The sequence below is a fragment of the Cerasicoccus sp. TK19100 genome, assembly GCF_027257155.1.
Classification (GTDB): domain Bacteria; phylum Verrucomicrobiota; class Verrucomicrobiia; order Opitutales; family Cerasicoccaceae; genus Cerasicoccus; species Cerasicoccus fimbriatus.
The window spans coordinates 341,202-456,544 of sequence record NZ_JAPWDU010000002.1; the positions used below are offsets into that span (position 1 = coordinate 341,202).

The following is a 115,343-nucleotide window of genomic DNA, read 5'->3' on the forward strand; positions in this document are numbered from 1 at the left end:
CTCGACGCCAGCCAGTGCGCGATGGTCGGCTACCCCATCCGCAACACACTCTCACCGCATGGCTCGGTCAATCGCGGTGTTTGCCGTATTGATAACAACCTGCTGCAAACTGTTGAAGAGCACGTCAACATCAGCGACAGCGATGGCGTCATCCGCGGCGAAAATCTCGCAGGCGACGTCGTGGAAATCCCCGAGTCTGCGCTGGTTTCGATGAACTTCTGGGCCTTTAGTGAGGACTTCTTCGAGGTGCTCGAATCGCATTTTACGGATTTCCTAAAGGCCCGCGGCGAGGAAATGAAATCCGAGTGCTACATTCCCACCGTCGTCGATGAGCGAATCCAGTCCGGCGCGACTCGCTGCGTGGTCTTGCCGACCAACGGTGAGTGGTTCGGCGTCACTTATCCGGAAGACAAGCCCGCCGTACAGAAGCGACTCGCTGCACTCCTGGCCAAGTAATGAAAAGACTTGCCGCTATAACCGTTCTTGCGCTGGCGGCCTGCATTGCCAGCGCGCAAGAGGTGGTCGATGTTTACAAGCTGCTGGTGCAATCGTCGGCCCAGCGCATCGACGACGTCTTTAACTTTGCAGCGCAAAGCACAGAGGCCATCGCATCGGAGTATCAACAGATGCGCTCACATCCGGCAACGGATAGTGATAGCATGATCGACACGTGGAAACAGATGGCCGTTACACAAGGGAAGACCACGGGGTTCCGCTTTACTGCCGATAAAAAGGATCACGCATTTCAAGCCCCGATACCGGCATTTTATTTCTACGGCGATCGGCCACTAAACGACGCCATCGGCCACCAACTCAACGACCTTGGCGTCATGGCACCCACATTGGAGGTGGCCTACAAGAGCTTTGATTTCTCCTGGGTTTATATCACGACGAGCAGCGAGCTGATGGTGATTTATCCGTTTTTACCCATGAGCGAAGCGGTCAACAACTACCCGCCGACTGAGCAAATTTTCTACACCTGCGCGGATTTCAAAAACCGTCGCCCGGGCTGGAGTCCGCCTTACCTGGACCTCGTCGGTGCCGGGATGATGATCAGCGTTTCGACGCCGGTCTTTGTGGAAGATGAGCCCGTAGCTGTCGTCTCCCGAGACATAACCCTGAAGGAGTTGACCGAGTCCGTGCTTAGTTTGCTAGTCGAGGCTGAAGGTGCCATCGCTTACATCGTGGACGACAAGGGGTTGGCTATCGACGTGAGTGATCCCAACCTCGCGCAATCGCTGGAGAAGATAAACACCCAGAATAAAAATGCCGTCGTTTACTATTTGCCAAAGGAGAGCAAGCTCTGGCCAGACACTCGAAGCGCCTACCCATCCGGTAGTTCATTGATCGACGAAGCCACCGAAGCCGTGCTTACCTCTGACGAGAAAAGCGGCGTGCTTCATTTAACTTTGCAGGACAAAGAAATCCTCTCCGCGCGCATTAAGTCGACTGATTGGCGTTTGATTCTATTGCTGCCTGAGACGCAATAATTGCCCCACGCACGTTTCGTCATTGCGCTATGGGCCGCACTGGCTAAGGGTTTTCCTCAACAATGGATACGGTTGGTGAGCCCGGGAAGGAGCCCGTGCAGCTGAAGTCGGGCTCGCACGCGCCCCTGCTGTATCTCCTGATCCCGTTAATGCTGGGCTATGCGCTGGGCCAGCATTTTCCGCATGTCGAGCTGTCGAACGCCTGGCTCGCGTCGACTTTGGCAGCGTGTATCGTGGCCACGCTTGCTGCCTTTCGGTCGCCGCGGTTTGCCCCGCTAGTCCTCTGGGGGTTAGCTTTCGCGATCGCCGTAACCCTCGCCAGCTGGCGCTACTACGCCTACCGCATTCCGACCCCACCCGACCTCTCGCAGCAGCCTAACCGCGAGGCCGAAGTGGATATCAAGATCGACCGCGTGTTCGCCATGCGCAGTCAGCATCTTCGTATCGCCGGCATTGGCACCTTACAAGATGCCCCCGCTCATGCCCCGCACCTGCAAGGGCAGATGATCTACTTTCAGTGCTGGAAGGACGACCCCGATGCGCCGGTCGGCCGAAGCGCGGTGATCCGCGTGCGGGGTAAACTTGAGCCGACGCCCAACGACCCTGACGGCTTCGACGGCTACCTGCGGCAGCAGGGCTGCCACCTGAAGCTCACCCAAGCCAGCCTCCGGGAAATCGTGGCACCCTCCCCATGGCTCTACCAGCAGTTTGAGCATATTAACGAGCAGTGGCAGGCGGCGCTACTCGTCGGTGCCGACTCTCCACGCACGAAGCAACTGGCCGGCATTGCCACCGCCATGCTTCTCGGTGAAAAGACCGCACTCTCCATCGAGCAGAAAGACCGCTTTATCGCCAGCGGCACCATGCACCTGTTTGCGGTTAGCGGGCTGCATGTAGGGATCGTCGCGGGCTTGATCGCGCTCGTGCTGGCCGGGCTTTGCCTGCCGCGTAAACTGCGCCCCGTGCTCGGTCTGCTCCTGCTCATGGGCTACGTGCAGGTAACCGGTGCCGCGCCGTCAGCGATTCGCGCCTGGTGGATGGCTTTCTTTTTCTGGACCGCATATGGGCTGATGCGCAAGCCACAGCCGCTCTCAGCCTTGGCGGGCTCGGCGCTCGTCGTCTTGCTCTTTGATCCACGCCAGCTCTGGAGCGCGGGATTCCAGCTGTCCTACACCGTGGTGACAGGGCTCATTATCTACGGTGCCCCGCTGCAAGACTGGCTACAGCAGCGATTCAAGCCGTTTCGCCTGATCATGCCCGAATCGCAAAGCCGGTGGCAAAAGCTGGCAACCTGGGGCGTGCGCGGCGGCTTCGGCCTACTGGCGATCTCGTTTGCCGCCAGCCTCTACAGCGCCCCCTTGGCGATCCGGTATTTCGGCGTGCTCGCGCCGGGCTCCTTCCTGCTAAACATTCCGCTCGTGTCGCTGGCACCACTGGCCATGACCGCGAGCCTCATCGCCGCAGTATGTGGCTGGGTGGGGCTTACGCCGATCGCCGCTTTTGCCAATCACGCAAGCTGGGTGTTCATCGCCGGAATGGATGTGCTCGTGGAAAGTTTCCTTAAAATCCCCGACGGCTCATTGCAGTTGGTCTGGCGTTGGCCGGGCGGCGGTTACACGCTGGCAGTGCTCATGGTGACCGCAGCACTATTGCTGGCCGACCGGCGCACACCGCCTTGGGCGCGCTTTGGGGTCCCTCCGGCAATGCTGCTTGTCGGGCTTGTCTTTGGCGCGGAGTTGCGTCACGTTGCCCCAATATGAAAAGCGCATACGAACTCGCCATGGAGCGTCTCGAAAAAGAATCGCCGACTACGGCGCTGACCGAAGAGCAAAAGGAACAACTCGCCGACATCGACCGCGTTTACGACGCCAAGATCGCCGAGCGTGAGGTGTTTCTCAAAGAGTCCATCAAGAAGGCCAAGGACGCCACCGAACGCAAAAAGCTGGAACAACAACTCGTTGCTGAACGCAATAACATCAACGACGAGCGCGAATCGAAGAAGAACAAGGTGCGCGGGTAGCATTGCCGAACTTCCGCGTTGCCTCAGTGGCGTGGAGGCCAAACCTTCGCATTCAGCATGCGCCATCTATTTAGGAACCTCCCACGCCTGTCCTACCAGGCATATTTTCTGGTGCAGACGGCAGTGGTGATCATCGGGCTCGGGTTTGCCGCCGGCATGCTGACGTTCCAGCTTTCGGGTAATGAAGACCCGATGGACGAAGTCGCGCTGGACTCGCTGTTCGGCCCGGTTCCGGAGGAGGTCGTTGACGCCCCACATTTCGGCTGGAGCGCGCCCGAAGAGTTCGATGATTACCTGTATTTTCTCGTCAATATGGCGGAATATCACGTCGTTGATGAGGCGATGCTAAGTGAAGTCGACGCGACCGACTTTACCGATGAACAAAAGGAAATTGCCCGGCTGATGCTGGACAGTTTTCGCCAAGGTCGCGCCAATGCTACCTTGCTCCAGCTCAGCGAGCAAACGCCACCCGCGCCCTTTAGCAACCTTGCCTTGGGCGAGTTCTGGAGCCAACAAGGCTTTCTCCGCGACGCCGGGCGCGCCTTCGAGGCCGAGGCCCAGCTGTCTGGCGATAACGATGTCCGCGAGCGTGCCGTGAACTGCTACCTGATGCGGGACGCGACGGATGACTTGATCCGACTGCTCGAAACGCCTGACTACCAGCATCTGCTCGTCGAGGAGCGTGAATACATCCGGCATTTACAGGCCATTCAAGAGCGCGACTGGCCGCAAATCATCGTCACCACCGTGGTGCTCCAGTACGATTCTATCGTCTGGCAAATCGCGCTGATCACACTGCTAACCGGTGCCGCCTGGTATGCGTTTCTCATGCACGCCGCCGACCTCTGGCGAGACCCCAAAGCACTGGCGCTCTGCGCGTTTGTGCTGCTGCTTGGTGCGATGAGCGCGTTTGCGACGCTGTTTGTCATTACGATACAGGAGGACTACCTCGGCTTCACGGAGAAATACGACCTCATCGGCGGTCTACTTTACTGCATCGCGGGAATCGGGCTACGCGAAGAGCTGCTCAAGCTGCTGTTTTTCACGCCAATGCTCCCCTTGCTCCTGCGCAAGAAAAGTGCCCTGCTCGCGCTCGTGGTGGCTGGTTGCGTGGGCCTTGGCTTCGCCGTCGAGGAAAACATGGGCTACTTCCACCGATCCAATGGCATGAGTGGCCCGGCCCGCTTCCTGACCGCGAACTTCCTTCACATCTCCACGACCGCGCTGACGGGCTACGCGCTCTACCGTGCCTGCCTGACCCGCGGCCGCGAGTTGGATTATTTCGCCACAATGTTTGGGATGATCGTCTTTGCTCATGGGCTCTATGACGCCTTTCTGATGGTGCCCGATCTAATGGACCTCGGCTTCTTCGCGATGATGGTCTACGTGCTCTTGTGTTACCAGGTGTTTCAGGTGCTGGAGCAGGTCAAACCCGCTACACACCGCCGCGTCAGCCTGAGTTTCGTATTTACGGTATGCCTGTCGGCGGTGTTCTCCATCTGCCTCGGCTGGGCGACGTCGCTAATTGGCCTAAGCGGCCTGATGCTCCTTGGCAGCAGCACGGTGGGCGTCGGCTTGATCGTGATCGTGTTTTTCAAAATCATCAACGAGCCAGTTCATTAGATCGCGCTTACCGCAAGCTATCCGTCTGGGTTGAAACAACAGATTGAGGCCATGTTTCAGGACGTAATACATTTGCGAGCAGGCGTAGGCCGTTTCGAGGTTGCCCATAGGGAAACTGACAGTTTACCCATACTTTTCGTGTCACGAAACACCTAGGCGAACGGACACGAAACCTACACCTTTCGTGTCACAAAACCTCTAGGCAAACTGTCGCGAGACCTCTGGGCAAACTGACAGAAAACACCTAGGCAAACTCTGCCACTAAGTTGCCCACAAAAAAGCCCGTCGCAAAGGACGGGCTTTTGGAAATGGATGCGGTTTGCTTAGATCGCGATGGGCTTGAGGCCGGGGAGCTGGTCGAGGTGTTCGAGGGACTCCTTTAGCTCGCGGCGCCATTCGTTGACCTTGCTCTTGGAGAGCTCGACGCGGTCGCGCACACTCTTTTCCACCTGATAGTAGCAAGTGGCTAGCTCTTCCTGGGCCTCGTGGAGGCGGTCGAGGGTCACTTGCACGCCGTGGGTGAGCTGCTCACGCATGTCCGGGCGCTGCTGGTAAGGCTCAAGGCCGTTTTGAATGCGGCGGCGTGCTTCAGTGAGCTCGGCGAGCAGGATCTTAGCGTCGGAAACCGTGCGGAGGTTTGAGGTCAGGCCAACCTTAGAAAGCACCCAGATGCTCCACTTGGTTGGGTCAAACTGCCATGGCTTCACGCCGTTGCGGTAGTCGTGCTGGAACTCATGGTGGTAATTGTGGTAACCCTCGCCGAAGGTGAAGATCGCCATCAACCAGCTGTCGCGGGCGCTATGCTTGGTTGAGTATGGCTGATTGCCAACGTAGTGGCAGGCGGAGTTGATGAAGAACGTTGCGTGCTGAACAACCACTACGCGGAGGACACCAGAGAGCAAGAATGCGGTCATGGCACCTTGGCCACCATTGTAGAGATAACCAATCGCGGCGGGCAGGATGAAGCTCATGAATAACGCGATCAGGTGCACGTATTTGTGCTGCCACACGAGCATCGGGTCTTTGCGCAGGTCGTTGATGTTGTCCTGTGGCGGCTCCGGCTTCAGCTTGAAGAGCAGCCAACCCATGTGGGCGTAAAAGAAACCGTTGTTGATGTTGTATGGGTCGTCATCGTGGTCGACATGCTTGTGGTGACGGCGGTGGTCGCTGCACCAGTCGAAGACGGAATTCTCAAAAGCAGCAGCACCGAAGAGCGTCACGAAAAGACGTACGGGCCATTTCGCTTTAAAAGAAATGTGCGAGAACAGGCGGTGATAACCGAGCGTAATGCTCAGGCCGGTTGCGCAGCAGTAAAAGAAAAACAGGCCGAACTGGAACCAATCAACGCCGTGGGTAAAGAGATACCACGGAACCACGGTCAATGAGGCCGCCAGCGTGCCAAAGAGGAAGAAGAAGGTGATCCACTCAACTCGTTCGAATGGGATGTGTTTGAACATAAACTACTTAGCTATTGAAAATGGTGAATCCCACAGATTGCAGAATGTCGCCGCAGTGTGGGAATCGATTCAGGAGTGTGGGGTTTTAGACCCCATTAGTACGATCACTATGAGGAAAATTTGTTCCATGGCAACAGCGATTATTGAGAACCAGAATCGCCAATAATCGACTGCTGTCCGCCCTGATTAACCCAAACGATTGAAAATAATCGTAGCGTTGTGTCCGCCGAATCCGAGGTTGTTACTCATGGCAACGTCTACCTTCTGCCCCTCGCGCGCCTGGTTGGGCACGTAGTCGAGATCGCAGTCCGGATCCGGGTTTTCGTAGTTGATGGTCGGCGGGATGATGCCCGTCTCGATAACCTTGGCAATGATCGCGGCTTCGATGCCTCCGGCGGCACCGAGGAGGTGGCCCGTCATGCTCTTGGTGCTGCTGACCGGCAGTTTGTAGGCGTATTCGCCAAACACCTTCTTAATAGCCAGCGTTTCAAATTTGTCGTTGTAAGGCGTGGAAGTGCCGTGGGCGTTGATGTAGTCCACCTGTTCCGGCTCCATCTTTGCCATGCTCAATGCGCGGCGCAGCGCCATCGCGAGGCCCTCGCCTTCTACGTCTGGGCTGGTGATGTGGTAAGCGTCGCAGGTCGCGGCATAGCCGGACAGCTCGCAATAAATCCTGGCACCGCGGGCCTTGGCGTGCTCTTCGGATTCGAGCACGAGGACGCCGGAACCGTCACCCATAATGAAGCCGTCGCGCAGGGCGTCGAACGGGCGGGAGGCGCGTTCGGGCTCATCGTTAAAGTTGGTGCTCATCGCCTTCATGCTGCAGAAGCCTGCGTAGCCAACCTGCGTGATGGCGGCTTCGGAGCCACCGGCGATCATGACGTCGGCATCACCGCGCATGATCATGTGAGCGGCCTCACCGAGAGCGTGAGTGGCCGTGGAGCAAGCGCTGACCACGGCGAAATTCGGCCCCTTCGCCTTAATGTCGATCGCGAGCACGCCGGAGGCGATGTTGGCGATCAGCGAGGGAATCATGAATGGCGACACCTTGCGCGGGCCCCGCTCTTTGAGGCGCCAGGCCTGCTCTTGGACCGTTTCCAGGCCACCAATGCCGGAGCCTACCAGCACGCCGACCCGGTAAGGGTCTTCCTGCTCCATGTCGAGCTTGGCGTCGGCAATAGCCTGCTTGCCCGCTCCCATGGTGTAGTGGACGTAGCGATCCGTGCGCTTGATGTCCTTTTCGACATTGAAGTACGGCACGGGATCATAGTCGATCACTTCCGCGCCGATCTTGCTGGTGTATTCGGTGGTGTCGAAGGCTTGGAGCTTACGGATGCCGCTGCGACCGGCGACGATGCCGTTCCAGAAATCATCCGTCGTGTTACCGAGGGCGTGGACAACGCCAATACCGGTAACGACAACCTTCGGCTTGGAGCTAGGGTCACTCATGAATATTATAAAACAAAGGGCGGCGCTGTGTGCGGCCGCCCTTTAGTAAATTTAGCTGCCGGACTTCTCCTTGATGTAGCTGACGACGTCGCCGACGGTCTGCAGTTTCTCGGAGTCAGATTCGGGGATCTCGCCCTGAATCTCGTCCTTAAACTCTTCTTCAAAGGCCATGACCAGCTCGACCAAGTCGAGCGAATCGGCACCGAGATCATCCAGGAAGGATGCCTCAGGGGTTACCTGCTCTTCGTTTACGTTGAGCTGGTTAACGATGATTTCTTTTACGCGTTCTTCGATGCTTTTATCCGACATGTTTCGGGAGGTGTATGGATTAAAAAGGAAAGTTGTTTACATCGCCATGCCGCCGTCAACCGAAAAAGTTTGTCCAGTGATGTAACCGGCCTCTTCGGATGCGAGGTATGTGACCATATTAGAGATGTCTTCAGCTTGGCCAAAGCGCTTGAGCGGGATGACTTTGCTGGCTTCAGTTTTGACCGTGTCGCTGAGCTCGGCGGTCATATCGGTTTCAATAAACCCGGGTGCCACGACATTGCAAGTAATGCTGCGCGAAGCAACTTCGCGAGCCATCGACTTGGTAAAGCCGATCATACCTGCCTTAGCGGCACCGTAGTTGGTTTGTCCAGGGTTGCCAATGATGCCAACCACGGAGGAAATATTAATGATGCGACCCCAGCGCTTGCGGGTCATCGGGCGCAGGAGGCCCTTGGTCCAGTAGAAGCAGGAGGACAGGTTGGTGTTAATCACGTCCTGCCAGTCTTCGTCGGTCATGCGCAGCAAGAGCATGTCCTTGGTAATGCCGGCATTGTTCACGAGAATGTCGATGTTCTCGTGCTCCTTAAGGAGCTTCTCGCAAGCGGCGGAAACGGCAGCAGAGTCACCCACATCGACGGCCAGAGCTTCGGCCTTGCCGCCTTTGGCGCGGATGGCTTCAGCGGCGGCACCACAGGAGTTCTCACTACGGCTAACACAGATGACGTGGACGCCCTCTTCCGCAAGGCTCTCAGCGATGGCCCGCCCGATGCCGCGACCGGCACCCGTAACCAGGGCAATTTTATTGTCGAAGGTCAGTTTCATGTAAGGGGGCAAGGGATGGTTTGAGAGTCCGTAAGTGGCAAGAAAAAACGGCGCTTATTTGTAACAATGTGCAGCGTTTTGAAGAAGAAAGTTAGGTGCAGGGCCTAAGTGCTTTATGCAGAATTGGCGCTGCCAACGCTCCAGCAAAGGGCGTCCCCTACCCTTTGATTGGCGGATATTGTTTCAAAGTCGGGCGTTTTACATCGGCGGCGAATCGCGGCAAAGATGGGCGAATCGCATTCAGTCCAATCCCCAATCATTTTACCCAAGTGAAAAAGAAACAACCAGGCTTTGCGCTCGTGCTGGCACTCGTGCTGATGGGCTTCATCGTCATGTTGCTCTTGTCGCTTTCGACGACGCTGATGGTGGAAACCAATGTCTCCACCGCCACCCGTCTAGAGACCGAAGCCAAAAGCAACGCCCAGTTTGCCCTAGTGAAAGCCTTGGGGGAACTGCAGAAACTGGCCGGGCCCGATCAACGCATTACCGCCCGGGCCGACATCCTCACCGACAACGCCCCCTACTGGACCGGCGTTTGGTCGAGCGACCCCGACGATATCAACTTCAGCGACGAAGGAAACGACCAAAGCCAGAGCGAAATCAAGAACCGCGGGGCAATGAAATGGCTGGTCAGCTTGGAAAATAACGGCAGCGAAGCGAGCCTTGCGCCTTATGCGAATCGCTCGGCGAGCACCGCGACCGATGATGAGGTCGTCCTGGCCGAAGACGACACCGATGGCGTGGCCATCATCCTGCCCAAGGAAGACATCCTGCTGGATGGCGTGATCACCGGACGCTACGCATACTGGGTGGCGGATGAAGGGCTCAAGGCCAGCGTATCCCTGATGCCAACCGGCGATGGTCGGGATTTTAACCTCGATACACGTGCCCCTGCCTCGATGAACGCACTCGCGATTGACGGCATTGCCGATGCGGCCGATGGTCTGGAAGACGCCGGCTTGCTCATTGGCAGCACTACCAGCCTGGCCGAGCTCCCCATTGCCCTGGGCGCGAGCGATCAGTTGGTTCAGGACTACACGCACGACATTACCAGCCTCTCCCGCAGTGTCCCGGTCAACGTGCGCGACGCCGGACTGAAGCGTGACTTGACCGCGGCATTTGAAAACACAGACGATTTTCAGGACTTACTGACGTTTCACGGCGCGAATCAGGTGTTTGCCGCACAAAGTGCGTCGGCCAACGATCGCGACCCGGGTGGCCCGAGATGGGAGCAACTGCGCTCCCACTACGCGCTGCGACTCAATGACGACGGTGAGCTGCAATCCCGCGAAGGCACGGACACCCAAACCGGCGTTTATCCAGTGATCGCGCAGTTCAGCCTGCACCATCATCTGATCCTCCACGGGGCCGGCCAATATCAGCCGCGGTTGTGCATTTTCCCCGTTGTCGTGTTGTGGAACCCTTATGACCAGCCCATCACGGCGGACCGGTACTATGTGAAGGTGACGGACAACAACCAATACAACGGTGAAGAAGCCCTGACCATGGAATTCAAAGGCCGGGTCTTTTTGGAGGAAGACGACGGCCGCCCGGACACCAAGTCTTTCACCACCAACAAGGGCACCACCATTTATTACAAGGAAAGCGACACCTTTCCGAACACCAGCGATCCCCTGCGGTTTGAGCTAAACAGCCCGGTGATACAGCCCGGCGAGGCCTTGGTGTTCTCACCTGAAAGCATCACCAAAATGGACAGTAATCCCGAGACGCCCATGCCGCTCGCGGTCGGCTTCTACGAGGGCGAATACTTCTACTATGAGGGCGTTGGCACGATCAATTTAGACCAGTTGGGCGTGGCGCAGAACGTAACCGATCTGAGCCTCAATATGATGTCCGCCAACTACCTGCGCGTGCGCTTGGCCCGAGACAGCGTGGACAATGTGGAAGACGACGTATTGCTGCAGCACGTCTCCGGGCAGAATTATTTCGTCACCGGTTCGGGTGCCAGCGGTCGCGCCGATGTCAAGTGGCCGGCGACCAACGACGCGCTTATCAGCTCGACCGAGGCCAACCAGCCCATCATCGCCGGGCACTCAAATTATGACTCAGCCACCTTCCCCGCCGCTGGTGCCTACATGCACCTGAAATTGCCCGAGAACTTTGCCGAGGTGAACAACAACGACGACCTGACCTCCGCGCAGCGCGACGTCATGCCCTACATCCGCGCAATTGCAAACTACAACCCGCGTGCCCCCCGCAGCACGAAGACGCCTCTTGAGCAGGTAGACTACGGAAACAACAACGGCAGCGACTTCGCCTTTAACCCGAACTAGTTCGGCAATACGGAGAACTATCACTGGGATCGCGGCCTGCCGGTCAACAACTCCTACCGCGCTTACAATCACGGCGACGAGCGGATAAACTTCAGCTTCACCGACGATCCAACCATGATCGCTGACGGCGGCTTCGTCCTGTTCGAAGCGCCCACTGACGCCGGTTATTTTTTGTCCATCGCCGACCTTGCCCACGCCAACTTGAGCCAGCCGTTCATCAACCCGAACAAGTATTACAACAATCCGCTCAAGACCTACAGCGCGCAAAACAGTTGGCCGGCTTATGCAATCGGCAACTCGCTGCAAGACCCGCGCATCCCCGCCAACCTGACCGCCCGTTACGAATGGCCCAACAGCAATCCGGACCCGAATGGCTACTACCACTACGATGTCTCCTACCTGCTCAATGATGCGCTATGGGACGCCTACTTTTTCTCGGCCTACGATACCGCCGAGAACGAAAGCGCCAATCCGCGCCACGCGCTTTCAAACTTCAACTTCGGCTTCGATACCTCGGCTGCCGGTATCTACATCGAAGGCGCGTTTAATGTAAACTCGACGTCCGTTCGCGCCTGGAAGGCCTTCCTTGCCAGCGCCCTGGCTGCCGCCGTCGAAAGCCGCAGCGGCGAGTTTAGCGACTCCGATACCACGCCGTTTCTCCGCGTAGCCCAGCCCAACGGTGAACCCGCCAGCGACCTGCGCAATACTCACGAAGACGCGGTTTACAACGGCTTCTTAACGCTGTCCTCCACCGACATTGATCGGCTGGCACAGGCCATCGTCGAACAGGTGAAAAAGCGCGGCCCGTTCATTTCCATGTCGCACTTTGTCAACCGCGTGCTGGACGATGCCGACTATCGCTCCGAGCGCGAGTCTGACTACCAGAGCAGCGATGCCGACGGCGCGCGCGCCATGATGGTTGGTGCCTTGCAAGCCGCGATTGACCTGTCGGAAATCAACCTTCGCAATGGCGCAGGCGAAGACCGTTTCAACGACGCAGAGGTGCAGCTCATCCAAACGGACTTGGAGGCCTTTTACCGCGAGCTCGACATCGCAGCCAGCATTGGCGACCGCGCGGCCGGCACCCCGGGCTACCTGACGCAACTCGATTTGCTCGACGCGATCGGCCCGTACATCAGCACACGTTCCGACACTTTTGTGATTCATGCCTACGGCGAATCAATCAACCCGCTCACGGATGAGGTGCAGGCCACCGCGCGCTGCAAGGCCACTGTCCAGCGTTTGCCGGAATTTGTCGAAGACCGGGCCAACAGCGCCACCGACAACTACGCCGACCTGAGCACGCAAAACCAAACCTTTGGCCGCAAATTTCGCATCATAGATTTCCAATGGATCGATTAAGAAAGTTACTTTGCGCGTGCGTGCTGGCCGCCTGGCTACTGCCCGCCGCGCCCCTTCTGGCCCAAGCCAAGGCCAACCAATGCGCGGTGGATTTCCAGATCATGGTCTTCAGCGCGCGCAAACAGATTGCCTCCGGTGCTCTGAACAAAATGGACCGCCCCACCGAACTGCCCGATCTGTATTATCGCGGGGCGGAGGGCTATGAACCGCTCGACATCAGCCACACCACACTCTCGCCAAGCTACGCCTACGCCGGTGCCACGCAGTTCACGCTTTATGCGCGGCAGGTGCGCGATGAGGAATTCGTTTATACGCCCGTTTTCAACGTCCAGTTTGGCGCGGATTGGAAGCAGGCCATCGTGCTACTCATCACCAACAGCGTCGGCGAACAAAAGTCACGTGCAGTCGCCATTAACACCACCCGGGAAAACGTGCCCACGGGCAGTATTCTCGTCTATAATTTGTCCGTCAAGGACCTGGTTCTCAACGCGGGCAAAGACATCTACAATCTCCCGCCACTGATCCCCGCAACGGTCTCCGTTGCCAACATTCAGAACAACACCTTGCCCGTGCAACTGGCGCTAAAAGACAACGATGAATACAAGCTGGTTTACCGCCGCAAGTGGCGGATGCAGCCGGACGTAAGCGGAGTCTATTTTCTGTTCACGCTCAATGACGATGATCGTCGTTGGTTTATGCGAAACGTTATTCTATGAAGCAAGTTGCCGCGGAAGATAAAGTTCCGTTTCTTCAAAAAATCGCCTACTCCTCCGCTGCTCCGATCGACTGGTTTTCCGTCGGTCTGGCCACTGCGGTTCTCTGGATGCCGATCTGGAATATCGCCTATGGCGTGAGCCCGGCGATCCTAGGCATCATCCTGCTCATTTACCGTGGGTGGGATGCGATTGCGGACCCCATCATGGGGAACATTTCCGACAATACACGCACCCGCTGGGGGCGCCGGCGACCCTACATTTTTGTCGGCGCAATTCTCACTGCCATCCTGCTGCCGGTGCTGTGGAATCCGCCTGCGGGCCTCGTCGATTGGACACCTAACTTGCCCTTTCTTGGCGAAGACCATCAGGTCAATGGCCTCGTTATTTACCTGACCGTTGTCGGGCTGTTTCTCTTCACGGCATTTACGGTCTGGGCCATGCCCTACTACAGCCTCATGCTGGAGATGACGCCCGACTACGACGAGCGCACCCGCGTGGCAGGCTATCGCACCGCAATCACCAAAGTGGGCGTATTTGTGGGCGGCTGGGTGCTCGCACTGGCCTCGCTGGATTACTTTATCGACCCGGCTACCGGTGAGCCCGACGTAAAGCACGGGATGGGCGTGGTTAGCTTTGGGCTCGCGGCGCTTGTGCTTATCCTGGGCATACTTCCCGCGATTTTTGTCAAAGAGCGCTACTACAAAAAAGAAGCGGCGCAGCAGCAGAAAATCTCATTCTGGAAAGGCATCCGTGAGACCGTGAAGATCAAGCCGTTTTGGCTGCTGTGCGGGTTCATCTTTCTGTTCATGTTTGGCAATGGCGTCGTCAGCAAACTGGGCATCTATTTGAACATTTATTTCGTCAACGACGGCGAGCTGCAGAAGTCGTACATCATCGAAGGATGGAAAGGCACCGTGGCGGCCGTAGTGGGCATTTGCACAATTCCGTTGTGGACCTGGATCTGCGAGAAGTACGACAAGAAATGGGCGATGTTCATTATCCTCGTTTCAGGCTTTATCGGTGCTGGCCTGAACTACGTGTGCCTGCAGCCGGACTACCCGTATCTGCAGTTGGTTCCAGTCGCCTTCAACGCGGGCGTGATTGGTGCTATGTGGCTCATCGTGCCCTCCATGCAGGCGGACATCGTGGACTACGACGAAAAGACGACCCACCAGCGCCGCGAGGGCAGTATCAATTCCATCTTCTCCTGGTTCCTGAAAATGGCCTTCACCTTGTCGGCCGGGGTATCGGGCTTCATCATCGAGGCAACGGGATTCGACGTCAGCGTGGGCAGTGAACAACCACCCGAAGTGCTAACGCGCATGCTTCTCTTTTTCGTGCTGATCCCCCTCGCCTTCTGGGGCGTCTCCGCATGGCTCATGTGGATCTACCCGCTGAACCGCCAAAAGATGCACGCCATCCGCACCGAGCTGGAAACACGACGCGGCAAGCTGTAGGCAACCTCAGTCAGTCCGCAAGGGATGCCATCCAGGTTAACGCCTCGCTCGGAACTTACTGTCCGCGCGGTTTAGCCGATCGCTAACCGGGCTTAATGAATACCGTAGCGAGCCAGCTCTTTGGCGGCTGATGTTTCCATTTGCGAGACTACTGTGGCGTAGTCTGGATTATCCACCAGGTTCTTCGTTTCCAGAGGGTCGAGCTCGTAGTCGTAAAGTTCGCGGGCAACAACGGGGCCGCTGCCCAAGGGCTTACCGGGCTGATTTTCGCGCCAAACCGTGTAGCGAAAACGAGGACCACGGAATGAATAACCCGTCAGCTTCTCGCCGTTGGGAGAACGGTAGTGCTGGCTCATCGCCACATCGCGCACCGAGCCGGAGTCATCGTCCAGCAGCGGTGCCAGGCTGACCCCTTCCAAGGCCTCAGGCTGCTCCAGTCCGGCTAACTCGCAAAGCGTCGGATAGATGTCGATAAACTCCGTGGGCGCGGCAACGCGACCGGCTTTATCTTTTTGCATCGGCGAAAAAATGATCAACGGCGAGCGCGTGGCCTGCTCGTAAACCGAGTGCTTGCACCACATTGAGTGATCGCCCAAATGCCAGCCGTGATCGCCCCACAACACAACGATGGTGTTGTCCGCAATGCCTGCGGTTTCCAGCGCATCAAGTAACTTGCCGACTTGCGCGTCGATGTAGCTCACGCAGGCGTGATAACCATGGATAAGCTCGCGCTGAAGGTCATCGGGAAGCGGACCACGCTTGGGCACGTCATACTTACCACGAAGCTCCCAGCCCGGCTGCAACGTGAAGTCCGGCGTGCCGTCGGGTGCCTGCTGATACTCGGCCAGTTCAAAGGCATCGCGGTCATACATGTCCCAGTATTTCTTGGGCGCAATGAACGGCAGGTGTGGCTTTTGAAAACCGACGGCGAGGAAAAACGGCTGATCCTCGGCGGCATATTTCTTAATCAGCCCCACTGCGGCGTCAGCCATCGCGCCATCCGAGTAGGCGTTGTCCGCCACGTCTTCGGTGCCCTCGGTCGCCGGGACACCCTTCACATTCCACTCGGGAATGGTTTCGCCCTTGGCGTTTTTCTGCGCCTTAAACCACTCAATCGTGTCGGGGTTCACAAAACCGGCGGCCGACGGGAGCTTGCCGTAATAGTAGGTGAACGGCACAGACCACGAGGGCTTGTCTTGAAATTGACGCCCATCCACGCAGCGCGGATCGAAGATTTTACCGGTACCAACCGTGGTGTAGCCGTTATTCTTGAAGTGCTGCGGCAGGGTGATCAAGTCCGGCTGGATGTCGCGCATCTTCGTTTTCAGATCATTGACTTTCGTTGTATTGGGGCGCTGTCCAGTGAGCAGGCTTGCGCGGGACGGACCACAAATTGGCTCCTGGCAATGATTGTTCAAAAAAAGCGTCCCCGACTGCGCCAAGCGGTCCATCTGCGGTGTTTGGATCGTGGTATCGCCGTATGCGCCAAGCATTGGCTTGAGGTCATCAATGGCGATAAAGAGCACATTCGGCCTCGTTGTTTCGCCAGGCAAAGATAAGCACGCGAAAAGCGCACAGGCGTAGAAAGCCGCAGAGAGAAATTTCATGATCAAAAGGGGGTGATACTATTCGAGACATGCACCATGCACAGAATGTTCATCGGCGCTAGCAACTAAGTTTAAACGCTCAACGAATCACTAAAGCTGATTTACCAGCAGCCAGTGTCCAACACTCCACGGCTGAAACAATATCCATTATGCGGATATGGTTACACACGATTGCGCACTATACACAAACCCGCATAAGTCATTTAACTTCAGATATTTAGAACAACACAGAACAATTGGTAACTTGCGTTCTTCTTGACCGCTCCCGTCGATCCAGACAGACTTTTTATTACCCCCGACTGATATGCCCCGGAACATCACTCTCAGAGACATAGCACGCGAAGCTGGCGTAAGCCTAGCAACCGTGTCCCGGGCGCTTCGGGATGAGCCACGTACCGCGCCCGAAACCAAAAAGAAAGTCCACGATATCGCCAATAAACTTGGCTACCGTCCTGACCCAGCACTCCAGGTTCTCATCGAACGGCGTTGGCATGGCAGGCGCGCCAACGAGGGCATGAACATTGCCTACCTATTCGACGGCAGAGGCCATAATGCAAAAACGTGCCAATTGGAATTTAAGCGATTTCGAGAATCAGCCCAAGCCAAAGGCTACGCCTTGATCGCGGAGGACGTCTCTGATTACCCAAACGCACAAAAACTGATCCGTCGTATGGGCTTCATGGGGGTGGCGGGTGTCGTGATTGCCGTGATGGCCAACGCGCCCTACCCGATGGATGCCATCAACGAACGCTTTGCCGCAGTTAGCATTAATGTGTCCACTTGGCAGCCTAACTGCCCGGTTGTCATGCATGACGAGTTTCTGGGCATCGAGCGCGCCTGGAGTCGCCTTACTCGCATGGGCTACCAACGCATTGGTGCCCTATTACAAGACTACCCAGAATCCTATTCTATGGACTTGCGCCTGGGCGGCGTCTTCTGCCGCCAGCACTACGTGCAATCCGCTGGGAATCGCATTCCGTTTCACCTTCATCATCAAAATGCTGGCCCGGATGATCAGGGCATTCGCCGGTGGATAGATAATTATCAACCAGAAGTTATTCTGGGAGACGACCATGAAGAGCTCGGATTGCTCGAATCCATGGGCTATCGGATTCCCCACGATTTCGCGTTCGCTAGCATCAACATGTGGGATCCTGAACTGGTCGGCAAGATCGCTGGCTACTTTCGCGACAATGTCACCCTGTTCGAGCGCGCGCTACTGCTGATCAGCATGATGGTCCGATCCGGTGTAACCGGTTCAGCCCAGGGCGACTTGATTGAAATGGTCACTGGTCAATGGGTGGATGGTGTGAGTCTTCCCAAAATCGCCACATTATCGTAATGCTTCCTCAGTTTTGAATTTCCGTATCCCAGAAATGCGTATAATGTTCCGCAACCAACAACTTGAGGCACTCAAGCCATTGAAGCATAATGCCTTAGTTTTTCGCCCAAAATAAACATCCACGAGATAGCTTAGATATGAACAAATACCTTACCCCCTCCACCGCTATTCTACTGTTCGCTGTCAGCGCTTCTGCGCAAACCAATTGGACTGGTAGTATTAATAACGACTTCAGCACCGCTGGAAACTGGGACAACGGCCTCCCAGATAACGCAACGAACCCTGGCATCATCACCTCAGGGACGCCGACCTACGATGCCATCACCAATGGCAACCTTTCGAGCACGAACATCATACAATCAGGTGGCACTGCATCATTCTTTACCGACAACCAGGTCACCTTCCAAAATGATAGCGTTTGGGACCTTAATGGCGGTACAATAGACATCAGCGGCACTGGCCGCCTGAGCCTGGGAGGCACGGCTACTTTAAACGTAAACGGCGGCAATCTGACCTCTTCAGGCGGCGGCATTTTCTGGGTAAACAGTTCCAACGCCAATCTGTCCATTTTGCAGGACTTGAATACATCCGTCATCCTTTCTCAGCGCACGGGCAACGTGCTCATCGACAACTCGACATTGACGATTGGCACTTACAATTTCTCCAATAACACTTCGCTCGCTGCGCTTACCTTGCAAAACGGCGGCACGCTCAACGCGACCACCATTTTTGATTATGCTGGCGGCAATAATACCAACCAAGGCCAGATCACGTTCACCAACGGTGCCAATTCTCTGCAAGCGGCAGCTTGGGACAGACCCGCTGAAATGCAGTTCGATTTCACCTCGACCGCCGTTGGTAGCACCATCACCATCACTACCGGCTTTTACAATCAAACTGAATGGGAAACCAAATGGACCGATGGCGAACTGACCGTGGATGGAGCCAATCTTGGTAGTTTCAGCGACTACTTTACGGTGAGCGGCGACACCCTAACCATGGTCCCAGAGCCTAGCACTTATGCGCTGCTCGGCGGCCTGATGGCCATTGGCCTCGCCTTGCTCCGTCGCCGCAAGTAAGCGTCATATGGTATAAATTTCAATAGCGGTGTGGCCTAGTGCCATGCCGCTTTTTTTACGCCTGCCAATGAATAATGTTTCAGCCGCTTCCGCTTGAGCCAGCAGCGTCCTTGCACAGCCTGATTTTCTAACGGGATTAGCGGTTAACCAATAACCCCGTGCCACCGAATGCCAACATGCCTGCAGGTGGTGATATAAATACCAATACAATACCATGCCCCGTTTCATACGATCTCTGTTGCTTCCTCTAGCCACGCTATTTGTCGCTTTTGTTCTATCGGTCAATGGTGCCACCATCACCGATAAGGGCGCTATCCAATACGGGGGCACTGAATGGGGCACGCTATTCATGAACGACAAATGGCAGGCCAGCTCCCAAGCGCGAAATTTTGCCCCCACCAAGTCGAATGGGCACAATTTCGAAGGGCAATTTCTGGGGCGTGGCGGGAACGCTTTGTTTGACTATTCGATGGCGCTTCAAGGCGACTGGAAAAGCGGCATGTCACTCAATGCCGTTGTTCGGAATCAAACCGGCGTCCAATCGAACATGCTCGCCTACGAAGGCTTACTGCCGATCAAGCAGTTTGCCGGAGCGGTGCTGGAAATCGACCAGACGAAGTTCGTGCTTCCCTTGGACTACGATGGCAGTGACCCCAATCTGATCATTCGCCAAACCAAGAAAGTCTCCATTCCGACCAGCGAGGGGATTCTGAGTTTGGGCGGCAACTTCACCGTGATGGTGACCGACGGTCGAAAATTCGGCGGGCAAAACTTCCATGTTCGCGCCTTTTTCGATCCCAATAAAGGCCTGATCAAAGAGGCGCATTTCTCTGCGCGGATTGCATTCGAGCCGATAATTGAGCAATCGCTTTCGCTCGCCAGCATTGCCAACCGCGGCTTTGCAGACGAGACGGCAGGCGATGGCCAAGGTGGTTGGACCGACCAGGGCCCGGAGCAGGATTTAGCGCAATTCTCCGCAAACACCGACATCGCCGGCAGCATCCATTTCGACATTCCCAGCAGCGGCAATAGCGTGGTGGCTTTGTCCAAGGATTCAAAACGTGCCGATAAGAGCTTTGCGGTTTTGGATGTACCGGCGAACATTGGCAGTCCATCCTATCTCTACTTGCTCCACGCCTCGGCTTACACCTGGGGGCAGGTCGGCCAGATCAAGGTTTCCTATCGCGACGGCTCCGAGCAACTGATCGAGGTTAACAACGGCCAGGACGTTGGCAACTGGTGGAACCCGGTGGCGCTGACCAATGCCGCGCTTGTCTGGAGTAGCCAGATCAAGGGGGCTAATATCGGCATCTTCGAATCACGCTTTCCCCTCGAAGAAAAGCCGATTGAAAAGATCGCCTTTGGCGCGGGCAATGACTCCATCTGGATGATTATCGGTGCCACAACGACCAATGCTGGCATCGCCCTGCCCCAGCCGGAGTTCTTCATGGTGCGCGCGAACAAAGACTGGGCCCCGATCGAAACGCCTCTTACCGTCAAGCCCGGTAGCGCGCTGGATTTTTCCGCCTGGAATCATGCGCCAGCGGGAAAATTTGGCCGAGTCATCACCACTCCGGACGGTCATTTTGCCTTTGCGGATAACCCGCAGAACTCGGTTCGCTTCTTGGGAGCCAATCTAAACTTTGACGCCAATTTCCTGACCAAGGAAGAGTCTGATGCGCTCGCGCTGCGCATGCGCCAGATGGGCTACAACACCGTTCGCATTCACCACTACGATGTTCTGCTAGCCGGTGGTTGGAACCCGACGGAGTATGTGATTTCCGAAGAGATGCTCGACCGCCTAGACTACCTCTTTTACGCGATGAAAAAGCAGGGCCTGTATGTCTCGACGGACCTTTTTACGATCCGCCGAATTCGCAATGAAAAGCTGAAAGATTTTCAAGCCGCCAATAACGCTGGAGCATTTAAAGCACTGATCCCGATCAACCAAGACGCCATGGATGAATGGAAACGCTTTGCCCGGGATTTCCTGACGCACAAGAATCCATACACGGGCATGACCTGGGCGGAGGACCCGGCGTTGTTCTCGATTTGCCCCGTTAACGAAGATACCATTTGGGCAGCGATAAATGCCGATGCAAAGGTTAAGGCGCTCTATCAGGAAGGCTTTAAGGAATGGCAAAAATCGCATCCCGACGCTCAAGGCGAGGCCGCGATCAACGAATATCTGGCTGAAGTTCAAATCGCCGCTGACGCCGAGATGAGCCGATTCCTCAAGGACGACCTGGGCGTTCAGGCCCTGATCACCGGCAACAACTGGAAACGCTACTATGCGCAAACACCGATCCGCGAGCGCTATGATTACGTCGACAACCACGGCTACTGGGACCACCCGAATTTCCCGCAAGGCCCGTGGAGATATCCCTACAGCAACTCCCAGCGCAGCGCGACTCAGAACCTCGCCGACATTCCCCGCGCGCTCTTCCTGACCCGAGTCGAAAACAAGCCATTCACGATCACGGAGTATAACTACTGCTACCCGAATATTTATCGCAATGAGTCCGGACCGCTGATGGGGACCTACTCCGCATTGCAGGACTACGATGGGCTCTATCGCTTTGCCTGGACGCACCAGCAAAAGCGAGTCAACTCGCAGCAGCCGATCGAAGGCTTCGACATTGTCCAGGACCCGATAGGACTGCTGAATGAATACATAATCGCGATGCTTTGGCTCCGCGGCGATGTCCCCGTACTTGCCGAGGAAGTCGTCTTCTCCGTCAACCGCGAGCGTGCGTTTACCAGCAGCGATCAGGTCAACACAGAGCGCACCGCGGAAGACATTTACAAGGTGGACCCGAACGATAAGTCCAAGTTTGGCAAGGCACCACCCGCCTTCTCCGCCGACGCTTCCTATCTGGGTCTGACCAAGCGCATCAGCTCGCGCTATGACCCTGATGCTGATGGCAGCGCGAACCAGGCCTTTGAGAATCAATCGGCCCAGGCATCCTACATCGTCGAACAAGACGCCACCGAGGTGCGCCTGGAGCGCGATGGCGACTTCCTCGTCGAGACGCCATTTAGCAAAGGGATCGTGATCCAGCAGCAGTCGCTCGACTCGGATTTCGTGCGCGATGTCACCGGTGGCCCGACCTCCGTTTTCGTTGGCGCACTCGACCAAAAACCACTGGCGGAGTCCGATCACCTGCTCGTGTTTCACCTCACCAACGTGCTCAACGAAGGCATGAAATTTGGTGAGGAAGGCATGTATCAAATCATCGATTTGGGTAGCCCGAACAAACTCGTCAAACGAGGCAGCGCGACGATCACCGTGCCGAATCAAGCCAGTAAGCCACAGGTGTTCGCGATCAATCTAAGCGGCGAACGCATTGGGAGCGTTACCTTCGAGCTCGATGCCAATAACAACATCGTTTTCCAAGCCGAGACACTGCCTGAATCACGCCCCGCGACACTCGCTTACGAGATCGTCCGCTGACGAAAATTCGGCAAATCTCAACGTGTCAAAAAGAAGCCCGCAAACGCTCCCTAGAACGATTGCGGGCTATTCACCTCTTTAATCTCTTCTGAACTCAATGAGATTAAAATGAACCAACGTCAGCGACACGAACATCACCTTAGTGAGCTTGTTTCGTGTCCTTACTTGGTTTGGAATTACCGATTCTTGCGATTGCGACGGCTCGAAACGAATGCCAGTACACTCACGCCAAGCAGCAGCGCATAGACGCGGGGCTCTGGCACCGCAGTCACATTCAAGTCGAGGAAGCCGCCGACATTGTTGGCATCAAAAGCGTAGTCGAAACCGCTCGGAGCGGAGCCAATTACGATACCGTTGTCGGTCAATTCACCGCTATTAAAAGTCGCGATGCGATAAGTCCCGGCTCCGAATCCCGTTTCACCAATGATGTTCAAGACGCCGTCCAGCGTCATCGAACCGGCAATGGAAAGTGTGTCGTAATCAACACCCGCAGTGCCCGCGCTGCCCAACTGCATCGCGAGGATGGTCGAGTCCTGCATGGTTAAATCAACACCGACATTCATCATGCCAATGGTGGAATCACCGGTGCCATCTGTGTTGCTGAAGTCACCTGGGGAAATCGTGGCCGACCCGGAAACCGAAAGGCCCGTGGAGAAATTACCCGCACCCGCGATAACGCCGTTCAATGTGGCGTTGGAGGTATTAATTGCCACGTTACTACCGGTGCGGGATTCCAGGTGCCCGTCATTGACGAATGAAATAGAGCCCGAGCCGATTTCCAAACCGGCTGCGCCGGTGGCGACCATGCGACCACTGGAGCTATTCGTCGCGGTCGAACCCGGATCAATGCGCAGCGTCGCAGTGTCACTAGTGGCCTGCATTAACCCGTTATTGACCACATTCACATTCGAGCCTACCAGACCGCCGCCATAAATCGTGTGGTTTACGCCATTGGTTAATTCACCCGAGCCGTTACCCCGAATGCGTGCACGGGAAGTGTCAGTCAAAGTCCCTACATCAAGAAAAACTGAGCCCGTGCCACCGAGCGTAACTGCAGCTCCGTCGGTGAGCAATTGCAGCTCCGAATAGCTGGATGTATTGGATTGCGTATCGCGAATGATGATCGAGCCGTTGTTCGTAAACGTGCCAGAGTTTTCCAGGCGGAAGCGAACCGTATCGCGGTCGGCGCTAGAGCTGATTTCGGCAACGATGTTACCGTCATTCTGATTCTGCGCATCAAGCGTCATGATCTGGTTAATGCGGTTACGCCCGCTGTTTGCACCCAAATCAATCGTGCCGGTTGACGAATTGAAAATCTGATTCGTGCCGCCAATATTAAGATGCACCGTGCGTGAATTGTTACTGGGTGCGGATGCATGCGATAAAGTGCCGCTATTGGATAGGCCACCCGTTAAATTCAGTGTGCCACTATCGAAACGAACGTTCAGCGTATTGCCGAGGTCTATGGTAAGCGCGTCGATGTCAAAGGTCGTACCATTTGCCGGAGATAGGACAACCGTGGATGGCACGCCAAGCACATCACCGATGACGGCACTTTCGGTAATGGAATCCGGCACCGTGTCGCCAGACCAATTGGCAGCGTCAGTCCAGCTCGTACCATCTCCTTCGCCATCCCAGGTAAGCACTTGAGCGCTGAGCGGCAGGGCCGTAACAGCCATCGAAATGACTGCGACTTTGAATGAGTGAGTAGCTGCGGTTTTTGGGCAGATAGAGCGCAGGGTAATATTCATACTAGTAGGGGGGTTATTGTTATTAAGCGTTGCATTAACAACACGTATACTACCCTAAAGAGTCTCTATAAGAGTCCCAAAGACTCAATTAATTATCTCCCCCAATAAAGTTAACCTATTAACCCCGAATATGCTTGGGATTACTAGATTCATACATCAAATACGATAAGGCAGCCGGAAGCGGCGTCGCAAAAGCTAGACCAGGGCATCCGCCTTTGGCGCAACGGTGACGCCGACTTCGATGGAGTGGCGGCCACCGCCGGTCATCGCACCGCGGACGAGGCTAACGTCCTGGTAATCACGGCCGTAGCCAACTGATATATGCTGCTCACCACAGATGATGTTGTTCGTCGGGTCGATATCGATCCAGCCCAGATCGGGATCGTAAATGGAAATCCAGGCGTGCGAGGCGTCGGCCCCTTCCAGACGGGGCATGCCGGGAGGCGGGTTCGTTAAAATGTAACCGCTGGCGTAACGCACCGGCATACCTATCGACCGCAGGCAGGCGATGCCCAGATGCGCGAAGTCCTGGCATACGCCACGACGCAATTTGACGACCTCCTGCACCGGCGTCATCACGTCAGTCGCGGTCGGGTCGAACTCGTAATTCTCGTAGATGAATTCTGCCAGCGCGAGCGCACCGCCGAGGTAGTGCCCACTCTCGGGCAGAAAGCTCCGCGTCAGGTCCTGTAGTTCGGGCAAGATCGGGATCTGCGGCGAGGCATAGGTAAACTGCTTGGCCTCGAAGGCTTCCGGCGTGCGCGGCTGAGTCAGCGCAGCACGAACCTCGGCACAGGTCGCAGCGATGTCCGGCAAAGGCGCACCGGGCGCGTCCACCGTCACTTCGCTGTAGGCTTCGAGTTCGAGCTCCTGGTGACTCTTTTGGAGCGAAAACTGATGCAGCGCATTGCCAAAGAAATCCACGCGTTCGATGACGGCCTCTGGCTGCGGCAGGATCGACAGCTCGAAGGCGTGCGTCTGCTGCCGCGCGTTACTCAGCGGCTTGAGCCGCGCCACGTGATGCGACACCGACACGGGAAAATCGTAACGGTAGATCGTGTGGTGGCGGATCGTGTAGGTGTTTCTCATCGCGAGGTGACAGAGAAATAATACGTGCTCAGTTCGTTGGACAGCTCGGTCAAATTCTTCAACATACCGTCTAGTAGCACCTCCAAATCGGGGCGTTCACCGGCATCGTTGGACGCGACAAGTCGTTCGGGCTCGACCAGGACGACGTCGCTGTAAACGCGCAGCGCCAGGCGATCGATGTGCTTCATATCGCTGGCGTTGTAGTGCGGCAGCATGCGGGTGTTTTCCAGAATATCCGTCACCTGAAAGGCCAGGGAACGTGGGTTGGACGGATCGGAAATCAGCAAATGCGCAATCGCGTCGACCTGCATGCGGCTCAGGTAACGACGGCGGTATGTGATGGCGCTGTCGGCAAACTCCAGCAGGCGCAGCATGAGGAAATCTTCGTTCTTCGAGACTTGGCAAAGGCTGCCCTTGAGCAGCTCACAAAGCATAATGCTGCGCTCAATGCGGCGGCCAAGATTGAGGAACGCCCAGTCAAGTCCGCGCACGGTATTTTCCGCGATGATGCCCGCAAAGGCCGCCATATAATCGAGTAGGCGTTTGAGGATGTCGTATAGCTGCGTGTTGCTGAGGATGCTGCCTCCGCCCTCCTGCGGGATGAGGCTCACCGGCATATCGCGCATCATGCGGGTCAGATCGCCGGACATCATTTCCTTGATCGAGAACATGACGCGGTTGAGCTGCTCCAGCACGTTGGTCAGGCGGTCCGGATAATTCGCGCCCTGGATAATTCTCCGCAGCGCTTCGTCAATGTGCTCGTTGAGGTCCGTGGTTGCCTTGGGCGCGCGCATGGGCAAGTTGGGTGCGTAGCCACGGATAAATTTCAGCACCATTTGCAGGTCCTGATCGTTGCGGCTTTCCGAAGCGGCATTAATGATAACCAATAGCCCGCGAATCAGCCCCTCGGATCGGTCCAAATAACGCCCCGCCCAGAACAGACTGTCCGCCATACGGCTGCTCAGCGCAACCTGCGCTGTGGCCGAGAGCGACTGGTTTGCGAGGTAGTTGTAGGCCGTCGTCTCTTCACTGACCACATCTTCGCCGCCGACGACCCACACATCCTTACTGACGCCGCCAAGCTGCATCGACACGTCCGGCGATACGGCGGAATTCGCCACGCGGCACAACCCGCCGGGCATCATCACGGCCTTGTCGTCATGGTCGAACACCTGAAACGTGCGCAGCATGAAATGGCGCGGCGTCAGGTGGTCCTCGTCATAAACCGGAGTCGTTGCCTGGAGCACCGCTTCCTGCGCAGTGAAGCGTTCGGGGAAATCCCGGATCGCCGCCACGAGCTCTTGTCGCTGCTGCTTGCTGAGTGTGGGCCCGTAGTAAACGCGCACCTTGCCCAGCGTCGGGAAGGTTGGCTTGATGATGAGGTGGTCCAGATTATCGAGCACGTAATTGCGCTCCTGCTTCTGGCCGCACCACCAAGTCGCCACCGACGGCATGAGCAAATCTTCGCCGAGTAGCTTCTGGCAAATGACGGGCAAAAACGCCGCCAAGGCTGGGGTCTCCAGCACGCCAACGCCGGGCGCATTGACCACGACCACCTTGTCCTGCCGCACCGCATTGAGCAGGCCCGGCACGCCGAGCAGCGAGTCGTCACGGAACTCCAGCGGGTCGCACCACTCGGAATCAAGTCGGCGAAAAATGACATCGACGCGCCGCATGCCGTGGATCGTCTTTAAGAAGACGGTGTCGTCACGGACGGTCAAATCGGCACCCTCGACCAACGGAAAGCCCAGCGCCCGCGCGAGGTAAGATTGCTCGAAATACGTTTCGTTGTAGGGGCCGGGCGTCAGCAGCACGACGAATGGATTTTCCAGCGCGCGGGGCGAGGCGTTCTTCAGCGCGTCGGAAACGGTCTGCAGGTAGCTCGTCACACGTCGCACCTCGTGAGGCCGCATCAGATCGGGCATCACGCGGTTGCTGATCACGCGGTTTTCGACCGAGTAGCCAAGGCCCGACGGCGCGTCCAAGCGATCCGACAGCACCCACCAATTGCCATCCGGCGAGCGCGCGAGGTCCGACGAATGCGTAAAGAGAAACTGCCGCGCCTCGGGCAGCAGGCCGTGCACCGGCCGCAAAAAGGCCGGGTTGCCAAAGACGAGGCCCGCCGGGTAGATGTTTTCTTTCAGCAGTTGCTGTTCACCGTAGATATCCTTGAGCAGCATGTTGAGCAGCCGCATGCGCTGGTTTTCCGCTGCCGCGATGCGCTCGTATTCATCATGACCCAAGAGCAGCGGAATGGCGTCCATTTTCCACTGGCGATTGGGGTTTTCCGGGTCGGAGTAAACGTTGTAAGTAACGCCGTTTTCGTCGATGATGCGCTCCAGCTGATCTTCGCGCTGGCGGTAGTCAGCCTCGCCTAGATCGGCTAGTTGGCGAAAGAGAATGTTCCAGTGCTCCGCCGTGGCCCCGCGCGACGATTTCCACTCGTCGTAAAAGCCATGCTGGGGCTGATACGCGGCCAACCACGACGGGCGCGGGTGCATTTGCGTCTGCACCTGAGTCTGGCCAATGGGTTGATTCTGCTGCATGGGCGGCGGGTTGTTCATGGAAACTTGTAGAATAACATAAGCCCTCTACCCCACCGATCAATGGCGAAAAGTATGCATGAAATTCATGAATTTGGCATCGAACCCGCGCCCAAAATCTAGATCACGCTACCCTGCGTAAACGCGCCAGTTGATGTTCGGGAAAATGTTGTCCATCAGTTCGAGGGACTCGAGTTCCTTCTTGTCGACGGTGTCGTTTTCGAGGGCGTTGGCCAGGTAATGCAGGCGGCTGCAGTGGTCGCGCACGCGGCGCTCGGCGTACTGGGCGGAGGTGCCGTTGCTGACGATGAAGGGCCAGTCCGAACTTTGTGCGAGCACGAGCTCACGGGCGCATTGCTGAAGCGCGCGGTCGTTGAGCTTTTTGACCGTTTTCTTGGCTGCGAATTCGCGCGCAAGGCGGGTCATGCGGTCACCGGCGGACGTAATTTGGTCGAACATCCAGTCGTTGGCACCGTTGAGCCAATATTCGAAGTGCCCCTTGTGGCCCCAGGACGAAGTCGCCGGGTAAGCCGTTTGGTGGACCGGATTGCGGTCGAGGTATTTGCCCAGGGAAATCGTCTCAAGTGAGCTTTGGTCATAGGCGGCCTTGCGGAGCACGTAGTCGAGCCAGGTCGGGCCCTCGAACCACCAGTGGCCGAACAGTTCGGCGTCGAACGGCGCAACAATGATCGGTGACGTGCTCATCGCGGAATCGAGGTAATCGATGTGCGACACGCGCTGAAAGAGGAACTGCGCGGCATGCTGGTCAGCCTTTTTGCGGGCGCTCTCCGGATCGTAGCCCGCCTTGTAGGAACCTGGCCCCGTGATGCGATGATACTTGATACCGGTATCCGAACGGACATCGCCCGGGAGGAATTTACGCAGGTAGTCGAAATCGAGCTCGTGCCCGATGTCGCGGTAAAACTCACGGTAATTGCCGTCACCCGGGAAGCCTGCTTCGGCGGACCAAACTTGCTTCGTGCAGCCGTGGTCTCGGCCAAACGCAGCCACGCCCGAAGGTGTGTAAAGCGGCGCGTGCACGCCGTAGACCGGTTGTGGCTTAGAGTGCTCGATGCCCTCTGTTTCGGTGCAGAAAAAGCGAATGCCGTGCGCACGAAGTCGGTCGTCGAGCCCCGGATAATAGGCGCATTCAGGGACCCAGCAGCCGTTTGGCTGGAAGCCCATGACCTCCTCGAAGTAGGCAAAGCCGTTGAGCAGTTGCCCTTCCATGGTGGCCGGATTTGCCGACAGGTGCGGCATGAAGCCGTGCGTGCCGATGCAGCTGATGACCTCCAGGTTGCCCTTTTCATGCAGAGCACGGAAGCGCTGGGAAATCCGACCATCGCAGTCCTCGAAATACTTCAGCGTGCGCGAGAAATAATCGTGATACCACTTGGCGAGATAGCTGAAATGCGGATCGTGCTTGAGCCGTTCCTGCTCGCGTTCGCAGAGCTCGATCAATATCTTCATCCGGCGGGCATAGCGCGCGCGCAATAGCTCGTCTTCGAGCATGGCCAGCAACGAGGGCGAGATGGAAATCGTCAACCCCCACGGCACGCCATCGCGCTCCAGTGCGTCGAAATTTTGCAGCAGCGGAATGTAGGTTTCCGTGATCGCCTCGAAGAGCCAAAGCTCCTCCAGAAACTGTTCGAACTCCGGGTGGCGCACAAACGGCAGGTGCGCATGCAAGACAAATGAAAGGTAGCCCTTGGCCATGATTACTTCGCGCCTCCCTTCCTGGAGGTCGCCAAAATGTTATTATAAAGAATGCAAAGTTCGACCGCGAGGCTATCCAGCGATTGCGGTTGGCTGCTGGCGCTCTGCGGATGGGATCCCCCGCGGCGCATCGGGTTGTGGAACATCTCCTGCAAGCCCCAGATGACGGAGCCTGGGTTGTCGTAGACGACCAGTCCGTTCTGCCCGTGGTTCACGCAGCCGATGCGCGCCTGGTGCGTGGTGAGGACGGATTTTCCGTTCTCAATCGCCAAGTGCGCCATGCCCTCATCCTGCCAGGTGCGGGCGGGGATCGCCACGAAGTCACAGGCGTTAAGCAGGTCCGTAAACTCCTCGCGGCCTACGTGGCCAATGAACTTGATGCGCCCGGCATGCCCGGAGCAATGCGCGCGGTGCTGCAGCTCACCCTGGAGTGGTCCGTTGCCCGCAAAAACCAACTGCGCCTCGTGGTTGGCACCGCAAACGTGCTCCATCGCGCTCATCAGTAGGTCCGCGCCGGAGGCGTGGGAAATCTCGCCCGAAAACAGCGCCAGTGGATGCGCGGGATTCAGGTGGTAGCGCTTTTTGACATCACCTGGGTCGAACGCCTTGGGCACGATGCCCTGAAACAAGTCCGGCAGGATGACAATGCGGTCTTCCTTAACGAGCCCGTCGGCTAAAATCTGATTGCGCGCATCGCTGTGCGCGGTGATGACCCAGTCGGCCTTTTTCAGCGCGGCGGCCTCCTTTTTCGTAGCGGCCTCATCGATATCGCGACCCCGCATCGCGGCGCGCTCGCGTTCACTGGCGTGGAGTGTGAGCACCAGCGGAACCTTATGCTCTTTTGCCAGTTTGGACGCTGCGGCAACGGATTCGACATCGTGCGCGTGGACCAGGCTGGGCTTCTTCTTCAGCTCCTGATTACCGGCATGGAAGTGCACGCCTAGTGGATCGGCGGCGGCGTGAAGACCCTGTAGGTAATGGGTCAGGCGTTCGGCGGCGTCCGGCTGCGGATCGTCGGCGAAAAAGGCGATCTCCAGGTCTTCGGCCAGCGAACCGGTCCAGCTGTGGTGAACACGCTCAAAGGTGCGGGCGTCGAAAATATTTTCGACCGGTATCACGCGGTCAAAGCGCCCACCGACATACATGCCGCGCGTGGAAGACTGGCCGGAGCGGTGTGCGCGGTCCATAAAGACCGTTTGCGAACGGGCCAGTGCGCGGTAACGACCGTCACGCAGGCGGAAACCGGCCTCAGCGATGAAGTAGCGCTCAATGCGGTCTGTGCTCCAATAGTAATTACCCGTAAGCCCACTCACGTTGATGTCGAACTGGCTGTGCGCGTTCATCCCATTGAAATCGATCCAGGACACGTCATAAAGACGCAGCGTTTGCTGGGCACCGTTCCATTTGTCGCCCTCTTCAGCCTGCAGGGCGTCGATCGCGGCCTTATCGAGCGACCAGTGAAGGTAGGCAAGACCGGCTTTTATCGGAACAAAGGCGAGATAATGCCCGGTTGGCGTTGGATTGAACTGCTGCCCGATTTTCCAGGCAACGGAGCGCATACGCTCCATGGTTTCGGTTCCAAGACTGGCTTCTTTCATGTGGTGGGACGTAGTGGGGACGCCAACATGAGCAAGTCCCGTGACAAGGTTCAAGGTAAAAGGCTTTTTTGGTAAATTTACATGTTTTGGCACAGGCTGGCACGCTGTGTGCGAGTAGGTTAATTCACTTGACTCAACTAAACCTCGAATCATCCTGAACGACCCAATGTCCAGTTCGCAATCACGAGTTGATCAAGACAACGCAAAGGCCGCTGACGCCTTGTTGAATCTTGCCAATGTGATTGATGGAGAAAGACTTGCGCCGTATACCGCCGCAATGGACCACCTCACTGTATTACCCGTCGCCCCGGGCCGTTTTCACGCACACTGGGAGCTGAACCCGCAAATGATCCACGAGGGCCGAAATATGCTCGGGGTCGATAGTAACGGGGCAAAATTAGTCCTTCGGGCCTATGATTTCAGGGACCACGGCAGTAATTATGCCGCGGCAGAATCCTCTTCTGATTACCCGATTAACGGACTGTGCAACTCAGGTTATTTCGACCTGAAAAGCACCCCAGCCCACGTTGGCGCAGTGCTTGGGTTGAAGAACGACCAAGGGCACTTTCGCCCACTCATGCGCGCGGAAACCATCGCCCTGCCCCAGCCGGTCGCCAAATCAGCGCCCAAAGCAGAACCAAAGCCCGCCCATGAGCCCTCACCCGTCCGCCAAGCAGCGCCGGAGGTTTCACTCTCGCCACTGGACGAGCAAGGTATCGTGGCGCGCCTGCCGCGTTTGGAAAATTTACCCGCCGAGCTGTTAAAGACACCAGATGAGCTGGCGTTTTTTGATCGTGAGCCGGACGCATCAGTCGTCGAGGCGGAGATCGTACCGCTCACCGGCAAGCTAATCCTCGACGAGTCCACAATTCACGAGGCGATCATCAGTGGCAATTGTCGCGTGCTGTCTGAGCCCAAAGCGAAGGCCTCCGCTGCCGACACCCCTGCCGCCGCGAAGAACGCCGGCCTTCCTGAAAATGTGGGTGCCTCGGAGCTGTTTGCCAGCCAGTGGGCCGATTCGTGGGACGACAAGGCACCGATCAGCCTGCGCGCGGAGTTAACCATTAACGGACGCCTAGGCCCAGGCATGAAGCTCGCCATCGGTAGCCAGGCGATCAAGCCCCTGCCCGGCGGATACTTTAAGATCACCCGCAAGCTAAGCGGCTTTGCCGAAGTTTGGCCACTGTTCCTGACCGCGAGCCTGAGTGAGCCCAGCAGCGACTCTTCGCTGGAACTGGCCAAGGACGCCGCAACCGGCGAAACCATGCTGGAGCTGCATGCATCCATTGCGATCGAAGGCCGGATCAATGATGAATCTTACCGTAAACTCCTGCCTCCGGGCGTCAGCACGGACGATCAGGGACGCTTCGAACTCCACCGCGCCTTGCCCAATGGCGCTCTGCTACTGCCGGGCTTAAGCCTGATTGCCGAAGCGTGAGCAAGCCTCGAACCGTCAGCATCCTACTGCATGCGCACCTGCCCTATGGTCTGCGCCCGGAGTTGCCCATTTCCATGGAGGAATGCTGGCTGCACGAGACCGTGCTCCAGTGCTATCTACCACTGCTGGAGCTGATTGGCAGGCTGCCCAAAGCCAAAGAGCCGATGCTCGCCGTCTCGCTTTCGCCGACCTTGCTGGAGCTGTGGGCACACCACGAGTTCCCTGATCGCTTTGCCGCGCACCTCGACCGCTTTCAGGCCATCCTTCAGGCAGAGCAGGACAACGCAAAACACCCAGCCGAGCGACGAAAGCTGGCCGCCGCCATGAGCACCGACTTGGATGCGGCCCGGGATACCTTTTATCATACCCATCAGGCAAATCTGCCCCGCGCCTGGGCCCAACTAGCCAAGGCAGGCAAAGTCGAATTGCTAACGACCGCCGCGACACATGCATTTCTACCCGCGCACCAAAGCTCGCCCCTGAGCCGGCGACTACAGATCGAAGCCGGTGTTGACACCCTTCAGCGGCGCACCGGCGTCACCCCGCGCGGATTTTGGCTGCCGGAGTGCGCCTATTACCCGGGCCTTGAGAACGATTTGGAGAGCGCGAGCATCGAGTGGTTCGCCGTCGAGAACATGGGGCAGCCGATCATCACCGAGTGCCCGAATGGCGTCCGCGCCCTGGCCCGTAATCAAGCTTTGTCCCGCAAAGTATGGGATGCGCAAACCGGCTACCCCGGGCACGCGGCCTACCGTGAGTTTCACCACGACGCCACGCATGAGCTGTCCAGCGAGCAAGCTGGCCTCTACCGCCTGCCCGATGGCGGCAACCTCCCCCTTGGCCTCAAATACTGGCGCGTCACCGGCTCGGGTGACAAGGCTTGGTATGACGCCGCTGCGGCGAAGGCTCAGGCTGAAACGGACGCCGCCGATTTTCTGGCCTCGCTGACCAAAGACGCGACCGGACTCATGTTTTTACCTTTCGATGCCGAGCTATTTGGCCACTGGTGGCATGAAGGTCCGCATTGGCTGGAGCAAGTCCTGCAAAATGGTGCGCAGATCCCGCAGTTGAATTTTTCCGCGCCCAGCGCCGCACTGGCAGACATTGAGGAGGCACCGGTTGAGCGCCCCCCTGCCTCCACGTGGGGCCGCCGCAGTGATTATTCGTTTTGGATCAACCCAGAGACGGACTGGATGTATCCGCTGCTCAAGGCCGCCGACCGCGCTCTGGCCGAGCTGATCGAAACCACGCCCGACGATACACTGCACCAACGCGCATTGCAGCAGTTGGCCCGCGAGCTTCTCTTGGCTCAGGCCTCCGACTGGCCCTTTATGATCCGCGCCGGTGCGACCAAGCAATACGCCGAAGAGCGCTTGCGCCGCCACTTTGGGCGCTTTCAATACCTGGCCATGCAGATGCGCAGTGATTCAATTGACGAAATCAAGCTCGCCGCGCTGGAGCAATTGGACCCCGTTTTTACTACGATAGATTTTGAGCGCGTTCTTTACTTTAAAGCGTAATTCATCAACCTGAACGTATGGCCAAGAAAAAGGCTCCCACCACAAAAGCTGCTGTCAAAAAGAAACCCGTTGCTGCAACTCCGGAAGTTTCGCCGATCCAACCCACTGCGAAAGCGCCGAAAAAGACTACCGCGCCGCAAAAGAAGCCTGCGGCCGATCTGGTCGATTTTGAGGAAATGGCGCAGACCGTCGAGGCCACCTACGAACAGGAGCAACTCAGCGCGCAGGAGGAGGCCTCGCCGATCAACGCAGACCCAACTCAGGCCGAAGGCATTGATCTGCACAACGTCTTTTTACATGACTATATTCCGCCGCTGGACATCGTCCACATTACGCCGGAAATGTCCCCAGTGGCTAAGGTCGGCGGCTTGGCCGACGTTGTTTTCGGGCTGACCTGGGAGCTGCAAATCCGCGGTCACAACGTGGAAACCATTTTGCCCAAATACAACAACATGCGCTACGACCATGTGTATGGATTGGAGCGCTGTTATGACGACCTCTGGGTGCCATGGGGCGAAGGTGCAATTCATTGCTCGGTTTATTTTGGCTACGTCTACGGCCGCAAATGCTTCTTTATCGAGCCGCACTCGAATGATTGCTTTTTTGAACGCAACAAGTTCTACGGCGATCATGACGACGTGTTTCGCTTCGCCTTCTTCTCACGCGCGGCGATGGAGTTCCTGCTCAAGTCCGGCAAGCGGCCCAACATCATCCATTGCCACGATTGGCAGACCGGGCTCGTGCCCGTCCACCAGTGGGAGATTTACCACCGCCTGGGCATGCAAGACTGCCGTGTTTGCTACACGATTCACAATTTCAAGCATCAAGGCGTTTGCGGCACGCAGGTGCTCGATGCAGCCGGCCTTTACCGCCACGACTATTATCAGTCCCACGATCGCCTGGGCGACTACAACCACCCCGGCGCGATTAACCTGATGAAGGGCGGCATCGTTTACTCCAACTTCGTCACCACGGTCTCGCCTACCCATGCTGGCGAAGCCAAGGACAAGGGTCAGGGCTTTGGTCTGGAGCCCGCACTCCACATCCATGGCGGCAAATACGGCGGTGTGCTCAACGGCATCGATTACGAAGTCTGGAACCCGGAGAGCGACAAGCACATTCCCTTCCACTATTCGCGTGAGGACATCAGCAAAAAATACGAAAATAAGCGCGCCCTGCGTGAGCGCCTGCTGATGGCCGATAACGAGAAGCCGATCATTGCCTTCGTGGGCCGCCTGGACCCGCAAAAGGGCCTGGAGCTGGTGCGCCACGCGCTGTTCTACTGCGTGAACCACGGCGCGCAATTCGTCATGCTCGGCAGCAGCCCGGATCCGTCGATCGACAGCTATTTCTGGCGTCTCAAGGGCGAGATCAACGAAAACCCGGACAGCCATATCGAAGTCGGCTTCAACGAAGAGCTCGCGCACCTCATTTACGCCGGGGCAGACATGATGGTCGTTCCGAGTCGCTACGAGCCTTGCGGCCTCACGCAGCTCATCGCCATGCGCTACGGCACGGTGCCGCTGGTGCGCAACGTTGGCGGCCTGGCCGACACCGTCTTCGACAAGGATTACTCCGAAAAGCCACTCGACGAGCGCAACGGCTACGTATTCCACAACGACGACTACGGCGGCATCGAAAGTGCCCTTTCCCGCGCCATCAGCTGTTATTACATGTTCCCGGATCACTTCCGCCAACTCATGCTCAACGCCATGAAATGCGACTATTCCTGGAACGTCCCGGGCCAGCACTACCTAAACATTTACAACTACATCCGGGCCAAATAACGCCCGTACAACGCCATGGCCAATTCTTCGCGCATTATCGCAGCCTACTGGACGGCGCCTGGCAAAGGCGTTGTGCTGATGAACCGCAATTGGACGTCTGCCGCGTTCCCCGACCTGTATCTCGATGCCGATGGCCTGGAGATCAAGACCGTGAAGCACATGGACCCGGTCGAGCTAGCAAAGTTCACCGGCTTCTACGAGCACAAGGGCGACATCATTTTCTGCATCGATCCCAAGCGCTTTCCGCATGTGGATTTTGAGGCGAACCCCGTCCGCGTAGCCGGCCCGTTTAACAACTGGGGGCGCGATAATCAATCGCGCTGGAACCTAACCGCGGACAAAGATGCCGCCGGTGAGACGATTTACACCGTTACAGTTCCACGTGGCGAAATCGGATCGGCCAGCAGTAAGCTGATCTTTAAATTCGTCACGCAGGACTGGCATTGGCTAACGCCGCTGCGCTGCGCGCCCAACGTCGAATACGACAAGGCGGACAACGCCAACTACCGGCTCAACCTCACCCGCAGTGGCAAGCACGCCTTCGAGTTCAAGCTCGCCAAGGGTGAGCGTGGCATGGACCGTGTTTGCCGCATCGGCTGGCGTGACGGCGGCTCCATCCGCAACCTCCAGCTCATCAAGCCCGGCCTCAGTTTTTATGACTTGAAGACCGACGCCTTGCTCGGCCCGACTGTTCGCGGCAGGGAGACGACTTTTCGCATTTTCGCCCCGCGCGCCAAGGGGGTCATCCTGGAACTTTACGACGACCTCGATTGCGAGTTCGTCAACCAGTATGACATGGCGCTGACCAAGGACCAACTGTGCTGGGAAGTCACGCTCAAAGGTAACATGCACGGCTGGTATTATTACTTTTACGTCGATGGCGAGAACGACGGCGTGACCACGGAGTTTGACTCCGATCGCCCGATCCTCGATCCCTACGCGATGGCCACCGTCTCGCATGAGGGCCCGGGCATTGTCATCAACACCAGCCAAACACCGAAGCCGCGCAAAGTCCACGAAGCGCCGCCATGGCAGGATCTGGTCTTGCTGGAATGCCATGTGCGCGACATCGCGGCCAAGGCACCGATGAAAATTTCTCAGGACGACCGTCTAGGCTTTAAGGGCGTCACCCAGTTCCTGAAAAACGAGATGTGCTACCTGCGCACGCTTGGCGCGAATGTGCTGGAGTTCCAGCCATTGCAGCAGTTCGACTCGACCAGCAAGGAGGAATACCACTGGGGCTACATGACAACGAACTACTTTTCGCCCTGCGCGTGGTATGGCTCCAACCCGGCCAAGGCCGCGCAGAACGATGAGTTTCTCGAATTGGTCGAGACCTGTCACTACCACGACTTGAGCGTGGTGGTGGACGTTGTTTACAACCATGTCGGCGTGCCCAACTTCCTGGGCTGCATCGACAAAGCTTACTATTTTTACCTGGCTGACAGTGGCGAATACATCAACTGGAGCGGCTGTGGCAACACGCTCAATGCCGAGTCCGCCATGGCCAAGCGCCTGATGATCGACAGCCTGAAATACTTTGTAGAGGCCTACGATGTCGACGGCTTCCGTTTCGATTTGGCTGAGCTGCTCACCGTCGAAACCCTCAAGGAAATCGGCGATGAGTTGAAGGCCGTCAAGGAGTCGATCATCCTGATCGCCGAGCCGTGGAGCTTCCGGGGCGGCATTCAGTGGGATACCCGCCTGGCCGGTTACGCTTTTTGGAATGACGGCTATCGCAGCACCATTGCCGATTATGTGAAAGGCAACAGCAATGCCGACGCCCTCGCCTATTACATGAAGGGCTGCCTCGACCACATGGCGGCCTGGCCCGCCCAAAGTGTCAACTACACCGCCTCGCACGATGATCGTTGTTGGATCGATAAAATCACCACCAATAACGACTACAACGGCGAGAACCCGAGTGAGCTGGACATCCAGCGCACCCACCTGATGGCAGCCATCACGCTGTGCGCCGTCGGTATGCCGATGTTCTCCGAGGGGCAGGATTTCCTCCGCAGCAAACAAGGGATCAACAACACCTATCAGCGCGGCGATATCAATGCCCTCGACTACGGTCGTCTGCAGCGTCACCAGAAAACGCACGAGTTTTTCCGCGAGCTGATCGGCCTGCGCCGCTCCGAATGGGGCGAATTACTCCGCCTCTGGGACAAGCCCTCACCCGGGTATCTGCGCGTCTTTAAATGCGACAACGGCGAACGCAGCGCCGCCGCCTTGCTCTTCAATGCCGACTGCGCCCTGGGCCCACGCCAGCTACTCTTCGCCGTGAACCCGCACCGTGAACCGCAGTCGATCAATCTGCAGGACGTCGATGGCTTGCACTGGAAATGCGTAGCCAACAACACCGAGGTCATTTATCATGGCTTCGCCGATAACCGCATGGACGGCCATCATCACCGTCTTAATCTGCGCGATATGGATGTCGGCATTTGGGTGCGCGAATTCCCGAAAGATATCTACGAGTAAAACCGATTTTTGAACTACGAATAGTGTAGATAATCGCAGATAGCTAGTAGGATTGCGCAGTGTACCACTTCGCCATTCGCCTTTAGGCATTCGGCATTTTATGGATCACCCCAAATAAGTGAGCACCTTGCCAACGGGGGCCGTGTAGATCGCGACGGTTTCAAGTTTGTGTTCATCAGTGGCAGCTTTCAGGGCGTCGATTACGCGATACATTTGGTCTCGTCCGAGGATGAACTGCATCGTGCCGAGTTCGCGGTTGATGCGCACGCCCGCGCCCGTCGTTTTGCATTCGCTCTCCATGAAGCGGCCGAGAATCGAAGTCGCGCCGGGCGCACCGGCCTCCAGTGCTGCATTGACGAGGATATCGATATTTTTGCGCTTCGTGGTGCAGGTGATTCGCTGCAGATCGTAAAGGTATTTACGAGAACGCGACGGGCCTATGCCAAGGAAGCTCAGCGCACCGCCACTGCTTTTGCTGCTGTCGATCAGGTTGCTCGTAGCGCGCCAGTCTGCACAGCCCTTCAGGTCGTCAATGGCGTGGATGATCTGGTGAATGCTCGCCGCGTAGCGTGATGACTGTGTAACGCCGGGCAGCTTGATCATACCACGGTTAATTGGCATGGTGTAGATGATGCCGCGCCCTGGCTCGGTCAATCGACCCGCCGTAGCCATGGCGTCGAAAACGGCATCGGCGTCCATATCGTCCACAATGACACGGATGATTTCCTTGTCCGGATTTTGCGTGAAGCGCAGGATGCCTAAACGGTCGCGCACACCACGGCCTTCGCAGTAGTGAATCGTCGGCCCGTGGGCACCGGCCTTGATCGCAGACCGCGCGACGGTTTCCGAGATCGAAGACTGAACTGTCGCCGCAATGCCGACCAAATTGCGCTTAAACTTGATCATGCTCAGCCCGGCCTCGGTATGCTCCCCGTTTTGCCAGACGGGGAAATCCGCGGTCGCTGTGAAGCTACTGCACTCATAGGTGAAGACCGCGCCTGCGCCAGCCAGCCTCAGCTGGCCCAACGCAACGATCTGCTCCATGATGATGTCCACCTCGTCATGCGGCAGGAGGAATTGAATAATCTCCTGCTCCGGGCTGATGATCGGTAATAAAAATTGATACCAACGGTCCTTTACGACTGTTCCGCGCGCACCAAGCTCAAACATGAAACGCGCGGGCTTATCGAGCAGGAAGTCGGTGACTTCGTTACTCGTGCGGCGCGGCAAAATCGCCGTCACCACGTGGTGTCGTTTTTGGTCAACCCAGTTACTCATCGACCAACGCTCCTTCTACGTGTTCAGCGGCTTCGGTGGTACGGCGCACGATCAGGCCGACGGTCAGCACGGTGATAATCGGCCCCACTGAAGCAAGCGCGAGCACACCAAATCCGTCGATCACTCCCGGCACATTTGCCCCAATGCCAAGGCCCATGGCCAGCACCAGCGGTACGGTAATCGGCCCAGTCGTCACACCCGCGCTATCCCAGCCAAAGTTCACAAACTCCTCGGTCGAAATATACGTAAGAAACAGCAGGAAAACATACGGTGGAATAATCAACCAAGTCAGCGGCAGATTGTAGGCGATTTTGCAAACGCCGGTCGCGATGCCGATGCCCACCCCGATTGCCACGGACTGCATCAGCAGGTTTTTACGAAAAGCGCCTGCCGTGATTTTCTGGACGGTCACACCCAACGCGTTGAGCGCCGGCTCAGCCAGTGTAGCACCGTAGCCGAGGAGGAAACCAAACAGCACCGCGAGGACCTTGCCCAAGTGCTCGGCCTGGATCAGCGGACCGAAGCTCGCCTCCATGCCCCAGGGCGATATCGAGGCAAACGTCGCCGGAATATTGCTGCCGAGCTGCTCGCCCAATGGCGTGAGCCCCATCGTGATGCCGAGGCCAAACAAGGCCATACCCACCAACGAAAAAAAGATGCCGACACCCAGTTGGTCCAGGTCGCGGATGGGCTCCTTGACCAACAGTTTCAGGATGACGAAAAGGAAAATGACCAGCGGCACAATCGCCTGCAGTGCCCCGAAAAGCGCGGTCTTAAACTCGTGAGGAAAGTCCGCCTGCGGGTCCCATTCTTCCACATCGTGCGCCCAAAGCGAGGGGTCGATGTGGCGCTCGTAAACGATCTGCGCGCCGGATTGCACCAGGCGTCCATTGACCAAATCCGTCTCGCCTCCGACGAAGTGAACATCGACATCCTCCGGCAGTTCACCAGTCGCCAAAAAGCGCGCATACTCCTCGGCGGTAATGGGCTCTTCGGCCAAGAGCGGCGTCGCCTTAACGTCCTGCATCAGCGCCGGCGGAGGCTCAGCGGTTTCGATGTTATATTGCGGTAACGGGTCGACTTCAGCTTGCGCGGCAACGTAGTTCGGCGCACCGACATAATCCTGTGCAGCGTAGTGATAGAGGCCCAACATCAGCACCGCGATGATCGGAAACAGCGAGGCCAGCGTCACGATACCAAAGCCCGCATTGCTGGAATCTTCGTCACCCACAATGCGGCAAACCCCGATGCCCAGCGCGAGCACAAGCGGCACCGTGACGGGGCCCGTCGTGACCGCGCCACAGTCCCAAGCCAGGCCAATGATAGGTGCCAGCACTTCATTATTATGCGCAATAAACGTGAGCACGCACAGCAGGCCGATCAGCGGCAAAATAAACATCTTCAGCGACCAGCCACGAAAAAAGCGCAACACGCCCAAAAGCACCGCGCAGCCCACGCCGACCGCGACACTCATCACGAGTTGCGTGGAAAAGTCGTTAAGCAGGCTGTAAAGCAGCGGCGCATCATCGGGCTTTACCCCGGCACCCGCCGCGCGCAGCACCGCAATCGCTGGCTCGGCAAACGTTGCGAGGCCACCGAGTATAAACGCAAAGCCCAATATCGCCGGTAGCTTCGCATTGCGCGGCAACACGGCACCAATGATCTCGCCCAGTGGCATGAGGCCCAGGCGCAGGCCTTCCATGAAAAACATTAGCCCGAGCGCGACGACAAACACGCCTACGCCAATCATCCCCGCGTAAACCAGCGGCACGCCAAGGATCAGAATCTGAAACGCAGCGAGGTAAACAATGATAAACCAGATGCTCTTGACCTGCTCAAAAAACTTATCGCGGAAATAGGGCGTGAGCAAACGCAGCGAGCCCCGAAGCCCCAGCTTCGGTCTGCTCCACGCCATCGTTTCCCCTTCGCCCGCCATCGCGCATTAAACCAGCGGCAAAACGTCAATGCGCCAAGTTTAAAACACTTTTGCGCAACTGTTTTTTGTGCAAGGGATTACATTGATCGCCTCAGATGGCGCGAGGTATTCCGGCGGCGGCCAACACGCGGGGATTTTCCAGCTTGCCGATACCATCCATGATTCTTGCCGCTGCGGTGTCGTAGCGTTGGCTATCAGTTTTGCCCGGATCATATTCGGCAACCGGAATCGGCGGGCCAAAACTCACGCCCAGATCTGCCGTCAGCCGTGGCAGCTTTTGGTGGCGGCTCCACATCTCGTAGCTGCCGAAAATTCTCGCCGGGACTACCGGCACTTGCGCACGGCAGGCGATCATACCAATGCCCTTCTTGCCCGCGTGCAGCTCACCATCCGGCGTGCGCGTGCCTTCAGGAAAAACCAGCAGCGAGCCACCCTCTTTTAACGCGGCGAACACTCGGCGGAATGACTGCAAGTCGCGCTCGCTGTTGCGGTCAATCGGGATCGCGTTAAGGCTGGAAATCAACGTGCCGAAATAGCCCTTCCATAAGGTATTGCGCGCAAAGAAATGGAGCTCCCGCGGACATGCCACGGCAAATACGGGCGGGTCGAGAAAGCTCGCGTGATTACACGCCAGCAAAAACGGCCCCTCGACCGGGACATGGTTTGCGCCGTGAACCTTGAGGTCATTAAACGAATAGAACCATCCCGCCAGCGCCGCCCGGCAGTTGCGATAAAATTGCTTCATTGGATATGACTGCGTCATTTTATAATAGCGAATGGCGAATGACTAATGGCGAAGTTTGGATTAGTTAACTACGAATGGCCCAGTGGGTCGCAGATATTTGAATCCGTGCGAAATGGCATTAGGAAACCTGCGGAAATTGTCGTTGCTCAATTCTTGGTGGAACCCGCAGTTGACGTGCCAACTAAGTTCGAAATGGCATCGACAACCTCTTCCAGCGTCATTCCGGAGTTGTCGATTTTAATGGCACCTTCCGGGCAGGTTAGCGGAGCGGTTTTGCGCGATGAGTCGATCTTGTCGCGCTGCTCGATACTGTCGCTTTGGCCCTCGGCGGCGCGGCGCTCGGCGCGGGTGGCAGCATCGGCTTCCAGGAAAATACGAAGCGTGGCGTCGGGGAAAATAACTGAGCCGATATCGCGGCCTTCCATGATGAGCCCGGCGAAATTGTTTTGGCGCGCCACGTCGGCCTGGCTGCGCTGGAAATTAAACAAGAACTGCCGCACGGCAGGGACGGCGGCGTAAGGCGAGACCGCGGCGTTGACCGCATCACTGCGCAGCTCGTCATCGCTCGGCACTTTGCCATCCAACGAAATCCGGGCGCTACGGCCGTCCAGTTGCGTGTCGAGCGGCAGGCCCCGCAGTTGCGCGGCCACGGCAGCCTCGTCTTCCGGCGATACTCCAGCCTGTATCAACGCGAAAGTCACGGCGCGGTAATGCGAGCCGGTGTCGACATGCATCAGGTTCAGCCGCTCGGCCACCAGGCGCGAGGTGGATGATTTACCGCTGGCGGCACCACCATCGACGGCGATAATTACAAAGTCGGGATTCATCGGCAAAGAGTCTGGAACAGGTTTAACCGTGAGGGCGATTGAAAACGGCAATTTATTCCGCGCGGGAGAGCGTGGCGACGTTTTCGATGTGGCGCGTTTGCGGGAACAGGTCGAAGGGCTGGATGCGCTCGATGCGGTAGCCGCCTTCGCGGAGAATTTTCAAATCGCGGGCCTGCGTCGAGGGATCGCAGGACACATAGACCAGCCGCTTCGGGCCAAACTCCAAGAGCTGCCGCAAAAACAGCTCATCGCAACCGGCGCGCGGTGGGTCAATGATCATTGCGGACTCATTACCCGGGAAGGTCAGGTTTTCAAAGATGGCCTCGGACTTACCAATGGTGAACGTGCAGTTGACAATGCCGTTGGCTGCGGCGTTGAGGCGTGCCAGCTCGATGGCCTGGTGGTTGATTTCCACGCCGGCCACCTGCTCGAAATCACGCGCAGCGCTGAGCGCAAACACCCCTACCCCACAGTAGGCATCGACCAGATATCGCTGCGGATCACGGCCGATTTCCGCCAGCACGTAGTCGATCATTTCGGGTAGGATATACGGGTTGTTTTGGAAAAACTCGCCCGCCTTAAATTGAAATACGATGCCGCGCACTTTTTCCGAGACCGTCTCGCGCGGGTCCGTGATCACACCCTCCAGCGTGTCCCGCAGGAGCAACGTGGAGCCGCGTTTGAACTTATCCTTCTTAGCGAGGATATTGGCCCGCTCGATCGGTAGGGCTTCGTTGATTGCTTCCGTGGCAATCGGGCATTGCTTAACGTCGATCAACGAATTGCGACGACCATAGCGCTGGAAGCCGATCTCGAACGTGCGCGCCTTTTTCCCAGGGTGATGCGGCGTGAGCTTCGAGCGGTAGTGATACTCCTTGGGCGAGCCGTGGGTGGGTTCCACCGGGACATCCGAAATGCCGCCCAGACGCTCCATCAGCTCGGCGACCTGCCCGCGTTTCCACTCCTTTTGCCCCTCGTAATCAAAGTGCTGGTATTGGCAACCTCCGCAGTCGCCAAAGAGCGGACATGGCGGCTCAACGCGCTGGGGCGAAGGCTCCAGAACCTCGACCAGGTCGGCGTCGGAGTAATTTTTGTGATTGCGAAACACCCGCACACGCACGCGCTCACCCGGCAGCGCAAACGGCGTCATGACGACCCAGCCATCGTCGCGAGCCAAGCCATGCCCCAGGTTAGTGAGGGTCTCGATGGTCAGCTCGAGCTCCTGATGGTATGCGTATGGCTCGGAGATAAAATTGCGCGGCGCGTCAGTCATCCCGCAGTTTCTAGCGATGCATTGCGGCGAATCAACGTGTTTTTAAAGTTAGAAATAGTCTGATATGCGACTGCGCTATCCGTAGTTTAAAAAAAACTCGTTTCCAAAGTCTCATTCGTTGTTAATCGCTTCCACATGAGTCGTTTTCCTCGCATTGAGTCGCGCCAGAATCCGCGCATTAAGAACCTCGTCAAGCTGCGCACCACCAAGGAACGCCGCTCCCAAGGTCTGTGCTTGATCGAGGGTGAGCTGGAGCTGACGCGGGCCATTGCTGCCGGGGTTCCCCTGCGAGAGCTGTATCTGTGCCCCGAGCATTGGCGTGACGAACGTGCGGCCAACGAATTGATCTCCCAAGCCGAGAGCCAACAGGCCAAGGTCTTCGAGCTGACCCGCGAATGCTTTGAGAAAATTTCCCTGCGCGAAGGCTCGGACGGATTGTTCGGCGTCGCGGAATTTGCCGAAGCCCGCCTGACATCGCTCAAGCTGCCGGACGAGCCACTGCTGGTTATCGTTGAGGGCATTGAAAAGCCGGGCAACCTCGGGGCCTTGATTCGCACGGCGGAAGCCGCCGGTGCCAATGCGCTGATTGCGTGCAATGCGGTCACGGATTTCTTTAACCCGCAAGTCATCCGCAATTCGCGCGGCCTGGTGTTCTCCCTACCCTGCCTGTCGGTCGATAGCGACGCCCTAAAAACCTTCCTCACCGAGAAAAGCATCCGCACCGCCGCCACTACACCTGCCGCCGATGCTACACACTGGGACGCCGATCTGCGCGGCCCACTGGCCATTCTCGCCGGCGCTGAGCATGAAGGCCTCAGCAATGAGTGGCTTGCCAAAGCCGACATCAAACTGCGCATCCCCATGCGCGGCGAAGCCGACAGCCTGAACGTCAACACCGCCACCGCCATCGTCCTCTTTGAAGCGCTAAGACAACGCTCGTAGCGCGAGCCTTTTTCTTCTTGCTTAATTTTCGATAATTACTGAAAGTTCCTGCATTATGAAAGATGCGATAACCGTTATTGACCCACAAACAGCACAGCAATGGGAAATACCGCGCCGCAAGGTAACCAGCATTTTTGCCGATGTGAGCGAGCGATGGGTTGTGAATGTTTTGGCGGACGAAGGCACTTGCCGAGAACTGGTTCCCGTTCCATTTCTAGAGCCCATTCCCGTTGCAGCAGGTTATGTGATTAGCCTCTGTGCGATTTTCATGCGGCACGCAGCACCGGACTGGGCACCACTTCAACTCGGGCCTGCCAGCCGTAATTGTGCCCTGCGCATCGCCTGCCGGGACACGCGCACTGGCGATCAGGCGGTTTGGGTGGACCACCGTTACAGCGACAGCATTTTGGTGACAGCATTGGCTAAGCTCGGATTTCCTGAAGTGCGATCCGACTTACGAGTGACAATGCAGCCCGACAACGATTGCCCTGAGCTGGTTGAGTTTAAAACGGCTGACAACGCACTCGCACTTCGCCTGAACCAGGCAAGCGCTCCGGCTGCCACTCGTGCTTTCGCTAACGTAGAGGACTTCGAGTGCTATTTCACCGCGGGCATTCGCAGTTACGGACCTGCCGCCCATACCAGCACAGCCACTATCGTTGATTTACATAAACGCAGTGATAATCACTTCGAAGCCATGCCATACACTGGCGAGCTCGTAACAGAGTTTGGTGAATTCGCGGTGGATGGCGTTTACCGCACGGTCAACGGGCTCTACGAATGGCGGTACGAAGGAGATCTGCATTATTAGATGAGCAAAGCACAGTGTATTTTTATCGCTTTCTCCAAAACGCCGTTCAGTATGGGCAACCAAAGAAATTGCTCTTTCTATGCTACTCATTTTAGCGGGCATTGTATTGCTGTATTTTGGCGCGGAAGGGTTGGTGCGTGGCAGCAGCAGCCTGGCGATCAGGGCGGGTATTCAGCCACTGGTGGTCGGCTTGACCGTGGTTGCCTTCGGGACGAGTGCGCCGGAGCTCACCGTCAGCATTTCAGCCGCTTTACAAGGCATGGGGCCGGTTGCCCTGGGTAATGTGCTGGGCTCAAATATCTTTAATATCGCCGTCATTCTGGGCATCTCAGCGCTGATCCGCCCGTTGGAAATTCACATCAACCTTTTACGGCGGGACATTCCGATTATGATCGGGGTAAGCGTGATTGGCTTCGTGCTCTTGTTCTTCAGTGTGGTGACCCGTGTTTACGGCCTCGTTCTCATCGCACTACTGGTGGCCTATCTGCTCTTCACCATACGCGCATCCAAACGCGAAACGGCGGCAAGCGAAGCCGCCTTGGAAGACGTTTCACCACCCGCTGGCCCCTGGTGGCGCGATGCCATTTACGTGGCTGCGGGCCTGGGGCTCCTCGTGCTCGGTGCCAACTGGTTTGTCGACGGCTCCATCGCGATTGCGCGAAAGTTTGGCGTGCCTGAGGCCGTGATCGGCCTGACCATCGTTGCCGCCGGGACCAGCCTGCCCGAGCTAGCCACCAGCATCGTCGCCGCCGTGAAAAAACAGACCGATATTGCTGTCGGCAACGTCGTCGGATCGAACATTTTTAACATTCTGTGCATCTTGGGCGTTACGGCGACCGTGACTCCGATCCCCACTGCCGGCATCAGCCTCGTCGATGGCGGGGTGATGCTGCTTACGGCCGTCATCCTCCTACCCCTGGCCTTCACGCAGCGATCCATATCGCGTGCGGAGGGCATTTTGTTGCTCGGCGTTTATGGCGGCTATCTGGTGTGGCTCTGGCCCAAATAAGACGTTACGGTTGTGCAGCGCGTAGATTACCAGTTGCGCGGCAGGCGCGAAACCTGCTAAGTTCGCCCCCATGAAAGACCCGGAGCTGCCGACTAATGAACTGACTACCAACCGCAAAGCCCTGCTCGTAAACCTCGATCAGGACGTTTACGGGACCTTTGCGGAAATTGGCGCGGGCCAGGAAGTCGCCCGTCACTTCTTTAAAGTAGGCGGTGCCGCGGGCACGATTGCCAAGAGCATGTCGGCCTACGACATGAAGTTCAGTGACTCGATCTACGGCAAGGCTGCGCGCTACGTTTCCCGCGAGCGCCTGCTTCAAATGCTCGAGCACGAGTATGAGCTGCTGCAGCAGCGTCTGGGCGAGCACCGCGGCGCTGAGACAACTTTTTTCGTATTTTCCAACACGGTGGCCACGGCGAGCTTTACCAACCGCAAGCCTGGCCATGGCTGGCTCGGCATGCGCTTCCAAATCGAGCCCGGCGGCCCACCGCACGACATCCTCGTGCATGCGCGCTTGCTCGATAAGACGGCGCAGCTTCAGCAGGAGGCGCTCGGGATTTTTGGCGTGAATTTCATCTGGGCAGCCCTCGTCTATCACAACGATATCGACCGCTTCATCGCCTCGCTGCTGGACCACGTGGAAGACGACCGCATCGAGGTCGATATGCTGGAGTTCATCGGGCCAAAATTTGAGACGATCGAGAACCGCATTGTCGGCCTGAAGCTCGTCGAGCACGGTCTGACCAATGCCGTGCTCTTTAGCTCGGAGGGCGGTTATCTGCTGCCAATGGAGGCGTTTTACAAGAAGGCGGTGCTCGTGGAACGCGGTTCCTTCCGCCCGGTCACACACGTGAATGTGGACATGATTACCTGCGCGGGCAGCCAGTTTGTGCAGGAGGAGGCCATGCAGGATCAGACCGTCATGCCGCTGTTTGAGATCACCATGAAGAACCTCCTCGCAGGCGGTCAGGAGATCGACTACAATGACTTTCTAGCCCGGGTCGATACCATCAATACGCTGGGCTATCCGGTGCTCGTTTCCAACTACCAGGAATACTACCGCCTCAGCCAGTATTTCAAGCGCTACACGGACCGCATGATCGGCCTGGTGCTCGGCATCAACCACCTGCAGGCCATCTTCAACGAGGAATATTACCAGCACCTGGATGGTGGCATCCTGGAATCCTTTGGTCGCTTGTTTAAGGAGAACGTGAAGCTGTATGTTTACCCGATGAAGGGTGCTGGCTACCACGCCTACCTCGCTGGCCAGGGCGACAAGCTGCGGGAGACCAATGCCGGCTTCGAGAGCCAAATGATGATCACCGCGGACAACCTTCGTGTGAAAAACCATTTGCGCCACCTTTACGCTTACCTGCTTGAAAACCACTACCTGATCCCGGTTGTCGGCGCGAACCCAAACATCCTCAATATCTTCTCGCGCGACATCATTCGCCGTATCCAGGAAGGCAAGGACGACTGGGAAGAAGCCGTGCCCGCGGAGGTCGCCAAGAAGATCAAGGATGAGGGCCTTTGGGCGATCCAGGCGGCACCCGAGCCGGTCGAAAGATAAGCGGCAAATTGGGTCGGAGCATCTGATTGGGGAAAAGACAGATTTGCCTTTAACCGGCATCAGTTAATCTTTAGCTTCCCGTGCCATGAAATCACCCGGCATTGGAACCCTATCCCTTCACGCAGGCCACCAGCCTGATTCCGACACCTCTTCGCGAGCGGTCCCGATTTACCAGACGACCAGCTACGTATTCCGCGACACCGAGCACGCGGCCAATCTCTTTGGCCTCAAAGAACTGGGCAACATCTACACCCGCTTGATGAACCCCACCTCCGACGTGCTCGAAAAGCGCATCGCGGCGCTGGAAGGCGGCACGGCCGGCCTGGCCCACGCCTCGGGCTCGGCGGCCATCACCAATTGCATCCTCAACCTCGCCAGCGCGGGTGATCACATTGTCTCCGTATCCCAGCTTTATGGCGGCACTTACAATCTTTTTCACCACACCCTGCCCAAGCTCGGCATCGAGGTGAGCTTCGTCGATGGCGAGAACCCGGAGAACTTCCGCGCCGCCATTAAAGACAACACCAAGGCCATCTTTGGTGAGTCCATTGGCAACCCGAAGCTAAACATCTTTAAGTTCGAGGAAGTCGGAAAAATCGCCGCCGAAAACGGCCTGCCGCTCATCATCGACAACACCTCGCTATCCCCCGCCCTCTGCCGCCCACTGGAGCACGGGGCGAACATCGTCGTCCACTCGACCACAAAATTCCTCGGCGGCCATGGTGTCGCAATCGGCGGAATGGTCGTCGACGGTGGTAACTTCGATTGGGGCCAAGGCCGCCATCCCGGCTTCACCTCGCCCGACCCCAGCTACCACGGCCTGGTCCACTGGGACGCGTTTAAGGCCTTTGAGCCAGCCGGCGGTGCCAACATCGCTTTTGCAATGAAGATGCGCCTGCAGCTGTTACGCGACACCGGCGGCTGCGCCTCCCCGCACAACAGCTTTCTGACGCTGCTTGGCGTGGAGACCCTTCACCTGCGCATGAAGCAGCACTCGACCAACGCGATGAAGGTCGCTGAGTTCCTGCGTGACCAAGACAAGGTGAGCTGGGTCAATTACCCGGGCCTGCCCGACCACCCGAGCCACGACCTCGCCAAAAAATACCTCGTTGGAGGCGCGGGTGCGTTGCTCGGCTTCGGCGTAAAGGGCGGCAAGGAAGCCGGCCGCAAGTTTATTGAGTCGCTGGAGCTCTTTAGCCATCTGGCCAACATTGGCGACGCCAAGAGCTTGGCGATTCACCCGGCCAGCACGACGCACAGCCAGCTGACACCCGAGGAGCAGCAAACGACCGGCGTCACCGACGACTTTGTCCGGCTGTCCATCGGCATCGAGGAGCCGGAAGACATCATTGCCGACCTGGATCAGGCACTGGGCAAGGCCTAGCACCCAGTCATCGGCGGGAATCTTTGTCATTGCGCGCACCGGCGCAATGACAAAGATTTCCCGTACCCGATGATATTAACGAGGATCATAGGCACATTGGCGCTCAGCGCGGCAACCGCTTTTGCGCAGACCAAACTGACCAAGGCCAATCGCTATGTCGTGATCGAAAGTGCGCGCGTTGGCGAAGCGAAGTTTCAGGACGGCCATCCCTTTTTGATTTCGCAACCGCTGGTCGATTATTCATCGCTGCGCACGTTACCGGTCGATAATAGTAACGACCCCGTGGCACAGAAAATACAGACGTGGTTCGATGAAGGCACCGCAGCGGGCAACGTGGGTGATTGCTATGAAAACCGCGATGGCAACCACTCTCGCCTGAATCTGGATCGCCTTCAGCAATTCGCCGAAATTAAATACAGTGAGGAGTTCATCGCTAAAAAGGCCGACTTCGGTGCCAAACTGAACATCGCCAATGACCGCCCGACCATCGTGAACGCATCGCTGGCCATGGTGAACACCGCCATGGCCCGGAGCATGGCGCGCCTCATTTTACACAACCCGGAGTTTAATCCGCAGTTGTATTCTTTTTACCGGATGGGTGACATCATCTGCTACCCCGAGCACAATGATTACGACCGGGCAGACCTGTTTGCGGTCAATACACCGTATTTAATCATCAGCCAAGGCTCCTCCGGCACGGACCAGCCTTTTATGATCGCCGTTGCCCAGACGCTGGCCAGTTTTCACCCCGCCGTTAAGGAGCGGCTGCATCAATATGGCCTGATCGCGCCGACCGTGCAGATGATCATGCGGTGGAATTACCAGGGCATCGGCAATGCGGAGAATTACCTGACCGGAGCCGCGCACCCAACCGTTTTTGACAGCAACAAGCTTAACCGCGACGCCATGGCCGAAATGGCGCACAACATGAAGTTCGGCTGCCTGCCCCCATTGGCGTTGATTAAGATGATCGAGGAGGAAACACCCGTAAATGGTGTGGATTATTTCGACGCCGGGGCCAGTGAAGTGCTGATCGATACCCCCTGCGCGATTGGCCGCATTGCCCGTAGCTTAGACTATACCCGCACCTTTCGCGTCTCGGCGGCAGACAGCTTAGATGTGCAAAAGCTTCCCCTTAGCTATCATTGGCGCGTGTTGCGTGGCGATGAGTCATTGATCACGATCACGCCACTCAATGAAGCAAAAACCGAGGTGGAGATTTCTGTGGACTACCAGCCAACAACGACGGTGCCGGATCAGCCCACCATGAAAAGCCACCGAGTCGATATCGGTGCCTTCGTGGACAATGGCACGTATTATTCGGCACCTGCGTTTATCTCGATCTGGTATCCGCCGAACGAGCAGCGCAAATACGACCGCAACGAGCGCATCGAATCCGTCACTTATCTGGATCCGCGCGATGTCGGGCCCACCGCCGACCTAAAGCTGGCTTACCATAAACCCTGGCGAGACACGTTCGACTACGACGGCAGTCAGCTGACCGGATGGACACGCACCATGAACAACGGCGACAGCTACGAGTTCAACGCCGCTGGCGAGCGGACGGAGTCCAGCTGGTTCAGCGAAGACAAAGTCGCGCCGGTCACCTATGAAATTGAGACCTCCAGCGAGGGCTACCAAACCGTCGAGTTCAACTGACCATGCCGCCCTTTTCCCGGCAGTTGCAAAATTGGAGTAACGGCATCCTCGACCTGCTCTACCCGCGCGAATGCCTGATCACCGGCGACCCCGTCGAAAGCAATTCGCCGTGCCGGTTTTTGTCCTCAAGCGCGCTGGAGATGATCTGGTTTATCGATGAACCACATTGCCACACCTGCGGGGCACCGTTCTTCGGCGATTTGCTGGCCTTGCGCGAGTGCCCGCATTGCCGGGAGCTGAATCCCGCCTTCGAACGCGGTCGCTCGCTATTTCTTTTGCGGGATGCCGGCCGGGAAATCGTCCACGAGATCAAATACCGTAAAGGCCGTCATTTGCTACCGGACTTGCAGCCGATCCTGAAGCGACGGGCGAAATTCAGGAGTTTTCTCTGCGATGCGGTGCTAATCCCTATTCCGCTGCATCCCACCCGCCAACGCGAACGCGGCTACAACCAAAGCGAACTTATTGCGCGTGAGCTAAGCGCCGCTTCTGGCAGCCCGATGGCGGATATTTTGCGCCGCACGAAGTTTACGGAGACGCAAACACGACTCGATCGCGCGGCGCGACAGGCCAATTTGCGCGGCGCGTTCGAGCTGGCCAAAGGCGCGCAACTCGCTCCTGATCAGCGCTACATCCTGGTCGACGACGTTTTCACCACTGGTGCCACGCTCAACTCTGCCGCCAAAACATTACTCCAATGCGGCGCGGAACAGATTGATGTGGTGACCCTAGGCCATGGTTGACGAATCCGTTTTCACCTGCCTAGAATACGCGTTTATTCACAAAAGAGTAACCTGACTTAGCATGGCAATTTTCCGCAGACCGCAGTATTCCACCGTTCGCGTTAAGAAGAAAGACATCCCCGCCGGGCTCTGGACCAAGTGCCCCGAGAGCGGCGAAATCGTCTATAACAAAGAACTGGAAGAAAACTGGATGGTAGTGCCCAAGAGCGGCTACCACTTTCAGCTCAAGGCGCGCCGCCGCGCCGAACTGCTCATCGACGATGGCACCTTCGTCGAGCACGACGCCAATTTGACCAGCGTTGACCCGCTGGAGTTTGTCGACAACAAGCCCTACCCGCAGCGCATTGAGGCCGCCCAGGCCAAGACCGGCGAAAAAGACGCCCTGCTCAGCGGCACTGGTGAGCTCAACGGCATGCCGGTTTCCTTGGCAGTCATGGACTTTTCTTTCAATGGCGGCAGCATGGGCTCCGTCGTCGGCGAGAAAATCGCCCGCGCCATCGAGCGCGCCACCGAAGGCGGCATGCCCGTGATCATCGTTTGCGCATCCGGTGGTGCCCGCATGCAGGAGGGCATTCTCAGCCTGATGCAAATGGCCAAGACCTCTGCCGCACTCGCCCGCCACAGCGAAGCCGGCCTACCCTACATCGCCGTGCTGACCAATCCGACGATGGCTGGCGTTATGGCGAGCTTTGCCTCTCTGGGAGACGTGATTATTGCTGAACCCAAGGCACTGATCGGCTTTGCCGGACCACGCGTCATTAAAGAAACCACACAGCAAGACCTGCCCTCGGGTTTCCAGACCTCGGAGTTTCTGCTGGAGCACGGCTTGGTCGACCAGATCGTCCCGCGCTTGGAGATGAAGAACCGCCTCTCGGTGTTACTCAAGGCGTTCATGGCAGGCAAAAAGGCGGGCTAGTCCGCCTTATTGTTCCACGATCAAAGCAGGTTCGGCTTCGTCCACTCCCATGACGCTGCGGCGCACTCCGCTGGCGATATCCAACCCTTGGGCGATGGATTCAAGGACCTGCTGCTCGCTCTTGGTCACATGATGATCAACTCGGGCCAGCTTGCCGAGCATGAGATACACTTGCTGACGCTCGTCGTAGGTCGAAAGCTCAACATAGCGGCCACAGAAAGCCGGGATTTGCTCTACCGCGCACTCCCGGCAAAGTGCCATTGTCAGGATGCTCTCAGCGGCAAGGTCCTTTAGCTCCCAATTTTTCATCAAGTAGTCGGTGATCAGCGTAAGCTCTTCCGGCAGAAGGATTTGGTCAGCATAAACCACCAAGCTGACGAGCGACATTTCCAGCGAAAGCTTTTCTACCTTGCGGTGAGAAAGCTTCAGATCAGTGAACGTGTCGCCATAGCGCACTTTGAGACGGAAAAACAGGGGATTGGAGCGGTAATCCTGCAAAAATGCCTCTCGCCCCAAATCGGTTATTTTGGCGGGAAACGGCGTACCGGTCAGCTTGTATTTCACCTTCCGCATCAAATTGATCTGATCCTCGACCAACGCTTCCTTGATTTCCTGCACCGCCATCGTTTTGCGCATGCTCTGGCCTTGCGGAGGCAACAGTGTCTCAATTTGCTTCGTCACCTCCAACCGATCCTCAGGTCGGGTATAGGTTTGAGCGAAGCGCCGGGAGAGACGACGGCGCTCCATCGGCTCGATCGCGTATTCCTGATACAAATTGAACGAATGCTTATCTGACTCGTTCATGCGCAAAGCGCCGTTGAGATATTTTTGAATCTTTAGAACATCCTCATGTGCCAGCTTCCCAACCGACCACGCGACAGCCAGCATAAGCTTTGCGATCGCTAAAGGCCGGGGATCGGCAAATAAGGCTGCAGATTCAGACATTTCATTACATTAGTGCAACCGGGGTGATTCTGTCAAGCACATGCTAGTATAACCCCTAAAATTAATACGGAATATGCACTACAAGAATAAGAGGCCATCTGCCTTTAAACGGATATTTGATGCAAGTGGCAGCTGTGCGCGGCAAAACCTGCACCAAAACTGGTCAACCACAGTGATTCCGTCTGACTTTCTCTGTTCAAACGCTCTTCAAGAGCAAACATCACCGAGGGGCTGCTCATATTGCCGTATTGGCGCAGCACCGACTGGCTATCGGCCAACGCCTCACCGGGCAACACCTTGCGCAGCGCCTCGATGACATCCCGGCCACCCGCATGCGCAACGACTTCACCCGCAGACTCACGCCGCTGATGCAAAGCCGACACTGCCTCTGCCGCATGCTCGGGCACGGACAAGTCCAACTGGTTACGGAGCAAGCCCTCGTGATTAACAAAGCGTAGTAGTTCGCGGTTTTCCGGCTGGTGAATGGTGTCAAAGCCCGACATCCGCCAGGCCGCGCCTGCCGGCACTTGGCCCGTCCAGATACTGGCGCTGGCACCATCACCAAACAGACACATCGACACGAGAACGCCCGGGTCGTCATTGATAAAGAATGCTGCCGAGCAGATTTCAACTGCCACCACGGCTACCTTGGCTGACGGGTTTGCCGCTAATACGCCCGCCGCATTGCGCAAGCTTGGGACCGCAGCGCCACAGCCAAGGCCAACCAGGTCCTGCAAATAACAATCTCTGCGCAGGCCCAAAGTTTCCGCAACATAGCTGGTGACTCCCGGGCAAAGGTAGCCCGTACACGTGCAAATAATCAGCGCATCGAGCTCATGCGCCTTAAGCGACGCGCGGTCCAGCGCCGTCTGCAACGCTTGCCCTGCCAGTTTGGGTGCCTCGCGCTGAAAGTCGTGGTTCAGCGCTTCGGCGGAGCGAGAAAAGAGGCTGTGTATGTCTTCCACGGCAAAATGCCGCTTATCGATGCCGTTCTGGTTGTTGAGAATTTTTCGAAGCAGTAGCTTGCTGCGGTCGGTCAACCCGTCGAGCGCTGCGGACTGCTGGAGAATATCCCAGCACTCCGGCTGCGTGTAGGATTGAGGGGGTGCCTGACTGGCAATGGATAATAAATACATCGGAATGAGCGACTAATGAGTTAGCCGGAAGAGCGTAGCAAAAGGCAAGAGTCCACTCCGAGCAAGTAGAGCCAGCAGTTTTTGGCGGTTCGGTTGCAGAATCCAGGGATGCATCATGCCGGCGATTTGGCGACGACGGCGAAACCTCCGAACCATGCTCGTGTTGGCTTGATAAACCGCGGTAGGCCAATCGATTCGCCCGTGGGCAAAGTCCGTTAGCGGGTCCAGCGCCAGGGCCGCACTGCTCAAGGCCAGCGCCATGCCATTGCCGGTAAAGGGTGCGATTAAGCCAGACTGATCCCCGAGCCGAATCGCCTGATCGGGAGCCTGCTCCGCGTAGCTAAGCGCCGTCACGCCGACCGCGCTTAGCCTGTCGGGCTGGCCATCCCTCACGCGCTGGGCCAGCTCATTCAAACCGCTAGCATCAAGATACGCCGGGAGTTGCTCCTCGCGGCTGTCGGCCTTAGCCGGGCGTCGTCGAAACAGCCCGCAAATATTCACCCGGCCATTCTCAACCGAGGCCACGCCAACGTATCCATGCCGCCCGAGATGCACCTCCAGATCGGCCTGAGAGTCCATCGCCAGGCAATGCATTTTCAAGCCGATCCACTGGCTTTCGCTGCGTTGTCGGCCCTGTGCCCAGACGACGCCTGGCCGCAGTTGCGAATCGGTTATGCGCGAACCGGTGCGCAATTCGCCTCCCGCATCGGTAAATTTTTCAGCCAGTTGCGCATCAAGCAGATAGCGTGAAACGCCATAGGCCACGCAGGGTAATTTTTGCTGATAAACCACTTTGCTGAAATGACTCCATTGAGTCGTTTGCAGCGAGCGGGCACTGGTTATTTCACTCGCGATTCCGAGCTGTTCCAGATCATCGATTGCGGCCCCGGCAATGAATTCACCACACACGCGGTGACGTGGATAGCTACTGGCTTCGTGGAGAATGACAGGGACCCCGCGCCGCCTCAGACCAATGCCCAAAGACAGCCCCGCCAGCCCACCGCCAACGATCTCGATATGCTGCGTCACGCAGAGCCTTTCCGCTCGGCAATCAGCCGGTAAGCCCCGAGAAATGTCTGGCTAATGCGGACGTCCCATGCGTCATCCAGTCCGAGTAAATCCGCCAGTTCGCGACCACGAAATCCGGCCTGTATGCTTACCCGCCCGTCATGGCGCGACACGTCGCAAATGATGGGGTATATCAGCCGCAATTGCCATACGTGCAGCTGACTGCGGGCAGTTTCATTAAAGGCCAGCATCCGGATATTCGATTCGCGAATACGGGTGCCCAGACGGGCGAGTTCATCATCTTGAAACTGGTGCAAAATGAAATTCCCCATCAGGACGTTCACGCCGGATAAATCGGCGGTCAAAATATCTTCGCACCGCCAACGCAAATTCTGTGGAAGGTCCACTGGCCGTGGTGCCAGGTCCAGGCCGATATAGTCCGCCCCTACAGCAGCGTGCTGAGCAAAAACGCCCGCCAGTATCCCCTCGCCTGCGCCCAACTCCATAACGCAATCACTCGCATCGATCTCGGGGAATACCTTTTCCTTAAACCAGAAAGCATTGCCCAAGAGCCAGTTAATGAGGCGTAAATCCCGTCGATTTTTCAACGCACGCTCATCATCATGAGCTAATGAATCTAGTATCTCCGGTTGGACCAGTCTTTGCATTTCTCTCATGAGTAGTAGAATCACCCCTTCACGCTATACAGCTTAAAGCTTACGAATTTATAAATAAACACCTCTTTACTGGAATTATTTAGTCACTGTTCGTGAAACAATTATCAAAAACAGGAATAGGGCCTATCCGACCAATTAATAACTTCATCATTTATAAAAATAGGCTATAATACTATATGTATGAGAAGGCCATCCTCATTCCGTGTCGGCTTCACTTTGATTGAAATCATGGTGACTGTGGTTTTGATCGGCATTTTAGCGGTGATGGCCATGCCAGCGTTCATGCGTGTGCGACAATCTGCGCAAAATACGCGCTTTATCAATGATGCACGGCAGTTTAGCGCGGCGATCGACACCTACATGATGGAGGAAGGTCTTCCGCCCTCTGATTCCGGATCCGGTCAACTGGATTCACCCATGGATGAATACATAAAGCCATCAGATTTCACGGCGCGCCCCAGTATCGGCGGCGTGTGGGACATCGAGGGCGATACGGGCGGCCTTTTCTACGCAGCGGTCGGAGTCGATGGATTTGTCTGCGACGTGGAGCAAATCGAGATGATTGACGCGAACTTCGACGATGGCGACACCAGCACGGGTAAGCTTCAACTTGCCGATAGCGGCAGCCGCTATTATTGGGTGATTGAGGAGTAACGCGATTTCACACCAAGCTGAGCCCGACACCGATCAATACACCGTAAATCGCCAGGATCGCAACTTGCCGCTTTGTCTTTGAGCTCAATTCCAAGCGAAAGTTTTGCTGTCGCGTATATTCGTTCGGTTTTTGCCGGTCTATCATCGCAAATAGGGAAGCAATTACCCACGCAACAACGAAGCCAAACACATTCCACCAGAGCCAGGAAACATCCTCGGCAAATTTCCACAGTAATCCGTTGCTAACCAAACCTGCGATCAGGCCGACCACCGCTGCGCGTGCCCCGATAAATTTCGTCAACAGCCCCATGGTAAACAATGCCAACAACGGGCCATTGAGCAGCGAGCCGATCTTGTTCACCGACTCGACCACCGTGTCCGAGATGCCGCCCACCACGAAGGAGAACGCCAAACACGCAACGCCCCACAGAACCGTGGTCAGCTTGGAAAGTATCAACTCCTGCTTGTCGCTCAGTTGACGCGGAGTCAGCCGGTGAATGAAGTCCTGCATCGTCACCGCGCTCATGGAATTCAGCGTGGAGTCCAGCGACGACATCGCCGCGCCCAACACCCCAACAAGCACCAAACCAATTAGTCCGGTGGGAAACTGATGCAGGATAAAGACTGGCACCGCGAGGTTCAGGTCCGGCTCGCCCGGTTTGTCGGGGTTGATTTTCAGTTGCTCTAGAAACTCCGGGTGATACGCGGCAAATGAGCCAATCGCCACCCCCAGCAAACAGTAAGTCACCACGAGCGGGAACCGTAGCAGACCACCGATAAACAAGGCCTTATTGGTGTCTCCCACGCTTCGCGTTGCGAGGCTTCGCTGGGCCTGCGTCTGGTCGCAACCGTAGTAAGCCAGATAGAGAAAAAATCCGCCCAGCAGCATTGGCCAAAAGGCAAAAGTCTGCCCATCACCCAGCCCCGTGCCCGAAAAATCGATAGCCTGCTTTCGCTCTGGCGGGAAAATGGCCAGGGTATCGCCGATGCCTCCATTGATGTTCACCGCCACCACCACTGCTGCGATCACCGAGCCAAATATCAGGACGATCTGGATCACGTCCGACCAAATCACGGCCTTCATGCCGCCGAGAAAATCGTAAATAATCGTCGCCGCCATCAGGATCAGCACAGCCATGAGAAAATCCACCTGTAGCACGCGCGCGATCATCAGGCCGACGCCAAAGATCGTCACCCCGGTCGCAAAGGCGCGCAGGATCAGAAACAAGCCCGAGAGCAGCAGACGCGCCCGCAGGTCGAACCGGTCTTCCACGTATTGATAAACCGAAATAAGGTTCAGGCTGCGAAGCGCGGGCATGATCAGCAGCATCAGCCCGATCATCGCAAACGGCACGCCCAGCTCATACTGCAGCCAGACCAAGCCTCCGTTGAAGGCGACAAAGGCCGGCACGCCGAGCAGGCTATTCGTCGAGCATTGCGTCGCCATCGTCGATAAGGCGATCGCCAGCGGCCCCGAGCTGTTGCCGCCCAAGTAGTAGTCCTTCCGGTTGTGCTGACCGCGCGACAACCAGGCGCTCATGGCAATCAAACCAATCAGATAGGCGAATATAATCACCCAATCAAGCGGCCCGAAATTACCGTTCTCCGATGGCATGCAATAAGCCGTAAGGACGAATGTCGCCGCCGACAATGACCTTTTCGGCTAAGCCTCGCCCAAACGCCAAATTTGTGCGCGCCCCTTGCGCTGACTACGGTCCAGCCGGATGTCACTTTGCAACTGCTTTGCCCACTCCGGGCAAGGGCGCTCGTAAGGCAAGTCTGCTGATTCCTTCAATTCCCGCCAAGTCAAGCCACCGGGCGTTTGCCGGAGTTGGGTTTGGATACGTTCCCTGAATTCCACGTAGGTCACTCATCCGAAGGTAACAGCACGGGCTGCCCGCCGTCGAGAAAATCCTGCAAGATCAGCGCCGCAGCGCGGGAGTCGAGATTGCCACTACGGCGCTCCTGCTGCTTGGCCTTCACCGACTTTTTGGAGCGGCTTTTTTGCGGCTTGTTGGTGCGCATCTGAGACTCGGCAGCCTGCGAGGTCAGGCGTTCGTCAGTGCGGTGAACCGGCAGGCCAAACTTGGCCTCCAACTCCGCAATAAAGGCGTCGACCTCCTTGGCCTTAAAGCCGACCGAGCCGTCCATATTAAAGGGATAGCCCACAACCAGCTCGCCAATGCGCCGCTGCTGAATCTCGCGCCCGATATGCGCCAATCGCGCCTCCCGGGTCGGCTCCACTGCCGCCGGGATCGGCACCGCCAGGCGCACGTCGCCATCGCCCGTGCTCAAGCCAATGCGTTTCTCACCGTAGTCTATACCCAGGTAGTTCATGCGTTATTCAGGATTAACTACGAATATCGCGAATGCACGCGGATTCTTTGCACGTCACGATAAGCCGTGCGGAAACGCTCTGTCGTTTCCACCCGGCAACTCAACCGCATACTTTCGCGATACTCCTGGTGCTCAACTTGCCTACATCAACTTCTGCCAAGTCGCATCAGCGCCAAGTTGCTTGACTAGCTTCTTGATCTCCTGGGCCTTGTCCTTGGGGCACACGAGGGTCGCGTCCTTGGTGCGGACTACGATCATGTCGTCCACGCCGACGAGGGCCAACAGGTGGCCGTCGCCGTTTTCGCTGAGGACAATGTTACCACTGCCCTGCTCGACCCAGCCATCGCCCTTGATGACATTTTCGGCGGCGTCCTTGTCGTGGTGGCGGGCTATTGCGGGCCACGCACCAACGTCATCCCAGTCAAAAGCCGAGGGCAGCGTTACCACGTTGTCAGCCTTTTCCATGAGGGCGAAGTCGATGGAGATCTTCTCGAAAGTCGGGTATTCGCGGGCCAGCAACTCGTCGATGGGCTCCTTGGCGGCCAGGGCGGTCTTCACCTTCTCCAGCGAGGCGTAGAGTGAGGGTGAGTGCTGCGCAAAAGCGGCGTCAACCGTGTTAACGGTCCACACAAACATGCCGGCATTCCAATAATACTCGCCGGATTCCACGTACTGCTTGGCGGTCTCCAAGTCGGGCTTTTCGACGAAGCGCTGCACCTTAAATACCGGCAAGCCGTCGAGCTCGTCATACTGCTCGCCCTTATGAACGTAGCCAAAGCCGGTCGCCGGATACTGCGGCTCAATGCCGACGGTAACGAGTACCGACTGCTTCGCGGCGGCCTCAAAGGCGGCCCCCAATACGCGGCGAAAGCCCGCGCCATCGTGAATCACGTGGTCGGCTGGCAACATGGCAAAAACGCCCTCCGGGTCACGTGCGCGGACGAGCTCCATGGCCAGACCAACGGCAGGCGCGGTGTCACGGCCAACGGGCTCGGCGATCACGTTGTCCGCCGGCAGCATCGGGCATACGTCGATCACTGCGTCGCGCTGCTCGGCATTGGTAATGATCAACACGTTGGCCATCGGGACCAATCCCTCGAGGCGTTCCACGGTCTGCGTGAGCATCGGCTTTTCGCCAACGATCGGCAGCAGGTGCTTTGGGCGGCGTAAACGGCTTTGTGGCCAGAAGCGCTCACCGCGCCCCCCAGCCATGATAACGACGAATTTTTCGGGCATGAAGATCAGCATGTCCAAGCCATCCACAAGTTCAATCCCGTTCCTTGTTTTTTACTCGCTCTGAGGGAACATAATCGACAATTAATTATGTTTATATTATAAAAACATGGGAACTCTGTAATTGAATTGGGGTTTCAATCTGCTAGAATCACTCCTGTTATGAACAAAGCCATCATTCGCTCCCTCTTTACTTTTCTGCTTTTCTGCGGCCTTGCACAAGCCAAAGAGGAGTTTCGCGAATTCACCAGCGCCAGCGGCCAAACCATGATTGCCCGACCGGTTGCGGTTATTGGGAGCAATGTTCGCATTGAGCGCGAGGACGGCTCGGAGTTCAATGTCGACGTCACCATATTTTCCAAGGAAGACCAGGCCTACCTCAAGAGTTGGACGCTGAAGTTTTTGGTCGACCAAGGGCGTTTGTTGAAAATTAACGCCAAGGGCTCCAGCAGCAATCCCGAGAAATCCCAAACCGAATCCACCAAAATGAAAACCTGGGAGGGCTTTTACTTGGTCAATGTTGAAAACATCAGCGACATTGATATCGACGACCTGCGAATCGAATACGAACTCTTTGTTTACGACGACCTTGCCGCAGCGGACAAGAGAAGAGCCGGCGACATTGATTCGAAGACCGGCACCTTTGATGTTAAACGACTTTCCGCGCGCAAATCCGTCGATTTCGAATCCGAGCACGTCAAAATGATGGAGACCGAACTCAAATCGGGCTGGCGTTACATCAATGGCGGCGACGAGGAATCCAAGGACAAGCTGGAAGGCATTCGCATGAAAATCTATTCCGGCAAGGAGCTGCTCATGCGCTACGCCACTACCGACAACCTCTGGAGCAAATACAAGTAAGCCGCCGCGAAGTAAGAAATCGCTTTGCAATGTGAGCCGCGGGCGATTCTCTGTCAGGCATGTCCCTGACACCGGAGCAAATTTCCCGTTACTCGCGCCACGTGCGCCTGCCTCAAGTCGGCCTCGAAGGCCAGGAAAAGCTGGCCAAGGCCCGCGTGCTAATAGTCGGCCTCGGCGGTCTGGGCAGCCCGGCTTCACTCTACTTGGCGGCAGCGGGCATCGGCACCTTGGGGCTGGCGGAATTCGACGCCGTCGAGCCGCATAATCTCCAGCGCCAAATCCTGCATGGTGACGCCGATTCCGGCCGCTCCAAACTGGAATCGGGTATGGAGAGCCTGCGCGCCATCAACCCGGGTATCCAATTAATCCCCCATCCTGAGGGTGTCCAGGCCGACAACGCGGTGGACCTCTTTAGCCAGTACGACGTCATCGTTGACGGCACAGACAATTTCCCCACGCGTTACTTAAATAACGACGCCGCATTCTTCGCCGGCAAGCCGCTGGTTTATGGCAGCGTATTCCAGTTCGAGGGGCAGGTCTCGCTTTTTGAACCGCGTGCTGGTGGCCCTTGCTACCGTTGCCTGTTCCCGCAAATGCCGGAGCCCGGCACGGTGCCCAATTGTGAGGAGGCTGGTGTCTTCGGCGCGCTATGCGGCGTAATCGGCAGCTACCAGGCAATGGAGGCGATCAAGCGCATCGTGGGCATTGGCGAGAGCTTACAGGGCCGCCTGCTGGTCGTTGACAGCCTGGCTCAGCGCCACCGCACACTCAAGCTCAAGCCCGATCCGCAGTGCCCGCTTTGTGGTGAGGCCCCCGCGATTACAGAAATCAAGGCGGACACCTACGAGTGGTCTTGCGCCGAGCCGGAAACTCCGGCAGAAGAGTCCCCCATGGAAGTTACCGTTCAAGATGCGCACAGCTTGCTCCAGCACGAGAACCCGCCCGCCTTGCTCGACGTCCGCGAGGACTTCGAGGTCGCGATCTGCAAGATCGACGGTGCCCGCGTCATCCCACTCGGCGAACTTCCCGAGCGCTACACCGAGCTCGACGCCAAGCAACCGCTGCTCGTTTACTGCCACCACGGCATGCGCAGCCTGAAGGCCGCCCACTTCTTACGTTCCAAGGGAGTTGAAACCGCCACGAGTATCGCCGGCGGCATCGATGCCTGGGCCCGCGAAATCGAGCCCGGCATAGCGCGGTATTAAGCGTAGCCGCTAAGGTTAATTTACTTCGGCAAGGTCGCCAGAACGCGCTGACCGTCTTGCTCGATGAGCGTCGCTTTGACGCCGAAAACATCGCTAACCACCTCGGGCGAAAGGGCTTTTACCACGGGGCCACTGGCGCGGACCATGCCATCGTAAATCACCACACAACTATCGGCATAAGCCAGTGCGAGGTTGAAATCGTGGAGGATGCAGGCCACGCCAACGCCTTTGTCCGCCAGGCGGCGGGCTTCCCGCAGGCAAGTGTGCTGGTGCGAAATGTCGAGGTTGTTCGTTGGCTCGTCGAGTAGCAGGTAGGACGTTTCCTTCGCCGCGCCGTCGCCCGGCCAAACCTGCGCCAGGCAGCGCGCAAGCTGCACGCGCTGACGCTCACCGCCGGACAGGCTCAGATAATGCCGGTTCGCGAAATTCGTGATGTCGGCCCACTCCATGGCGAGGTCGACCACCTTTTCTTCGTCCATGCTCACATCAGCCTTGGCGTGCGGCAGACGCCCCATTTCAACGACTTCGCGCACGGTAAAATTAAAGCCCAGTTGCGAGGTCTGCGGCAGCACCGAGCGACGGCGCGCCAAGGCGTCCGCGCTGTAGTCTTTCAGCGGTTTGCCGTCGAGCGTTACCTTGCCGGTCTCGGGCGATACGCTGCCGCTGAGCAGGCGAAAGAGCGAGGTCTTGCCCGCACCATTTGGGCCCAAAATGGCGATCACCTTGCCCGGCTCGACGTCTACCGAAACGTTGTCCACCACCGTGTGGCGACCGTAGGACATGGAAACTTTTTCCGCGCGCAGCATGGCTAAATACTCATCTCCTTTCGTGATTTCAGCAAGAGCATCAGGAAGAATGGTCCGCCGATCAGCGCCGTGAGGATGCCGATCTGCAGCTCTGCCGGGGACACAATCGTGCGCGCCAGCGAGTCGGCGATTAGCAGAAGAATGGCCCCGCACAGCGCGCTCGCCGGTAGCAAAAAACGATGGTCCGGCCCGAAGCCCAGGCGGATAATGTGCGGTGCCACCAGCCCGACAAAGCCAATGCCACCCGTGAAGCCGACCGTCACGCCGACCATCAGCGCACTGACCACGATGGCGATACGCTTGACCTTGGGGACGTCCACGCCGAGGTGATAGGCCTCCAGCTCACCGAACAGAAATGCATTGAGCGGCTTGCCCAGCGCGAGCGACAGGCCCAGACAAGGCAACAGCACCAGCGCGGTAATGCCCACGACCGGCCACATGACGCCATTGAGGCTGCCCAGGCTCCAAAACGTAAAGGACTGCAGTTGATCCGCCGTCGCAATCCGCGTCACCGCCAGACCGATCAGGGCGCCGCCAATGGCGTTAATCGCAATGCCGGTCAGAAGCATGGAGGCAACATGAATACGACCGCCCACGCGTGACAGTTGATAAATAAGAAACGTGATGCCAACCCCGCCTGCCATAGCGCAGATCGGCGTCGCGGCATAGACCAGCCAGTCACCACTAAGCCCAAAATACGGCATCACGATAATCGACACCACCGCGCCCATCGCCGAGCCGCTGGAGACACCAATCAGCCCTGGGTCCGCCAAAGGGTTGCGAAACAGACCCTGCATCAGCGCGCCCGCGACCGCCAGCCCCGCCCCAACCAGCATCGCCATTACGATGCGCGGGAAGCGAAGATTCCAGATGGTCGGATCGGCCCAGGTACGATCATCCGCCGCCGCGAACAGCAAGCGGTCTTTCAAGACCGTGAATACCTCGCCACAGGTCGTGTCGAGGGGGCCTATATCAAGCGCCGCCACCCCAATCGCGAGCATGAGAACGACTAGGGCGGCCAGTATATAAATACGGCGCTTGGCAGGAATGCGCAGTGGCATGTCAGCTAGCTAGAACGTGCAGTTTGGCTTTGGCAAAGGCTTAATTGGCGGCAGTGGCCAAATGACTACTCCAGCGGTTAACTGCTTCTCCCAGGCGCGGCCCGAAAGACAGATCATCCATCGGCACTGCGTAGATTGTTCCGTTTTTCACCGCCTTGGTGTTGGCCAACCCAGGCAGCGTTTTCATGGCTTCCACGCTTTCTGGTGAAGCACCATGGCTGTCGGAAACACCGACAAAAATAACGTCGGGATCGGTCTTGATCAGCGATTCGATCGACATGCCCTGGAAGTTCTTGAACTCGACCGCATTCGCGCCACCAGCCAATGAAATGAGCTCATCCGACCGTGTCCCCTCGCCACCGGCACGTCCACCACCTGCGCCGGTGGGCGGAGTGATGAAGAACACCGCAGTCGGCTTGCTGCTCCAGGCGCTTGCGGCTTCCTGGGTAGCGGCGATGGAGGCCTTAACCTCGGCGATAATTTCGTTTGCCTGTTCGGTTTTGCCGAGCTTCTGGCCAATGTCAGTCAGGCCCTGCTCCAGCGCTTCTACGCTGTTGGGCTCGGGAATCCAGACGATCGGTGCACCCATTTGCTTGAGCATTTTCTTGGCGGCTGGCGGCCCAAGCGTCTCGGTAGCGACAATGAGACTCGGACGCATCGACATGATACCCTCCGGCGTAATGTTGCGAATGTAACCGACCTGTGGCAGGTCGCGGACCGCCGCCGGATACTGGCTGGAAAGGTCAACCGCGACCACGTCATCGCCGGAACCCAGCGCAAATACGATCTCCGTCGCGGCACCGCCCACGGTGACAATCCGGTTCTTGGATTCCGCTTGCAGCGAAATGGCCGTGAGCGTGACCGCGAGGATCAGGCTGAATTGGATTCGAATAGCATGAAATTGAGACATAATTTCAAAAAGTTGCTTTTTCGTGTTGACGCGGGCAAGCATTTTTTAGCTGATGGGACTCGTTCTCACTTGTTTGCGAACATTTATTTTTCAATGAGCACTTCCACACCCACACTTGCCGAGCGTTACGCCGAGCTGAAAGAAGCCGAGCCCAAGCTGCGTATGCGCGATTTCGCGGACCGCCTTGGCGTCACCGAATGCGAACTGGTTTCCGCTGACTGCGGTTGCGAATCCGTCCGCCTGAACGCCGAAAGCTGGATCGGCTTTATTGAAGAGCTCAAGCCGCTGGGCCGCGTCATGGTGCTGACCCGCAATGACTACTGCGTCCACGAGCGCAAGGGGTGCTACGAGCAAATTTCCTCTCACAACGGCAAAATCGGCCTCGTCGTCGGTAAAGACATCGACCTGCGCTTCTTTTTCGCCGACTGGGCATTCGCCTTCGCTGTCACCGCGCAAAGCCGCGGCCAGGAAATGAAGTCCATTCAGTTCTTTGACCGCTACGGTGTGGCCATTCACAAGGTTTACCCGAAAGAAGAGTCAAAGATGAGCGTTTACGACGAGCTCGTTGCGAAATATCGCCACGAAGACCAAAACCCGGAGCTCGCCATCGAAACTGCCCCAGCCAAGGAAGCACCGCAGCCGGTTGACGAAGAGCGCAAGGCCAAGTTTCTCAAGGGCTGGGAAGAGCTCAAGGACACGCACGACTTCTTCATGCTGATGGCCAAAAACAAGGTTAGCCGTCTGCAAGCCATGGAAATTGGCGAAGGCAAATTTACCCGTCGCCTGGAAAACGATGCCGCCCGCCGCGTGCTCGAACAGGCCCGCGACAAGGAAATGCCGATCATGGTATTCGTCGGCAACGACTCGGCGATCCAGATCCACACCGGCACGGTTAGCAAGTTGGTCATCTTCGAAGACTGGTTCAACGTCCTCGACCCCGACTTTAACCTCCACCTGAAGGAAAGCGGCATCGCCAGTAGCTGGCACGTCGTCAAGCCAACCGTCGATGGCGACGTGAACGCCGTCGAACTCTACGACGCCGAAGGCGAGATCATCGCTCAATTCTTTGGTGCCCGCAAGCCCGGCATACCCGAGCGCGAGGACTGGAGAGAGCTGGCCGCCGGCCTGTAACAACTTTTGGGAGCGCCCTGCCTCGCCGTTGGGCGTCTCTTTTTGAGAACAAATTGAGACTGAATCCCAATCCTTTAGAATTAGAATAATTCCAAATAACCTAACAATGAACAAGCAAGCGATACTCACACTGGCCACACTTGGCGCGGCTACCGCCGCCACGGCAGCACTGGACATCAATCTACCGGGTAACTCGACTCAATCTGTCTGGTCCGATATGAACAGCTCGACGCTAACCGTAGGCGAAGGATACAACAACTTCGGCACAAACACAGCAGGATGGTCCACTCCGGTTTCTCCGAATAGCGGAACGGCCACCTTTGACAAGGTTGCCGGTACTGGTGGCTACCCCGGCACTGATTCGATCTACAATTTCGATACTCCCGGCTCATTCTTCATTACCGAGAACAGCCCGCTGGCCAATCTGGAGACCGTTGTTTTCCAATCAGATGCTGTTGGCGGTATGATGGTAGCGCCGACATTGAGCTACAATGGAGGCTCTCAGGCTCTGGCCGCTATCAATACATTTGTTGTCGGCGGTGACTTCAGCGGCATGGGCTCCAACTCAACTATTTTCGGTTACCAATGGGACCTATCTGGCATTGTTGATCCAATTTCCGACTTCACGATCAATTGGACTAGTGTCGTGCATAACGGCAATTACGAAATGCAGCTCAACCAAGGTGACACTTTTCAAGTGGTTCCCGAACCTTCCACCTATGCGCTGATGGCAGGCATAGCCTGTGGTGCCCTGATTTTGATGCGTCGTCAGAGACGTTAGTTAAAGCCAAGCAAGAAAAACTGCCCGCTGACGGATGCCAATCCGTTGGCGGGCTACTTTGCTTTTTATCATAACAATGAAGCTTAATTTCTCCATTTTCGCCCTATGCCTGACAACTAGCTTGTCAGCGCAGTTTCTAGAGCCGACCTATCGTCTCGGTGACGACGACGCCAACTTCGCCTACTGGGATGGTTTTGACGTCGGCTATACCGACGCCGAGCCGCCATATGCCGGTTTGGGAGAATTTGAGGTCAACCACCCTTTTCGTGGCGGCAATCTCAACGCGCGCATGGGGCAGTATGGAGCACCGGGTGCCTTCATTACATCCAGTAACGGCATCTACAGCTTCGGAGAACCCACAGCATTCAAGGTTTACGACAACCCGCTCTATGACCCGGGCGAAATCCTGTTTCAGACGATGACATTGAGCGGCAGCCAGAGCTTGCCGGACTTTTCATCAATCAAACTTTTTTACCGGTCCGATGAAAACGGCGCATGGGAAGAAGCAGCATTCCCCGTAACCGCCGCCATTGAATCCTCCGACAGTAACGGTAACATCTTTACCGCTTGGGAGTGGGATGTCAGCGGCATTACTATAGCAGATTACTACATCCAGTTCTCTTACGAGCTGATTCACTCCAGTATTATTGAAGCCCAACTGGATACCAACGAAACCTTCCAGCAGCAATTGAGCGGTTTTGGTGTGAGCGTCGACACCAATGTCCCCTTTGGCCTACTGTTTGGCACGATCAACCGAACGCCGGAAAAGCTGATCTATAATGACGGTGAAACGGTCACTATTGAAGTTAGCCCGAGCCCAAGCTTTGTTTTCGTGAAATGGGTAGGCCCATTTGGCGAGTCGACCGACAATCCTCTGGTATTGAGCGTCACGGACAATCTGGAAATCCGAGCCATCCTCGCCACCAAAGAATATGGCGTTTGGCGGCAGGTATCATTTGAGTCCAACCACGGCGGCGGCATCAGTGCGTCCGATTGGGCAGCCTCGAATGACTACGATAAAGATGGCCTGATCAATGCCATGGAATATGCCATCGGCTCCAATCCGGAATCCGGCATTCAGGAGAAGAGATTTTCTCAGGCACTAGTTGAGATCGACGGCGTGCTCTACCCTACGCTCACCTTTTCGCAGCAGATTGCTGCCGAGGATTTGGTCTATGATGTCTGCGTCAGCACAGACCTTGAAAGCTGGCATAGTAACTCCGATCCGGGCGGCCCCTACGTCTCGGAGCCAGAGGTGCTGCACACTAATGACGACGGCACTCAGCAGGTCGTCGTGCGCTCTCTCACCCCTTTCGATGCTAACAATCCCCAGTTCATGAACCTTAAAATCAGCCTGAACTAATGATGAAAAAGCATAGTATTAACAAAGCGTTCACCTTGATCGAACTCCTTGTCTCGGTTAGCGTGGTTGGGATTCTCGGGGCCATTACGGTGGCATCCGTCGGCAAGGTTCGCGAAAGCGCCTACAAGACGAACGACATCACGTCCGCGCGCCAAATCGTCAACGCTTATCAATTATACGCCAATGATCACAATGGCCGATTGCTGGCCTCCGTTCCAAGCCAAGGCTACTTACAGTCAAACAGTGTTTTGGACTATAACGGCATTGCGATCACCCAACGCCAGGCAGCTGAGCGCTATGTCTTCCGCTTACTTCCCTACGTCGAGGATTTGCGCGTATTTTATCCGGGACCGTCTCAAGAGCACTTGGAAAAGCTGATTAAAGACAATGATGTTTACGAAATTTCGATTTCCCCATCCTTTGGTCTGAACCAGGAGTATATCGGCGGCTACTTTGGTGCTGGTCGTTACACGCAGGAAGACTTCCCTGTCGCGCTGACTACGATTGCACAATCACCCAATCCCAGCCAGCAGATTGTGGTCGCATCCGCGTGGTCAAAGATCGACTCGGATGAGGCCATTGGCGCTCCGTACAAGGGCTACTTCCGCGTGGCTCCCCCCAATGGCCTGCGCAATTCCTGGCTGGGTGACACCTACGATGAGTCGGACCCCTCGGTAATGGGTTACAACCATCTGCGTTATGAGGGCCATGCCGTCGTCGGCAACCTTGATGGCAGCGTGGAGTTACTCAATAAAGAACAATTGTCCGACATGCGTCGCTGGTCATATCAGGCCCAGTTGCAGGGCAATGAGAACTTCATCCCCGCTCGCCGCTAATTTTTCAGCCATAATCCATATACCATCAAGAAAGCCCCGGCGTCACTGCCGGGGCTTATTGTTGAGAGATTGGCTGGATAGGCTCTAGGGCCAACGGACATTCAACTTTCAGCAAATTTGCCCCAACGGGGCTACGCAACCATAGCCCAGGGTTGGCTTGAGGCCGCAGAGCGGCTGAACGCCTACCCTGGGAATACGAATACGTACATTGCCTATCCCAACGGGATTGCGCAAAAACGACATCTTGCGTAGCCCCGTTGGGGCAGTATTTGCAGCAATCAAGATACAAAATGAATGTCCGTTAGCCCTAGTAAACCTGTGGGACGAACATGCTCTTAGGCACCGGGTGGCGCTGGTAACTGGCGTGGTGGACGCGCTCCGGCAGCACGATGGGCTCCTTATCCACGCGCTCGTAGGGCACCTGTTGCAGCAGGTGGCTGATGCAGTTGAGGCGGGCGCGTTTCTTGTCGATCGCGCTAACGACGTTCCAGGGCGCAAAGTCAAAATTCGTCCGGGCGAAGGTTTCCTCTTTCGCCGCGGTGTAGTCTTCCCAGCGGATGCGGGACTGCAAATCCATCGGGCTGAGCTTCCACTGCTTGAGCGGATCCGTGATGCGGCATTGGAAGCGAAACTCTTGCTCCTCGTCGGTGATGGAGAACCAGTATTTGATCAGCTTGATGCCGGAATTGACCAGCATTTCCTCGAAGTGGGGTACGTCGTTGAAATACTGCTCCACCTGCTCCTCGCTACTAAAGCCCATAACGCGCTCCACGCCACTGCGGTTATACCAGCTCCGGTCAAAGAGCACAATCTCGCCAGCGGCTGGCAAATGTGGCACATAGCGCTGAAAATACCACTGCGTCTTCTCGCGCTCGGTGGGTGCCGGGAGGGCCACGGTGCGGCAGACACGGGGATTCGTGCGCTGCGTGATGCGTTTGATCACCCCACCCTTGCCAGCTGCGTCCCGGCCTTCGAAAATGACCACTAGCTTATAGCCGGTCTTCATCACCCAGTCCTGTAGGCGTACCAGCTCGATCTGGAGGCGGCGAAGTTCCTTAAAATAGAATGCGCGGAATTTCTTGCGATCCTCAGCGCTGGGCAACGGCTTGCCGACCTTTCCCGCATGCTGCTCCTCGAAGAGGTCCTCAAGGTCATATTCCATTTCCTCTTCCAAGTCGTCGAAGATCTCGGCCTCCAGGCGATCGCGAAATTCCTGGTTGGCAGCGGCGTATTCGATCACGCGCTGGAGCTCTTCTTCGGACGGTTCGGGCGAATTTTCTTCGGGCATAGTGCTTGTGGCTTTAGAATGACTGATAGCCCGCAACAGGCGCAGGTCAAAGCTTCTGCTGTTGCATTTATGCAACATTTGGGGCGGTCAAGTGAGCCAATGAATGGGTTAAAGAGGAAAACCATAGCCTAATGACCGCTGCAAAGCGAATTTCCTCTTTAATTGGCTCACTTTAACGCATGCACCCCGCCTACACCCAGTCGCGATTGCGCCAGCTGAAGCCCTGCGCCAAGTCCTTTGCGAAAAACGGGCCACGATAAACCATGCCCGTGTAGACCTGAATCATCTTGGCACCGGCATCAAAGAAGTTACCCGCTGTGCGCTCGTCATGAATGCCTCCTACGCCGATGATCGGCAGCTTGTCGCCGACGCTGCGGTAGATGTAGTTGACGATGTTCACGGCGCGCTGGTGGATCGGCGCGCCACTGAGGCCGCCGGTCTGGTCTTTGTCACCGAGGTCGACCGGACGCTCGATCAGTGTATTCGTCGCAATGAGGCCGTCTGCGCCCACATCGATAGCGGCGGCGAGAATGTCGTCAATTTGGCGGTAAGTCAGATCTGGTGCGATTTTAACGAGAATCGGAATACGCCCCTTGCCAAGCTTGCGCGCGCGCTCGCGGTCGGCGGCGATCACCGCGCCGACCAGGTCGCTCAACAGGTGTTTTTCCTGCAATTGACGCAGATCCTGGGTATTCGGGCTGCTGACATTAATCGTGAAATAATCCGCGTAGTCCGCCAGCTTCTCGTAAGAGGCCAGATAATCCCCAACGGCTTGATCGATGGGCGTAACGCGGCTTTTACCGATATTAATACCTAGCGGGATACGGCGCTTGCGCGACGAAGGTGCCTTCGAAAGGCGCTTGGCCACGGCTTCTGCGCCGTCATTGGGGAAGCCCATACGGTTGATCAGCGCCTCATGCTGTGGGTAGCGGAATACGCGCGGCTTTTGGTTGCCGGGCTGCTCCAGCTTGGTCACGGTGCCAATTTCCACGTGGCCGAAGCCCAGGGCAGCCATAGCCTGCCAGCAGTGGGCGTTTTTATCAAACCCGGCCGCCAAACCCACGGGATTGGGAAAAGTAAGGCCAAAAAGTTCTAAAGGCTCACTGCGTGCCGGCCGATTATAGGCTTCCATGATACGCAATGCGGGCCCCATGCCCGAAAGCATGCGCAGCCAGCCAATAGCGCGATCGTGCGCTTCCTCCGGGTCGCCCCGGAATAAATAGGGTCGCACCAGTTTCTCGTAAAAGTCTCCCATGATGAAAATAGCAGATTCTCTGACAGCCCGTAAGCTCAAGAAAAATCCCCCACCTGTCCACTTTTAACTTGGAATGCGAAAAATATCTCCATCAATCCTTGACGACGGGCAAAACTCTCTCAACGTCCCTTTTTAAATTAGCGAAAAACCCTAAGCTATCACGAAACCCGTTTCTCTAGAACAACATGCCTAAATCAGCTCCAAAACTTGAGTGGTGCATCGTCCGACTGGGCGAAGACATGAACTGGTGGGTCGAAGAAATCAGCGACGAAGTCCATTGGGACGTCGATGGTCTCAGCATCATCGACCCACGTCAGGTCGGACACATCATGGACTTGCTCGATCCCCTGCGCGACTACGACTTCCAACCGTCCGTATTCGAAGACGCATTTTTCAAGTTCCGTATTGATAAGAAAATGGATGACCATCGTCTGCGCCTGGTGCGGACGAACGAAAGCCTCTTCGAGTCCGAAGAGCTCCTCTTCGCCCTGCCCGACGTCATCGACGAAGAAAAAGGTCCATTTGCCGACTGTATCGACCACGTTACCGCTTTACGCGTGAAACTACTGAACGACCTCATTGAGTTCGAACAGAAGTTCACCATCGAAGAGCTGGAAGACGACATTCGTGAAGAGCAAAACGCCGACTTCATGGAAGGCCGCGCCGTCCACTGCTTCCGCGAGCTGCTCGACATCCTCGAGTACGTGCCCGAAGGCTACGAACTCGACGGCGACGAAGACTCCTCCAGTAACGATGAAGACATCGAAGAATCGTTCCCCGACCTCGACGAAGAAGACGAAAAGATCGAGGAAGACGAGACGATGAAGTGGGACGAAGACGACGACGAGGAAGAAGAGGACGAAGAAGGCTTCGACGAAGATGGCGATGATGACCTCGGCGACGAGGATGAAGACGAAGACGACGAGGATGAGGAAGAAGACGAAAAGCCCTCCCGTCGTGCTCGCAAAAAGTAAGCGCCTCCAAACCTAAAGCATTTCAAACGTCGCCCGACTTCAACAGTGGGCGACGTTTTTTTGGCCTATTTCGCGGCCTCTTCCACCACGGGTACCACTACCGGCGCTTGGTCGGAATTACGGGCCCGCGTCGCACTGTATTCGTAGGTAAACCACCACAGGGATCCACCAATCAGGATGGAGCCGAGCGCGAACCACGCCCAAAAGCGACGGCGGCGCGTACGCCCGTCCTCGCTCAGGTATTCATAGTGGACACGGGTCGAGCCCTTGGGGAACTTGCCCACATGGGTTAGATCATGCGCGAGCTTTAAATTTATGCGCATGCGGCCATTGATCGCCCAGCCCGAGGCCTCCAGAATCATCCCGATGTCGCGCGCGCGCAACTTGAAAAAGCCTAGCAGCACGGATGGCGCGACGACGAAGAAAATAATCAGCAGCGCCGTATAAACGAAGTAGATATCCGGCAGATTGCGCACTTGTTGGGCGATGTAGGCGAAAGAGGACGACAAAGCCGCAATCGCAACACCGCCGCCAGCGAGCATACCGCCCATGCCCATACCGCCGCCGCTGCTCTTGGTTTCAGTCTCCTTGGGCGGTTGTTGCGCGACGTTCTGGTCCATCGCCGTTAGGCTACTGGAGATTTCCTTCTCAATCGCCTTTTGTCGCGACTGTGTGATCTTCTCAATCTGCGAGGTGATCAAGTCGCCAATCGCCCGAAACGGTGCCCAGGCGGCCTCACGCAGGCTGATTGGGTTCACGATCACCTTGGTCACCTTCGCATCCCAGTCGCGCCCCTTGCGGTCGTAAAACACGCCGTTCTTGCCAACAGAAATACGCCCAGCGCTGCGACTGGTCACGGCGGCACACACATTAATCGGCGCTGGCTGGTCCTTGCGCTTCGCTTCCAGATAAACCAGGTAGATGCCGGACTTTTCCGCAATGACCGGGTGCGCGACCTTATCAATGACCTCCACGCACATCGTCAGCTCGCAACCGTCGATAATCAACGAACCGGTCTGAAAAATCGCCTGCTTGTCGGTGTCGTAAAACTCCGGAAAACTGATCACGTTGTTGAGCAAACGGAACAAATCGCGGTGATAACGCAGCAGCTTCTCCACCTCCTCGACGGCTTTGATCTCGCCCGCCAGCGCGGAGTCCACCTGAATCAGCGCCTCAATGGCCGCCTTTTCCGGCCCGCTCAGAATTGCGCCCAAACGCGCGGCACCCAGGCTTTCCACCGCCGCGCCTTTCTTGGCGTTAATCCAGTTGGCATAGCCTTGGAGTTTGTCCTGTAGCTCAGACCAAGTGGTGGGCGTTAGCTTGTCCAAATCGCCGAGTAACGGCCTCACTGCGCGTAGTTTCAGCGCGAGCAAAGCATCGGCATAGACGGGGTTCACGCCTTGCTCCAGCGGCAAATCCGCGTCCGCCGACACATGAGCCAGCGGCAACTCACGCATGACTTCCTGCAAGCTGGCTTGATCACGCTTGCCTCCCTCGATCAAGTCGCTTTCGCGGAAATTCAAAAACGTCACCGCCTTGGAATCAAATGCCGCGATGCGTTTTTGCGCGAAAAATTCATTAATCTTCCCCCGCAGCGCCTCCACCGCGCCGTAGGCGGCAGGCGTATCGGCTCCAAGCGGGAAAATCGCCGGATCACGCTCTGGCAGTTGCGGGTCTGCAGGCTTCTGGGTATCCGCATCGGCCTCAACCGCAGCCTCGGCTTCGCTGCCTTTTTCGATGGCGTCTTCGAGCGACAACTCGGTCGACTCCTTCACTGGCGGCACGTAGCCCGGTTGGTGAACCGTGTCCGCCGGGTAGCCTTGGACCCACCAATCGAGAAATTCCTGCGCGGCCTTATAAAACTCGTTCACTTTGTCCGCGGTAACTCCCTGAGCACCGCCCAGGTCCGCCACGCCACCAATCGTCTTAATAATGTCGCGGATGACTTGCTTGGTCTCTTCTGTCTCGGCGGCTTCTTCCGGGATCACGCCATCACCGTTACTCTTTACCTGGGCAAAAATCCCGCTGCGATCCAAGGCGTCCGCCAGTGCGATTTTTTCCGACTCCGGTCGCCCGAGATTGGCCAGAATTCGCTGGGCAGATTTCTTTAATGCCGCCCCTCTTTCGTCGGCTTCATTAAGTTGCCCGAGCTCGATCCAGTCCCGGCCTTCCACCAGGCTGCTGTAGTCAGCCATCACTTCGCTCAGCCAACGAATCGCGCCCTTAATCTCGGGCGGGCGGATGCGCCCATCGGTGTCGGAATCGATCAGCGCCAGGGTGCGTTCGTCGATATCCAAGCCCTTGACCGGACAACTCGACGCCACCCAAAGCGTCTCGTCCAAGTCTAGAACCAGACGGATGTCTTCCGCTTTTTCCAGGCAAAGTTGATTAAACCCGCCTGCCTTAAAAAATCGTAGCGCTGTGTCCGAAGTTGCAGTATCCACGAGCTCCACAGTGTCCTAAATAGCCATTTTAACAAGTTTTTATGAAAGTTAGGCCAGTGCGGTGATTGACACTGTCGCCGAATATTATGTTAACTAGTATCCGCACATGAAGCGAAACCGCCAGCATACCGAAAAGCGAATCGTCGACGCGGCAATCGACCTTCTGGCGGAGGAAGGATTCCAGAGTTTTGGGGTCAACGCCGTCGCCGCACGCGCTGGCGTGGACAAAGTTTTAATCTACCGCTACTTTGACGGGCTTGATGGCTTGTTGCAGTTCATTGGCGAAACCCAGGTTTTCTTTCCCTCAGCCGTGGCGATGCTCGATAGCGATGCCCTCGGCTTTTATAGCAGGCTTTGCGAGAAGCTTGAAAGCGAACCTTTGGTGATCTGCGTGCAAAACTGGGAGCGCGTCGCGGACAACCCGCTCACGCAGGCCTATCGCCGTCAGCGCGATCTATTCTGGCGCGACGCCGCCTCGCTGCTGCAGCCGCAAAGTGACACCGCACGCTCCCTGCTCAGCGTTTTATCCGCGCTACCAATCAAGAGCGTCGGCCTGGATGACGTCTCCCCGCTCCTGCTCGCAACGGAGTTCTCCCCGGTTGATCCACCTGCCGCAGAAAGCGCCCAGGAACCCCAGGAACGACTCGCCGACAACCTGCTTTAAGCGGGCCGCAAAAATTATTTCACTGCCCAGACTTGCGTCGTTCGGCTTTCTGGTAAATGGTGCACATATATGCCCATCCCCGACGCATCCATGATCCGCCTGCGCGGCGCTCGCCAAAACAACCTGCAAGGTGTCGACCTCGACCTACCACTGGGTAAGCTGATCGTGGTGACGGGGCTCAGTGGCGCGGGAAAAAGTTCGCTGGTATTCGATACGCTCCACGCCGAGGGTCAGCGGCGCTACGTCGAAACGTTTTCGCCCTACACGCGCCAATTCCTCGAAATGCTCGACCGCCCCAAGGTCGACTCGATCGAGAATATCCGGCCGTCCATCGCGATTCGCCAAAGCAACACGGTGAAGACTTCGCGCTCGACCGTGGGCACGATGACCGAGCTTTGCGACTACTTCAAAGTGTGGTTCGGCCAAGTCAGCCAACTTATCGATCCCGCCTCCGGCAAACCCATCCACGATGACAACCCGCAAAGCATTTGGCGGCAGGCTCTGAAGGCGCACGCCGATGCCAGCGCCCTCGTCGCCTTCGATGTCCAGCGCCCCGGCAAGCTCAAATGGAAGCAGATTATTGACTCCGTCAGCAGTCAGGGATTCACGCGCGTGCTCCATGGAAATGCCATTACGCGCCTCGATACACTCGACACGAATACGCTGCCTGACGACGCGACGCTGACCATCATTGTGGACAAGATACGCCTCGCGCAAAACCAGCGTGCGCGCTTTATCGACGCAGCCACGACGGCGTTAAAATTCGGTCAAGGCGAGCTGGTGCTCGGCGTGTTGGACGGCGACGCACCGACTGACTTGGAGCGCTTCACCGAAGGCCTTCACTCGCCCGTAACTGGCGAAACATTTAACCCCGCCACGGCAAACCTGTTTTCCTTTAACTCCCCCGTGGGTGCATGCCCGCGATGCCGGGGCTTTGGCCGCGTAATCGAAATCGATTACCGTCTGGTTGTCCCCGACGAAACGCTCAGCTTGGCCGAAGGTGCGATCAAGCCGTTTCAGGGAGATGTTTACAGCGAGTCCCTGCGCGACCTCAAAAAAGCCGCAAAATCGCACGGCGTGCCCATGGATATTCCTTGGCACGAACTTAGCAAAGAGCACCGCCAGTTCGTCCTGGATGGCGAGCCCGGCTATGGCGAGGGCGACCGCGAATGGCCCAAAGCCTGGTATGGCGTGCGCCGCTTTTTCAATTGGCTCGAAGGCAACACCTACAAAATGCACGTGCGCGTATTTCTCTCGCGATTTCGCTCCTATACGACCTGCCCAGACTGTGAGGGCGCGCGCCTGGTCCCCGCCGCACTCAACTGGAAATGGCGCGGACACACGCTGCCCGATCTCTACCGCATGCCCATTGGCGAGCTGCATGCCCTCATCCAATCGTCGCCGGAAATCGACGAGGAAAACAAGCCCGCCCAACTCGCGTTAGACAATATTTTGACCCGTCTCAATTACCTGACGCAAGTCGGTCTGGAATACCTGACGCTTGACCGCACGAGCCGCACGCTTTCCGGTGGTGAAACGCAACGCGTCAACCTGACTTCCTGCCTCGGCGCATCCTTGGTCGACACACTCTTCGTGCTCGATGAGCCGTCCATCGGCTTGCACGCGCGCGACATTGATCGCCTGATTCGCATCCTGCGCAACCTCACTGAGCAAGGCAACACCGTGGTCGTCGTCGAGCACGACGAGAGCGTCATGCGTGCAGCGGATTGGTTGGTTGAAATCGGGCCGCAGCCGGGCAGCGGTGGCGGGCGCGTCGTTTACCAGGGCCCGGCCAAGCAGATCGCCACGGCAGCCGAAAGCATCACCGGCAAATACCTGTCGGGCGCGGAGTCGATCAAGCCACCAACTTTGCGTCGCAAAGTAAACCGCAAGCAGAATCAACTGCAAATCAAAGCCGCCACCAAGCACAACCTTGATGGCGTCGATGTTAGCATCCCACTCGGGCGTTTTGTTTCACTGACTGGCGTTTCTGGTTCCGGCAAATCCACGCTGCTGAACAATGTGGTCCACCAGGGTGTTTTAACTTTGCGCGGCAAAGTAAGTGACGACCCCGCGCAGTTTAAGAGCATCACCGGCGGTGATCAATTTGGCGACATCGTGCTCGTCGACCAATCACCAATCAGCAAAACGCCGCGCTCCAATCCCGCGCTGTTCGCTGATGCGTGGGACGGCATTCGCAACCTTTTCGCCGCCACGGAGCAGGCGCGCCAAGCAGGGCTCACGGCGTCGCACTTTTCGTTTAACTCCGGTCAGGGTCGTTGCGAACATTGCCAGGGCCTCGGCTTTGAGCGCGTGGAAATGCAGTTTCTCTCGGACGTTTATGTGCCCTGCCCGATTTGCGAATCCAAACGCTTCAAGCCCGAGGTGCTCGCGATTCGCTGGAAAGAGATGACCGTGCACGAGGTGCTTTCACTCACTGTGAGCGACGCGCGCCAATTCTTTAAGGGCCAACGCAAGATCGAGCCCAAGCTCTCCGCACTGCAAGATGTGGGGCTTGGCTACTTACCACTTGGCCAACCCCTCAACACGCTATCCGGTGGGGAATCCCAACGTTTGAAACTGGTTAAATACCTGAGTGGCTTCGACCAGGAGAAAGAGCTGCCCGCGCTGCTACTCCTCGATGAGCCGACCACCGGTCTGCACCGCGACGATGTGAAACGCCTGATCGCCGTGCTGCAAAAGCTTGTGGATCACGGGCATAGCCTGGTCGTGATCGAGCACCAGCTCGACATGATTTTCGCGGCCGATTGGCTGATCGAGATGGGGCCCGGAGCCGGCGACAAGGGAGGCCAAGTCGTCTTTACCGGCACACCCGATCAAGCTGCGAAAAAGAAAACCGAAACCGCCCCCTACCTGCTGGAAGCGCTCGAATTCAGCAGCGACAAGGTTGTCGACTTTGCAGTGCAAAGTATGGCACTAGAAGCCGCCGAACCAAGCCCAACTCTGCGCAGCGAAGGAGCTGTCATTGTCACCGGCGCGCGTGAGCACAATTTAAAGAACCTCGATGTGCGCATCCCGCACGGAGTGTTTAACGTCGTGACCGGCGTCTCCGGGTCGGGCAAATCCTCGCTCGCGTTCGACATCATTTTCGCCGAGGGCCAACGCCGTTTCATGGAGTCGATGTCGTCCTATGCGCGCCAATTTGTCGAGCAATTGCCACGCCCCGACATCGACGACCTGCGCGGCATTCCGCCCACGGTGGCGATCGAGCAGCGCATCACCCGCGGCACGCGCAAATCGACAGTGGCGACCATTACTGAAGTCGCTCAATACCTGCGCCTGCTCTTTGCCAAGGTGGGCATCCAGCACAGCCCGACCACGGGTGAACCCGTTGCCGCGCAAAGCCTGACGGCTATCAAAAAACGCCTGAACGATGCCGTCAGTTCCCCCGAGGCAAAGAAGGCCAAAGCGCTTTACCTGTGTGCGCCGTTGATTCGCTCGCGCAAGGGCCACCACCAACCATTGGCCAATTGGGCGGCTGACCACGGCTATGATTTGCTGCGGTGCGACGGCCAACTGGTCGAGGTGGCGAAGTTTGAAAAACTAGACCGCTATCGGGAGCACGATATCGAGCTCGCACTGGATCTCGGCAAAACCAAAGCGCGGGCGGACAAAGCCAACACGCTGCTCGATGAAGCGCTCAAACTCGGCAAAGGCTCCTGTTTTCTGCTCACTAACGACGGCAACACGCTGGCCTGGTTTTCGACTAGTCGGACGGACCCGGCCACCGGCGAGGCGTTCCCCGAATTGGACCCCAAGCACTTCTCGTGGAACTCACCCAAAGGCTGGTGCGAGACCTGTCGCGGCCATGGTGTGATTCATGAATGGATGCTGGAACACGAGGACTACGAGGAAATTCCAGACGACGTGGAAGGCGGCCAGGATTGCCCGGATTGTCATGGCGAGCGCCTTCACCCGATTGCACGCGCAGTCCGTATTCCGGTGAAGAAATCCACGGCCCGCAAACTGCTTGGCGAAAATGCAGAGTCCATTTCTTTGCCCGAACTGTTGGCGCTGCCGCCCTCGGCGACGCTCGCGATTTTGGCCAATCTCAAACTCGATCAGCGCGGCAAGCAAATCGCGGCCGAGATCATTCCCGAAGTCGAGGAACGCCTGCGCTTCATGGACCGCGTGGGCCTTAGCTACCTGACGCTTGATCGCGCGACCGCCACGCTCTCCGGCGGCGAGGCTCAGCGCATCCGCCTGGCAGCACAGTTGGGGTCCAATCTGGCTGGTGTGCTCTACGTGCTCGATGAGCCGTCGATCGGCTTGCATGCCAGAGATAACGACGACCTCATCAAGTCGCTCAAACAGCTGCGCGATCAGGGCAACACGCTGCTCGTAGTCGAGCATGACGACGAGACTATGCGCGCGGCGGACAACATCATCGACCTCGGGCCCGGTGCCGGCGTCAACGGTGGGCAGTTGCTCGCTCAAGGCGACTACCCAACAATTACCAAGGCCGAAAAAAGCTTAACCGGCCGCCTGCTGCGCGACGGCATCCCCCATCCGCTGCGCGGCAGCTATCGCGAACTACCGAAAAAGTGGACGCCGCGTTCTCGCGCAAAAGAGCCGAGTTGGCTGGTTTTGCGCGAACCCAAATTGCGCAATCTCAAAGGCGGCGAACTACGCTTGCCGTTGGAGCGGTTGATCATGGTTTCCGGCGTATCCGGAGCGGGCAAAAGCACCCTGCTCCGCGACTTGCTGCATCCTGCCGTCGATGCTGCCATCGAGAAAAATGAACGTAAGCTGACGCCCACGGCATTACCCAAAAAATCGGTACTTTCGACGCTCGATGCACCATTCAAGGAGCTCTTTAACGGCAACGAATTCCGTAAGGTGATCGAGGTCGACCAGGCACCCATCGGCAAGACCCCGCGCTCGACACCCGCCACTTATATTGGCGCGTTCGACATCATTCGCGATGTATTCTCCACGCTGCCCGAGGCACGTATGCGCGGTCTCACACCGGGGGCATTTTCCTTCAACACCAAGGGCGGACGCTGTGAGACATGTAAGGGCGCTGGCCGCATCAAGCTGGAGATGGCCTTTCTTCCCAACAGCTACCAGCCATGCGACGAGTGTGGTGGCAAACGCTACGGCAAGGAGCTGCTCGACTTGCATTGGAACGGCAAAAACATCGCTGATGTGCTCGAAATGACCTTCGACGAAGCAGCGGTATTTTTCGAGTTCCATTCGCGCCTGAGCGACCTCATGAAGCTGATGGTAGAAACCGGCCTCGGCTATTTAACCCTTGGCCAAAGCAGCCCTACGCTTTCCGGTGGCGAGGCCCAGCGGCTAAAGCTGGTCAGCGAGCTCGCGGCTGGGTTGCCGAGCTTCAAGGAGAAGTCGCGCAACATCCTGCGTCGCAATTTGTACATCCTTGAGGAGCCGACGATTGGCCTGCATTTGAGCGATTGCCAACGTCTGATTGAGCTGCTCCATCGTCTCGTGGATCAGCGACATTCCGTGATTGTGATCGAACACAATCTGGACCTGATTGCCGAGGCCGATTACGCGATCGAGATCGGGCCGCAAGGGGGTGAAAATGGCGGCGAAATCCTTTACCAGGGTAACGTCAAGGGGCTGGCGGAGCAGGCGAATTGCCCGACGTCGAAATATTTGAAGTCCTTGCTACGCGGATGATCGCAAAGCAGTAGGAATCAGCAATCAAATTTCCCTCAGCATCGAAGGCACCGACCTTAAACTTCGCCCGGCCCGGCTGGCTGGTCTTTGGCAAAACCGTCACTGTATAATCGGCGGCATCCGATGCGGCGGGGGTCAATGAAATATCGAAATCCTCCGGCAGATCACCGACCAGCTTCACTTCGCCTTCCACGCCTTCACCCAGGGTAATTTGAAATTCCTTGGGGCCGATTTCTTCAGCACCGACATTCCAGAAAACCACACGCGGCTGAATGCTCAGAATCTCCGGGATCGTGACTGACAAGCGAAGCGTAATCCGCTGCGGCTCGCCATCGGTCACGACAGCAATGCTCTTTTGCTGGCGACCCGTGCGCGCACCGAAGTCGAAGGTCGCCATGATTTCACCGGACTCACCTGGCGCATAAACGTCCTTGCTCAACGCGGGCACCGTGCAACCGCAGGAGGAATTAGCCGACAGAATTTTAATGGTGCTGTCACCGGTGTTCTTAAAAGGGAATTTCGCCACAAACTGCTTCTGCTCGTGGCCGACCGTGCCGCCGTTTACGCTGGTCGTTTCAAATTCAAGCGCCGCCCAAAGGCCGGGTGCCATTAACAACCACGCCATAAGCGCCTGAAGCTTCATGAGGTTTTTCGTAAACATAATTTATCTATAAAAAATACTCCGGCTAGCGCTGCAAGCAGGAAGCCATTGCGCACCAGTGCAAAGGTGACGCTCGTTCCGCTGCCGCCCGTGCAGCCACAGTCGATATCCAAGCCGCGCATTAGTGCGGACAACAGCGCTACAATGAAAACCGCCAGCATGCCGGCGAGCCAAAACAGGCCTCCTTTGCGCGTTGCAGGCAGCATCAAGCCGAGCCCGGCAAACACTTCCAGCCAGGGGAGAAACATTGCCACCCACCAGGACAAGTCAGCGCCGATAAGCTGGTAGTTTAAAACGTTCTGAAAAAAGTCCACCGGCACCGCTATTTTCACGACCCCAGTCCAGATGAAAAACCCACCGACCAAAAGGCAAAGTATGTGCGAGACCCACTTCACTGCTGGTACCCCTCCCAGGCTTCGATTCCTCCCTGCAGCCAGTAGATTTGATCATCAGCCAAATCGGTGCGGAGTTTCTCAGCCGTCTCGCGACTAAGCTGGCATCCCTCTCCATCGCAATAAACCACCACGACTTCGCCGGGCATCCAAACGGTCAACAGGTCGCCCAGACCGGCGTCCCAATTTTCCAATGAAACATTAACCGCGCCATCAATGTGACCAGCCGCGAATACTTCCGCCCTGCGCGCGTCCACCCAGATAACACCCGGCATGCTGGCAACATCGTCCGCCGTGCGCATCCAGGCATCCGTGTTGAGAGCGGCTGGAGCCGGTTGCTCATTCATGATCGCACTGCCCATCGCACCCGCGAGGGCGAGACCAAGGATCAACAAAACCTGAATCCAAGCTGGCATGAATCGTAAAGCTGATGCTTTCGCTAAACCTTGCAAGTGACTAAACCACTTTTACGCCGGACGATACGGCAGGTAGTCGGCGTTCCAGATTTTACCGCGTACGAGTGACTCCAGCTCGTCGGCCGAGCCGACCGTAGCGAGCCCTTCCTCGTAGGCCTTGGCACCGACGGCGAGCGCGATGGCGTGGCAAACTTCCCGGGCTTTCTCCAATGGCGGCAACAGGCGCGCAGTTGGGTCTTCCAAAGATGGCGCATGCGCAGCCAGGCATTCGACCGCCGCGAAGATCATCCCGTCGCTGACGGCGGTCGGCTTCGTGGCAACGACACCCAGGCCGATACCCGGGAAAATGAACGCGTTGTTACACTGGGTGACAGGGATGGTTTTGCCCTGATAAATCGCGTCGTCGAACGGGCTGCCGGTGGCAACCACGGCGCGGCCTTCTGTCCAGTTAATGACGTCCTGCGGCACGGCCTCGCACTTGCTGGTCGGGTTGCTCAGCGGCATGACAATCGGTCGCTCCGTGCGATCGGCCATGGAGCGGATAATCGCCTCCGTAAAGGCCCCCGTTTGTGAAGACACGCCAAAGAGCACAGTTGGTGCCGCATGCTTCACAACCTCCGCCAGCGTGATGTTCGCCTTGTCCTGAACATCCCATTCGTCGAGCGTCCCGGCTGCCTTCGCGTAAGGCTGCTGGAAGTCTGCGAGGTCTTGGCCTTCTTGCAACAGGCCGTTAATATCGACGAGGAAAAATCGGCTGTAGGCTTCCTCCTCGGAGAGGCCCTGCTGCTGCATCATCAGGCGGATTTTGTCTGCGATGCCCACGCCCGCCGTGCCCCCGCCAAGGAAGGCCACGCGTTGATCTTTCAGGTCCTGCCCGGTTGTTTTCAGCGCTGCAAGCAAAGTCGAGAGCGCAACTGCCCCGGTGCCCTGAATATCGTCGTTAAAGGTGCACAACTGAGGGCGATAGGTATTTAAGATGCGCGTCGCGTTGGCTTTGCCGAAGTCCTCCCAATGCAAAAACACGTGCGGGAACTTGCGCTTCACGGTGTCGACAAACTGCGCAATAAAGTCGTCGTAGTCTTTGCCGCGCACGCGCTCGTGACGCCAGCCAATGTATTCCGGGTCGTTGAGCAACGATTCGTTATTCGTGCCAACATCAAGGCCGATAGGCAGGCAGCTGCTCGGGTTCACCCCAGCGCAAATCGTGTAGAGCGCGAGTTTACCCACGGTGATGCCGATGCCGCCGGCACCTTCATCGCCCAGGCCGAGAATGCGCTCGCCGTCCGTCACGCAAATGACGTCCACGTGCTCGAAGGCACGGTGGTCGAGTATCTCTTCCATCCGGTCCCGGTCGGGATAGCTCAGATAGATGCCGCGCGGTTGGTTAAAATTGTGGCTGTAATTGGCAATGGCTTCACCGACGACCGGCGTGTAAATCAGCGGCACCATCTCACTCACGTGATCCTGCACGAGGCGGTAGAACAGCGTTTCATTGCGATCGAGGAGGTTGTTGAGGAAAATGTTTTTATCGAGATCACTCGGCTGGCGGTCCAGCTCATCAATCACATCGGTGAGTTGCAGCTCGATGGTTCGCTCCGCGGATGGTAGCAGGCCCTTCAAGCCCAGCTGAAAACGCTCTTCCCCCGTGAAAGCCAGACCTTTGTTGAGGAACGGATGATGCAGCAGAGGCAGGCCTCGCAGCGGCACGCTCAGGTATTGTTCGCCGGTGGCGGGATGTGTTTTGGGCAACGCGTCAATCATGCGAAAAGGGTTATAGCGCGTCGCCGAAATTAGCGAACGGAAAATATTTTCACTTTTATAGCGGCGTCATTAATCTGTGACAAAAAGAGGGGTTGACGCTGGAAAATTTTGCGCCATGTTCTTATTTTTTACGAAAGGACCCAGAGCCATGATAAAGAATCCACCGCACCATATTTCCGGCCAACAGCTAGCCAACGACTGCGGTTTTATGATTCTTATCGCATCGATGAATGCTCTCGCCGCTCCGGGTCTTCGCCGCAACGACTGATCGTAAACGATCCATCTGCGACACGCGCCCGGGACTCACTAAGCCCGGGCCTTTTTGTTTTCTAATTTTCCAACTGAACGCTGAATCATTGTAACTGACTGCACGCCATGTCCTCCGAGACTCAATCACGCCACCAAATGGACCGCCAGATCGTCGAACGATACGCGGGCCAACCTTCGCAAATCCCCAAAGCGCTCATCGACCGGGTAAAATCACTGAACAACGGCCGCGGGCCGCTGCTGTATGCCTTGGCCGACCTCGACGCGATGGGCAAGCTGCAGCAGGGCTGGCTGGTGCTCGGGCATGACGAGGTATTTTACTTTTCCTCGGAAAACGACACCGATCCCGACCGCATCAAGCGCAATGAGGTCGAGGCCGTCACTGAGCTGCCCGGCCTTAGCTCCAGCGCCCTGCTCTTCCTGCGCAACGACTCGCGCCTGCCGCTGATGCAGGTCAATTACTCCCGCCGGCAAAAGCAGGCCATGGAGAACATTCGCTTCGTTGTCGATCAGCAGCTCAAGGGGCACAGCGTCTCGCCTGAGGATGCCGACCGTGCCTATGTGCAGGCTGTCAGCGCCAAGATCAAGGACTCGCAGTCCTCGGTCATGTCGGACCAGTTTCAGATCATTAAGCGGCTCATGGGCTACGTGTTGCCTTACCGCAAGGAGGTCATCATCGGCTTTGTTTGCGCACTGATCTATACCGCGATCAACCTCGTCACGCCTTACGCGACGAAGTATCTGATCGATCAGGTGCTCAACCCGCTGGACACGGGGGAGATCACCAGCGAAACCGCGGGCAAGGTGGGCGTCATCATCCTTGTCGCCCTGGCCGTGCTTTATCTGGTGCGCGAAGTTTGCGTGTGGATCCGCCTCAAGTGGCTGGCCTACCTGGGCGAATACGTGGCGCACGATTTGCGACGCGATCTTTACGGCCACTTGCAAAAGCTGAGCCTGACCTTCTTTTCCAAGAAGCAAACGGGCAGCATCATCAGCCGTGTCAGTTCGGATACCGACCGGCTGTGGGACTTCATTGCCTTCGGTGTGGTGGAATCTACGCTGGCGATCATCATGCTCATTGGCTTGGGCGCGATGCTGATCGGCATGGACTGGCAGCTCGGCCTAATCCTGGTGCTGCCAATCCCCGCCTACCTGTATGCGTTTTACCGCCACAGTAAGCACATCAACCAATACTTCCTGAAGGCCTGGCGCAAGTGGTCGGACGTGACCGCGGTGCTCTCGGACACCATCCCGGGCATGCGCGTAGTCAAGGCCTTCGGCCAGGAAAGCCGTGAGGTAAACCGCTTTGGCGAACGCAATGACAAGGCCTTCGAGAGCTTTAAGTCCGTGCACGATGTGTGGACGAAATTCTGGCCCTTGCTGATGGGCACGGTGCACTTCGTGACGCTGATTGTGTGGGCCGTCGCCCTGCCCCGTGTCATGGGTGAATGGGGGCAACCGCTCTCGATCGGCACCTTCGTCGCTTACCTGATGTATATGGGCTTGTTCTTCCAGCCGCTGCAAACGCTGGGGCAGCTTACGCGCATGCTCAACCGCGCGGTCAGCTCGGCACACCGTGTTTTCGAGATCATGGACACCGAGCCCGATCCAGCCCTCTCCGGCGAACGCAGCCACGTGGATGACGTCAAAGGCGACATCGTCGTCGACAACGTCAACTTCTCCTACGATGGCGTCCACGAAACGTTGCGGAATATTAATTTCCACATCAAGCCGGGTGAAATGATCGGCCTCGTCGGCCCCTCGGGTGCCGGCAAAAGCACGATTACCAACCTCATTGCGGGCTTTTATCAAGCCACGGGTGGCAAGGTGCTCGTCGATGGCCGGGACTTGTCAGAAGTGGACATTTCCAGCTACCGCCACCACCTCGGCATGGTGCTGCAGGAGTCGTTCTTGTTTCACGGCTCGTTGTTGGAAAACATCCGCTACGGCCAGCGCGACGCCAGTTATGAGGACGTGATCGCCGCCTCCCGCGCGGCTAACGCCCACGACTTCATCTGCCGTTTGCCACTGGGTTACGATACCGTGGTCGGCGAGCGCGGGCACACGCTCTCCGGCGGGGAGCGCCAACGCATTTCCATCGCGCGCGCCATCCTGCACAACCCGAAGATTCTCATCCTCGACGAGGCCACGAGTAACGTCGACACCGAGACCGAGCGGAAAATCCAGGAAGCGCTGAACCACCTCGTCCGCGGACGCACGGTGATCGCGATTGCCCACCGCCTGAGCACACTCAAGCAGGCTGACCGCCTGCTCGTAATGAAAGATGGCCAGCTCGTTGAAGAAGGCACGCATCAAGAACTGCTTGAGCTAGAAGACGGCGTTTACCGCAAACTACACGACATGCAAACCGAGCTGCACGAGCAGTTCGCGATCTAAACAAGCTTCTAAAAAAGGACACAACCATGACCACTCATACCGCCCCCCTCCAACTAGCCTCCTGCGGTGCGGGCCGACTGACCGCCTGGCGCGAAGGCGTGGACGCCGTCGTCGTGCGGCCCGTTAAGTGCTTTCCGCTCAGCGAGCCCGGGCACTACCTGTCACTGCGCAATGACAAAAACGAGGAAATCGCCTTCATCGCCAGTCCGGCCGAGCTGGACAAGGCCTCAGCCCAAGCTCTGAACGAGGCAATTACCGCCGGCAGCTTCACCTTTGACGTGACAGCGATTATCGAGATCAAAACGGATTTCGAGCTTCGTGCCTGGAAGGTGGAAACCGCAGCCGGTCCCCGGGACTTCCAAACCGCGCTCGATGCCTGGCCCCGCAATGTCGATGCTGGTGGCTATCTGGTAGAGGACGTTTTCGGCGATCTTTATCGAATTCCCGCCATTGACAAGCTGGACAAGGCTAGCGCCAAGCAACTTTGGATGTTCGTCGGGTAACCCTAAGCGATGCCGAGATTGACGTGGCTCAGATACAGTTGATCAATGAAACGCTGGACTGAGTCGCGCCCCTCGAAATCGTAAAGTTTCGCACTTGATGGCAGCGTTCCGCCAATAATGAGCAAAAAAAGCATGCACTCTTTGGCGTCTTTGTATTTTAACTCCAGATGATACGAAAATTTTAGCACCTCATTGTGAACCTGAGTGCTTGTCGCATCGTATAGATAAGTCAGTTTAGCCCGAAGGGTTTCAATCTTATCGCTCACATCTGTGAGGTTACATTCTTTAACTAAAGCTTTTTCCACAGAAATATAGGTGAAATATACTACTAGCCTACCAACTTCCCCCTCATAATCAAGGTGAATTTGTAAAAAAATTCTTTAGTTTTACAAATCGCATCATCGCCACAGCAATCAATCAAACAATTAACTCATCAAAAGATGGGCAAAACGGTAAAATTCATTTACCGACACCAAACAGGCAAAATGCATTAGATTTTCCTGACAAATTTGACACAAAAACCAAACAACAGCATTCGCTGAAGTTAATCACACACTCAGATCACCCAATCCGCTTCGTAATGCATTTTGGCATTCAGAAAAAGTTGAGCATCGCCAACGGACAAAAGGGCTAAAACCGCCCTTGACTTGTTGGTCCCGTTCAGCAGACTCCCCGCCTTTTGCAAATGTGAGCGCCAACCGGCGTAAAGGCCGACAGGCAATGGAATTAAAAGACACTCTAAATCTCCCGGACACCAATTTTCCCATGCGGGGAAATCTGGTAAAACGCGAACCGTCTCGCCTCGATCATTGGCGCAAAATGGGGCTCTATGAAAAGATTCAGGAGCAGAACGCCAACGGTCCGTCCTTTATTTTACACGATGGCCCCCCGTTCACCAATGGGGACGTCCATATCGGCACCGCGCTGAACAAGATCCTCAAGGACTCGATTCTTCGCTACAAGTCCATGCAGGGATTCCGCTCACCTTACGTGCCCGGCTGGGATTGCCATGGCTTGCCGATCGAGTTCAAGGTCACCAAGGAGCTTCGCGAAAAAGGCAAAGATCTCTCCCCCGCCGAACTGCGTAAAGCCTGCGCCGACTTCTCCGCCTCCTTCATCGAGACGCAACGCGGCCAGTTTAAGCGCTTGGGCGTCCTCGCCGACTGGGATGAGGAATATAAGACCATGAAGCCCGAATACGAGGCCACGATCCTGCGCACCTTTGCCTCGTTCGTGGAGCAAGGGCTCGTCTATCGCAGCAAGAAGCCAGTCTATTGGTCGATCCCTTGCGAAACCGCCCTCGCCGAGGCCGAAGTCGAATATCACGACCACGTCAGCCCGTCAATCTGGGTGCGCTTCGAAATCCCCGGCCATCAGTTCCTGCACGTCGACGGCCCGCTGTATATCGTCATCTGGACGACGACTCCCTGGACGCTGCCTGCGAACCTCGCCGTCGCCGTCCACCCGGACTTGGAATACGTCGAGGTAAAGCACAACGGCGCGACCTACCTGGTTGTGGCTCAGCTGGCCGAGAATTTCATCGAAAATTGCGAGCTAGAAGGCGCGACCCAGGGTGAGAAGCACCTTGGCCGCAAGCTGGAAAGCCTACAGGCCAACCACCCCTTCATCGACCGCAAGAGCCCGGTCGTGTTGGCGGACTATGTCACCACCGAATCCGGCACCGGCTGCGTCCACACCGCCCCGGGTCACGGTCTGGAAGACTACCTTACCGGCCTCAAATACGACCTCGAAATCTACTGCCCGCTGGACGACAAGGGCTGCTACGTCGACGACGGCCAAGTCCCGGCAGAGCTCGTTGGCGTAACGGTTCTGGAAACCAAGGGTAAGTGTCCGGCGAACATCGAAGTCCTGAAGATTCTCGAAGAGAAGCAAGCGCTAATGAAGTGCAAGCGCTACGAGCACAGCTACCCGCATTGCTGGCGCTCGAAGACGCCCGTGATTTTCCGTGCGATGGACCAGTGGTTCGTTTCGCTCGATGCGCACCACATGCGCGATAAAGTCCTCCAGCAGATCGACGAAGTTAAGTGGTCGCCGGAAGCCGGCATCAAGCGCATCCGCGGTGCCGTGGAAACCCGGCCCGACTGGTGCATCAGCCGCCAGCGATCCTGGGGCGTACCGATCCCCGTCTTCTACGACGAGGACAAGAACCCGCTGCTCGACCAAAAAGTCATCTGCGCACTGGCCGACAAGGTCGCTGAGCAAGGTACCAATATCTGGTTCGAGCAATCCGCCGCCGAGTTGCTCGATGGCATCGATCTGCCCGCCGACTTCGCTGGCAAGGAGCTGACCAAGGGCGGCGACACACTCGATGTGTGGATCGACTCAGGCTGCTCGCACCGCGCCGTGCTGCAGCAGAGCGAAAAGCTCAGCTGGCCGGCCGACCTTTACCTCGAAGGCAGCGACCAGCATCGCGGCTGGTTCCAAAGCTCGATCTGGACCGGTGTGATCGCCGACGGCAAGGCACCTTATAAGAGCGTCGTCACCCACGGCTTCATCGTCGACGAAAAGGGCGAAAAAATCTCCAAGTCCAAGGGCGCGATGAGCTCCGATGGCTGGGTGAAGAAATTTGGCGCGGACATCATGCGCCTGTGGGTCGCCTCGCAGGACTACCGTGGAGACATCCGCCTGTCCGAGAACCACTTCAAGCTCGTATCGAACGTCTATCGTGGCGTCCGCAATACGTTGATGTATCAGCTCGGCAACCTCGCAGGTTTTAATTACGAGACCGACGCCGTAAAACCCGCGGACCTGACTCCCATCGATCAATGGGCGCTGATGCAGACCGCAGGCTTCGTTGAGCGCGTCACGGCCGCCATGGAAACGTATGAATTCCACAAGGCCTATCAGGAGATCGACCGCTTTGTCGGCGTGACTCTGTCGCGTTTTTACCACGCGATCCTCAAGGACCGCCTGTACACTTTTGCCCCGACCTGGACCGAACGCGCGTCCTCGCAAACCGCAATCTACCAAATCTTCCGTGCTTTGGCCCGCGTGATCGCGCCAGTGCTGACCTTTACCTCCGACGAAGCCTGGAGCTTCCACGTAAGCGGTGAGGAACTAGCCGACGACAGCATCCACCTACAGCCCTGGCCCAAGGCGAGCGACTTCCAGTTTGACGCCCAAGTTGCGGCCGATATCGACGCGATTATCAACTTCCGCGAAGAAAAGGTGAACCTGCCGCTTGAAAAATTGCGCGAAGACAAGGTAATTGGCGCGAATCTTGAAGCAAAGGTTTCGATCAGCGCCATGGAAGAAGACGCGCTGCTCAAACTTCTCAAGCAGTATGAAACCGAATTGCCGGAACTATTTATCGTCTCACAAGTCACCTTGGACACCAAAGCCGAGGGTGAGCCCGAAGTGACCGCAGCCCATGCGGATGGTGAACGTTGCCCACGCTCCTGGCGCTGGGTTCCCGAGCTGGTTTCAGCCGGGGATTTTGGCAACGTCTCTCCCCGCGACCGCGACGCACTTAAGGCGTTGAATCTCATTTAACCTTTACTTAAACTCACACACATCATGCCCGCAAAAAAGAAAACCGCATCCAAAAAGGTCGCCAAGAAAGCCGATAACAAAGCCACCAAGACAGCGACAGATAAGTCCAACGGTAAAACGGATGCGCCTGCGGCGAAAAAAGCCCCCGACGAGAAGACTAAGGCACTGGTGCTCGGTGCCCGTCGCCGCAGCAACACACCATCCATGTTTAAGGTGAAGAAGGGCAAGACGCCCGTCGTCTTCACCATGGAGGACGTGGCCCAGATTCTCGAAACCAAGAAGCCGGAAACCCAGGAAGACAAGCCCAAGGTAGCCAAAAAGGCCGCCAAAAGCGTTCCCGAAGTTGACGATGCGCCGGTCGAAAACCGCGCCCACAATGCCGCCTCCCTGGCAGACATTCTCGGCTTCAACCCGACCGAGCGTAAGGCCAGTGATGTGCCACCCGGCCGCCAGGTTCCCAAGAAGTGGCAGAAGCACTACAAGCTCCTCTTGGAGCTGCGCCAGCACGTCACCGAAGAGCTGGAAATCCACACCGCTGACACCCTCAAGCGCTCCAACCGCGATGACTCCGGCGACCTTTCCGGCTACGGTCAACACATGGCCGACGCTGGCACCGACACTTTCGACCGCGACTTCGCGCTGAGCCTCGTATCCAACGAACAGGAAGCGCTTTACGAAATCGAAGAAGCCATTCAGCGCATTTTCGACGACGAATATGGCGTCTGCGAGCACACCGGTGAACCCATTGACAAGGAGCGCCTGCTGGCCGTGCCATTTACCCGTTTCTCCTTGGAAGGCCAGCGCCAGATGGAGCGCACCCGCAAGCAAAAAAGTCATCGCGGCGGCGTCTTCAGCAACAACGACGACAACGACCTCTCACTCGGCGGCGACGACGACGACAATTAATGCCTGACACCAACCAGGCTGCGCGCAGCACTGCAGGTAAAGACGCTGCCCCGGCCCGAGTCAGCTATGCCCGGTTGTGGATCATCGCCGTCACGGTGCTGATCCTCGACCAGGTCACCAAGCTGTGGATCGTCAATGCCGTGCCTGCCGGCGCTAATCCTTACCAAGGGGGGATGATCGAGGTCATCCCCAACTTCTTCTACATCATCCACGTGTATAACGACGGCGCGGCGTGGAGCATTTTCTCGGGCTATTCGTTTATTTTAGGCCTACTGGGCTTCGTCGCACTGGGGGCAATTTACTTTTTCCGCAAACAGCTGGAGCTGCAACGGCCCTTCGTGCAGATCATCTTTGGTCTGCTAACTGGTGGCATCGTTGGCAATATGATCGATCGCTTTGCCTACGGCCACGTGGTCGATTTCCTCGACTTCCACTTCGGCGACTACCGCTACCCCGCCTTCAACGTGGCGGACTGCGGAATCACCATTGGCGTGGGCCTCTATATCGTCCTGTCGGTGATTGAGGCGATCAAAGAACACCGGGCCAAGACCGCAGCTCAAAAGCAGTAAGCGATCAGCCCGAAAATCAGCAAACCGCCGTCCGCATAGCTCCGGCGTAGCTCGATATTGCGTGGCCATTCGGTTAAATCCAGCGCCAGCAAGTAGAAACCGTATAGCCCCAGCAGCAGTGGAATTCCCGTCAACCGCTTAGGCGCAGCAAGAGCCAACAACAGGCCGGCGACTCCCGTCGTCAGCGCCCAATACTTCAGTTGCGAGGCCCGGTCACCAAGCGCCAATGGCAGGGATTTACGGCCTAGGACGCGGTCGACATCCATTTCCCAGCGGGCCAACAAAATGCAATTAACGAAGCACGCCAGCCCAAACAAGGCCAAGAGCAACGCCAGCCAGAGTAGCGACTGCGTTGATAGTGATTCGCCCCAGAAAAAGGCTCCCACCCCAACCAAGAAAATTGCCGCCACCTGCAGCTCTTTCGTCCGCCGGATCGCAACGCGTCGCTGAATGCCGACTGTGTAAATCAGGCTAAAAACCAGCACCACCAGCCCAGCCTGAAACTGCGCTGACGTCAGCCCGGTTATCGCCAGGCATACATCCACAACCAGCACCACCGCCCAGAGCACAAGGAACGGCACTCGATATTGCGCGAGCAGGCGGTGACGCTGCGTAGGCAGTGCGCTGGGGGCCTTCCCCCGGGCATCCAACCAACGATCTCCAACATAAACCAGCCAGACGGATAACCCCAAAACCCAGAGCGATGAACCACTGACCGGCAGGCCCAAGGCATGCCCCAGCACCCAATGCCAAACCACTGCGACACCTGCCGCATCCAGCGCCAGCGAGTTAACCGCCAAGCACAGCGGATTACAGGGTCGTTTATCCAGTGATTTCATTAGTAAGCATCAATGGCCCAGTTCATTGTATTTGACAAATAAGTAACGCCACCCCTTGATATAAGACCTTTCTCGCCTTAAGTTGTTACCCTCACCCCACCGCTAACTAACAACACTCCATAACACTAACTCGATATATAAATATGAAGGTAATAGCTTGGTTGAAACCATACTGCGGCTGGAGCAATGGCGTTCGCGCTATCTTCAAAAAGTACAACATCGAATTCGAAGACCGGGACATCATCAACAACCCCGACATCTACGCGGAAATGGTTGAAAAGTCCGGGCAAAGCCTCTCCCCCTGCGTCGAGATTAATGGCATCATGCTGGCCGACGTAAGCGGCGAAGAAGTCGAAAATTACATGCTTAGCAATCAGCTCGTTGAGCCCAACAGTTCCGAGTCCGACGTCCCCACCAATGCGCCCTGCACCGACGAAGAGCATGAGCGCATGGCCTCGAAGACGATGCGTTTTTTCTAAACCGAGTTAGCACCCAAGCATATATTTCCCTCCTTGCAGAGCGTCATCCATCCGGATGGCGCTTTCTCGTATCGGTAGCCAAGCAATAGGCGCTCTGGGCACCCGGACCACACTCAATCCAACAGGGTAAATTCTCGCTGGAGCCGGAGTAGTTCGATCACATTACGCACATGCCCCGAGACGCCGCGCAGCGACACCGCGCCACGCCCGAAACGTTTCTGCACGCCAATCAGTGCCCCGACCCCGCTACTGTCGATAAACTGAACGTTCGATAAATCCAGGGTAATGCGGTTGTGACCCGGAGACCAAAGTGACTCGATGTACTCACGGAATTCCTCGCATACGCTAGCGTCAAAACGCCCGACCAGGACTTTGACCTCCAGCTCAGTTTGTTCTTCAGTGAGATGATCGAACAGTTTCATGGCTTGAGGTATGACATTAACCATACTACGACTACCATAAAGAAAAATACGCTTTCAACAAGCCACTGATTATCTTTAACTTATTTTGATGAACGGACCAGTCTCCGGCCACCGCTATGTCGTCCCTGCCAAGTTGAGTGAGATCAACGCCTTGCGGGAGCGTTTTAGCATGTTTCTAGCCGACATGGGGCTGCCCCCCGAGTCCGTGACCGACTGGTTACTCGCGCTGACAGAGATTTTCGCCAATGCCGTGATCCATGGCTGTAAAAGCGACGCCAGCAAGGAGATCACGCTGCAGTGGGATATCTGCGATAACGAGATCAGCCTGATCGTCATTGATCCTGGCAAAGGCCCGCCTGAGGAATTAATCCAAAACCCCAGCCTGCCCCACGAAGCCTCCACCCATGGTCGCGGCCTCTTTCTGGTGGCAAACCTTGTCGACCAAACCTTCCACTGGCGCAATAGTGCCGGCTATCTCTGCCGCGCCATCCGCCAACATAAGGACATCAACGAGGCCCACGCCTCGGAAACCATGGTCGAGAAAGCCATGACCGAGCTCTCCACCTGCTACGAGAGCCTGGCCGCCTTTTACCGCCTCGGCGAAGCACTGGTACAAAGTGAGACCGTGGTGGATTTCCTCGAACAAGCACTGATCGACCTCCAGGGAGTCGCCCCGCATGACGAGTGCCACATTTACCTGGGGGAGCAGATCGAGCCAACGCTGATGGCGGAACTTGCGCTAGCCGATGTTGCCGCGACCCCACCGATTGACTCTGCAAGGCTCAACCAAGTCCTCTTTAGCGGAGAGGAATTTAGCTGGTCGCGCCCCGAAGACATCATGGGCGACCCCATTTTGTCCAACTCCGACAGTGGCATCATTTGTCCGATCAGTGCCGCTGGTCAAGTGTTTGGAGCCCTGGTTCTGGCTAATCACTTGGTAAAAATGGATCTGCGCGCCCAGGTGCGCAACACCGTCCGGACCTTTGCCGACCTGATCGGCATTGCCACGATGAACGCCAGCAATGCCCAGGTCCGCGACCGAGAGAACCAGGCCCTACGCGAGCTCGATATCGCCTCCGAAATGCAGGACAAGCTCCTGCCCCTGCCCCGCCTGAACTCCGGTGACGGTTGGGAGGCATTCATCCGCCGGCGTACGGCGCGCGAGGTATCCGGAGACCACGTGGAAATCTGCGAAACACGCGGGGGTGACATTATTTTCTGCATGATCGACGTCATGGGCAAAGGCGTGCCGGCGGCCTTCCTCGCGGCGATGTTCCGCACCGCCCTGCACATCAGCGTGACGTTTCAGTACTCCCTCGTCGGGCTGATGATGGCACTCAACCGCACCCTGTGTCGCGAACTGGAGGAAATGACCATGTTCGCCACCTGCGCCATCGCCCGCGTGCCAAAAAACCTCCGCAAGATCGAGATCGTCAATGCCGGCCATTGCCCCGTCTTCGGCTGCGTGGGCGAAGGCAAAACCTTTTCCGTGGAGCCCTCCGGCCCGCCCCTTGGCCTTTACACGGATGCAGAATACGCCGCTGAGCGTATCAGCCTCGACGGCCCCGCCCGCGTCTGGATGGTCACCGACGGCCTCTTCGAGTGGTCGCGAGATGGCGAGATCTGGGGGTGGGAAAATTTTGTGGACTTCATCATGGCCCGCAAGGACCAGAATACCGAACAAATCTGGCTCGATCTGCGCGCGGTAATCGACAACGCGCACGAACCTGCCAATGACGACCAAACCTTTCTCTGCTGGCAAAAACTATGAGCACCATCCTTATCGCCGACGACGACCCGTTAATGATTCGCTTGCTGGAATTTAACCTCAAGCGCCTGAGCTGCCGCCTGCTCGTGTGCCGCGAAGGCCTCGGTGCTGAGCAGCTACTCAAAGTCGAAAAACCCGACCTGGCCATCATCGACGTGATGCTACCCGGCAAGTCCGGCCTGGAGCTCATTGAGTTCGTTCGATCCGAGCCCGAGATCGCCAGCATGCCGCTGATCGTCGTCACCGGCCACGGCGAGCATCAAGTCCACGAGCAGCTGCTCGAAGCCGGTGCCAACCACGTGTTCACCAAGCCTTTTGCTCCCAGCCTCCTGCAATCCACCGTGCAGGAGTTGCTCAATCAACATGCCTGATCCCTCCGAAGACGAAGACCCAGCTGGAATTGCGGTGCTCGACGAAACCTACTTGCAGCGGTGGGAGGATTCGCTGGGCGAGGAAATAATGCCGTCTTTCATCGCCGAATTGCTGAACGAATTTAACAGCAGCTACGCCGATAAACTCGCCGAAGCGCGCCAGCATGCCCAGCCCGGGAGCGAGGAAGAGCTCGCATGCGTGGTCCACTTTCTCAAGGGCAGTCTGGGCAACCTCGGCCTCGCGCGTGCCTCATACTATGCCCGACAAGCCGAATTCGAACTGCGCAACGACACCTTCACTCGCTTCACTGTGTTTGCCGACACCCTGGACGCCCACGTGCAAGAGGGCTTGCGGGAGCTGAAAGAACGCTACTAAGCTTGCTCCCCCAGCAGCTTTTCCGTCTCCAGAGTCAGCTGTCTGAGCAGAAAACGGTAAAACAGCCACACCGTTCGATACTGCGAATAGTTAGCCAAGGTCAGCGTGTATTCCTTGCGCGTAGCCTCACTGGGCAGAAAAGGCGGATAATGACATTGCACCAAATACACGCCCATCAATAGGCGAATGGTCCGCCCGTTGGCCTCGAAGTAGGGATGAATGTCGAGGAACTCGGCAAACGCCAACGCGCATTGCAGCGGAGGAAACGCCCAACGCTCTTGCAGCAAATCAAACCATGCGGACATGCGCGCCTCAATCGTTTCCGAGGGTGCGTAATCATAACGACTCTGCGCGGTGTGCTGAACCCAGGCCGGGCCGTCCCGGTATGCCAAAAAGCGCGTCTGCTGATTTGCATGCGGGATAGTCAGGCGCATTTCCTGTAGTTTGCCCGGCGTCAGCGGTAACAGTAGTGCCGCAAGCTGTTGGCCTACGCCCGACTCGCTGGCTGCCGCCTCCTTAGGTGCATCGCGTAGCATCACCGCCTGGCGCGCTGCTTCCAGCCGCGCCTCCCATTCCCGTAAATCAGGATCAGTCAGCACGCGCTCCAGATCCCGGCAATCGATGTTACCGGCGGCGTCTGGCAGTTTGTCGATAGGCATAGCCCAATGCCATCAGCGCAATGACCGATGTAAAGTAAGAAGGCTCAGGAATCGGAGTTACCGAAACGTTGTCCCAGGCGGGAGAGACGGTCGCCGCGCCTTCGGATATCGACCAACCAACAACGTCGTCTTCCGAGCCAACATTCTGCGCCACACCGATATCAAAAAACGTTAAAGCGGTTTCCGACGAGCTAGCCGTGAACTGCACTTGATAAGTCGCGACGCCGTCCACGCCTACCTGAATAAACATTGGCGCATAGCCATCGATCAGTAGCCCGGATATACCATCCACCGTCGAAGTAGCTGAAGTAGGATAGTATGGCGTCTGGCCAAATAAATCAAATTGCAGCACATAACTCTGCCCAATCTCAGTAGCGATCGTCTGAGCCCAGCCTAAATTATACTCGAAGGAAAAGGTGACGTCATTCGTCAGTAATCCATTACTATCAAAGTCAGGCTGCTCACTGGAACTGTAGATCCACTTAAAAATATATTCAGTTGCCTTTAGGTAGTTAACTCGCGTGCCTGCCAACATCTTGTAATCTTCGCCAACATTGTCACTACCGACAAATGTCCAATCCTTGAAATTATAATAAGTCGCCGCATCAAAATCATACTCGCTGAAATCTCCATTCAGGATCAAATTCTCCGCCGGATTCAGCGCATAACCGGAAACCACGCTCGGCTTGTTTGATGCCGGATCGTTGCGGATTTGGATCGAAGCTGCCGCCGATGGTGCCGCCAAAGCTGCCGCAACCAGCACCGCGCCACCCACTACTGCCGGGCGCTTCACGGGCTCTTGCTCCTTAAGTAAGTCAGGGCTCAATAACTTCTGGGCGAATGACGAAACGATTTCCATAAAACGTGATTTAAGCTGGTTACTTCAATGAGTTTTTCCAGTAGCACAAAATGGACCAAAGTCAGCAAGCGCAGAAAATGCGCCTTAGGTTAAATTCGTGTGACGCAAGCAGATCGACAGCGTCTGGCAGTTTGTCGATAGGCATAGCCCAATGCCATCAGCGCAATGACCGATGTAAAGTAAGAAGGCTCGGGAATCGGAGTCACCGAAACGTTGTCCCAGGCGGGAGAAGCGGTCGCCGCGCCTTCGGGTATCGACCAACCAACAACGTCGTCTTCCGAGCCAACATTCTGCGCCACACCGATATCAAAAAACGTTAAAGCGGTTTCCGACGAGCTAGCAGTGAACTGCACTTGATAAGTCGCGACGCCGTCCACGCCTACCTGAATGAACATTGGCGCATAGCCATCGATCAGTAGCCCGGAGATGCCGTCCACCGTCGAAGTAGCTGAAGTAGGATCATATGGCGTCAGGCCAAATAGATCAAACTGCAGCACATAACTCTGCCCGATCTCTGTCGCGATCGTTTGAGCCCAGCCTAAATTATACTCGAAGGTAAAGGTTACATCGTTCGTTAGAATTCCATTTCCATTAAATGCTGGCTCATCGCTGGCTTCGTAGATCAATTTTTGAGATATATACTCATTTGTTCGAAGGTATTCTTTGCTTATTGGACTGACCCATAGCTCTTGAAATGCGAAATAAACGTCGCTTCCTGAAAAAGGCCAATGAGTAAAAATATATCCTGTACCGTGAGTTATTTCAATGTCACTAAAATCCCCATTCAGGATCAAATTCTCCGCCGGATTTAGCGCATAACCGGAAACCACGCTCGGCTTGCTTGATGCCGGGTCGTTGCGAATTTGGATCGAAGCTGCCGCCGATGGTGCCGCCATGGCTGCCGCAACCAGCACCGCGCCACCCACTACTGCCGGGCGCTTCACGGGCTCTTGCTCCTTGAGCAAGTCAGGGTTCAATAACTTCTGGGCGAATGACGAAACAATCTCCATATAACGTGATTTAAGCTGGTTACTTCAATGATTTCTCACATTAGCACAAAATGGACCAAAGTCAGCAAGCGCAGAGAATGTGCCTTAGGTTAAATTCATGTGACGCAAGAATCGCGGCGGCGACATCACCTCCACAGATGCATTCCAGCCGGGTGGCCCTTCACACTTGAAAAATGGCGGCGCGGGCGTTTGTCTAAACGATTAGCATGAGCCAGGCACTCGACAGCACATCCGCTCCAACCATTTCGCGCACCCGCGTGCGGCGACGCGCGGCGCTGCATACACTTGGCTGTCGGCTCAACCAAAGCGAAACGATGATCCTACGCGAAAAGCTCATTGCGCAGGGCTTTGACATCGTGGACTTTGGGGACGAAGCCGATTTGGCGATCATCAACACCTGCACCGTTACCCGGCTCGCGGATTCCAAGTGCCGCCAGGCGATCCGCGGCTTCATCCGGCGCAACCCCGAGGCCTACACCGCCGTCGTGGGCTGCTATTCACAGATGGGGGCCAAGGAGATTGCCGGCATCGAGGGCGTGGACCTCATCCTCGGCAACCACGACAAAATGAACGTGCTGGAATACATCGGTGAGGCCGAGAAGAACCTGGCGCCGGTGATCGTCCGTGAACGCATCGACCGCGACGACTTCACCATGCACTTTGCGGGCGAGACGCCCTTCGAGTGGCGCGCGAATTTAAAAATCCAGGACGGCTGCGACTTCATGTGCAGCTTTTGCATCATCCCGTTTGCACGGGGTCGCGCGCGCAGTCGCGAGTTTGGCGACCTCATGGCCGAGGCCCGCCATCAGGTGGAGCGCGGGGTAAAGGAGCTCGTGCTAACGGGAGTCAACATCGGCACCTACCAGCACAGCGACCGCTCAGTGCTGGAAGTCGTCGACGCATTATCCAATTTGCCCGGTCTGGAGCGCGTGCGCATTAGCAGCATCGAGCCGACCACGATTCCCGTCGAGCTGTTCGACCGCATGAACGACCCGGCGCACGCGCTAATGCCCTACCTGCACATTCCTTTGCAAAGCGGCTCGGACAAGGTGCTCACCGAGATGCGCCGCCGCTACGACATCGCCGAGTGGGAGGCCTTCGTCAATGATGCCGCCGCGCGTGTGCCCGGCATTTGCATCGGCACGGACATTATGGTCGGTTTCCCTGGCGAGACGGAAAACGACTTTGCCGAAAGCTGCCGCGTGCTGACGGAGAACCCCCTCGCCTACGGCCACGTCTTCACCTACTCCGAGCGCGGCAACACCCCCGCTGCCCGCCGCGACGACCATGTGCCGATGGAGGAACGCCATCGCCGCAGCGCCCGACTGCGCCGTCTGTCCTCCGAGCGTCGCTACGCCTTTTACGAAAGCAACCTCGGCCGCGAAACCGAGGTGCTCTTCGAAGACCCGCGCGAAAACACCGCCAGCGGTCTCACGGATAACTACGTGCGCGTCGTCCTCAGCGGCGATGGCCTCAGCGGCAAAACCGCCGCCGAGCTCCGTAACGAATTTGCCCGCGTCCGCCTGGAGCGCGTGACTGCGGACTTCGTCGAGGGCAAGTTGATTGGCTAAATTTCGGCCGCCTCCAACGGGCCGACCCATGCCTTGCCCAGCAGCTCTTTCAAGCGCTCGGCGGATGTGGCAGAGGTCTTGGCAATGAAGCCGCGGGCGTGCGTGAAGTGCACGTCGGCTTCCTCCGAAACACGGGTAAACTCCATCGTCGCACTGTCGTTGAAGCGCCGCAGGCCATGGCCTTCGCTGCGGTTGTCCGGGTAGGCAATGGCAACGACGGAATCGTCCTTGCCCAGAGCCTTCAGGTGGAAGCCAACGCCAGATGCCGAATCGCCCAAAGGCGCGTTGCGCTCCAGGATGGCAAACACCTCAAACTGCGCACCGTCGGCCTCGATGGTCCACAGCTCACCATGCTTAGCGAGAAACTCCAACTGCTGCGCCATGCCACGCACATAGCCGGCCCATTCCGTTCCCATCGCGCGCATGACTTCCCATAGCGGCTCACCGGGACGGTGCTCACGCTGGGCTGCAAAGAGACGCAAAATCGTCGGATCGATGGGCGAATCCAGTCGGCGCATTTGCTCCGGGGTCACACCGATCCACTCGCCAGTTTCCTTCGGGCCGAGACAGTCGAAGCGCTCCGTCGACTCCAGCCAGTCGCAGAATTGCTTGGCGTGCTCATAGAGGCCGAGCCGCATCAGCACCAGCGACAGCGCACAAGTCGGCGTGGCGTCACGGGGAAACTGATGGTGGTCGAAGTTGCTCAGCTCCGGCTCATGACGATGCCCGATGTCCACCACGGCAATGCGCGGATCGGCCAGCTCGTCCTCCGTCGGGTCGCGGCGCTCAATCGGCGCGGCGCACTCGCTGATCAAAAGGCAGCAGGCCAAAAACTCGTCGCGGTGCGAACCACCGCCGTGGGTAATAATCTTGTCTAAATCCATGTCCCGCCGACAAGGGCGCACAATGCGCGCGGGGTCAAGCTTTGCCGCAACTGCCTCCCCGACCGATGCCGCCGCCGATGGCCCGGATTACCACCCTCGCACCTCACCGCGCCAACTACTTTTTCCTTTAATCTTTTCCCTTTTTCCTTCGCCAAAAGCGAAGAACTTTGCCATACTTTCGGTATGAAAAGTCGGCACAGGAGAACCCTCCCCAGCTCCTTAAGTATCGCCGACTGCGCGACCAAGCGTCGCCGACTGTAGCTCGGAGTGTCGCCGACACTTCCCCGGAGCGTCGCCGACGCTTCAAGCGAAACCAGGTGCTGTGTTGGTCACAAACAAGCTGGTATGTTGGTCGAACACACGGGCGTCTTTTGGTCTCAACCAAGCCGTGCTTTGCTCCAAATCCCGGGCCGCGCTGGACTCCTCCATTCCTCGGCAAGCGATTGACGTAGAAGCGGCATCCTGCCGCTTTCCCCAGACTAACTGGAACTAAAGCGGCTGGCCTGCCCTGAGCTAGTCGAAGGGAAGCCGCTTCAACTTTTGAGGCACGCATCGCCCTGCCCTGGGCATGCCAAATCTGGCTTTTCCAGCCGTCATGTTTGACTGAAACAGATGTAAAGTACTTTACCCGCCGAGCAAAGCCCCCTATTTTGCGTTCCATGCTCCATCCCGCACCAAACTTAACTTTTGCTTCATCCACTCCTGACGTAGTTTCCGTTTGGCGGGTTTCTTTGTTAAACGACGTTTTCGTCACATAAAAAGTACTGTTATGGAAGAGAGAGTTAAACCCTTTGGGCTGTGGCGCTACGGCAAAGAGTTCCTCGATGCCGGAGAGGAAATCAAGGATCCCCGCAAGCCCGAGAATCCACTCGACCACTATGCACCAACCCCTGCATTCTACCTCGTTTCACACTCGATTGAACTGTTCTTGAAGTCATACCTCAGAGGAAAGAAAAAGAATCTGAAGGAACTAAGAAATGTAGGACACAATCTAGTCGAAGCGCTAACCCTATGCGAAGAACTGGGCTTGAATGAGCTCATCGAAGTAAATGAAGAAACCAAAGCTGAAATAGAACTATTAAACCAAACCTATGCGTCCAAGGACTTCGAATACTTCAAACAAGGATACTATGAACTTCCATACTATGAGAGGGTGTGCTTCTTCGCAGAAAATCTTAGAGACGCCACAAAGGACTTTGTACTATCAACGACTTAAACCATAACCAGACGCTTCTGGACAACGTCGCTAACGCGCCGCGCCAGAGCTTTACGTTAGAGCAAAATGAGAATTGGTGAAGAAGATTGCTATTTACTGTTGGAGCGTAGGTCCGAAACTGATCCCCATACGTCCTTTGTCATTGAAGGACGATGGGAAAGCAACGGAACGGTATTGTTTGGGAGAAATGACTCTGTTTTCTTTGAAACTTCTGACAATTGCTTTCGGGCATTTAGATCTTTTGCGGAATTACGGGAAGAGAGTTTACTGATGAAACTGACCGAGGGTGGAAATCTCGAGTTAATACGAGATCATCACGGGCACCTTGATTTAAGGTATCGTATTGCCTACAGGAGATCAGGAGCCCATTACTATGTCACCGGCGAAGTCCATTTGGATGGTGAATCTAGGGAAGAGTTTCTCAGGAAATTTAGCATTCTGATATTCCAAAGAAGTCTAACCAGTCGGGATATGTGACGAAAAATGCGGGCGCATTTTCGCCACATACCCTCCACGTTCTAACCCTCCTCCTTCCAGCCTACCCGGATAGCATGCGCAGGCCGCCAGTAGCATCGATTATTCATTTTATTAAATTCAGATTGGAATACAGGGACTAAATACTGTATCTAGTCTCGGTAATGCTACGGACGCTGCTATTGCTTCCCTGCGTCCTTGGCGCCCAATCGGTAAATATCCTTTACGATGCGGGGTTGACTCATCCCGATCCGACCAACCAAGGCTGGGGCGGCAGCGAAGTCTCCACACCGGGCGCGGATATTAGTCCGGTCGACGGGCTCATTGATGCGCCGGCCAACGTCGGCCCGATCAATGACGCGCAAGGCGCTTCCTGGCAGATTTATGACCAACTGGCGTCGAGCAGCCTGGATTCGCCCGCGTATCCGATCAGCTTCGAGGCGGAGCAGTTCAAGGCGCTGTATATCCACGGCTGGGAATACGAGTTTACGGTCAAGGCGGTGCAGGAAACGGACTTTTCCGGCTTCACCGGCTGGGGGCTGACCAGCGCCAATGATCCCGGCTGGGGCTTTACCGGCGCCTCGGCGCGCGTCGGGTTTTTCTTTGGCGTAAACGGCAACGGCAGTTTCTGGGTCAGCATCAATTCCGGGACCAAGCACTTCCTGGGCTCGGGCAACGACTTCCACACGATCCGCGCGATTGGCGCGCCCGAGTCGACAGAGTTTGAGTGGTTCATCGACGACGTGAGCCAAGGCCTCGGTAATTTGGAAAGCACGGGCGCCTACGAGGGCATCATTTTCCAGGCGGGCTCCTCCCCGCGCATTGGCGGCGCGGCGAACTGGAAAAAGGTCTCCCTGCAAAGCCTGGATGAGCCGGCCACTGCGCCCGGCGGCCCGATCACGGGCACAGTCCTCTTTGGCGGCGATGAAAATTTCTTTCCCGAAAACGGCGTCAATGGCCTGCTTTCGCTCTCGGCGGCGACCAGCGAAGGCGTGGTGATCAAGGAAGCGCTCAGCGACTCTGGCTACTACTGGCTGGATATAGTTGGCTTGGACGACGTCAGCGCTGGCGCGATGGTGGCCAGCGTTGCGCAAAACGGCCGTTACCAGACGGTGCCCAGCGGCAGTGATTTCGCGACGAATTCCGTCGTGCCGGTCGATGTGCCCAATCAATACGCCATCGTCACCAGCCGCTCCAGCGAATTCGAAAATTATGATATCAACGCCGCCTTCGGCTGGTTTCCCTACACAGACTTCCTGGCGGGCGTCGCCAGCGGCGATGGCGTTAACCCGCCCATCACGAAGCTGACCGCCTCTACGGGCATTACGCTGGGTGACGAAGTCATTCCGGCGGGCGTCGGCGTGACGACCGTTGACCTGACCGATCTCGGCGCCAGCTCCACCGATGGCCTCCTGCTCGTATCAGCGGCGGAAAGCGACGACAACGTCGCCCTCGTCACTGCCCAAGCGGACGGGACCTTTACGGTGAATGTGCGCCAGAATAATTCGTCCAGCCTGGAGCAAGGCGCGTTCTCGTTCGTCTACCTGCCCTTTGCCGACGCCGGTCAAGCCGACCAACCGCTGGTCGCGCTGGGCCGCGTGCGCAGCGATGGCGCGGTCGCCGATTTTGGGGGCGATTTCATCGTCACCAAACAAAGCAAAGGCCGTTGGTCATTGGCGGTTACCGGACAGACGAACGACACCGGCACGCTACTGGTGTCGCCTGTCGGCGGCGGGCCCAATAACGCGGACAACATTGTGACCTACGAGTGGAATGAATCCGCAGGCGTCTGGTTCATCGAATGCCGCGACGGCGACTTTCCGATTGTCGGCCTCGACGATGGCGCCACTGCGGACGAGATCATGTTCAACTTCGCTTTCGTCTCCAAGGAGTCGGCCTCCCCCATCGTGCAGCCGCCCAAGCTCGACCTGCTCGCGGCGCGGGAAACGCGCGCCAACACCGACAGCCTGATTGGCAACGGCATCGACACGGCCAGCGGCGCGCTCATTCGCGGCGTCGAGCTGATCCGGATCGAAGGCGTGCGCCCCATCACTTTTGAGATCGATTACAACTCCCTGCTGACAAGCATCGACGGCCCCGTTGGCCCCAGTTGGAGTCACAATTTCCAAGCCCGCCTTTACGGCACCAACGGCGGCGAGATCACCGTTTTCTGGAACCAGCATCGCTACTCCAGCTTTGAGTATTTGGACACGCCGGAGCACGGGCTCACCTACCGCGGGCTCGATGAAGACGTCCGCTACGCCAGCCTGGTCGCGCGCACGCCCGACAGCGAATACCCGGACTCGTTCTGGATCCTGACCACGCAGGAAGGCGACGCCTATCACTTTGGGGCAGACGGTCGGCTGGTGCTGGTGGCAAATGTCATCGGCCAACCCATCGAGCTTACTTACAATGACGCCGACCAGCTGACCCGGCTGACTGATCCCTACACCGAAGCCTACATCAGCCTCGGCTATAACAGTGACGACCGCATCGCCATCATCGCGGACGAGCTGGGGCGGCAGGTCATCCTGCAATACAACGACGCCGGTAATTTGATCACCGTGCCTGCAGCTGTCATGCTCGAGTCCAAGGTCTGGGGCGATTCGTTTCCCGCGACGCCGATTCCGGACAACAACGCCACCGGCATCAGCGTGCCGATCGAAGTCACCGACGGCGGTTACGTGAGCGGCCTGACCTTCGACGCCCTGGAAATACAGCACAGCGATCCTGACCAATTGGACGTTTACTTGACCACACCCAGCGGCCGGGAAATCACCCTGCCGCTAACGCTGACGCCGCCGGACACGATCAACATGGCCGGACTGTCCTTCACCCAAATGCCCGAAGAAGACCGCATGGGCGACTGGACGCTGCACCTGATTGACAACGAGTCCGGGCTCACGGGCTCACTCCGAGCCTACGAACTTTCCTTCTATAGTTCGCGGCGCGCCGTAACGTATATTTACGACAGCGAGAACCGCATCATCCAGGCCATCGACACGCTCGGCGATCAACTCTTCGCCGCCGAGTATGATGCGCAGGGCCGTATCATTCGGCAGGCCGATGGCCGCCCCGAAACACCGGATGTCACAGTGGCCTACCACGCCATCGCCGTGAGCGACGATATCGAAACGGTTTACACCGACGCCTTGGGCAACGACTGGCGCTTCGTCCACGATGCGGAGCAGCACCTGCTTGCGGTGAGAAATCCACTCGGCGGAACAGGATTCTTCACTTACGACGAAAACGGCAACCGGCTCACCGCGACCGACGCCAACGACCACACGACGACCTTTACCTACACCGACCGCGGCGACATCGCGTCGATGGAGGACCCGCTGGGCCACACGACGACCTTTACCTATGGCGATCAGCACGACCTGCTGACCATCACCGATGCGCTCGACCGCACCACGACGTTTGCCCGCGAGGATGGCCGCCTGACCTCCGTCACCGATGACCTGGATTTCGTCGCCACCAAACAGTATTACAGCAACGGCCAAGTCTCCCGATACTCCAGCGCTGACGGGGCGAGCATTGACTACGGCCTCGACAGCAAGGAGCGCGTGAGCACGGCCACGAACCCGCGCAACGGCGAAATTGGCCTGCCCTACTCCGACCAGCAAACCAGCTACGACCTGGCCGGCCGCCCGATTACGCAGATCGACTTTGGCGGCAACATCACCACCATCGAGTACACGCCGACCGATGAAGTGCGTTCGCAAACCGACCCCGATCTGAACACCTCCCGCAACGACTACGACTACCGCGGGCGCCTGATGCGGAGCATCAACAACCTGAACGCCACCACCACCTACAGCTACGATGGCAACGGCAACATCATCGCCTCTACCAACGCCATCGGCGAAGTCACAACCTTTGGCTACGACCACGACGACCGCCTGACCAGCATCACCAATGCGCGCGGCTCGACGATCACGTATACTTACGATGCGCTGGGCCGCTTAACAAAAACCACGGACCCGCTCGGGCGCACCGACGAAACGGTTTACGACGCGGTGGACAACATCATTGCGCGCTACGATCCCTCGGGCACGCGCATGCTTTACATTGATTACGATGCGCGCGATTTACCCGTGCGTATGGAGGACGCGCTCGGCCACGTGATCACCGCCGAGTACGACGCAGTCATGCGGAAAGTGAGCACGACTGATGAACTCGGCCGCACGACTACGTTTGCCTACGACGCGCTGGACCGCTTGGTCTCGGTGACCGATCCTCAAGGCCGCACGGGAACCAACACCTACTACCGCGACGACATGCTCGACACGGTAACGCACCCGGTTCATCGGCGGAATACATCTTCACGCGCGACAAGGCGAACAACGTCATCTACATCGTCGATCCCCTGAACGGCACAGAGGACTTTGCCTACAACACGCGCAACCTCCTCTCGCAGGAAGACAAGGATTCCGGCCGCGAAGTCATTTATGCTTACGATGACGTCGGGCGACTACTCACCTCGACGCCGGACTCGCCTACGGCGACCGACTTTACCCGCACCTACAGCTACGACGCCGACAACAAGCTGCTCGAAGTGAAGGCCAGGATTGACGCCGTTGACCAGGTGCGCACCAAGCGCACTTACGACGTCCTTGGCCGCGTCGCCACCTACACCAATTACCGTGAGGAAGATGGCGCCACGGTCGGCGAGACGCTCATTTATGCCTACGATCAGGCGGGCAATCTGTCGCGCCTGATTTACCCTGACGGCGCGGATGTGCGCTACGCTTACGACGCCGCCGACCGCCTGATCAAAGTCACCGACTGGGCTGACCGCGAGACCGACATCACCTGGAACAATCAGGACCGCGTCGAGAGCATCGATTTCCCCAACGGCGTCCAGCGCAACATCCGCTACGATGCGGCGGGGAACATCATCTATCGTGAAGACCTGGCCAGCGATGATTCAGTCATCGTGGCCTTTGCCTATAGCTACGACGCCGCCGGGCGCCTGCAATCGGAGCACACTGCGCCGGAACCCACGACCCTCCCTCCGACCACCGCGACCTATAGCTACGATGAGCGCAACCGCCTCGTCAGCTACAATGGCGGCTCGGTGCAATCGGACCCCCAGGGCAATTTGCAGCGCGCCGTCAACGTCCCCTCACTCAACCCCAGCGGGGCGATAGTGCAGTTTAACAATCGTGGACGCTTAACCCAAACGGCCAGCTATGCATTTACCTACAATGAAGAAGACCGGCTCATCGGCTGGCAACCAGTCGGCAGCGCGGAGTCTCAGCAAACGAATTTCTTCGTGAATCCCGAGGCGGGCATGAGCCAGGTCTTGCTGCAGACGGGGCCCAGCCAGTCCAAACGTTACGTCTATGGCCTTGGACTTTTCTACGAGGAAGACGCCAACACCAGCGACATTAAGGTGCTCCATTACGACAGCCGCGGCAGCACGGTGGCGATCAGCGATAACGGCGGGGAACTCGTTGGGCAGATCGCCTACTCGCCCTATGGCGAGATCATCCACCGCAGCGGCGACACGGACACGCTCTTTTTGTATTGCGGCATGTTCGGCGTAATGACGTCGCCCGAGGGCCTCAACTACATGCGCTACCGTTGGTATTCGCCGGAGCTGCGCCGGTTCCTCAGCCAGGACAGCCACTTTGGCTCGATTCGCGATCTGAATACGCTCAATCGTTACGCCTATGCGGGCGGCAACCCGGCAATGATGGTCGATCCGGAAGGCGAGTTTTGGTGGATCGCAGGCGGCGCAGCGGCTGGTGCGGCAGTCGGGCTCACCGTTACCTTCGTGACCGACCTGATCGACGACGGGCAGATCAATACGCCGGGCGAGCAATACGCCTCCGCGGCGATTGGCGGAGCCGTCACTGGCGCGCTCTTATCCACGGGCGCCGGGCTGGGCACGGGGGCGGGATTCGCCTTGGCGGCCTTTGCCGGAGGCGCGGGTGCGGCAGCGGAAAACTTGTCCTACGCCGGGCTGACCGGCACGCAAGTTGACGGCAAGCAGCTTGCCTTTCAAACCATCACAGGAGCAGCGTTGGGCGTCGTTGGCCATGGCGCGGGAAAGGTCGTCAATAAGGCGGGCGCCAAGTTTTACGCCAAGAGTTTTGGCAGCACGAATCGCTTTATCAAGTTCGCGAACTCCCTCGCCCGCCCCGACAAAATCTCCCGTCGCTTAGCGGTGAGCAGCTACAGCAACCTCGTGAAACGCAGTGCGAAGAAAGAAGCCATTCAGGGCGCACTTGCGGTGTTCAAGAAACTGCCGGGCGCAGTGCTCTCGGGCATCCAAAGCCCGGGCGGCCTGTCCAGCCAGCCAATCACCATCATTCAGGATGGCGGGCAGCGCGGCTCCGGCGCGTTCAACATCCGCAGCGAAGCCCTCGGCGCATTGAGCCTGAATCAATCGCGGCAATATGGAGAATACATCCACTACAACTTTTACCTGGAAGCGGTGCAGTTAACCAGCCAACCCGTGCCCGTCAACCCCACCCACACGCTATCCGGATTTTAATATGCGCCTTCGCCTCACAGCTTTGATCGGCATCTGCGGCTTCGCCCAATTCGCGAGCGGCGTGACCCACGTCTATGACGACGCCAACCGCCTGACGCAAACGATTCGCGAAGATGGCGCCGCCACGCTTTTCGTTTACGACGATGCGAACAACCTGCTTGCGGTGACGAACATCAACGTGCCCAGCGCGCCGCAGAATTTCTCCGCGACGCTGGGCAGCACCACGTCCGCCACGCTGGTCTGGGAGGACACGTCGAACAGCGAAACGGGCTACTACGTCGAGCGCCGCAATGCCCGCAATTATGAATGGGCGCTGATCGCGGCGCTTCCCGCCAACTCCACCACCTACACCGACAGCCCCCTCGATCCGAACGAAACCTACGTCTACCGCGTTTACGCTGTGGGCGCCCCGCAAGGCGACACGGCAATCATGTCGGCCTACTCAGTCGAAGCCGCAGCCGCCGGAGCGGCGAGCGAAGTCTTCACGATCCGCTCCTTCCAAAAGATCGGCGACCGGCTGGAGTTAAGCTTCACTGCTGAAGCGGGAACCACCTATTCCTTGCAATCCAGCCTCACGCTCCAAGAGGAGTCCTGGGCTTTGGCGACCTTCTCCCTGACGCCATCTGGCGATTCCAACAGCAGCAACCTCAGCGGCGTCAGCGGCCCGGTGGTCATCTACGTCGACATGCCCGAGGGCAGCCAACAGTTCTACCGCCTGCTGCGGCAGTAGCGCGCATTTCGGCAAATATGCATGCAATTTCCCGATAACGCGCCCCTCAAAACGATTACTATCGTTTTTCCAAAAGGATCCCCATCGTTTTGGAAAAAGCATTAGGATCGTTTTCAACAACACATTACCATCTGTTGCGCCAACACATTAGGATCTGTTGAGGCATCACATCAGGATGTGTTGACCAAACACATGGGAATGTCTCGCTCTAACACATCTGGTTGTGTTGGCCCGAAGCATTGCCAAAGTTTTCGTCAAAGAAACTTGTGCGAGCCGTCGCAGCCGGGCATGCGCTTGGAGAGGCCGCAGGTGCAGTCGTTCATGCCGTAGCCATCCATGATGCGAGGGATCACCTTATGAATGCGTGAGGTCCGCGTGGCGCTTTGCTTGGCCGAGGAAAAGTGCATCAGATAGGCGCGCTGGCGTCCTGGCGTCAGCTTTTCCCACGCCTTCTGAAAGCTGGGGTCGACGTCGAATTCAGCCTGCAACTCCTCGGGGACATCGAGGCTTTGGCTCGCTGGTTTTTCAACGGCTTTGCCTTGTTTTTCATTATCCGCAGCCTCCTGGATGAGCGCCATTAGCACCGACTCTTGCTCATCGATTTCCGCCACACTGGTAAACTTAATCCGACGCGCGGCCAGCGTGTTCTCGCCTGGTTTCTCAAGCACTCCTTCAGGATCACTGAGCAATGCGCCTTTGAAAAAGCCAATCGTGCAGCAATCCTTTAACGTCCCGATGATGGCTACGTTACCACCGTTGATTGAGTAACAGGGCTGCCGCCACTTCAACTCTTCGGAGAGGCCACACGCCAGCAACATACTCCGCAAGCGTTCGAGCTCCGCGCGCCAAGGGGCAGCGTCATGCAGGTAAGCAGCAATGTCGGAATTCATGCTCATACCTCAGTAATTCATTGACCAGTTTGCGAACACGATTCGCCAAAGAATTCAGCTACAGGGAAACTAGCTCAACTGCTTCAACCAGACGTTGGTTGGATGAGATTTGCGGGCTTAGACCCGTAGCCGACGTGACATTTTTTACCTCAATTCGCTCGCAGACTACGTACGGGGACAACTGCTCCGCTGCAGGCAGGGGTTCGCCATTTTCAGGGTCGTCGAGGAAATACATGCCCGTGTAGTCGGCGGGGTGATTGCCATCCTCGACATGCAGACCATCGATCTCGATCTCTCGCGGCATGTAGCACGGATAGCCAAAGTCGTGCGCGCCATCGTTATTCATGCCAAGGAGACTCGGCCAAGTTTCATCGCCACAAGATGGAATCCAACGGCAGTTTCGCACCTTTAGATTTCCTTCCCAGGTGCTCCCATAATCTCCACGCAAATTCACGACGTGCGCCCCGTAAATCGTACAATTTTCCAAGGTGAGCTTGCCACGACCTATCGCGTTCACCCCCATGTAGCCGAAGGTGCAATTCCGCATCGTGTAAACGCCAGAAACGCCCATGTGCGTGTCCATACGCGACAGAAAACAGTCTTCGAGCACGATATTTTTGCAGAAATTCGTCGCAATCACGCCCCAACGTGTGCGGTCACAAATCAGGTTCATCCGGCAGTTGATCACGCTGAAGTTCACGACATTGTTCGCGTGCATATCATAGGAACCAATCGTGACCGGTTTGCCCGCAGGCCCGATTAGGGTGTAGGTCTTGTGAGCACTCGCAAAGCAGTCCCGATAAGTGACATTGGCGCAATGGCTTGCACTAAGAAAGCCCCGGTAAGGTTGGCCAATGCTGGTCTCACCCGCCACATAATGCGTCAATCCGACGACCTCGGTATTCGAGCGCATAACCTCGATCCCGCGCGCCCAATAGGAGAAGCCTTCAATGTCCATGCGGTTGGCATGCGTGGTAAAAACGCCGCCCCGCACCGTCAGTTTCCGCGCATCCATCGGCTGAGCTTTCACCGCAGTGAAAGCATCGTAAGACCAGTCGATATCGCCTTCGATGGACCCGTCACGTCGCAGGATAAAACAGTCCTGTTGCGGGTGACCGTTGGATTGATTCAAACCCCGCCGACGGTAAAGCAGCTGGTTGGCATTCTCGACAAAGACGTAGCAATCGTGCTCGGGCCGGACATCGACCTGGCGCTGATCACGCGACAAACTGCTCAGCTCAAGCGGCTCACTTTGTAACGCAGAGCGGACAACAAACAGATACTTCTGGTGATCCTCCACCTCCGTGTCGTCGATCGTAAAGCGCGATGTGCTCCAGTCGGTATCCGTTTCAATGAACGCCGTTTGCGCACTGGCACCAAGGTGGTAAGTCGCGTCGGGCTTCGACTTGACTGGCAGTCCATGCGCATTCGCGTGTGCATGTGCTTTGACAATGGCCGACAAGTCATCGGTGACGCCATCGCCAACCGCGCCAAAATCTTCGTACGCAACCGGGTCAGTGGGGGAATTCATAACAACGCAGATTATCGTTCACCCCAGTCAGACACCGTCTTCCCCCATGGCCAAGAAAAAAGCGCCCTGCTCTATCCAGAGTCAGGGCGCTAAAGTTTGCCGAATTGCGATGGTCTACTCCGCGCTTACTTTGTTGCGCAGAGTTGGGAACAGGATGGTGTCGCGGATGTTCGAGGCGGACGTCAGCAGGATGACCAAGCGGTCGATGCCGATGCCCATGCCGCCGGCAGGTGGCATGCCGTGCTCGAGGGCCACGAGGAAGTCTTCGTCGAGGTCTTGCGTCTCTTCGCCGACTTGCGCTTCAAACATCTCACGCTGTACGAAGGGGTCGTTCTGCTCGCTGTAAGCCGGGGCGATTTCCTGGCCGTTGATGCAGAGCTCGAACACGTCCAGTGAGCCGTCGCCGGACTCGTTGAGCTTGGCCAAGGGGCAAAGCTCCTTCGGGATGCGGGTGACGAATGTCGGCTGGATCAGCGTGGGCTCGATCAGCTTTTCAAAGACGTCGTTGGTCACTTCGAAATCAGCGGCTTCGGGGTCCACCTGGATGCCCAGCTTGGCGCAGGCGGCCAGCTTTTCCTCGCGACTGCGGCTGAACCAATCAGCATCGCCAGTCGCTTCGATGATGAGGTCATTGTATTGCGCCTCGCGCCACGGGGCGGCGAAGTCGATCA

Annotated in this window: 91 protein-coding genes (2 of these 91 cut by a window edge); 48 read left to right on the top strand and 43 right to left on the bottom strand. The window is 57.1% G+C overall.

The features are described from left to right. The 5 genes from O3S85_RS04955 to O3S85_RS04975 all read left to right on the top strand — a co-directional run. On the top strand, nucleotides 1-456 hold the 3' portion of the coding sequence (locus tag O3S85_RS04955) for a nucleotidyltransferase family protein (protein WP_269538659.1). 423 nt of this gene lie to the left of the window's left edge; the window shows 456 of its 879 coding nt (coding positions 424-879); its start codon lies off the left edge, out of view; the stop codon is at nucleotides 454-456. Next, nucleotides 456-1,490, top strand: a complete 1,035-nt coding sequence (locus tag O3S85_RS04960; protein ID WP_269538660.1) for a PDC sensor domain-containing protein — start codon at nucleotides 456-458, stop codon at nucleotides 1,488-1,490. The genes O3S85_RS04955 and O3S85_RS04960 overlap by 1 nt, the downstream gene beginning before the upstream one ends. Nucleotides 1,491-1,552: 62 nt before the next feature. Next, on the top strand, nucleotides 1,553-3,250 hold the full coding sequence (locus O3S85_RS04965) for a ComEC/Rec2 family competence protein (RefSeq protein ID WP_269538661.1): 1,698 nt from the start codon (nucleotides 1,553-1,555) through the stop codon (nucleotides 3,248-3,250). Then, entirely contained in the window at nucleotides 3,247-3,510 is a 264-nt protein-coding gene (locus O3S85_RS04970) for a hypothetical protein (protein WP_269538662.1), read from the top strand. Before O3S85_RS04965 ends, O3S85_RS04970 begins: the two co-directional genes overlap by 4 nt. A 57-nt stretch (nucleotides 3,511-3,567) precedes the next feature. Then, the gene (locus tag O3S85_RS04975) at nucleotides 3,568-5,133 is read left to right on the top strand and encodes a PrsW family glutamic-type intramembrane protease (protein ID WP_269538663.1); all 1,566 of its coding nucleotides are present in this window, start codon (nucleotides 3,568-3,570) and stop codon (nucleotides 5,131-5,133) included. 323 nt (nucleotides 5,134-5,456) lie between these two features. On the opposite strand, the gene O3S85_RS04980 is transcribed toward O3S85_RS04975, so the two are convergent. The 4 genes from O3S85_RS04980 to fabG all read right to left on the bottom strand — a co-directional run bounded on the left by O3S85_RS04980 (nucleotide 5,457) and on the right by fabG (nucleotide 9,131). Further along, the gene (locus O3S85_RS04980) at nucleotides 5,457-6,590 is read right to left on the bottom strand and encodes an acyl-CoA desaturase (RefSeq protein WP_269538664.1); all 1,134 of its coding nucleotides are present in this window, start codon (nucleotides 6,588-6,590) and stop codon (nucleotides 5,457-5,459) included. Between the two features lie 186 nt (nucleotides 6,591-6,776). Then, nucleotides 6,777-8,039, bottom strand: coding sequence for a beta-ketoacyl-ACP synthase II (fabF, locus tag O3S85_RS04985; protein WP_269538665.1), 1,263 nt, complete (start codon nucleotides 8,037-8,039; stop codon nucleotides 6,777-6,779). Nucleotides 8,040-8,090: 51 nt separating this feature from the next. Then, nucleotides 8,091-8,348 (bottom strand): acyl carrier protein, encoded by a 258-nt coding sequence (locus O3S85_RS04990; RefSeq protein WP_269538666.1) that lies wholly within the window; start codon nucleotides 8,346-8,348, stop codon nucleotides 8,091-8,093. 36 nt (nucleotides 8,349-8,384) lie between these two features. After that, a complete protein-coding gene (gene fabG / locus O3S85_RS04995) occupies nucleotides 8,385-9,131 on the bottom strand; it encodes a 3-oxoacyl-ACP reductase FabG (protein ID WP_269538667.1) in 747 nt (248 codons plus the stop codon). A gap of 269 nt (nucleotides 9,132-9,400) precedes the next feature. Between fabG and O3S85_RS05000 the strand changes: the two genes are divergently transcribed. The 4 genes from O3S85_RS05000 to O3S85_RS05015 all read left to right on the top strand — a co-directional run bounded on the left by O3S85_RS05000 (nucleotide 9,401) and on the right by O3S85_RS05015 (nucleotide 14,960). Further along, on the top strand, nucleotides 9,401-11,425 hold the full coding sequence (locus O3S85_RS05000; protein ID WP_269538668.1) for a hypothetical protein: 2,025 nt from the start codon (nucleotides 9,401-9,403) through the stop codon (nucleotides 11,423-11,425). Nucleotides 11,426-11,539: 114 nt separating this feature from the next. After that, nucleotides 11,540-12,787 (top strand): hypothetical protein, encoded by a 1,248-nt coding sequence (locus tag O3S85_RS05005; protein WP_269538669.1) that lies wholly within the window; start codon nucleotides 11,540-11,542, stop codon nucleotides 12,785-12,787. Beyond that, on the top strand, nucleotides 12,775-13,503 hold the full coding sequence (locus O3S85_RS05010) for a hypothetical protein (protein ID WP_269538670.1): 729 nt from the start codon (nucleotides 12,775-12,777) through the stop codon (nucleotides 13,501-13,503). The genes O3S85_RS05005 and O3S85_RS05010 overlap by 13 nt, the downstream gene beginning before the upstream one ends. After that, nucleotides 13,500-14,960, top strand: a complete 1,461-nt coding sequence (locus tag O3S85_RS05015; protein WP_269538671.1) for an MFS transporter — start codon at nucleotides 13,500-13,502, stop codon at nucleotides 14,958-14,960. Before O3S85_RS05010 ends, O3S85_RS05015 begins: the two co-directional genes overlap by 4 nt. Nucleotides 14,961-15,052: 92 nt before the next feature. Here O3S85_RS05015 and O3S85_RS05020 read toward each other — a convergent pair whose 3' ends face one another. After that, on the bottom strand, nucleotides 15,053-16,567 hold the full coding sequence (locus tag O3S85_RS05020; protein WP_269538672.1) for a sulfatase: 1,515 nt from the start codon (nucleotides 16,565-16,567) through the stop codon (nucleotides 15,053-15,055). A 304-nt stretch (nucleotides 16,568-16,871) separates the two neighbouring features. On the opposite strand from O3S85_RS05020, the gene O3S85_RS05025 reads away from it, so the two are divergent. The 3 genes from O3S85_RS05025 (at nucleotide 16,872) to O3S85_RS05035 (ending at nucleotide 22,442) form a co-directional block, all read left to right on the top strand. After that, complete coding sequence (locus O3S85_RS05025) at nucleotides 16,872-17,909, top strand: LacI family DNA-binding transcriptional regulator (protein ID WP_269538673.1); 1,038 nt, start codon at nucleotides 16,872-16,874, stop codon at nucleotides 17,907-17,909. 137 nt (nucleotides 17,910-18,046) lie between these two features. After that, on the top strand, nucleotides 18,047-18,988 hold the full coding sequence (locus O3S85_RS05030) for a PEP-CTERM sorting domain-containing protein (protein WP_269538674.1): 942 nt from the start codon (nucleotides 18,047-18,049) through the stop codon (nucleotides 18,986-18,988). A gap of 214 nt (nucleotides 18,989-19,202) precedes the next feature. Continuing rightward, nucleotides 19,203-22,442, top strand: a complete 3,240-nt coding sequence (locus tag O3S85_RS05035) for a glycoside hydrolase family 5 protein (protein WP_269538675.1) — start codon at nucleotides 19,203-19,205, stop codon at nucleotides 22,440-22,442. A 176-nt stretch (nucleotides 22,443-22,618) separates the two neighbouring features. Here the strand turns inward: O3S85_RS05035 and O3S85_RS05040 are convergent, their stop codons facing one another. The 5 genes from O3S85_RS05040 to O3S85_RS05060 all read right to left on the bottom strand — a co-directional run bounded on the left by O3S85_RS05040 (nucleotide 22,619) and on the right by O3S85_RS05060 (nucleotide 31,139). After that, nucleotides 22,619-24,193 carry an autotransporter outer membrane beta-barrel domain-containing protein gene (locus tag O3S85_RS05040; RefSeq protein ID WP_269538676.1) on the bottom strand — a complete coding sequence of 525 codons (1,575 nt, stop codon included), beginning with the start codon at nucleotides 24,191-24,193 and terminating at the stop codon, nucleotides 22,619-22,621. Nucleotides 24,194-24,388: 195 nt separating this feature from the next. Then, the gene (locus tag O3S85_RS05045; protein ID WP_269538678.1) at nucleotides 24,389-25,282 is read right to left on the bottom strand and encodes a transglutaminase family protein; all 894 of its coding nucleotides are present in this window, start codon (nucleotides 25,280-25,282) and stop codon (nucleotides 24,389-24,391) included. After that, nucleotides 25,279-27,846: a circularly permuted type 2 ATP-grasp protein gene (locus tag O3S85_RS05050; RefSeq protein ID WP_269538679.1), complete on the bottom strand. Its 2,568-nt coding sequence runs from the start codon at nucleotides 27,844-27,846 to the stop codon at nucleotides 25,279-25,281. Before O3S85_RS05050 ends, O3S85_RS05045 begins: the two co-directional genes overlap by 4 nt. A 108-nt stretch (nucleotides 27,847-27,954) precedes the next feature. After that, entirely contained in the window at nucleotides 27,955-29,541 is a 1,587-nt protein-coding gene (locus tag O3S85_RS05055) for a glycoside hydrolase family 57 protein (RefSeq protein ID WP_269538680.1), read from the bottom strand. Between the two features lie 2 nt (nucleotides 29,542-29,543). After that, complete coding sequence (locus O3S85_RS05060; protein ID WP_269538681.1) at nucleotides 29,544-31,139, bottom strand: DUF4912 domain-containing protein; 1,596 nt, start codon at nucleotides 31,137-31,139, stop codon at nucleotides 29,544-29,546. Nucleotides 31,140-31,305: 166 nt separating this feature from the next. Between O3S85_RS05060 and O3S85_RS05065 the strand changes: the two genes are divergently transcribed. Genes O3S85_RS05065 through O3S85_RS05080 form a run of 4 tightly spaced genes read left to right on the top strand, consistent with a single transcriptional unit; the run spans nucleotide 31,306 to nucleotide 38,371 of the window. Next, on the top strand, nucleotides 31,306-32,577 hold the full coding sequence (locus O3S85_RS05065; protein ID WP_269538683.1) for a DUF4912 domain-containing protein: 1,272 nt from the start codon (nucleotides 31,306-31,308) through the stop codon (nucleotides 32,575-32,577). Further along, nucleotides 32,574-34,097, top strand: coding sequence for a 1,4-alpha-glucan branching protein domain-containing protein (locus O3S85_RS05070; RefSeq protein WP_269538684.1), 1,524 nt, complete (start codon nucleotides 32,574-32,576; stop codon nucleotides 34,095-34,097). Before O3S85_RS05065 ends, O3S85_RS05070 begins: the two co-directional genes overlap by 4 nt. A 17-nt stretch (nucleotides 34,098-34,114) precedes the next feature. Continuing rightward, on the top strand, nucleotides 34,115-35,884 hold the full coding sequence (locus O3S85_RS05075; protein ID WP_269538685.1) for a glycogen synthase: 1,770 nt from the start codon (nucleotides 34,115-34,117) through the stop codon (nucleotides 35,882-35,884). 15 nt (nucleotides 35,885-35,899) lie between these two features. Continuing rightward, a complete protein-coding gene (locus O3S85_RS05080) occupies nucleotides 35,900-38,371 on the top strand; it encodes an alpha-amylase family glycosyl hydrolase (RefSeq protein WP_269538686.1) in 2,472 nt (823 codons plus the stop codon). A gap of 105 nt (nucleotides 38,372-38,476) precedes the next feature. On the opposite strand, the gene O3S85_RS05085 is transcribed toward O3S85_RS05080, so the two are convergent. The 5 genes from O3S85_RS05085 to O3S85_RS05105 all read right to left on the bottom strand — a co-directional run bounded on the left by O3S85_RS05085 (nucleotide 38,477) and on the right by O3S85_RS05105 (nucleotide 44,430). Next, on the bottom strand, nucleotides 38,477-39,649 hold the full coding sequence (locus O3S85_RS05085) for a P-II family nitrogen regulator (RefSeq protein WP_269538687.1): 1,173 nt from the start codon (nucleotides 39,647-39,649) through the stop codon (nucleotides 38,477-38,479). Continuing rightward, on the bottom strand, nucleotides 39,642-41,564 hold the full coding sequence (locus O3S85_RS05090) for a DUF1538 domain-containing protein (protein WP_269538688.1): 1,923 nt from the start codon (nucleotides 41,562-41,564) through the stop codon (nucleotides 39,642-39,644). The genes O3S85_RS05085 and O3S85_RS05090 overlap by 8 nt, the downstream gene beginning before the upstream one ends. Nucleotides 41,565-41,676: 112 nt before the next feature. Next, nucleotides 41,677-42,330, bottom strand: a complete 654-nt coding sequence (locus O3S85_RS05095; protein WP_269538689.1) for a lysophospholipid acyltransferase family protein — start codon at nucleotides 42,328-42,330, stop codon at nucleotides 41,677-41,679. 146 nt (nucleotides 42,331-42,476) lie between these two features. Further along, nucleotides 42,477-43,157: a (d)CMP kinase gene (cmk, locus tag O3S85_RS05100; protein ID WP_269538690.1), complete on the bottom strand. Its 681-nt coding sequence runs from the start codon at nucleotides 43,155-43,157 to the stop codon at nucleotides 42,477-42,479. 52 nt (nucleotides 43,158-43,209) lie between these two features. Next, on the bottom strand, nucleotides 43,210-44,430 hold the full coding sequence (locus O3S85_RS05105; RefSeq protein WP_269538692.1) for a class I SAM-dependent RNA methyltransferase: 1,221 nt from the start codon (nucleotides 44,428-44,430) through the stop codon (nucleotides 43,210-43,212). Nucleotides 44,431-44,565: 135 nt separating this feature from the next. Here O3S85_RS05105 and O3S85_RS05110 point away from each other — a divergent pair, with 135 nt between their 5' ends. The 8 genes from O3S85_RS05110 (at nucleotide 44,566) to accD (ending at nucleotide 53,464) form a co-directional block, all read left to right on the top strand. After that, nucleotides 44,566-45,372 (top strand): TrmH family RNA methyltransferase, encoded by an 807-nt coding sequence (locus O3S85_RS05110; RefSeq protein WP_269538694.1) that lies wholly within the window; start codon nucleotides 44,566-44,568, stop codon nucleotides 45,370-45,372. Nucleotides 45,373-45,427: 55 nt separating this feature from the next. Next, on the top strand, nucleotides 45,428-46,183 hold the full coding sequence (locus O3S85_RS05115) for a hypothetical protein (protein WP_269538696.1): 756 nt from the start codon (nucleotides 45,428-45,430) through the stop codon (nucleotides 46,181-46,183). Between the two features lie 79 nt (nucleotides 46,184-46,262). Beyond that, a complete protein-coding gene (locus O3S85_RS05120; protein WP_269538697.1) occupies nucleotides 46,263-47,192 on the top strand; it encodes a calcium/sodium antiporter in 930 nt (309 codons plus the stop codon). Nucleotides 47,193-47,262: 70 nt separating this feature from the next. Then, nucleotides 47,263-48,762, top strand: a complete 1,500-nt coding sequence (locus O3S85_RS05125; protein ID WP_269538698.1) for a TonB-dependent receptor — start codon at nucleotides 47,263-47,265, stop codon at nucleotides 48,760-48,762. Nucleotides 48,763-48,847: 85 nt separating this feature from the next. Further along, a complete protein-coding gene (locus O3S85_RS05130) occupies nucleotides 48,848-50,146 on the top strand; it encodes an O-acetylhomoserine aminocarboxypropyltransferase/cysteine synthase family protein (RefSeq protein WP_269538699.1) in 1,299 nt (432 codons plus the stop codon). 69 nt (nucleotides 50,147-50,215) lie between these two features. After that, nucleotides 50,216-51,805, top strand: a complete 1,590-nt coding sequence (locus O3S85_RS05135) for a hypothetical protein (protein WP_269538700.1) — start codon at nucleotides 50,216-50,218, stop codon at nucleotides 51,803-51,805. Between the two features lie 2 nt (nucleotides 51,806-51,807). Next, nucleotides 51,808-52,548 (top strand): ComF family protein, encoded by a 741-nt coding sequence (locus O3S85_RS05140; RefSeq protein WP_269538702.1) that lies wholly within the window; start codon nucleotides 51,808-51,810, stop codon nucleotides 52,546-52,548. Nucleotides 52,549-52,609: 61 nt separating this feature from the next. Continuing rightward, on the top strand, nucleotides 52,610-53,464 hold the full coding sequence (accD, locus tag O3S85_RS05145) for an acetyl-CoA carboxylase, carboxyltransferase subunit beta (protein WP_269538703.1): 855 nt from the start codon (nucleotides 52,610-52,612) through the stop codon (nucleotides 53,462-53,464). 6 nt (nucleotides 53,465-53,470) lie between these two features. Here the strand turns inward: accD and O3S85_RS05150 are convergent, their stop codons facing one another. The 4 genes from O3S85_RS05150 to O3S85_RS05165 form a co-directional block, all read right to left on the bottom strand. Then, nucleotides 53,471-54,409: a TerB family tellurite resistance protein gene (locus tag O3S85_RS05150; RefSeq protein WP_269538704.1), complete on the bottom strand. Its 939-nt coding sequence runs from the start codon at nucleotides 54,407-54,409 to the stop codon at nucleotides 53,471-53,473. Nucleotides 54,410-54,513: 104 nt separating this feature from the next. Next, complete coding sequence (locus O3S85_RS05155; RefSeq protein ID WP_269538705.1) at nucleotides 54,514-55,545, bottom strand: type III polyketide synthase; 1,032 nt, start codon at nucleotides 55,543-55,545, stop codon at nucleotides 54,514-54,516. 12 nt (nucleotides 55,546-55,557) lie between these two features. Then, nucleotides 55,558-56,574: an NAD(P)/FAD-dependent oxidoreductase gene (locus O3S85_RS05160; RefSeq protein ID WP_269538706.1), complete on the bottom strand. Its 1,017-nt coding sequence runs from the start codon at nucleotides 56,572-56,574 to the stop codon at nucleotides 55,558-55,560. After that, a complete protein-coding gene (locus O3S85_RS05165) occupies nucleotides 56,571-57,230 on the bottom strand; it encodes a class I SAM-dependent methyltransferase (protein ID WP_269538707.1) in 660 nt (219 codons plus the stop codon). The genes O3S85_RS05160 and O3S85_RS05165 overlap by 4 nt, the downstream gene beginning before the upstream one ends. A gap of 180 nt (nucleotides 57,231-57,410) precedes the next feature. Here O3S85_RS05165 and O3S85_RS05170 point away from each other — a divergent pair, with 180 nt between their 5' ends. Further along, nucleotides 57,411-57,884 carry a type II secretion system protein gene (locus tag O3S85_RS05170; protein ID WP_269538708.1) on the top strand — a complete coding sequence of 158 codons (474 nt, stop codon included), beginning with the start codon at nucleotides 57,411-57,413 and terminating at the stop codon, nucleotides 57,882-57,884. Nucleotides 57,885-57,891: 7 nt separating this feature from the next. On the opposite strand, the gene O3S85_RS05175 is transcribed toward O3S85_RS05170, so the two are convergent. The 4 genes from O3S85_RS05175 to O3S85_RS05190 all read right to left on the bottom strand — a co-directional run bounded on the left by O3S85_RS05175 (nucleotide 57,892) and on the right by O3S85_RS05190 (nucleotide 61,457). Further along, on the bottom strand, nucleotides 57,892-59,424 hold the full coding sequence (locus O3S85_RS05175) for a sodium:solute symporter family transporter (RefSeq protein WP_269538709.1): 1,533 nt from the start codon (nucleotides 59,422-59,424) through the stop codon (nucleotides 57,892-57,894). Nucleotides 59,425-59,547: 123 nt separating this feature from the next. Then, complete coding sequence (locus O3S85_RS05180; RefSeq protein WP_269538710.1) at nucleotides 59,548-59,745, bottom strand: hypothetical protein; 198 nt, start codon at nucleotides 59,743-59,745, stop codon at nucleotides 59,548-59,550. Between the two features lie 5 nt (nucleotides 59,746-59,750). Then, nucleotides 59,751-60,221, bottom strand: coding sequence for a Holliday junction resolvase RuvX (gene ruvX / locus O3S85_RS05185; protein WP_269538711.1), 471 nt, complete (start codon nucleotides 60,219-60,221; stop codon nucleotides 59,751-59,753). Between the two features lie 141 nt (nucleotides 60,222-60,362). Then, on the bottom strand, nucleotides 60,363-61,457 hold the full coding sequence (locus O3S85_RS05190; protein ID WP_269538712.1) for a mannose-1-phosphate guanylyltransferase: 1,095 nt from the start codon (nucleotides 61,455-61,457) through the stop codon (nucleotides 60,363-60,365). Between the two features lie 159 nt (nucleotides 61,458-61,616). Between O3S85_RS05190 and O3S85_RS05195 the strand changes: the two genes are divergently transcribed. Further along, on the top strand, nucleotides 61,617-62,315 hold the full coding sequence (locus tag O3S85_RS05195) for a hypothetical protein (protein WP_269538713.1): 699 nt from the start codon (nucleotides 61,617-61,619) through the stop codon (nucleotides 62,313-62,315). Between the two features lie 59 nt (nucleotides 62,316-62,374). Then, entirely contained in the window at nucleotides 62,375-63,520 is a 1,146-nt protein-coding gene (moeB, locus tag O3S85_RS05200) for a molybdopterin-synthase adenylyltransferase MoeB (protein WP_269538714.1), read from the top strand. Between the two features lie 20 nt (nucleotides 63,521-63,540). Here moeB and O3S85_RS05205 read toward each other — a convergent pair whose 3' ends face one another. The 3 genes from O3S85_RS05205 to O3S85_RS05215 are packed head-to-tail and all read right to left on the bottom strand — an operon-like array spanning nucleotide 63,541 to nucleotide 66,297. Continuing rightward, nucleotides 63,541-64,326 (bottom strand): heme ABC transporter ATP-binding protein, encoded by a 786-nt coding sequence (locus O3S85_RS05205; RefSeq protein ID WP_269538715.1) that lies wholly within the window; start codon nucleotides 64,324-64,326, stop codon nucleotides 63,541-63,543. Between the two features lie 2 nt (nucleotides 64,327-64,328). Further along, nucleotides 64,329-65,387 carry a FecCD family ABC transporter permease gene (locus O3S85_RS05210; RefSeq protein ID WP_269538717.1) on the bottom strand — a complete coding sequence of 353 codons (1,059 nt, stop codon included), beginning with the start codon at nucleotides 65,385-65,387 and terminating at the stop codon, nucleotides 64,329-64,331. A gap of 40 nt (nucleotides 65,388-65,427) precedes the next feature. Beyond that, a complete protein-coding gene (locus O3S85_RS05215; RefSeq protein WP_269538718.1) occupies nucleotides 65,428-66,297 on the bottom strand; it encodes a heme/hemin ABC transporter substrate-binding protein in 870 nt (289 codons plus the stop codon). 93 nt (nucleotides 66,298-66,390) lie between these two features. Here O3S85_RS05215 and O3S85_RS05220 point away from each other — a divergent pair, with 93 nt between their 5' ends. The 4 genes from O3S85_RS05220 to O3S85_RS05235 all read left to right on the top strand — a co-directional run bounded on the left by O3S85_RS05220 (nucleotide 66,391) and on the right by O3S85_RS05235 (nucleotide 70,408). Next, complete coding sequence (locus tag O3S85_RS05220; protein WP_269538719.1) at nucleotides 66,391-67,428, top strand: hemin-degrading factor; 1,038 nt, start codon at nucleotides 66,391-66,393, stop codon at nucleotides 67,426-67,428. A gap of 106 nt (nucleotides 67,429-67,534) precedes the next feature. Next, complete coding sequence (locus O3S85_RS05225) at nucleotides 67,535-68,209, top strand: PEP-CTERM sorting domain-containing protein (RefSeq protein ID WP_269538721.1); 675 nt, start codon at nucleotides 67,535-67,537, stop codon at nucleotides 68,207-68,209. Nucleotides 68,210-68,285: 76 nt separating this feature from the next. Continuing rightward, nucleotides 68,286-69,572, top strand: coding sequence for a hypothetical protein (locus O3S85_RS05230; protein ID WP_269538722.1), 1,287 nt, complete (start codon nucleotides 68,286-68,288; stop codon nucleotides 69,570-69,572). A gap of 2 nt (nucleotides 69,573-69,574) precedes the next feature. Then, complete coding sequence (locus tag O3S85_RS05235) at nucleotides 69,575-70,408, top strand: type II secretion system protein (protein WP_269539058.1); 834 nt, start codon at nucleotides 69,575-69,577, stop codon at nucleotides 70,406-70,408. Between the two features lie 307 nt (nucleotides 70,409-70,715). Here the strand turns inward: O3S85_RS05235 and ppk2 are convergent, their stop codons facing one another. Continuing rightward, nucleotides 70,716-71,570 (bottom strand): polyphosphate kinase 2, encoded by an 855-nt coding sequence (gene ppk2, locus O3S85_RS05240; protein ID WP_343218941.1) that lies wholly within the window; start codon nucleotides 71,568-71,570, stop codon nucleotides 70,716-70,718. Between the two features lie 316 nt (nucleotides 71,571-71,886). Continuing rightward, nucleotides 71,887-72,951 (bottom strand): quinone-dependent dihydroorotate dehydrogenase, encoded by a 1,065-nt coding sequence (locus O3S85_RS05245; RefSeq protein WP_269538724.1) that lies wholly within the window; start codon nucleotides 72,949-72,951, stop codon nucleotides 71,887-71,889. Between the two features lie 185 nt (nucleotides 72,952-73,136). On the opposite strand from O3S85_RS05245, the gene O3S85_RS05250 reads away from it, so the two are divergent. Continuing rightward, complete coding sequence (locus tag O3S85_RS05250; RefSeq protein WP_269538725.1) at nucleotides 73,137-73,925, top strand: hypothetical protein; 789 nt, start codon at nucleotides 73,137-73,139, stop codon at nucleotides 73,923-73,925. 65 nt (nucleotides 73,926-73,990) lie between these two features. On the opposite strand, the gene O3S85_RS05255 is transcribed toward O3S85_RS05250, so the two are convergent. After that, entirely contained in the window at nucleotides 73,991-76,369 is a 2,379-nt protein-coding gene (locus O3S85_RS05255; protein ID WP_269538727.1) for a hypothetical protein, read from the bottom strand. 106 nt (nucleotides 76,370-76,475) lie between these two features. Here O3S85_RS05255 and O3S85_RS05260 point away from each other — a divergent pair, with 106 nt between their 5' ends. Next, complete coding sequence (locus O3S85_RS05260) at nucleotides 76,476-77,033, top strand: TetR/AcrR family transcriptional regulator (RefSeq protein WP_269538730.1); 558 nt, start codon at nucleotides 76,476-76,478, stop codon at nucleotides 77,031-77,033. 69 nt (nucleotides 77,034-77,102) lie between these two features. After that, nucleotides 77,103-82,700, top strand: coding sequence for an excinuclease ABC subunit UvrA (uvrA, locus tag O3S85_RS05265; RefSeq protein ID WP_269538732.1), 5,598 nt, complete (start codon nucleotides 77,103-77,105; stop codon nucleotides 82,698-82,700). Here uvrA and O3S85_RS05270 read toward each other — a convergent pair. The 4 genes from O3S85_RS05270 to O3S85_RS05285 are packed head-to-tail and all read right to left on the bottom strand — an operon-like array spanning nucleotide 82,633 to nucleotide 85,930. Continuing rightward, nucleotides 82,633-83,361, bottom strand: a complete 729-nt coding sequence (locus tag O3S85_RS05270) for a DUF1573 domain-containing protein (RefSeq protein WP_269538734.1) — start codon at nucleotides 83,359-83,361, stop codon at nucleotides 82,633-82,635. The genes uvrA and O3S85_RS05270 overlap by 68 nt on opposite strands. Beyond that, complete coding sequence (locus O3S85_RS05275; RefSeq protein WP_269538736.1) at nucleotides 83,340-83,756, bottom strand: MauE/DoxX family redox-associated membrane protein; 417 nt, start codon at nucleotides 83,754-83,756, stop codon at nucleotides 83,340-83,342. Before O3S85_RS05275 ends, O3S85_RS05270 begins: the two co-directional genes overlap by 22 nt. Next, nucleotides 83,753-84,169: a rhodanese-like domain-containing protein gene (locus O3S85_RS05280; protein ID WP_269538738.1), complete on the bottom strand. Its 417-nt coding sequence runs from the start codon at nucleotides 84,167-84,169 to the stop codon at nucleotides 83,753-83,755. The genes O3S85_RS05275 and O3S85_RS05280 overlap by 4 nt, the downstream gene beginning before the upstream one ends. A gap of 51 nt (nucleotides 84,170-84,220) precedes the next feature. After that, nucleotides 84,221-85,930, bottom strand: a complete 1,710-nt coding sequence (locus tag O3S85_RS05285) for an NAD-dependent malic enzyme (RefSeq protein WP_269538739.1) — start codon at nucleotides 85,928-85,930, stop codon at nucleotides 84,221-84,223. 375 nt (nucleotides 85,931-86,305) lie between these two features. Between O3S85_RS05285 and O3S85_RS05290 the strand changes: the two genes are divergently transcribed. Next, complete coding sequence (locus tag O3S85_RS05290; protein WP_269538740.1) at nucleotides 86,306-88,594, top strand: ABC transporter ATP-binding protein; 2,289 nt, start codon at nucleotides 86,306-86,308, stop codon at nucleotides 88,592-88,594. 26 nt (nucleotides 88,595-88,620) lie between these two features. After that, the gene (locus tag O3S85_RS05295) at nucleotides 88,621-89,097 is read left to right on the top strand and encodes a DUF1854 domain-containing protein (RefSeq protein ID WP_269538741.1); all 477 of its coding nucleotides are present in this window, start codon (nucleotides 88,621-88,623) and stop codon (nucleotides 89,095-89,097) included. Between the two features lie 2 nt (nucleotides 89,098-89,099). Here the strand turns inward: O3S85_RS05295 and O3S85_RS05300 are convergent, their stop codons facing one another. Further along, complete coding sequence (locus O3S85_RS05300) at nucleotides 89,100-89,402, bottom strand: hypothetical protein (RefSeq protein WP_269538743.1); 303 nt, start codon at nucleotides 89,400-89,402, stop codon at nucleotides 89,100-89,102. 460 nt (nucleotides 89,403-89,862) lie between these two features. Here O3S85_RS05300 and ileS point away from each other — a divergent pair, with 460 nt between their 5' ends. From ileS to lspA, 3 genes are read left to right on the top strand one after another with little or no spacing between them, the layout of a single operon-like run. Then, on the top strand, nucleotides 89,863-92,610 hold the full coding sequence (gene ileS / locus O3S85_RS05305; protein ID WP_269538745.1) for an isoleucine--tRNA ligase: 2,748 nt from the start codon (nucleotides 89,863-89,865) through the stop codon (nucleotides 92,608-92,610). A 24-nt stretch (nucleotides 92,611-92,634) separates the two neighbouring features. Then, the gene (locus tag O3S85_RS05310) at nucleotides 92,635-93,516 is read left to right on the top strand and encodes a TraR/DksA family transcriptional regulator (protein ID WP_269538746.1); all 882 of its coding nucleotides are present in this window, start codon (nucleotides 92,635-92,637) and stop codon (nucleotides 93,514-93,516) included. Further along, entirely contained in the window at nucleotides 93,516-94,085 is a 570-nt protein-coding gene (gene lspA, locus O3S85_RS05315) for a signal peptidase II (RefSeq protein WP_269538748.1), read from the top strand. Before O3S85_RS05310 ends, lspA begins: the two co-directional genes overlap by 1 nt. Here the strand turns inward: lspA and O3S85_RS05320 are convergent. Further along, the gene (locus O3S85_RS05320) at nucleotides 94,073-94,924 is read right to left on the bottom strand and encodes a hypothetical protein (RefSeq protein ID WP_269538750.1); all 852 of its coding nucleotides are present in this window, start codon (nucleotides 94,922-94,924) and stop codon (nucleotides 94,073-94,075) included. The two genes, lspA and O3S85_RS05320, sit on opposite strands and share 13 nt — an antisense overlap. 143 nt (nucleotides 94,925-95,067) lie before the next feature. On the opposite strand from O3S85_RS05320, the gene O3S85_RS05325 reads away from it, so the two are divergent. After that, complete coding sequence (locus O3S85_RS05325; protein ID WP_269538752.1) at nucleotides 95,068-95,403, top strand: glutaredoxin; 336 nt, start codon at nucleotides 95,068-95,070, stop codon at nucleotides 95,401-95,403. 113 nt (nucleotides 95,404-95,516) lie between these two features. Here O3S85_RS05325 and O3S85_RS05330 read toward each other — a convergent pair whose 3' ends face one another. Beyond that, nucleotides 95,517-95,825 carry an STAS domain-containing protein gene (locus O3S85_RS05330; RefSeq protein ID WP_269538754.1) on the bottom strand — a complete coding sequence of 103 codons (309 nt, stop codon included), beginning with the start codon at nucleotides 95,823-95,825 and terminating at the stop codon, nucleotides 95,517-95,519. A gap of 88 nt (nucleotides 95,826-95,913) precedes the next feature. Here O3S85_RS05330 and O3S85_RS05335 point away from each other — a divergent pair, with 88 nt between their 5' ends. From O3S85_RS05335 to O3S85_RS05345, 3 genes are read left to right on the top strand one after another with little or no spacing between them, the layout of a single operon-like run. Further along, nucleotides 95,914-97,596, top strand: a complete 1,683-nt coding sequence (locus O3S85_RS05335; protein WP_269538756.1) for a SpoIIE family protein phosphatase — start codon at nucleotides 95,914-95,916, stop codon at nucleotides 97,594-97,596. Beyond that, the gene (locus O3S85_RS05340) at nucleotides 97,593-97,964 is read left to right on the top strand and encodes a response regulator (RefSeq protein WP_269538758.1); all 372 of its coding nucleotides are present in this window, start codon (nucleotides 97,593-97,595) and stop codon (nucleotides 97,962-97,964) included. The genes O3S85_RS05335 and O3S85_RS05340 overlap by 4 nt, the downstream gene beginning before the upstream one ends. Next, nucleotides 97,957-98,340: an Hpt domain-containing protein gene (locus O3S85_RS05345; RefSeq protein ID WP_269538759.1), complete on the top strand. Its 384-nt coding sequence runs from the start codon at nucleotides 97,957-97,959 to the stop codon at nucleotides 98,338-98,340. Before O3S85_RS05340 ends, O3S85_RS05345 begins: the two co-directional genes overlap by 8 nt. On the opposite strand, the gene O3S85_RS05350 is transcribed toward O3S85_RS05345, so the two are convergent. The 3 genes from O3S85_RS05350 to O3S85_RS05360 all read right to left on the bottom strand — a co-directional run bounded on the left by O3S85_RS05350 (nucleotide 98,337) and on the right by O3S85_RS05360 (nucleotide 100,868). Beyond that, nucleotides 98,337-98,999 (bottom strand): Fic family protein, encoded by a 663-nt coding sequence (locus tag O3S85_RS05350; protein ID WP_269538760.1) that lies wholly within the window; start codon nucleotides 98,997-98,999, stop codon nucleotides 98,337-98,339. The genes O3S85_RS05345 and O3S85_RS05350 overlap by 4 nt on opposite strands. Then, on the bottom strand, nucleotides 98,965-99,858 hold the full coding sequence (locus tag O3S85_RS05355; protein ID WP_269538762.1) for a carbohydrate binding domain-containing protein: 894 nt from the start codon (nucleotides 99,856-99,858) through the stop codon (nucleotides 98,965-98,967). Before O3S85_RS05355 ends, O3S85_RS05350 begins: the two co-directional genes overlap by 35 nt. A gap of 89 nt (nucleotides 99,859-99,947) precedes the next feature. Continuing rightward, nucleotides 99,948-100,868, bottom strand: a complete 921-nt coding sequence (locus O3S85_RS05360; protein WP_269538763.1) for a carbohydrate binding domain-containing protein — start codon at nucleotides 100,866-100,868, stop codon at nucleotides 99,948-99,950. A 206-nt stretch (nucleotides 100,869-101,074) separates the two neighbouring features. Here O3S85_RS05360 and mtaB point away from each other — a divergent pair, with 206 nt between their 5' ends. Continuing rightward, nucleotides 101,075-102,439, top strand: coding sequence for a tRNA (N(6)-L-threonylcarbamoyladenosine(37)-C(2))-methylthiotransferase MtaB (mtaB, locus tag O3S85_RS05365; protein ID WP_269538764.1), 1,365 nt, complete (start codon nucleotides 101,075-101,077; stop codon nucleotides 102,437-102,439). Here mtaB and O3S85_RS05370 read toward each other — a convergent pair. Next, nucleotides 102,436-103,323: an MYG1 family protein gene (locus O3S85_RS05370; protein WP_269538765.1), complete on the bottom strand. Its 888-nt coding sequence runs from the start codon at nucleotides 103,321-103,323 to the stop codon at nucleotides 102,436-102,438. The genes mtaB and O3S85_RS05370 overlap by 4 nt on opposite strands. 769 nt (nucleotides 103,324-104,092) lie before the next feature. Between O3S85_RS05370 and O3S85_RS05375 the strand changes: the two genes are divergently transcribed. The 4 genes from O3S85_RS05375 (at nucleotide 104,093) to O3S85_RS05390 (ending at nucleotide 112,251) form a co-directional block, all read left to right on the top strand. Continuing rightward, the gene (locus O3S85_RS05375) at nucleotides 104,093-104,539 is read left to right on the top strand and encodes a hypothetical protein (protein ID WP_269538767.1); all 447 of its coding nucleotides are present in this window, start codon (nucleotides 104,093-104,095) and stop codon (nucleotides 104,537-104,539) included. A gap of 638 nt (nucleotides 104,540-105,177) precedes the next feature. Beyond that, a complete protein-coding gene (locus O3S85_RS05380) occupies nucleotides 105,178-109,389 on the top strand; it encodes a DUF6531 domain-containing protein (protein WP_269538768.1) in 4,212 nt (1,403 codons plus the stop codon). A 74-nt stretch (nucleotides 109,390-109,463) separates the two neighbouring features. After that, the gene (locus O3S85_RS05385) at nucleotides 109,464-111,521 is read left to right on the top strand and encodes an RHS repeat domain-containing protein (RefSeq protein ID WP_484487961.1); all 2,058 of its coding nucleotides are present in this window, start codon (nucleotides 109,464-109,466) and stop codon (nucleotides 111,519-111,521) included. A gap of 1 nt (nucleotide 111,522) precedes the next feature. Next, nucleotides 111,523-112,251, top strand: coding sequence for a fibronectin type III domain-containing protein (locus tag O3S85_RS05390; protein WP_269538771.1), 729 nt, complete (start codon nucleotides 111,523-111,525; stop codon nucleotides 112,249-112,251). Between the two features lie 254 nt (nucleotides 112,252-112,505). Here O3S85_RS05390 and O3S85_RS05395 read toward each other — a convergent pair whose 3' ends face one another. From O3S85_RS05395 to lysS, 3 genes are all read right to left on the bottom strand, one after another. Beyond that, the gene (locus O3S85_RS05395; protein ID WP_269538773.1) at nucleotides 112,506-113,141 is read right to left on the bottom strand and encodes a DUF1801 domain-containing protein; all 636 of its coding nucleotides are present in this window, start codon (nucleotides 113,139-113,141) and stop codon (nucleotides 112,506-112,508) included. Between the two features lie 58 nt (nucleotides 113,142-113,199). Beyond that, nucleotides 113,200-114,672 (bottom strand): right-handed parallel beta-helix repeat-containing protein, encoded by a 1,473-nt coding sequence (locus O3S85_RS05400; RefSeq protein ID WP_269538774.1) that lies wholly within the window; start codon nucleotides 114,670-114,672, stop codon nucleotides 113,200-113,202. Nucleotides 114,673-114,786: 114 nt separating this feature from the next. Next, nucleotides 114,787-115,343, bottom strand: the 3' portion of a protein-coding gene (gene lysS / locus O3S85_RS05405) for a lysine--tRNA ligase (protein WP_269538775.1). It continues 1,105 nt past the right edge of the window; only the last 557 of its 1,662 coding nucleotides appear in the window; its start codon lies beyond the right edge, outside the window; its stop codon occupies nucleotides 114,787-114,789.

Bases quoted from the DNA above. Each gene is read 5' to 3' on its own strand.
- O3S85_RS04960 (WP_269538660.1), top strand. From the start codon at position 456: ATGAAAAGACTTGCCGCTATAACCGTTCTTGCGCTGGCGGCCTGCATT.
- O3S85_RS04965 (WP_269538661.1), top strand. From the start codon at position 1,553: ATGGATACGGTTGGTGAGCCCGGGAAGGAGCCCGTGCAGCTGAAGTCG.
- O3S85_RS04970 (WP_269538662.1), top strand. From the start codon at position 3,247: ATGAAAAGCGCATACGAACTCGCCATGGAGCGTCTCGAAAAAGAATCG.
- O3S85_RS04975 (WP_269538663.1), top strand. From the start codon at position 3,568: ATGCGCCATCTATTTAGGAACCTCCCACGCCTGTCCTACCAGGCATAT.
- O3S85_RS04980 (WP_269538664.1), bottom strand. From the start codon at position 6,590: ATGTTCAAACACATCCCATTCGAACGAGTTGAGTGGATCACCTTCTTC.
- fabF (WP_269538665.1), bottom strand. From the start codon at position 8,039: ATGAGTGACCCTAGCTCCAAGCCGAAGGTTGTCGTTACCGGTATTGGC.
- O3S85_RS04990 (WP_269538666.1), bottom strand. From the start codon at position 8,348: ATGTCGGATAAAAGCATCGAAGAACGCGTAAAAGAAATCATCGTTAAC.
- fabG (WP_269538667.1), bottom strand. From the start codon at position 9,131: ATGAAACTGACCTTCGACAATAAAATTGCCCTGGTTACGGGTGCCGGT.
- O3S85_RS05005 (WP_269538669.1), top strand. From the start codon at position 11,540: ATGATCGCTGACGGCGGCTTCGTCCTGTTCGAAGCGCCCACTGACGCC.
- O3S85_RS05010 (WP_269538670.1), top strand. From the start codon at position 12,775: ATGGATCGATTAAGAAAGTTACTTTGCGCGTGCGTGCTGGCCGCCTGG.
- O3S85_RS05015 (WP_269538671.1), top strand. From the start codon at position 13,500: ATGAAGCAAGTTGCCGCGGAAGATAAAGTTCCGTTTCTTCAAAAAATC.
- O3S85_RS05020 (WP_269538672.1), bottom strand. From the start codon at position 16,567: ATGAAATTTCTCTCTGCGGCTTTCTACGCCTGTGCGCTTTTCGCGTGC.
- O3S85_RS05025 (WP_269538673.1), top strand. From the start codon at position 16,872: ATGCCCCGGAACATCACTCTCAGAGACATAGCACGCGAAGCTGGCGTA.
- O3S85_RS05030 (WP_269538674.1), top strand. From the start codon at position 18,047: ATGAACAAATACCTTACCCCCTCCACCGCTATTCTACTGTTCGCTGTC.
- O3S85_RS05035 (WP_269538675.1), top strand. From the start codon at position 19,203: ATGCCCCGTTTCATACGATCTCTGTTGCTTCCTCTAGCCACGCTATTT.
- O3S85_RS05040 (WP_269538676.1), bottom strand. From the start codon at position 24,193: ATGAATATTACCCTGCGCTCTATCTGCCCAAAAACCGCAGCTACTCAC.
- O3S85_RS05045 (WP_269538678.1), bottom strand. From the start codon at position 25,282: ATGAGAAACACCTACACGATCCGCCACCACACGATCTACCGTTACGAT.
- O3S85_RS05050 (WP_269538679.1), bottom strand. From the start codon at position 27,846: ATGAACAACCCGCCGCCCATGCAGCAGAATCAACCCATTGGCCAGACT.
- O3S85_RS05055 (WP_269538680.1), bottom strand. From the start codon at position 29,541: ATGGCCAAGGGCTACCTTTCATTTGTCTTGCATGCGCACCTGCCGTTT.
- O3S85_RS05060 (WP_269538681.1), bottom strand. From the start codon at position 31,139: ATGAAAGAAGCCAGTCTTGGAACCGAAACCATGGAGCGTATGCGCTCC.
- O3S85_RS05065 (WP_269538683.1), top strand. From the start codon at position 31,306: ATGTCCAGTTCGCAATCACGAGTTGATCAAGACAACGCAAAGGCCGCT.
- O3S85_RS05075 (WP_269538685.1), top strand. From the start codon at position 34,115: ATGGCCAAGAAAAAGGCTCCCACCACAAAAGCTGCTGTCAAAAAGAAA.
- O3S85_RS05080 (WP_269538686.1), top strand. From the start codon at position 35,900: ATGGCCAATTCTTCGCGCATTATCGCAGCCTACTGGACGGCGCCTGGC.
- O3S85_RS05085 (WP_269538687.1), bottom strand. From the start codon at position 39,649: ATGAGTAACTGGGTTGACCAAAAACGACACCACGTGGTGACGGCGATT.
- O3S85_RS05090 (WP_269538688.1), bottom strand. From the start codon at position 41,564: ATGGCGTGGAGCAGACCGAAGCTGGGGCTTCGGGGCTCGCTGCGTTTG.
- O3S85_RS05095 (WP_269538689.1), bottom strand. From the start codon at position 42,330: ATGAAGCAATTTTATCGCAACTGCCGGGCGGCGCTGGCGGGATGGTTC.
- cmk (WP_269538690.1), bottom strand. From the start codon at position 43,157: ATGAATCCCGACTTTGTAATTATCGCCGTCGATGGTGGTGCCGCCAGC.
- O3S85_RS05105 (WP_269538692.1), bottom strand. From the start codon at position 44,430: ATGACTGACGCGCCGCGCAATTTTATCTCCGAGCCATACGCATACCAT.
- O3S85_RS05110 (WP_269538694.1), top strand. From the start codon at position 44,566: ATGAGTCGTTTTCCTCGCATTGAGTCGCGCCAGAATCCGCGCATTAAG.
- O3S85_RS05115 (WP_269538696.1), top strand. From the start codon at position 45,428: ATGAAAGATGCGATAACCGTTATTGACCCACAAACAGCACAGCAATGG.
- O3S85_RS05120 (WP_269538697.1), top strand. From the start codon at position 46,263: ATGCTACTCATTTTAGCGGGCATTGTATTGCTGTATTTTGGCGCGGAA.
- O3S85_RS05125 (WP_269538698.1), top strand. From the start codon at position 47,263: ATGAAAGACCCGGAGCTGCCGACTAATGAACTGACTACCAACCGCAAA.
- O3S85_RS05130 (WP_269538699.1), top strand. From the start codon at position 48,848: ATGAAATCACCCGGCATTGGAACCCTATCCCTTCACGCAGGCCACCAG.
- O3S85_RS05135 (WP_269538700.1), top strand. From the start codon at position 50,216: ATGATATTAACGAGGATCATAGGCACATTGGCGCTCAGCGCGGCAACC.
- O3S85_RS05140 (WP_269538702.1), top strand. From the start codon at position 51,808: ATGCCGCCCTTTTCCCGGCAGTTGCAAAATTGGAGTAACGGCATCCTC.
- accD (WP_269538703.1), top strand. From the start codon at position 52,610: ATGGCAATTTTCCGCAGACCGCAGTATTCCACCGTTCGCGTTAAGAAG.
- O3S85_RS05150 (WP_269538704.1), bottom strand. From the start codon at position 54,409: ATGTCTGAATCTGCAGCCTTATTTGCCGATCCCCGGCCTTTAGCGATC.
- O3S85_RS05155 (WP_269538705.1), bottom strand. From the start codon at position 55,545: ATGTATTTATTATCCATTGCCAGTCAGGCACCCCCTCAATCCTACACG.
- O3S85_RS05165 (WP_269538707.1), bottom strand. From the start codon at position 57,230: ATGAGAGAAATGCAAAGACTGGTCCAACCGGAGATACTAGATTCATTA.
- O3S85_RS05170 (WP_269538708.1), top strand. From the start codon at position 57,411: ATGAGAAGGCCATCCTCATTCCGTGTCGGCTTCACTTTGATTGAAATC.
- O3S85_RS05175 (WP_269538709.1), bottom strand. From the start codon at position 59,424: ATGAGCGCCTGGTTGTCGCGCGGTCAGCACAACCGGAAGGACTACTAC.
- ruvX (WP_269538711.1), bottom strand. From the start codon at position 60,221: ATGAACTACCTGGGTATAGACTACGGTGAGAAACGCATTGGCTTGAGC.
- O3S85_RS05190 (WP_269538712.1), bottom strand. From the start codon at position 61,457: ATGCCCGAAAAATTCGTCGTTATCATGGCTGGGGGGCGCGGTGAGCGC.
- O3S85_RS05195 (WP_269538713.1), top strand. From the start codon at position 61,617: ATGAACAAAGCCATCATTCGCTCCCTCTTTACTTTTCTGCTTTTCTGC.
- moeB (WP_269538714.1), top strand. From the start codon at position 62,375: ATGTCCCTGACACCGGAGCAAATTTCCCGTTACTCGCGCCACGTGCGC.
- O3S85_RS05205 (WP_269538715.1), bottom strand. From the start codon at position 64,326: ATGCTGCGCGCGGAAAAAGTTTCCATGTCCTACGGTCGCCACACGGTG.
- O3S85_RS05210 (WP_269538717.1), bottom strand. From the start codon at position 65,387: ATGCCACTGCGCATTCCTGCCAAGCGCCGTATTTATATACTGGCCGCC.
- O3S85_RS05215 (WP_269538718.1), bottom strand. From the start codon at position 66,297: ATGTCTCAATTTCATGCTATTCGAATCCAATTCAGCCTGATCCTCGCG.
- O3S85_RS05220 (WP_269538719.1), top strand. From the start codon at position 66,391: ATGAGCACTTCCACACCCACACTTGCCGAGCGTTACGCCGAGCTGAAA.
- O3S85_RS05225 (WP_269538721.1), top strand. From the start codon at position 67,535: ATGAACAAGCAAGCGATACTCACACTGGCCACACTTGGCGCGGCTACC.
- O3S85_RS05230 (WP_269538722.1), top strand. From the start codon at position 68,286: ATGAAGCTTAATTTCTCCATTTTCGCCCTATGCCTGACAACTAGCTTG.
- O3S85_RS05235 (WP_269539058.1), top strand. From the start codon at position 69,575: ATGAAAAAGCATAGTATTAACAAAGCGTTCACCTTGATCGAACTCCTT.
- ppk2 (WP_343218941.1), bottom strand. From the start codon at position 71,570: ATGGAATATGACCTTGAGGACCTCTTCGAGGAGCAGCATGCGGGAAAG.
- O3S85_RS05245 (WP_269538724.1), bottom strand. From the start codon at position 72,951: ATGGGAGACTTTTACGAGAAACTGGTGCGACCCTATTTATTCCGGGGC.
- O3S85_RS05250 (WP_269538725.1), top strand. From the start codon at position 73,137: ATGCCTAAATCAGCTCCAAAACTTGAGTGGTGCATCGTCCGACTGGGC.
- O3S85_RS05260 (WP_269538730.1), top strand. From the start codon at position 76,476: ATGAAGCGAAACCGCCAGCATACCGAAAAGCGAATCGTCGACGCGGCA.
- uvrA (WP_269538732.1), top strand. From the start codon at position 77,103: ATGCCCATCCCCGACGCATCCATGATCCGCCTGCGCGGCGCTCGCCAA.
- O3S85_RS05270 (WP_269538734.1), bottom strand. From the start codon at position 83,361: ATGTTTACGAAAAACCTCATGAAGCTTCAGGCGCTTATGGCGTGGTTG.
- O3S85_RS05280 (WP_269538738.1), bottom strand. From the start codon at position 84,169: ATGCCAGCTTGGATTCAGGTTTTGTTGATCCTTGGTCTCGCCCTCGCG.
- O3S85_RS05285 (WP_269538739.1), bottom strand. From the start codon at position 85,930: ATGATTGACGCGTTGCCCAAAACACATCCCGCCACCGGCGAACAATAC.
- O3S85_RS05290 (WP_269538740.1), top strand. From the start codon at position 86,306: ATGTCCTCCGAGACTCAATCACGCCACCAAATGGACCGCCAGATCGTC.
- O3S85_RS05295 (WP_269538741.1), top strand. From the start codon at position 88,621: ATGACCACTCATACCGCCCCCCTCCAACTAGCCTCCTGCGGTGCGGGC.
- ileS (WP_269538745.1), top strand. From the start codon at position 89,863: ATGCGGGGAAATCTGGTAAAACGCGAACCGTCTCGCCTCGATCATTGG.
- O3S85_RS05310 (WP_269538746.1), top strand. From the start codon at position 92,635: ATGCCCGCAAAAAAGAAAACCGCATCCAAAAAGGTCGCCAAGAAAGCC.
- lspA (WP_269538748.1), top strand. From the start codon at position 93,516: ATGCCTGACACCAACCAGGCTGCGCGCAGCACTGCAGGTAAAGACGCT.
- O3S85_RS05320 (WP_269538750.1), bottom strand. From the start codon at position 94,924: ATGAAATCACTGGATAAACGACCCTGTAATCCGCTGTGCTTGGCGGTT.
- O3S85_RS05325 (WP_269538752.1), top strand. From the start codon at position 95,068: ATGAAGGTAATAGCTTGGTTGAAACCATACTGCGGCTGGAGCAATGGC.
- O3S85_RS05330 (WP_269538754.1), bottom strand. From the start codon at position 95,825: ATGAAACTGTTCGATCATCTCACTGAAGAACAAACTGAGCTGGAGGTC.
- O3S85_RS05335 (WP_269538756.1), top strand. From the start codon at position 95,914: ATGAACGGACCAGTCTCCGGCCACCGCTATGTCGTCCCTGCCAAGTTG.
- O3S85_RS05340 (WP_269538758.1), top strand. From the start codon at position 97,593: ATGAGCACCATCCTTATCGCCGACGACGACCCGTTAATGATTCGCTTG.
- O3S85_RS05345 (WP_269538759.1), top strand. From the start codon at position 97,957: ATGCCTGATCCCTCCGAAGACGAAGACCCAGCTGGAATTGCGGTGCTC.
- O3S85_RS05350 (WP_269538760.1), bottom strand. From the start codon at position 98,999: ATGCCTATCGACAAACTGCCAGACGCCGCCGGTAACATCGATTGCCGG.
- O3S85_RS05355 (WP_269538762.1), bottom strand. From the start codon at position 99,858: ATGGAAATCGTTTCGTCATTCGCCCAGAAGTTATTGAGCCCTGACTTA.
- O3S85_RS05360 (WP_269538763.1), bottom strand. From the start codon at position 100,868: ATGGAGATTGTTTCGTCATTCGCCCAGAAGTTATTGAACCCTGACTTG.
- mtaB (WP_269538764.1), top strand. From the start codon at position 101,075: ATGAGCCAGGCACTCGACAGCACATCCGCTCCAACCATTTCGCGCACC.
- O3S85_RS05370 (WP_269538765.1), bottom strand. From the start codon at position 103,323: ATGGATTTAGACAAGATTATTACCCACGGCGGTGGTTCGCACCGCGAC.
- O3S85_RS05375 (WP_269538767.1), top strand. From the start codon at position 104,093: ATGGAAGAGAGAGTTAAACCCTTTGGGCTGTGGCGCTACGGCAAAGAG.
- O3S85_RS05380 (WP_269538768.1), top strand. From the start codon at position 105,178: ATGCTACGGACGCTGCTATTGCTTCCCTGCGTCCTTGGCGCCCAATCG.
- O3S85_RS05390 (WP_269538771.1), top strand. From the start codon at position 111,523: ATGCGCCTTCGCCTCACAGCTTTGATCGGCATCTGCGGCTTCGCCCAA.
- O3S85_RS05395 (WP_269538773.1), bottom strand. From the start codon at position 113,141: ATGAATTCCGACATTGCTGCTTACCTGCATGACGCTGCCCCTTGGCGC.
- O3S85_RS05400 (WP_269538774.1), bottom strand. From the start codon at position 114,672: ATGAATTCCCCCACTGACCCGGTTGCGTACGAAGATTTTGGCGCGGTT.